Source organism: Solibacillus cecembensis, assembly GCF_050272495.1.
In the GTDB taxonomy this organism is placed as follows: Bacteria; Bacillota; Bacilli; order Bacillales_A; family Planococcaceae; genus Solibacillus; species Solibacillus cecembensis.
In genome coordinates this window covers 1-115343 of the sequence record NZ_JBNNMF010000001.1, presented here as the reverse complement: position 1 = coordinate 115343, position 115343 = coordinate 1, and the positions used below count along the sequence as shown (strand labels likewise).

At 36.9% G+C, this 115343-nt stretch carries 111 protein-coding genes and 1 pseudogene; 108 read left to right on the top strand and 4 right to left on the bottom strand.

Annotation, left to right across the window (positions count from 1 at the left end):
• The first annotated feature begins 1 nt into the window (after position 1).
• The 56 genes from flgC to ACQKIH_RS00285 all read left to right on the top strand — a co-directional run bounded on the left by flgC (position 2) and on the right by ACQKIH_RS00285 (position 54360).
• A complete protein-coding gene (flgC, locus tag ACQKIH_RS00560; RefSeq protein ID WP_057987052.1) occupies positions 2 to 466 on the top strand; it encodes a flagellar basal body rod protein FlgC in 465 nt (154 codons plus the stop codon).
• Positions 467 to 472: 6 nt separating this feature from the next.
• Complete coding sequence (fliE, locus tag ACQKIH_RS00555) at positions 473 to 784, top strand: flagellar hook-basal body complex protein FliE (protein WP_057987049.1); 312 nt, start codon at positions 473 to 475, stop codon at positions 782 to 784.
• Positions 785 to 842: 58 nt separating this feature from the next.
• Positions 843 to 2438 (top strand): flagellar basal-body MS-ring/collar protein FliF, encoded by a 1596-nt coding sequence (gene fliF, locus ACQKIH_RS00550; RefSeq protein ID WP_057987047.1) that lies wholly within the window; start codon positions 843 to 845, stop codon positions 2436 to 2438.
• Between the two features lie 14 nt (positions 2439 to 2452).
• Positions 2453 to 3466: a flagellar motor switch protein FliG gene (gene fliG / locus ACQKIH_RS00545; RefSeq protein ID WP_057987046.1), complete on the top strand. Its 1014-nt coding sequence runs from the start codon at positions 2453 to 2455 to the stop codon at positions 3464 to 3466.
• The gene (gene fliH / locus ACQKIH_RS00540) at positions 3459 to 4250 is read left to right on the top strand and encodes a flagellar assembly protein FliH (RefSeq protein ID WP_057987044.1); all 792 of its coding nucleotides are present in this window, start codon (positions 3459 to 3461) and stop codon (positions 4248 to 4250) included. Before fliG ends, fliH begins: the two co-directional genes overlap by 8 nt.
• Positions 4251 to 4255: 5 nt before the next feature.
• Positions 4256 to 5581, top strand: coding sequence for a flagellar protein export ATPase FliI (gene fliI / locus ACQKIH_RS00535; RefSeq protein WP_057987043.1), 1326 nt, complete (start codon positions 4256 to 4258; stop codon positions 5579 to 5581).
• The gene (fliJ, locus tag ACQKIH_RS00530) at positions 5581 to 6030 is read left to right on the top strand and encodes a flagellar export protein FliJ (protein ID WP_057987041.1); all 450 of its coding nucleotides are present in this window, start codon (positions 5581 to 5583) and stop codon (positions 6028 to 6030) included. Before fliI ends, fliJ begins: the two co-directional genes overlap by 1 nt.
• Positions 5987 to 6649 carry a MotE family protein gene (locus ACQKIH_RS00525; RefSeq protein WP_057987039.1) on the top strand — a complete coding sequence of 221 codons (663 nt, stop codon included), beginning with the start codon at positions 5987 to 5989 and terminating at the stop codon, positions 6647 to 6649. The genes fliJ and ACQKIH_RS00525 overlap by 44 nt, the downstream gene beginning before the upstream one ends.
• 27 nt (positions 6650 to 6676) lie before the next feature.
• The gene (locus ACQKIH_RS00520; protein ID WP_427762831.1) at positions 6677 to 7918 is read left to right on the top strand and encodes a flagellar hook-length control protein FliK; all 1242 of its coding nucleotides are present in this window, start codon (positions 6677 to 6679) and stop codon (positions 7916 to 7918) included.
• Positions 7919 to 8644 (top strand): flagellar hook assembly protein FlgD, encoded by a 726-nt coding sequence (gene flgD / locus ACQKIH_RS00515; RefSeq protein ID WP_427762830.1) that lies wholly within the window; start codon positions 7919 to 7921, stop codon positions 8642 to 8644.
• 12 nt (positions 8645 to 8656) lie between these two features.
• On the top strand, positions 8657 to 9031 hold the full coding sequence (locus ACQKIH_RS00510; protein WP_427762829.1) for a TIGR02530 family flagellar biosynthesis protein: 375 nt from the start codon (positions 8657 to 8659) through the stop codon (positions 9029 to 9031).
• A 99-nt stretch (positions 9032 to 9130) separates the two neighbouring features.
• Positions 9131 to 10111 (top strand): flagellar basal body rod protein FlgG, encoded by a 981-nt coding sequence (flgG, locus tag ACQKIH_RS00505; RefSeq protein WP_427762827.1) that lies wholly within the window; start codon positions 9131 to 9133, stop codon positions 10109 to 10111.
• A gap of 79 nt (positions 10112 to 10190) precedes the next feature.
• The gene (locus ACQKIH_RS00500) at positions 10191 to 10412 is read left to right on the top strand and encodes a flagellar FlbD family protein (RefSeq protein ID WP_427762825.1); all 222 of its coding nucleotides are present in this window, start codon (positions 10191 to 10193) and stop codon (positions 10410 to 10412) included.
• Positions 10402 to 10830, top strand: a complete 429-nt coding sequence (fliL, locus tag ACQKIH_RS00495) for a flagellar basal body-associated protein FliL (protein WP_427762824.1) — start codon at positions 10402 to 10404, stop codon at positions 10828 to 10830. Before ACQKIH_RS00500 ends, fliL begins: the two co-directional genes overlap by 11 nt.
• Before the next feature lie 53 nt (positions 10831 to 10883).
• Entirely contained in the window at positions 10884 to 11879 is a 996-nt protein-coding gene (gene fliM, locus ACQKIH_RS00490; protein ID WP_057987026.1) for a flagellar motor switch protein FliM, read from the top strand.
• Entirely contained in the window at positions 11872 to 13080 is a 1209-nt protein-coding gene (gene fliY, locus ACQKIH_RS00485) for a flagellar motor switch phosphatase FliY (protein WP_427762822.1), read from the top strand. The genes fliM and fliY overlap by 8 nt, the downstream gene beginning before the upstream one ends.
• Positions 13081 to 13103: 23 nt before the next feature.
• Complete coding sequence (locus ACQKIH_RS00480) at positions 13104 to 13466, top strand: response regulator (protein WP_057987022.1); 363 nt, start codon at positions 13104 to 13106, stop codon at positions 13464 to 13466.
• Between the two features lie 4 nt (positions 13467 to 13470).
• Positions 13471 to 14136: a flagellar biosynthetic protein FliO gene (locus ACQKIH_RS00475; RefSeq protein ID WP_427762821.1), complete on the top strand. Its 666-nt coding sequence runs from the start codon at positions 13471 to 13473 to the stop codon at positions 14134 to 14136.
• Positions 14133 to 14798, top strand: a complete 666-nt coding sequence (gene fliP, locus ACQKIH_RS00470) for a flagellar type III secretion system pore protein FliP (protein WP_057987018.1) — start codon at positions 14133 to 14135, stop codon at positions 14796 to 14798. Before ACQKIH_RS00475 ends, fliP begins: the two co-directional genes overlap by 4 nt.
• A gap of 13 nt (positions 14799 to 14811) precedes the next feature.
• Positions 14812 to 15081 carry a flagellar biosynthesis protein FliQ gene (gene fliQ / locus ACQKIH_RS00465; protein WP_057987017.1) on the top strand — a complete coding sequence of 90 codons (270 nt, stop codon included), beginning with the start codon at positions 14812 to 14814 and terminating at the stop codon, positions 15079 to 15081.
• Positions 15082 to 15085: 4 nt separating this feature from the next.
• Positions 15086 to 15862 (top strand): flagellar biosynthetic protein FliR, encoded by a 777-nt coding sequence (gene fliR, locus ACQKIH_RS00460; protein WP_427762820.1) that lies wholly within the window; start codon positions 15086 to 15088, stop codon positions 15860 to 15862.
• A gap of 1 nt (position 15863) precedes the next feature.
• Positions 15864 to 16952: a flagellar biosynthesis protein FlhB gene (flhB, locus tag ACQKIH_RS00455; protein WP_427762818.1), complete on the top strand. Its 1089-nt coding sequence runs from the start codon at positions 15864 to 15866 to the stop codon at positions 16950 to 16952.
• A 23-nt stretch (positions 16953 to 16975) separates the two neighbouring features.
• The gene (gene flhA, locus ACQKIH_RS00450; protein ID WP_427762816.1) at positions 16976 to 19009 is read left to right on the top strand and encodes a flagellar biosynthesis protein FlhA; all 2034 of its coding nucleotides are present in this window, start codon (positions 16976 to 16978) and stop codon (positions 19007 to 19009) included.
• Positions 19006 to 20205, top strand: coding sequence for a flagellar biosynthesis GTPase FlhF (gene flhF, locus ACQKIH_RS00445; protein WP_427762814.1), 1200 nt, complete (start codon positions 19006 to 19008; stop codon positions 20203 to 20205). Before flhA ends, flhF begins: the two co-directional genes overlap by 4 nt.
• Positions 20189 to 21061 (top strand): MinD/ParA family protein, encoded by an 873-nt coding sequence (locus ACQKIH_RS00440; RefSeq protein ID WP_427762813.1) that lies wholly within the window; start codon positions 20189 to 20191, stop codon positions 21059 to 21061. Before flhF ends, ACQKIH_RS00440 begins: the two co-directional genes overlap by 17 nt.
• A complete protein-coding gene (locus tag ACQKIH_RS00435; protein ID WP_427762811.1) occupies positions 21062 to 22210 on the top strand; it encodes a protein-glutamate methylesterase/protein-glutamine glutaminase in 1149 nt (382 codons plus the stop codon).
• A 17-nt stretch (positions 22211 to 22227) separates the two neighbouring features.
• A complete protein-coding gene (locus ACQKIH_RS00430; protein WP_427762809.1) occupies positions 22228 to 24300 on the top strand; it encodes a chemotaxis protein CheW in 2073 nt (690 codons plus the stop codon).
• Positions 24301 to 24321: 21 nt separating this feature from the next.
• The gene (locus ACQKIH_RS00425; protein ID WP_057987001.1) at positions 24322 to 24768 is read left to right on the top strand and encodes a chemotaxis protein CheW; all 447 of its coding nucleotides are present in this window, start codon (positions 24322 to 24324) and stop codon (positions 24766 to 24768) included.
• A 167-nt stretch (positions 24769 to 24935) separates the two neighbouring features.
• Positions 24936 to 25574 carry a chemotaxis protein CheC gene (locus ACQKIH_RS00420; RefSeq protein ID WP_057987000.1) on the top strand — a complete coding sequence of 213 codons (639 nt, stop codon included), beginning with the start codon at positions 24936 to 24938 and terminating at the stop codon, positions 25572 to 25574.
• A complete protein-coding gene (locus ACQKIH_RS00415) occupies positions 25571 to 26074 on the top strand; it encodes a chemotaxis protein CheD (protein WP_427762808.1) in 504 nt (167 codons plus the stop codon). The genes ACQKIH_RS00420 and ACQKIH_RS00415 overlap by 4 nt, the downstream gene beginning before the upstream one ends.
• On the top strand, positions 26071 to 26445 hold the full coding sequence (locus tag ACQKIH_RS00410) for a multidrug transporter (RefSeq protein WP_427762807.1): 375 nt from the start codon (positions 26071 to 26073) through the stop codon (positions 26443 to 26445). Before ACQKIH_RS00415 ends, ACQKIH_RS00410 begins: the two co-directional genes overlap by 4 nt.
• A gap of 161 nt (positions 26446 to 26606) precedes the next feature.
• On the top strand, positions 26607 to 27359 hold the full coding sequence (locus ACQKIH_RS00405) for a FliA/WhiG family RNA polymerase sigma factor (protein ID WP_201785001.1): 753 nt from the start codon (positions 26607 to 26609) through the stop codon (positions 27357 to 27359).
• 11 nt (positions 27360 to 27370) lie between these two features.
• Complete coding sequence (locus ACQKIH_RS00400; RefSeq protein WP_427762806.1) at positions 27371 to 27682, top strand: RNA polymerase subunit sigma; 312 nt, start codon at positions 27371 to 27373, stop codon at positions 27680 to 27682.
• Between the two features lie 9 nt (positions 27683 to 27691).
• On the top strand, positions 27692 to 28315 hold the full coding sequence (locus ACQKIH_RS00395; protein WP_427762804.1) for a hypothetical protein: 624 nt from the start codon (positions 27692 to 27694) through the stop codon (positions 28313 to 28315).
• A 159-nt stretch (positions 28316 to 28474) separates the two neighbouring features.
• A complete protein-coding gene (rpsB, locus tag ACQKIH_RS00390; protein WP_057986990.1) occupies positions 28475 to 29191 on the top strand; it encodes a 30S ribosomal protein S2 in 717 nt (238 codons plus the stop codon).
• Between the two features lie 192 nt (positions 29192 to 29383).
• Positions 29384 to 30268 carry a translation elongation factor Ts gene (gene tsf / locus ACQKIH_RS00385; protein WP_427762802.1) on the top strand — a complete coding sequence of 295 codons (885 nt, stop codon included), beginning with the start codon at positions 29384 to 29386 and terminating at the stop codon, positions 30266 to 30268.
• A gap of 192 nt (positions 30269 to 30460) precedes the next feature.
• On the top strand, positions 30461 to 31186 hold the full coding sequence (gene pyrH / locus ACQKIH_RS00380) for a UMP kinase (RefSeq protein ID WP_057986986.1): 726 nt from the start codon (positions 30461 to 30463) through the stop codon (positions 31184 to 31186).
• Positions 31186 to 31743 carry a ribosome recycling factor gene (gene frr, locus ACQKIH_RS00375; RefSeq protein ID WP_057986984.1) on the top strand — a complete coding sequence of 186 codons (558 nt, stop codon included), beginning with the start codon at positions 31186 to 31188 and terminating at the stop codon, positions 31741 to 31743. Before pyrH ends, frr begins: the two co-directional genes overlap by 1 nt.
• Before the next feature lie 377 nt (positions 31744 to 32120).
• Positions 32121 to 32915 carry an undecaprenyl pyrophosphate synthase gene (gene uppS / locus ACQKIH_RS00370; protein ID WP_427762800.1) on the top strand — a complete coding sequence of 265 codons (795 nt, stop codon included), beginning with the start codon at positions 32121 to 32123 and terminating at the stop codon, positions 32913 to 32915.
• Positions 32912 to 33709 (top strand): phosphatidate cytidylyltransferase, encoded by a 798-nt coding sequence (locus ACQKIH_RS00365; protein ID WP_427762798.1) that lies wholly within the window; start codon positions 32912 to 32914, stop codon positions 33707 to 33709. The genes uppS and ACQKIH_RS00365 overlap by 4 nt, the downstream gene beginning before the upstream one ends.
• Before the next feature lie 21 nt (positions 33710 to 33730).
• On the top strand, positions 33731 to 34876 hold the full coding sequence (locus ACQKIH_RS00360; protein ID WP_057986979.1) for a 1-deoxy-D-xylulose-5-phosphate reductoisomerase: 1146 nt from the start codon (positions 33731 to 33733) through the stop codon (positions 34874 to 34876).
• Between the two features lie 61 nt (positions 34877 to 34937).
• Complete coding sequence (gene rseP, locus ACQKIH_RS00355; RefSeq protein ID WP_427762797.1) at positions 34938 to 36194, top strand: RIP metalloprotease RseP; 1257 nt, start codon at positions 34938 to 34940, stop codon at positions 36192 to 36194.
• 212 nt (positions 36195 to 36406) lie between these two features.
• Positions 36407 to 38113: a proline--tRNA ligase gene (locus tag ACQKIH_RS00350; RefSeq protein WP_057986976.1), complete on the top strand. Its 1707-nt coding sequence runs from the start codon at positions 36407 to 36409 to the stop codon at positions 38111 to 38113.
• A gap of 123 nt (positions 38114 to 38236) precedes the next feature.
• Positions 38237 to 42571, top strand: a complete 4335-nt coding sequence (locus tag ACQKIH_RS00345) for a PolC-type DNA polymerase III (RefSeq protein ID WP_427762796.1) — start codon at positions 38237 to 38239, stop codon at positions 42569 to 42571.
• Between the two features lie 249 nt (positions 42572 to 42820).
• Positions 42821 to 43306, top strand: coding sequence for a ribosome maturation factor RimP (gene rimP, locus ACQKIH_RS00340; protein ID WP_057986972.1), 486 nt, complete (start codon positions 42821 to 42823; stop codon positions 43304 to 43306).
• A 13-nt stretch (positions 43307 to 43319) separates the two neighbouring features.
• Positions 43320 to 44447, top strand: a complete 1128-nt coding sequence (gene nusA / locus ACQKIH_RS00335) for a transcription termination factor NusA (protein WP_057986970.1) — start codon at positions 43320 to 43322, stop codon at positions 44445 to 44447.
• A 39-nt stretch (positions 44448 to 44486) separates the two neighbouring features.
• Complete coding sequence (rnpM, locus tag ACQKIH_RS00330) at positions 44487 to 44765, top strand: RNase P modulator RnpM (RefSeq protein ID WP_340783510.1); 279 nt, start codon at positions 44487 to 44489, stop codon at positions 44763 to 44765.
• A complete protein-coding gene (locus tag ACQKIH_RS00325) occupies positions 44762 to 45070 on the top strand; it encodes a YlxQ family RNA-binding protein (protein WP_057986966.1) in 309 nt (102 codons plus the stop codon). The genes rnpM and ACQKIH_RS00325 overlap by 4 nt, the downstream gene beginning before the upstream one ends.
• Positions 45071 to 45084: 14 nt before the next feature.
• Complete coding sequence (infB, locus tag ACQKIH_RS00320) at positions 45085 to 47385, top strand: translation initiation factor IF-2 (RefSeq protein ID WP_427762794.1); 2301 nt, start codon at positions 45085 to 45087, stop codon at positions 47383 to 47385.
• Entirely contained in the window at positions 47385 to 47663 is a 279-nt protein-coding gene (locus ACQKIH_RS00315; protein ID WP_057986962.1) for a DUF503 domain-containing protein, read from the top strand. The genes infB and ACQKIH_RS00315 overlap by 1 nt, the downstream gene beginning before the upstream one ends.
• 51 nt (positions 47664 to 47714) lie before the next feature.
• Complete coding sequence (gene rbfA, locus ACQKIH_RS00310; RefSeq protein ID WP_057986960.1) at positions 47715 to 48059, top strand: 30S ribosome-binding factor RbfA; 345 nt, start codon at positions 47715 to 47717, stop codon at positions 48057 to 48059.
• A 152-nt stretch (positions 48060 to 48211) separates the two neighbouring features.
• Entirely contained in the window at positions 48212 to 49123 is a 912-nt protein-coding gene (gene truB, locus ACQKIH_RS00305) for a tRNA pseudouridine(55) synthase TruB (protein WP_427762792.1), read from the top strand.
• A 10-nt stretch (positions 49124 to 49133) separates the two neighbouring features.
• Positions 49134 to 50081 (top strand): riboflavin biosynthesis protein RibF, encoded by a 948-nt coding sequence (gene ribF / locus ACQKIH_RS00300; protein WP_057986956.1) that lies wholly within the window; start codon positions 49134 to 49136, stop codon positions 50079 to 50081.
• A gap of 277 nt (positions 50082 to 50358) precedes the next feature.
• Positions 50359 to 50628: a 30S ribosomal protein S15 gene (gene rpsO / locus ACQKIH_RS00295; RefSeq protein ID WP_057986954.1), complete on the top strand. Its 270-nt coding sequence runs from the start codon at positions 50359 to 50361 to the stop codon at positions 50626 to 50628.
• Between the two features lie 263 nt (positions 50629 to 50891).
• Positions 50892 to 53003 carry a polyribonucleotide nucleotidyltransferase gene (pnp, locus tag ACQKIH_RS00290; protein WP_427762791.1) on the top strand — a complete coding sequence of 704 codons (2112 nt, stop codon included), beginning with the start codon at positions 50892 to 50894 and terminating at the stop codon, positions 53001 to 53003.
• 130 nt (positions 53004 to 53133) lie between these two features.
• Positions 53134 to 54360: a M16 family metallopeptidase gene (locus tag ACQKIH_RS00285; protein WP_427762790.1), complete on the top strand. Its 1227-nt coding sequence runs from the start codon at positions 53134 to 53136 to the stop codon at positions 54358 to 54360.
• 44 nt (positions 54361 to 54404) lie between these two features.
• On the opposite strand, the gene ACQKIH_RS00280 is transcribed toward ACQKIH_RS00285, so the two are convergent.
• Genes ACQKIH_RS00280 through ACQKIH_RS00265 form a run of 4 tightly spaced genes read right to left on the bottom strand, consistent with a single transcriptional unit; the run spans position 54405 to position 56834 of the window.
• A complete protein-coding gene (locus tag ACQKIH_RS00280) occupies positions 54405 to 55025 on the bottom strand; it encodes a hypothetical protein (RefSeq protein ID WP_427762789.1) in 621 nt (206 codons plus the stop codon).
• A complete protein-coding gene (locus ACQKIH_RS00275; protein ID WP_427762787.1) occupies positions 55022 to 55618 on the bottom strand; it encodes a hypothetical protein in 597 nt (198 codons plus the stop codon). Before ACQKIH_RS00275 ends, ACQKIH_RS00280 begins: the two co-directional genes overlap by 4 nt.
• The gene (locus ACQKIH_RS00270) at positions 55615 to 56460 is read right to left on the bottom strand and encodes an ABC transporter ATP-binding protein (protein WP_427762786.1); all 846 of its coding nucleotides are present in this window, start codon (positions 56458 to 56460) and stop codon (positions 55615 to 55617) included. The genes ACQKIH_RS00275 and ACQKIH_RS00270 overlap by 4 nt, the downstream gene beginning before the upstream one ends.
• Before the next feature lie 2 nt (positions 56461 to 56462).
• Positions 56463 to 56834: a GntR family transcriptional regulator gene (locus ACQKIH_RS00265; RefSeq protein WP_427762784.1), complete on the bottom strand. Its 372-nt coding sequence runs from the start codon at positions 56832 to 56834 to the stop codon at positions 56463 to 56465.
• A 151-nt stretch (positions 56835 to 56985) separates the two neighbouring features.
• Here ACQKIH_RS00265 and ACQKIH_RS00260 point away from each other — a divergent pair, with 151 nt between their 5' ends.
• The 52 genes and pseudogenes from ACQKIH_RS00260 to ACQKIH_RS00005 all read left to right on the top strand — a co-directional run.
• Complete coding sequence (locus tag ACQKIH_RS00260) at positions 56986 to 57255, top strand: YlmC/YmxH family sporulation protein (RefSeq protein WP_057986939.1); 270 nt, start codon at positions 56986 to 56988, stop codon at positions 57253 to 57255.
• Entirely contained in the window at positions 57252 to 58028 is a 777-nt protein-coding gene (locus ACQKIH_RS00255) for a dipicolinate synthase subunit A (protein WP_427762782.1), read from the top strand. Before ACQKIH_RS00260 ends, ACQKIH_RS00255 begins: the two co-directional genes overlap by 4 nt.
• Complete coding sequence (locus ACQKIH_RS00250) at positions 58021 to 58611, top strand: dipicolinate synthase subunit B (RefSeq protein ID WP_427762781.1); 591 nt, start codon at positions 58021 to 58023, stop codon at positions 58609 to 58611. Before ACQKIH_RS00255 ends, ACQKIH_RS00250 begins: the two co-directional genes overlap by 8 nt.
• Positions 58612 to 58693: 82 nt before the next feature.
• Positions 58694 to 59734, top strand: a complete 1041-nt coding sequence (locus ACQKIH_RS00245) for an aspartate-semialdehyde dehydrogenase (RefSeq protein WP_057986933.1) — start codon at positions 58694 to 58696, stop codon at positions 59732 to 59734.
• 15 nt (positions 59735 to 59749) lie between these two features.
• Positions 59750 to 60664 (top strand): 4-hydroxy-tetrahydrodipicolinate synthase, encoded by a 915-nt coding sequence (gene dapA, locus ACQKIH_RS00240; RefSeq protein WP_057986931.1) that lies wholly within the window; start codon positions 59750 to 59752, stop codon positions 60662 to 60664.
• A 246-nt stretch (positions 60665 to 60910) separates the two neighbouring features.
• On the top strand, positions 60911 to 62578 hold the full coding sequence (locus ACQKIH_RS00235; RefSeq protein ID WP_057986929.1) for a ribonuclease J: 1668 nt from the start codon (positions 60911 to 60913) through the stop codon (positions 62576 to 62578).
• Between the two features lie 80 nt (positions 62579 to 62658).
• Positions 62659 to 64950, top strand: coding sequence for an FtsK/SpoIIIE family DNA translocase (locus ACQKIH_RS00230; protein WP_057986920.1), 2292 nt, complete (start codon positions 62659 to 62661; stop codon positions 64948 to 64950).
• A 207-nt stretch (positions 64951 to 65157) separates the two neighbouring features.
• On the top strand, positions 65158 to 65886 hold the full coding sequence (locus tag ACQKIH_RS00225; protein WP_057986918.1) for a GntR family transcriptional regulator: 729 nt from the start codon (positions 65158 to 65160) through the stop codon (positions 65884 to 65886).
• A 62-nt stretch (positions 65887 to 65948) separates the two neighbouring features.
• A complete protein-coding gene (locus ACQKIH_RS00220; protein ID WP_427762778.1) occupies positions 65949 to 67034 on the top strand; it encodes a BMP family lipoprotein in 1086 nt (361 codons plus the stop codon).
• Between the two features lie 247 nt (positions 67035 to 67281).
• Complete coding sequence (locus ACQKIH_RS00215) at positions 67282 to 68823, top strand: ABC transporter ATP-binding protein (protein WP_427762776.1); 1542 nt, start codon at positions 67282 to 67284, stop codon at positions 68821 to 68823.
• Positions 68824 to 69870: an ABC transporter permease gene (locus ACQKIH_RS00210; RefSeq protein WP_057986912.1), complete on the top strand. Its 1047-nt coding sequence runs from the start codon at positions 68824 to 68826 to the stop codon at positions 69868 to 69870.
• Position 69871: 1 nt separating this feature from the next.
• Positions 69872 to 70831, top strand: coding sequence for an ABC transporter permease (locus ACQKIH_RS00205; RefSeq protein WP_427762774.1), 960 nt, complete (start codon positions 69872 to 69874; stop codon positions 70829 to 70831).
• Between the two features lie 176 nt (positions 70832 to 71007).
• Complete coding sequence (gene yfmF / locus ACQKIH_RS00200) at positions 71008 to 72270, top strand: EF-P 5-aminopentanol modification-associated protein YfmF (RefSeq protein ID WP_427762773.1); 1263 nt, start codon at positions 71008 to 71010, stop codon at positions 72268 to 72270.
• Between the two features lie 3 nt (positions 72271 to 72273).
• Entirely contained in the window at positions 72274 to 73578 is a 1305-nt protein-coding gene (gene yfmH, locus ACQKIH_RS00195) for an EF-P 5-aminopentanol modification-associated protein YfmH (protein ID WP_427762771.1), read from the top strand.
• On the top strand, positions 73575 to 74303 hold the full coding sequence (gene ymfI, locus ACQKIH_RS00190) for an elongation factor P 5-aminopentanone reductase (RefSeq protein WP_427762770.1): 729 nt from the start codon (positions 73575 to 73577) through the stop codon (positions 74301 to 74303). Before yfmH ends, ymfI begins: the two co-directional genes overlap by 4 nt.
• 233 nt (positions 74304 to 74536) lie before the next feature.
• Positions 74537 to 75334 (top strand): DUF3388 domain-containing protein, encoded by a 798-nt coding sequence (locus ACQKIH_RS00185; protein WP_057986902.1) that lies wholly within the window; start codon positions 74537 to 74539, stop codon positions 75332 to 75334.
• A gap of 64 nt (positions 75335 to 75398) precedes the next feature.
• A complete protein-coding gene (locus ACQKIH_RS00180; RefSeq protein ID WP_427762768.1) occupies positions 75399 to 76313 on the top strand; it encodes a helix-turn-helix domain-containing protein in 915 nt (304 codons plus the stop codon).
• Between the two features lie 46 nt (positions 76314 to 76359).
• Positions 76360 to 76938 carry a CDP-diacylglycerol--glycerol-3-phosphate 3-phosphatidyltransferase gene (pgsA, locus tag ACQKIH_RS00175; protein ID WP_057986898.1) on the top strand — a complete coding sequence of 193 codons (579 nt, stop codon included), beginning with the start codon at positions 76360 to 76362 and terminating at the stop codon, positions 76936 to 76938.
• 123 nt (positions 76939 to 77061) lie between these two features.
• The gene (locus ACQKIH_RS00170) at positions 77062 to 78315 is read left to right on the top strand and encodes a competence/damage-inducible protein A (RefSeq protein ID WP_427763112.1); all 1254 of its coding nucleotides are present in this window, start codon (positions 77062 to 77064) and stop codon (positions 78313 to 78315) included.
• Positions 78316 to 78679: 364 nt separating this feature from the next.
• Positions 78680 to 79744: a recombinase RecA gene (gene recA, locus ACQKIH_RS00165; protein WP_427762766.1), complete on the top strand. Its 1065-nt coding sequence runs from the start codon at positions 78680 to 78682 to the stop codon at positions 79742 to 79744.
• A 325-nt stretch (positions 79745 to 80069) separates the two neighbouring features.
• The gene (rny, locus tag ACQKIH_RS00160; protein ID WP_427762764.1) at positions 80070 to 81626 is read left to right on the top strand and encodes a ribonuclease Y; all 1557 of its coding nucleotides are present in this window, start codon (positions 80070 to 80072) and stop codon (positions 81624 to 81626) included.
• 337 nt (positions 81627 to 81963) lie between these two features.
• Positions 81964 to 82728: a tyrosine-protein phosphatase gene (locus ACQKIH_RS00155; RefSeq protein WP_427762763.1), complete on the top strand. Its 765-nt coding sequence runs from the start codon at positions 81964 to 81966 to the stop codon at positions 82726 to 82728.
• A gap of 94 nt (positions 82729 to 82822) precedes the next feature.
• Positions 82823 to 83731: an LCP family glycopolymer transferase gene (locus ACQKIH_RS00150; protein ID WP_427762761.1), complete on the top strand. Its 909-nt coding sequence runs from the start codon at positions 82823 to 82825 to the stop codon at positions 83729 to 83731.
• Positions 83732 to 84132: 401 nt separating this feature from the next.
• Positions 84133 to 84867 carry a PHP domain-containing protein gene (locus ACQKIH_RS00145; protein ID WP_057986887.1) on the top strand — a complete coding sequence of 245 codons (735 nt, stop codon included), beginning with the start codon at positions 84133 to 84135 and terminating at the stop codon, positions 84865 to 84867.
• Between the two features lie 238 nt (positions 84868 to 85105).
• Positions 85106 to 85903 carry a TIGR00282 family metallophosphoesterase gene (locus tag ACQKIH_RS00140; RefSeq protein WP_427762759.1) on the top strand — a complete coding sequence of 266 codons (798 nt, stop codon included), beginning with the start codon at positions 85106 to 85108 and terminating at the stop codon, positions 85901 to 85903.
• Positions 85904 to 86235: 332 nt separating this feature from the next.
• Positions 86236 to 87240, top strand: a complete 1005-nt coding sequence (galE, locus tag ACQKIH_RS00135; protein ID WP_427762757.1) for a UDP-glucose 4-epimerase GalE — start codon at positions 86236 to 86238, stop codon at positions 87238 to 87240.
• 196 nt (positions 87241 to 87436) lie between these two features.
• Positions 87437 to 89299, top strand: a complete 1863-nt coding sequence (locus tag ACQKIH_RS00130) for a polysaccharide biosynthesis protein (protein WP_427762755.1) — start codon at positions 87437 to 87439, stop codon at positions 89297 to 89299.
• Positions 89300 to 89331: 32 nt separating this feature from the next.
• Positions 89332 to 90465, top strand: a complete 1134-nt coding sequence (locus ACQKIH_RS00125; RefSeq protein ID WP_427762753.1) for a DegT/DnrJ/EryC1/StrS family aminotransferase — start codon at positions 89332 to 89334, stop codon at positions 90463 to 90465.
• Entirely contained in the window at positions 90452 to 91105 is a 654-nt protein-coding gene (locus ACQKIH_RS00120; protein ID WP_427762752.1) for a sugar transferase, read from the top strand. Before ACQKIH_RS00125 ends, ACQKIH_RS00120 begins: the two co-directional genes overlap by 14 nt.
• A gap of 41 nt (positions 91106 to 91146) precedes the next feature.
• Entirely contained in the window at positions 91147 to 92205 is a 1059-nt protein-coding gene (locus ACQKIH_RS00115; RefSeq protein ID WP_427762751.1) for a GNAT family N-acetyltransferase, read from the top strand.
• Positions 92206 to 92219: 14 nt separating this feature from the next.
• On the top strand, positions 92220 to 93422 hold the full coding sequence (locus ACQKIH_RS00110; protein WP_427762750.1) for a glycosyltransferase family 4 protein: 1203 nt from the start codon (positions 92220 to 92222) through the stop codon (positions 93420 to 93422).
• 18 nt (positions 93423 to 93440) lie between these two features.
• Positions 93441 to 94478: a polysaccharide biosynthesis protein gene (locus ACQKIH_RS00105; RefSeq protein ID WP_427762749.1), complete on the top strand. Its 1038-nt coding sequence runs from the start codon at positions 93441 to 93443 to the stop codon at positions 94476 to 94478.
• Between the two features lie 15 nt (positions 94479 to 94493).
• Positions 94494 to 95603: a polysaccharide biosynthesis C-terminal domain-containing protein gene (locus ACQKIH_RS00100; RefSeq protein WP_427762748.1), complete on the top strand. Its 1110-nt coding sequence runs from the start codon at positions 94494 to 94496 to the stop codon at positions 95601 to 95603.
• A 2-nt stretch (positions 95604 to 95605) separates the two neighbouring features.
• Positions 95606 to 96739, top strand: a complete 1134-nt coding sequence (wecB, locus tag ACQKIH_RS00095) for a non-hydrolyzing UDP-N-acetylglucosamine 2-epimerase (protein ID WP_427762746.1) — start codon at positions 95606 to 95608, stop codon at positions 96737 to 96739.
• Complete coding sequence (locus ACQKIH_RS00090) at positions 96736 to 97803, top strand: glycosyltransferase (RefSeq protein ID WP_057986862.1); 1068 nt, start codon at positions 96736 to 96738, stop codon at positions 97801 to 97803. Before wecB ends, ACQKIH_RS00090 begins: the two co-directional genes overlap by 4 nt.
• A gap of 22 nt (positions 97804 to 97825) precedes the next feature.
• Positions 97826 to 99049, top strand: coding sequence for a glycosyltransferase (locus tag ACQKIH_RS00085; protein ID WP_427762744.1), 1224 nt, complete (start codon positions 97826 to 97828; stop codon positions 99047 to 99049).
• Positions 99050 to 99080: 31 nt separating this feature from the next.
• Positions 99081 to 100265 carry a glycosyltransferase gene (locus ACQKIH_RS00080; RefSeq protein ID WP_427762743.1) on the top strand — a complete coding sequence of 395 codons (1185 nt, stop codon included), beginning with the start codon at positions 99081 to 99083 and terminating at the stop codon, positions 100263 to 100265.
• Between the two features lie 16 nt (positions 100266 to 100281).
• On the top strand, positions 100282 to 101565 hold the full coding sequence (locus ACQKIH_RS00075) for an O-antigen ligase family protein (RefSeq protein WP_427762742.1): 1284 nt from the start codon (positions 100282 to 100284) through the stop codon (positions 101563 to 101565).
• 61 nt (positions 101566 to 101626) lie between these two features.
• A complete protein-coding gene (locus ACQKIH_RS00070; RefSeq protein ID WP_427762740.1) occupies positions 101627 to 102853 on the top strand; it encodes an ATP-grasp domain-containing protein in 1227 nt (408 codons plus the stop codon).
• Positions 102850 to 104067, top strand: a complete 1218-nt coding sequence (locus ACQKIH_RS00065; RefSeq protein ID WP_427762738.1) for an ATP-grasp domain-containing protein — start codon at positions 102850 to 102852, stop codon at positions 104065 to 104067. Before ACQKIH_RS00070 ends, ACQKIH_RS00065 begins: the two co-directional genes overlap by 4 nt.
• A 425-nt stretch (positions 104068 to 104492) precedes the next feature.
• Entirely contained in the window at positions 104493 to 105467 is a 975-nt protein-coding gene (locus tag ACQKIH_RS00060; protein ID WP_427762736.1) for a glycosyltransferase family 2 protein, read from the top strand.
• Entirely contained in the window at positions 105452 to 106927 is a 1476-nt protein-coding gene (locus tag ACQKIH_RS00055) for a lipopolysaccharide biosynthesis protein (RefSeq protein WP_427762735.1), read from the top strand. Before ACQKIH_RS00060 ends, ACQKIH_RS00055 begins: the two co-directional genes overlap by 16 nt.
• 35 nt (positions 106928 to 106962) lie before the next feature.
• Positions 106963 to 108180, top strand: coding sequence for an ATP-grasp domain-containing protein (locus ACQKIH_RS00050; protein ID WP_427762734.1), 1218 nt, complete (start codon positions 106963 to 106965; stop codon positions 108178 to 108180).
• Between the two features lie 165 nt (positions 108181 to 108345).
• Positions 108346 to 109455, top strand: a complete 1110-nt coding sequence (locus ACQKIH_RS00045) for a DegT/DnrJ/EryC1/StrS family aminotransferase (protein ID WP_057986842.1) — start codon at positions 108346 to 108348, stop codon at positions 109453 to 109455.
• 17 nt (positions 109456 to 109472) lie between these two features.
• Entirely contained in the window at positions 109473 to 110186 is a 714-nt protein-coding gene (locus ACQKIH_RS00040; RefSeq protein ID WP_057986840.1) for a WbqC family protein, read from the top strand.
• Between the two features lie 90 nt (positions 110187 to 110276).
• A complete protein-coding gene (rfbA, locus tag ACQKIH_RS00035) occupies positions 110277 to 111167 on the top strand; it encodes a glucose-1-phosphate thymidylyltransferase RfbA (protein WP_427762732.1) in 891 nt (296 codons plus the stop codon).
• Between the two features lie 44 nt (positions 111168 to 111211).
• Complete coding sequence (gene rfbB, locus ACQKIH_RS00030) at positions 111212 to 112231, top strand: dTDP-glucose 4,6-dehydratase (RefSeq protein ID WP_427762731.1); 1020 nt, start codon at positions 111212 to 111214, stop codon at positions 112229 to 112231.
• A 204-nt stretch (positions 112232 to 112435) separates the two neighbouring features.
• Positions 112436 to 113161, top strand: a complete 726-nt coding sequence (locus ACQKIH_RS00025; RefSeq protein ID WP_427762729.1) for a YveK family protein — start codon at positions 112436 to 112438, stop codon at positions 113159 to 113161.
• Between the two features lies 1 nt (position 113162).
• The gene (locus ACQKIH_RS00020; protein WP_057986832.1) at positions 113163 to 113885 is read left to right on the top strand and encodes a CpsD/CapB family tyrosine-protein kinase; all 723 of its coding nucleotides are present in this window, start codon (positions 113163 to 113165) and stop codon (positions 113883 to 113885) included.
• Between the two features lie 183 nt (positions 113886 to 114068).
• Positions 114069 to 114335 carry a stage V sporulation protein S gene (locus ACQKIH_RS00015; protein WP_057986830.1) on the top strand — a complete coding sequence of 89 codons (267 nt, stop codon included), beginning with the start codon at positions 114069 to 114071 and terminating at the stop codon, positions 114333 to 114335.
• Between the two features lie 193 nt (positions 114336 to 114528).
• Positions 114529 to 114810 carry a stage V sporulation protein S gene (locus tag ACQKIH_RS00010; RefSeq protein WP_057986828.1) on the top strand — a complete coding sequence of 94 codons (282 nt, stop codon included), beginning with the start codon at positions 114529 to 114531 and terminating at the stop codon, positions 114808 to 114810.
• 273 nt (positions 114811 to 115083) lie between these two features.
• A pseudogene (locus ACQKIH_RS00005) lies at positions 115084 to 115343 on the top strand (IS3 family transposase); the annotation flags it as partial.

Below are 115343 nucleotides of genomic sequence, written 5' to 3'. Positions count from 1 at the left end.
CATGTCTATATTCCATAGTATGAACACGACCGCCTCTGCACTAACATCCCAACGATTACGTATGGACGTCATTTCGTCTAATATCGCTAACGTAGATACAACACGTGGTAAACAAGTAAATGGAGAATGGGAGCCATATCGCAAAAAATCCATTACTTTAAAAGAAGAGCAAGGTCAGTTTTCAAATTTCTTGAATGTGGCTATGGGGAAAACGGAGAGAAGTGGCGCTGGAAATGGTGTGAAAGTTACTTCTATTAAAGAAGATAATGAGACACCATTTAAACTTGTTTTTGATCCGACACATCCAGATGCAAATGCAGATGGCTATGTACAAATGTCGAATGTTGATTTACTAAAAGAAATGGTTGATTTAATCTCAGCTACACGTTCGTACGAAGCAAATATTACCGTATTCAATGCAAATAAAAGCATGTTAACAAAAGCATTAGAAATAGGGAAAGGGTGATAATTAATGGCGATTAATGCAGTATCCTTTATGTCTCCTACGCAAGCAGTGAATGAATTAAACACGATTAATACACAGGTAACCTCTGCAGATGCACAAAAAACGTTTGCTAATACGCTAAAAGAGGCGATATCTAACGTAAACGCTCAACAAGTGCAATCTGATACGATGACACAAAAATTAATTAGTGGTGGAGATGTCGATCTACACGAAGTAATGATTGCTTCTCAAAAAGCAAGTGTTACATTAAGTGCAACAATTGAAATTCGTAACAAAGCTGTAGAAGCTTACCAAGAAATTATGCGAATGAGCGTATAATTATTTGGATTAACGAACAATAAATTGTTGGGCATTCACTATAACCGGAGGATTCATAATGAATGAACGATTTACAAAAATTAAAAGTGACTCCAGTAGTTTCTGGCAGAGTCGAACGAAAAATCAAAGAGGCGCAATTGTTGGTGCAATTATAGGAATTATTGCGCTGGCAGGTATTCTTACATATTTATCAACACGTACAACGATGGCTCAATTATTCCCAGAATTACCTGCTGCCGAGGTGGGACGGATTACAGAAGCCTTAACTGCACAAGGCGTTACCTATGAAGTCGCAAACGGAGGTACGACAATTTTAGTTCCAGAAGAGCAAGTCGATAACTTAAAAGTATCACTTGCAGCACAGGGGTATCCCGATTCTGGTGAAATTGATAACTCGTTCTTTACGACAAACGCGGGCTTCGGTATGACGGATAACGAATTCGATGTCATTAAAAAGGCGGCAACTGAAACGGATTTAGCCAATTTAATTCGTAAATTTGACGGTGTTAAAGATGCGAATGTCATGATTACGTTACCAGACTCTGGTGTTTTCTTAAAAGATGCGCAAGGTGAGGCAACTGCGGCAATTGTGCTAAACACAGCTCCAGGACATAAGTTTTCTGATGATCAAATTAAAGGGTTATTCAACTTAGTGTCTATGAGTATCCCAAAATTACCAAAAGACAATATTACGATTATGAATCAATACTCGGAGTATTACGATTTAACTGCTGCTGAAAATGGTGGCGGCGGTTTGGACAGTGTGACGGGGCAAATGGAAGTGAAGAAAACAATTGAACGTGATCTTCAACGCCAAGTACAACAAATGCTCGGTACGCTTATTGGTCCAGATAAAGTTGTAGTAAATGTTTCGGCAGATGTTGACTTTAAAAAGGAAAATCGACAAGAAGACTTAATCAAACCTGTTGATGAAGAAAATATGTCAGGGATTGAAATTAGTGCACAACGAATTACAGAAACTTATTCGGGTGGTGCAGGTGCAGAAGGTTCACCTGAAGCAGAAAATCCAACAGACAACCTAATTGATTATGTAGAAGGAACAACTGGAGATGGCGATTACGAGCGCGTCGAGGAAACAATTAATAATGACGTCAATCGTATTCATCGTGAAATTCAAGAAAGTCCTTATAAAATTCGTGATTTAGGCATTCAAGTAATGGTAGAGCCACCAGGAACAGGTGAAGCTACTGCGCTTCCGGATGGTGTTCGTGAAGATATCGAACAAATTTTATCAACGATTGTACGTACTTCTATCGATCAAGAAGCTACTGGTGACTTAACAGACGAAGAAATTGCCAATCGAATTGTCGTGTCTGTACAACAATTCCATGGTAACGATGCCAATGCAACAGCACCAGAATCAGTTATTCCTTGGTGGGTATGGGTAATTGGCGGCATCTTACTAGCTGCGATAGCATTATTAGTCGTGTATGTATTACGTGTTCGTAAGCGTAAACAGCAAGAAGAAGAGCAAAGCATTATTGAAAGACAGCAAGAATTAATAGATGTAGAAGATATTTCTGAAGAAAAAGAAACTGAAGCGACTGTACGCCGCAAGCAATTAGAAAAAATGGCGAAAGATAAGCCAGAAGATTTTGCGAAGCTATTGCGTAGTTGGATTGCTGAAGACTAATAGGAGGTTCAGCTGTGTCCAAGAAAGATAAAGATTTATCAGGAAAGCAAAAAGCGGCTTTACTGTTAATTTCTCTAGGACCAGAAGTTTCGGCTTCTGTATATAAACATTTAAGTGAAGAAGAAATTGAACGTCTAACGTTAGAAATTTCAGGTGTAAAAAAAGTGGAATCTACGGTAAAAGAAGAGATTATTGAGGAATTCCACCAAATTGCATTGGCGCAAGATTATATCACGCAAGGTGGTATTGGTTATGCGAAGACGGTACTTGAAAAGGCATTAGGTGCCGATCAAGCACAAGCTATATTAAATCGTCTAACTTCTTCATTACAAGTGCGTCCGTTTGATTTTGCACGTAAAGCAGACCCAGCGCAAATTTTTAACTTTATTCAAAATGAGCACCCACAAACAATTGCGTTAATCCTTTCTTATTTAGAGGCAGGGCAAGCGGGTGTGATTTTATCTTCATTACCACAAGAGGTACAAGCAGATATCGCTAAGCGTATTGCGATTATGGAATCGACATCACCAGAAGTAATTAGTGAGATTGAATCTGTGCTAGAACGTAAGCTATCATCGACAGTTACACAAGATTACACGGAGACTGGTGGCGTAGATGCTGTTGTAGAAGTGTTAAATGGTGTTGACCGTCAAACAGAAAAAACAATTCTCGATGCACTGGAGATTCAAGATCCAGAGCTTGCAGAAGAAATCAAGAAGCGTATGTTTGTATTCGAAGATATCGTTACACTCGACAATCGTTCTATCCAACGTGTTATTCGTGATTGTGAGAACGAGGACTTACTACTATCAATGAAGGTTTCTTCAGACGAAGTAAAAGATATTATTTTCCGCAATATGTCACAACGTATGGCTGATACATTCCGTGAAGAAATGGAAATTATGGGACCTGTACGTTTACGTGATGTTGAGGAAGCGCAGTCTCGTATCGTTGCTGTTATTCGTCGCTTAGAGGATGCGGGTGAAATCATTATCGCACGCGGTGGAGGAGATGATGTAATTGTCTAAAATTATCCGTTCGACAAATGCACATCCGGCAGAAGAACAAATTGTAGAAATAAAATTACAAAGCTTTTTTGAACCTATCCATTTTACAGAGGAGGTTGAGGAGGCAGATCATGCACCTCAACTGACTTTAGAAGATATACAGCAAGAACGTCAGAGATTGATGCAAAAAGCTGAGCAAGAAATACTGGAGCAACGAGAACAGTTCGAACAATTTTGCAATGAACAATTGGTTGCAATTGAAGCATTAAAGCAAACTTGGGAAGAAGAAAAGCTCGTACTTCAACAACAAGCCTATGATGAAGGTTTTGCACAAGGCTATGAAGAAGGGAATCAAAAAGTACAAGCTGATATGGAGCAATCGCTACAAACAGCCAATGCGACGATGACCTTAGCTGAAGAAAATGCACAAAAATATATTGAATCTCAAGAGTCAGTTATTTTAGAATTGGCATTAACTTCGGCAGAGCGTATTTTAAACGTAGCGCTTGATCGAGAAGAAGAAATCTTTATTTCGATTATTAAGCGCGCATTGAAAGAAGCAAGAGAAATGAAAGAAATCAAGTTGTATGTAGCACCGAAATATCATGGAGTTGTTACGAAAAATCATGATGAATTAGCGGAAATGTTCCCAGTAAATGTACCATTTATGATTTTTGTTAATGAAGATTTACTCGATAATGAAAGCTATATCGAAACGAATCATGGACGCATCGTTGTATCATTAGATGAGCAATTGCAAGAGCTACGTATACAATTAAATGAACTATTAGACAGTAAGGAATGATACGGATGAAAACGGCTCAATTAATTGAACATATTCCAAATCTCAATACATTTAAAAAGTTTGGTAGGGTGACGAGGGTTGTCGGTTTAATGATTGAGTCACAAGGTCCAGAAAGCGCGATTGGTGATGTTTGCAAAATCCATGTTCAAACGGTTAAAAATGGACAGCAAACAATTTTAGCAGAAGTTGTTGGCTTTAAAGATGAAATTGTTATCCTGATGCCATTTTCTTCACTAAAAGAAATTTCAATTGGTTGTTTAGTAGAGGGGACTGGGAAACCTTTAGAAGTAAAGGTAGGACCGGAGCTCATTGGCAAAGTGCTAGATGCAATGGGTAACCCTTTTGATGGGCAAGCATTACCAAGAGGGCTAACATCCGTACAAACCGAAAAAGAACCACCCAATCCGCTACATCGTCCACCAATTGATGAGCAGTTAGAAGTAGGCGTAAAGGCAATTGATGGGATGCTAACAGTTGGTAGTGGTCAGCGTGTCGGAATATTCGCCGGTTCGGGTGTTGGGAAAAGTACATTGCTCGGCATGATTGCGCGCAATACAAAAGCAGACATTAATGTCATTGCATTAGTAGGGGAACGTGGCCGTGAAGTACGTGAATTTATTGAGCGAGATCTAGGCCCAGAAGGTTTGAGTCGTTCGATTGTTGTAGCAGCTACGAGTGATCAACCTGCATTAATGCGTATAAAAGCGGCATTTACTGCGACAGCAATTGCTGAGTATTTCCGTGATCGTGGTCATAATGTGATGCTCATGATGGATTCTGTTACCCGTGTTGCAATGGCACAGCGTGAAATCGGCTTAGCTGTCGGAGAACCACCAGCAACGCGTGGTTACACACCTTCCGTTTTTGCGATTTTACCAACGTTATTAGAGCGCTCTGGGACGAATATTCACGGTACAATTACGGCATTTTATACGGTTTTAGTAGATGGTGACGATATGAATGAGCCAATTGCAGATGCAGTTCGAGGGATTTTAGATGGTCATATTGTATTAGATCGTAATTTAGCAAACAAAGGTCAATATCCCGCTATCAATGTATTGAAAAGTGTCAGTCGTTTAATGAACCATATAGCAGAACCAGCACATGTAAAAGCAGCAAGTCGATTAAGGGAATTGTATTTCGATTATTCGAAGTCAGAGGACCTAATTAATATTGGTGCATATAAACGAGGAACGTCACGTGAAATTGATGAAGCGATTCAATATGAGCCTTTAATTACGGCATTTTTAAAGCAAGGGTTTATGGACAAAGTCTCCATTCAACAAACGGTGAATGAAATGGTAGCATTAGCGAATGGCGGTGCGAAATAATGTCTAAATATACATACCGCTTTGAAAAAATACTTGTCGTTAGGGAGCAAGAAAAAAACGAATCCGAAATGGCATTTAAGGAATCCGTGCAAGTTTTCGAGGAAATCGCAACAAAACTTTACGATTTATTAAAGAAAAAAGAGGATTTAACGACGTATCAGCAAGAGCGATTAGCGGTGGGTTCTTCTATAGATGAGATTAATCATTATTCGAAATTTATCGACAGCATGGAAAAAACAATTGTGGATGTTCAACAGAAAGTAGTACAAGCACGTGCTAAAATGAACTGGCATGAACAAAAATTATTAGAAAAAAACTTGGAAGTACGTAAATACGAAAAAATGCGTGAAAATGATTACGAACATTACAAAGAAGATCAACAGCGCATTGAAGCGATTCAATTAGATGAACTTTCAACGATTGCATATTACAAGAGGGAAATCAGGTGATTTCGTGGCAAAAAAGAATACGGGAAATGTAAATAACCTAGATGAACAAATGGACTTAGAAAAAAAACCACCAGGCTTCTTTAAAAAGTTTGTGTATTTATTTTTAATTCCGCTAATGTTTACGGTGGCAATTATTTTAATTGTTACAACGGTTACAGGTACGAATGTATTTAAACTGGCTGGAAATGTGACGGAAAAAATTCCATTTATGAATAAAGATGAGGCTGAGGAGATTGAAAACAGCTCATTAAGTGGAGAAAAAGTCGTTACATTACAAGCAGAAATTCAAGAAAAAGAAGTTCAAATTACTCAATTACAGACGCAAATTGAATCAGCTGTGACAGAGAAAGATGAATTATTAGCAGAGCAAGAGCGTTTACAATTTGAAATTGAAAAACTAAAACGTAATCAAGAAGAATCACAAAAAGAGTTCAAAGAAATTTTATCAACTTTCGAAAAAATGTCTGCTAAAACAGCGGCACCGATATTAGTACAAATGAGTGATACCGAATCATTGCGCATTATGTCTAGTATGAAACCGGATACGTTATCTGCTATTTTCACAAAAATGAGTCCAGCGGATGCTGCTCGTTATACCGAATTATTATCTCAAGAATAGTGGACTATTTGAGGGGAGGTGAAATAAATGAATATCGCAATGTTACAAACGATGGCAACAAGTAAAGCGCAAGTAACACCAACTACAAAGCAATCGGATGCAATGGCTACGAACAAGGAACAATTTGGAAGTGTATTTCAATCGATTTTATCGAGCTCGAATCAGCCTGCAACAGTCGAACAAAATCCAACCGAATCTATGGCGGAAGAAATTGGCTCAATTCTTGCTATAGATAGTTTAGAAGAACTATTTGAAAAATTAGGCATCGAAATGGATGAAGCTGGATTATTTGTTCTTGTTGGGGAAGTTGAAACACCAATTGCTATGGATGAACTGTTGACGTTAGAAAACTTATCAGAATTGCTAGGAATGACAGAACAGCAAGTGATTGAGATAGTTGAGCAATTATTAGGTGACGCTCAACAACAAGCAATTACAGACGTTTGGTCGTTACTTGAACAAGCACCTGCAATTTTAAGTGAAGTTTTGGCAGCAATCCAAGGGACTCAGCAAAAAGATGTACAACCAAAAGAGTTACAACCAATCGTGCAGTTATTGAAAATGGCTCAGTTTTTAGGCAATAAAACGGACTTGATGTATCAGCAGGAGCAACAACTTGGTCAACTAAAAGATTTGCTTCAGTCGATGTTGCCACAAGTTCAACAAGTAGTAAATGTGAATCAACAAGAAGCACCGAAAGCAACATTCCAACAAATTATTCAGCAAGTAACGCAGCAAACTGTCGTGAAAACTGAGCAAGAAACTGCAACACCAGTTGGATTACAGCAGCAACAAGTATCACAAGTGAAAACAGTAACGATCACATTGCCTGCTGAAAAACCAGCTCAGTCTGAAGCGTTAATAAAAGAAATTCAAAACTTAATGAATCGAAGCCAGCTATCGGGTCAACAAGGAAATATGAAATTATTATTAAAGCTATTTCCAGAAAATTTAGGACAAATTCGTATTGAATTAGTTCAAAAGGATGGCATGTTGACGGCACGATTATTAGCTTCAACAGCATTAGGAAAAGAATTGCTTGATAATAATATTAATCAATTGAAAGCTGGATTAGTTGCACAAAATGTCCAAATGGAACGAATTGATGTAGCGCAATCATTGCAGGATCCAGATCGTAATGCACGTGATCAAAATTTTTTCAATAACTTCTTCCGTGAGCAAGGGCAAGAAGATGTAGAAGAAAATGAGGATGACAGCGAAGAAGAGAAGATTTCGTTCAGTGATTTATTAAGTGAGGAGGTACAGTAAATGACAAATGGTGTTTCAAGTGAGATTAAGAATGATTACTATTTACCCGCAAATGATCCGAACTTTAAAGTGACGGATAAAGCTTCTAATGGCGATTTAGGGAAAGATGCCTTTTTAAAAATCTTAATTACCCAATTACAAAACCAAGATCCAACAAGCCCGATGGATGATAAAGAATTCATTGCTCAAATGGCGCAGTTCTCTTCTTTAGAGCAAATGCAAAACATGACTAAGGCAATGGAAAATCTTTTAGTGTCTCAAAATCAAACGCAATTAATGTCATATTCATCGTTTATCGGAAAAGAAGTTAAATGGCATGAATTAACAGATAAATTGGATGAAAATAAGAAACCGATTTACAACGAAGGTACGGGCGTTATTAAAGAGTTGAAATTTGTAGAAGGCGAGCCAGTTTTCGTACTAGCGGATGGTAAGGAAATTACACCGGGGAATATTTCGTCTATTTTAGGTGGTGGGGCTTCAGCGCCAACAAATCCATTTGCAGAAGCGAGTGAGCTTATCGGCAAAAATATTCAATATAAAAATGGTGAGCAAGTGATCGACGCCATCATCGAAGCAATTACAGTGAAAAATGGCGTAGTTGAATATATTTTAAACGATGGTACACGAATGAAGCGTGATGACTTTACACTTGTTGAGCAAGAAGATGACAAGACGGATAAAGAACCATCCGATGATACAAAAACGGATGACCCAACAGTATAAGAGGTGATCCAGATGAATCGTGTAAATATCCAACATATACCGTATCATCCACCATTACAGTCCAATGGTGTGAATTTAAAAGCCAATACAACAAAACAATCGTTTATTGAGCATTTAAATCAAGCATCAATAGAGGAATTGAAAATTAGCAAACATGCATCTGAGCGGATGAATGAACGCAATATTGCGATTTCAGATAGTGAATGGCAAGAAATTACCGAAAAAGTATTCGAAGCTCGCGATAAGGGAGTTAATCAACCGTTAGTTTTAATGGACCAAGCGGCATTGATTGTTAGTGCCAAGAATGGTACTGTCATTACTGCTTTAGATCGTACGGAAGCAAGGCAACAATTATTTACAAATATAGACGGCACGATTGTATTATAGACTGGACCTTCAGAAGTAAGGAAGTCTACAAGTTGTTGAATGATCGAGACAGCTTACAAAACTAAGTCAATTTGAAAATCGAAGGGAGAACGACATTTTATGTTACGTTCAATGTATGCAGGTATTTCAGGTCTTAAAAACTTCCAAACAAAGCTAGATGTTATTGGTAATAATATTGCTAACGTTAATACGTACGGTTTCAAAAAGGAGCGTACAATTTTTAAAGATTTAATTTCACAATCACAATCAGGTGCATCAGGTCCATCGGCAACTCGCGGTGGTGTGAACGCGATTCAAGTTGGTTTAGGTTCACAGTTAGCAGCGATTGATACGATTCATAACCCAGGTTCGATGCAAACAACAGCTCGTGTACTAGACTTAGCCATTGCAGGTGACGGGTTCTTCATGGTAGCAGATTCTGTTGAGGCGCCTGATGAGGATGGAATAATTCAAGAAGATGGTTTCTCGAATACTGCATATACACGTGCAGGTAATTTTTATATGGATCGTAATGGTTATTTAGTAAACGGAGATGGGAAATATTTAGTTGGTTATGCTAACCCAGCAGTTAAAGAGCAAGAATATGATACTATTGAAGATCCCCAAGATCAAGTTTCTAACTTTGATGATGAGAAAGCTGAAGTTGTAGGAGACATTGAAGCGGGTGCAAATCTTATAGAAGACGGCGCATTACCAGATGGAGCTACGCCAATCCGTATTCCAACAACAGCACAATCAATGAGTATTGGACCAGATGGTACGATTTCATTTGTAGATGCTGCTGGTAAATTACAATACGCAGGTACGGTTATTTTAGCAAAATTCCCAAATGCATCAGGTCTTGAAAAAACAGGGTCTAACTATTTCCAAGTTACCCAAAACTCAGGGAACCCATATGCGCAATTTGCTACTGTTGATGGTATCGGTTCTGTAAACTCTGGTTTCCTAGAAATGTCGAACGTTGACCTTTCAGAAGAATTCACTGAAATGATCGTTGCACAACGTGGTTTCCAATCAAACTCACGTATTATCACAACATCGGATGAAATTTTACAAGAGCTTGTAAACTTAAAACGTTAATTTCTTAGTTTTATAATCTAAATAATTCATTGTAAGGGAGGGTCGGGCCGGCTCTCTAATAAGGTCCGGCCCCATTTCAATGATCGAAGTTACGCGCCTTAATGGCAAAAAATTCACATTAAACGCTTTATACATAGAAACAGTCGAGGCTTTTCCAGACACAACGATTAAACTTACGACTGGAAGTAAATTTATTGTTTTAGAAAATGTAGAACAGGTACGTCAAAAGGTGAAAACCTTTTATCATCATATACAAGTATTATCAAACCCGCATTTACGAGGTGAAGAAGATGAAGAATAATAAATTGTTAACGATTATGCTAATCATTTTAGTAACGATTACACTCGTTGGGGTCATTGCTGTTGTGTTAGTGACACAGCTAAATAAAGGCCCTGAATCAAGTGAGCCTACAATTGATGAGATTGCTGTTACGTTAGTTGATATTCCTGAACTTACGACGAATTTAGCAGACGGCAGTTTTGTCCGCATGCAGTTAAAAATTCAAACAACTAGTGAGAAGTCTGCAGAAGAGTTATTAAAACGTGATTTCCAAGTAAACAACATCTTGATCCAAGAGTTATCTGAAATGGATGTCGAAGCGTTGGAAGGTAAACAAGGAAAAGTGACATTCCAAAATACCATCAAGTCGCAAATTAATGAATTGATGCTAGAGGGCGAGGTACAGCAAGTATACTTTACCTCATACATTATTCCGTAAGAGGATAAGTGAATAGAAGGCATTTTGAAACATCATGAAATGGAGGTGGGCAAATGGCAGGAGATATAATGTCTCAATCCGAAATCGATGCGTTGTTATCCGCAATATCGACCGGTGAGATGTCTGCAGCGGATATGAAAAAAGATGAAGAAACGCGTAAAGTAAAAGTGTATGATTTTAAGCGTGCTCTTCGATTTTCGAAAGACCAAATCCGAAGTTTGACCCGAATACACGAAAATTTTGCACGTTTATTAACGACATTCTTCTCAGCACAATTGAGAAGTTATGTTCAAATAACTGTTGCATCAGTAGACCAAATTCCGTTTGAAGAATTTGTTCGGTCAATCCCAAATATGACATTAATCAATGTATTTGAAGTGCCACCATTAGATGGGAATATTTTAATGGAAATCAATCCGAATATTGCCTACTCAATGTTGGACCGATTAATGGGTGGGGCTGGTTCAAGTCATAGTAATGTGGATAACTTGACTGAAATCGAAACAAAAATAATGACGAGTTTATTTGAACGTTCATTTGATAATCTACGTGAAGCATGGGAAAATATTGCTGAAATTGATCCAATGCTTGTTGAACTTGAGGTAAATCCGCAGTTCTTACAAATGATTTCACCAAATGAAACGGTTGTCGTAATTTCGTTAAATACGATAATCGGTGAAACAACAGGTATGATTAATATTTGTATTCCGCATGTTGTTTTAGAACCAATCGTACCGAACTTATCTGTACGATATTGGATGCAAACGAATACGAAAGAAATTTCACCTGAACAAACAAAAATGCTTGAAACACGAGTGAAACAAGCAAAGCTACCAGTCGTTGCAGAGTTAGGAAATTCAGATATTACAATTGAAGACTTCTTAACAATGGCGATTGGTGATGTGATTGAACTCGATCAAAAAATCAAAGACCCACTTTTATTAAAAGTAGGGAATTTACCGAAATTTACGGTTCAGCCAGGTAAATTAAATAAAAAAATGGCGATCCAAATTATCGACCCTTTGAAAGGAGGAGACGAAGATGAGTGATGAAATGCTCTCCCAAGAAGAAATTGAGGCTCTATTAAGGGGCGAGACATTGGAGGAAGTTCCTGCCAATAACAACGATGAAGAAAATGAAAATGATGGTGAAATCAATGTAGATGACCACCTGGATCCAATGGAACAAGATGCATTAGGTGAGGTGGGCAATATCTCCTTTGGTAGTTCTGCTACTGCGTTATCTGCATTATTAGGACAAAAGGTAGATATCACAACGCCTAGTATTTCAATGATTAACCGCAAACGTTTGGAGGAGGAATTCCCACATCCATATGTTGCAGTCCAAGTTGAATATACAATTGGCTTATCAGGTATGAATTTACTTGTTATAAAACAATCAGATGCTGCTATTATCGCAGACTTAATGTTAGGTGGTGATGGTTTAAATCCAAAGCCAGAACTTAGCGAAATTCAGTTAAGTGCTGTACAAGAAGCAATGAACCAAATGATGGGTTCTGCTGCGACATCAATGTCTACAGTATTTAATCAAAAAGTGGATATCTCACCACCTTCAATTGATTTGATGAATTTCTCTCAAAATGAAGGAACGGATAATATTCCAGATGACGATCTATTAGTCAAAATTTCATTCAGATTACGCATCGGTGAATTAATAGATTCGAACTTAATGCAATTATTACCTTTAAATTTTAGTAAAAAGATAGTAAAGTCATTAATGGGAGGGGTTGACGATTCAGAGGCAGCAGCAACATCTGTTATGGATAAGCCTGCACCAGTTGCTCAACCAGCACCGCCGATTCAACAACCTATGCAACAACAGCAATACTATGAACAACCAGTATCTCAGCAACAGCCGATGTACCAACAGCCGATGCATGCAATGCCAACACAGCAACAGCAGCCACCGGTAAATGTGCAACAAGCGCAGTTTACAAGTTTTGAATCTGCGAATATTACACAGTCTGAGGCACGCAATTTAAACATGCTATTAGATATTCCTTTACAAGTTACGGTTGAACTCGGTCGTACAAAGCGCTCTGTAAAAGAAATTTTGGAATTATCAAGTGGGTCCATTATCGAATTGGATAAACTTGCAGGTGAGCCAGTAGATATTCTAGTGAATAGTCGCCTAATTGCAAAAGGTGAAGTGGTAGTAATTGATGAGAACTTTGGTGTTCGCATCACAGATATTTTAAGCCAAGCAGATCGCTTGAATAATTTACGATAGATTTTAATTGGAGGAATCAGTGTATGTCTAAAAGGATTTTAATTGTTGACGATGCAGCGTTCATGCGCATGATGATCAAGGATATTTTAACGAAAAATGGCTTCGAGGTAGTTGGTGAAGCAGCTGATGGCGTTCAAGCAATCGAAAAATATGGTGAGTTACGTCCAGATTTAGTAACGATGGATATTACAATGCCTGAAATGGATGGTATCGCAGCGTTAAAAGCAATTAAAGGTACGGATCCAAGCGCAATCGTTATTATGTGCTCTGCAATGGGACAACAAGCAATGGTTATTGATGCAATCCAAGCGGGTGCGAAAGATTTCATCGTCAAGCCCTTCCAAGCAGATCGTGTAATTGAAGCGATTCAAAAAGCTTTAGGTTGATTTCATGTTAGCAAAAATATCATTTCGATTTTGGGGAGTCATTGGAATTATCGTGATGTCTTTGTGCATCATACCAAACTCGAATGGAACTTTTGCATCGGTTAATTATCTTGACGAATGTATCGAAAACCGGGAATTATGCCAAGATGACAATACTTCAGATGACGAAACAGAAACTACTGACTCGTCATCTGTTAGTATGGGATTTTGGGAGTACATAAAAATAGTAGTAGCATTAGTATTTGTACTAGGGTTATTATTATTTGTTTTAAAGTTTTTAAACAAACGTAATTTAAGCTATCAACAAAACTCAGTTATTCGCAATATCGGAGGGTTGTCGGTAGGACCGCAAAAGTCTGTTCAGTTAGTGCAAATTAGTAACCGAATCTATGTGTTAGGTATTGGTGACGATATAAATTTAATTAAAGAAATTTCAGCACCTGAAGATGTTGAACAGTTGTTAGCTCAATATGGAGATAATCAGTTGATTGGGTCAACTACACCATATATCGCACAATTATTTAAAAAGTTTTCGAAAAAAAATCAACCAACAAATGTTACTGAAAGTCCAAAATTTAATGAAATGTTTAATGAACGTATTGATAAAATTAAACAGGAACGCAGTGAAGAGTTGGAACGTTGGAAAGAGCAGGAGAGTGATAAGCAATGACAGATTTTTTATCGGTCTTTTCTGAAAGCGATCCAAGTAATGTTTCCACATCCGTGACATTATTAGTACTTTTAACAGTACTATCATTAGCACCGAGTCTTTTAATATTAATGACTTCGTTTGCACGTATTGTCATCGTATTGTCCTTTACACGTACAGCGCTGGCGACCAACCAAATGCCTCCAAACCAAGTAATTGTGGGTTTAGCGCTGTTTTTAACGTTCTTTATTATGGCACCAACGTTTCAGCAAGTAAACGAACAAGCCGTACAACCACTTTTTGATCAAGAGATTGGTCTTGAAGAAGCGTATGAACGTGCAGCACTACCATTTAAAGAATTTATGGCGAAGCATACAAGGCAAAAAGATTTACAATTATTTATGGATTACAATCAAGCAGAATACCCAGAATCTATTGAAGATGTTCCATTGACAATGCTTGTTCCTGCATTTGCTTTAAGTGAAATTAAAACAGCATTTCAAATGGGCTTTATGATTTTCATACCATTTTTAGTAATCGATATGGTTGTCGCAAGTACGCTCATGGCGATGGGTATGATGATGCTACCGCCAGTTATGATTTCACTACCATTTAAAATTCTATTATTCATATTAGTCGACGGTTGGTATTTAGTAATGAAATCTTTACTTCAAAGTTTTTAGGGGATGATACATAATGACACAGGAAATGGTCATTTCAATTGCAGAAACCGCAATATTTACAGTATTAATTGTTTCAGGTCCATTGCTTTTAGTTGCGCTAATTTCTGGTTTAGCCGTGAGTATATTCCAAGCGACGACATCGATTCAAGAGCAAACATTAGCGTTTGTACCGAAAATCGTAGCTGTATTAGTTTCAATTATATTATTTGGGCCGTTTATGATTTCGAGAATGACAGATTATTTTCATAGTATTTTAAATAATTTAGTTCGATATATTGGGTGAGCAAATGACGGAATTAATACCGAATATTTCAATTTTATTATTAATTTTTGCGCGCGTTTCTGCCTTTTTCGTATCAGTCCCGTTACTTTCGTACCGAACAATTCCGCCGCAAGTTCGTATTATTTTGGCGATGGCCATGTCATGGATGATGTATTACACATTTCAAATCGAGCCATTTGAAATAAATGGTGACTATTTATTATTAATTTTAAAAGAAGTGATCATTGGTTTAATGCTAGGACTTGCTGCTTCAATGGTTATGTCTGCTGTGCAAATTGCAGGTGGATTTATCGATTTCCAAATGGGGTTTGCAATGGCCAATATTATTGACCCGCAAACTGGAGCGCAATCGCCGTTAATGGGACAGTTTCTTAATTTCCTTGCATTGCTATTATTATTAGCAATCAATGGTCACCACTTACTATTAGATGGAATTTTTTATAGTTACCAATTTATGCCGATTAATCAGTTTTTCCCGAATTTCGGGGAAGAAATGACCGCAATTTATATTATTAAAATGTTTGCAGCAGTTTTTGCCATCGCATTTCAAATGTCAGCTCCAATAGTTGCAACCCTATTTTTAGTTACATTAGCATTAGGGATTACAGGTAAAACTGTACCTCAAATGAATATTTTCGTTATTGGTTTTCCTATTAAAATAGCTGTTGGTTTTCTTGTTTTAATTGTGACGATGGGTGTATTAGTCGGGGTTATGAAAGATTTAATCGAATTGATGATTTTATCTTTACGCGACTTAATGGTTATATTAGGTGGTGAATAGTATGAAATTAATCGTATCATTAGATCTTCAATTTTTCGCTGGTGAAAAAACGGAAAAAGCGACACCGAAGAAACGTCAAGATGCAAGGAAAAAAGGGCAAGTATTAAAAAGTCAAGATGTTACCGCAGCTGCTTTATTGCTTATCATGTTTGCTTTTTTAATATTTTATGCCCCATTTATGTACAAGGGCATGAAAGGTGTTCTATTACAGGCACTGGAACGGGATATGTTGCTCGAAACAATGAGTGCAGAAACAGTAATGAAAATGTATGCTGGATTACTAAAGGAAATGGCGATTATGATTTTACCAATAATGGTCGTTGCAATGATTGCAGGTATTGGAGCGAACTATTTCCAGTTTGGCTTACTGTTTACGACAGAAACATTAAAATTTGATTTAAAGAAAATGGATCCAATTAAAGGGATAAAAAAAATCATTTCGGTCAGGTCTATTGTAAACTTAGTTAAATCGTTATTAAAGGTAACGTTTATTGGTACGGTGACGACGGTTGTTATTATTATTTATTTAGATGATGTATTATCACTCGCTTTACATAGTCCTGCACAAATTTTGGCAACGGTTGCTTATTTATCAGCCATTATGGGGATTGCCGCTTCGTTAATGCTCATGTTTATTGCGTTAATTGATTATTTATATGAGAAATTTGAATATGAAAAGCAACTCAAGATGTCGAAACAAGATTTAAAAGACGAACATAAAAATGCGGAAGGTGATCCGCTCATTAAATCAAAAATAAAGCAACGTCAAAGAGAGATGGCTATGCGCCGAATGATGCAAGAAGTGCCAACAGCAGATGTAGTCATCACGAACCCGACCCACTTTGCGATTGCTTTAAAATATGATGAAGATCAAATGGAGGCACCGAAAGTTGTCGCCAAGGGAACAGATTTTGTTGCCCAAAAAATTAAGTTAATTGCAAAAGAAAATAATGTAGTAATGGTTGAAAATAGGCCACTTGCACGTGCGATGTATGATCAAGTGGAAGTCGGTCAAAGTGTACCAGAAGAATTTTTCAAAGCCATAGCTGAAATTCTTGCCTATGTCTATCGAATTAAACGTAAAATTTAATGAATGAAAGCAGGGGGACAACAATGCAAATACGCGATATAGGGGTTTTAGCTGCAGTTATTTTAATTGTAGCCATGCTCATTATCCCTCTTCCAACTTGGTTACTGAGTTTTTTAATTATCATTAATATTACACTTGCATTATTAGTGCTTTTAACAGCGATGAATATGAAAGAAGCATTGGACTTCTCGATTTTCCCAACAGTCATTTTATTACTGACACTTTTCCGATTAGCTTTATCGGTATCAACTACGCGTGCAATTTTAGCGCAAGGTGATGCTGGGGATGTAGTAGAGACGTTTGGTAGTTTCGTAACAGGTGGGAATATTTTAGTCGGTTTAGTAATTTTCCTATTACTTGTTATTATCCAGTTTATCGTAATTACAAAAGGTGCCGAGCGTGTTGCTGAAGTAGCTGCACGTTTTACATTAGATGCGATGCCTGGTAAGCAAATGAGTATTGATGCAGATTTAAACGCAGGTGTCATTTCGGAAAAAGAAGCACGCGAGCGTCGTGAAAAAGTTTCTGGAGAAGCAGACTTTTACGGAGCGATGGACGGTGCAACAAAGTTTGTAAAAGGGGATGCCATTGCATCGATTATTATGGTCGCAATCAACCTATTATTCGGGATGATCATTGGTATGGTGCAAATGGATTTAGCATTTGGTGAGGCAGCAGCAAAATACTCGCTTTTAACAGTCGGTGATGGATTAGTATCACAAATTCCAGCACTATTAATTTCGACAGCAACGGGTATCGTCGTAACGCGTGCAGCATCAAAAGGAAATCTGGGCTCAGATATTACAAATCAATTATTTGCACAATCGAAGTTATTATATGTTGCAGGTGGGACGATTCTGTTACTCGGTTTCTTCACACCAATTCCACTATGGATTACGATTCCTATTGGAGCGGTATTAATAGTAGGTGCTTATTTAATGGATCACAAGAAAGATGAAACACCGGAAGAAATTATGGAAATTGAAGAAGAAGTGGCATCCGATACGATGAAAAGTCCAGAAAACGTTATTAATTTATTAACGGTTGACCCGATTGAATTTGAATTTGGATACGGACTGATTCCGTTAGTTGATGCAGCTCAAGGTGGAGACTTACTTGACCGTGTTGTCATGATTCGACGTCAACTTGCTTTAGAGCTAGGAATTGTTATCCCAATTGTTCGTATTCGAGATAATATTCAGTTACAGCCAAACGAGTACCGGATTAAAATAAAAGGCAATGAAATGGCACGGGGTGAATTATTACTCGACCATTACTTAGCAATGAGTCCGGGAGACGATGATTCAATCGAAGGAATTGACACAATTGAGCCATCATTTGGGTTACCTGCGAAATGGATTACGGAACAGGTAAAAGAAGATGCTGAGATGTATGGTTATACAGTAGTAGATCCACCAAGCGTTGTTTCGACGCACTTGACAGAAATTATTCGAGCAAATGCACACGAATTATTAGGTCGTCAAGAAACGAAGCAGCTTATCGATCACTTACGAGAAACGCATGCGATTTTAATAGACGAACTGATTCCAAATCCATTATCAATTGGGGAAGTTCAAAAAGTATTGGCAAGGCTTTTACGTGAAAATGTATCTGTTCGAAATTTACCGATTGTATTTGAAACGCTGGCAGATTACGCAAAGCTTACAAGCGACACGGATATTTTAACGGAGTACGTAAGACAAGCATTAGCGAGACAAATTACCGCGCAGTATGTCGGTGGGCAACCAGCATTGAAAGTGATTACTGTGTCGGGTAAAGTAGAAAAATTAATTGCAGATAGTATCCAGCAAACGGATCATGGCAATTACCTAGCAATGGACCCTCAAGATTCACAATTCGTGTTAGAGGGTATTGCGAAGGAAGTGGAGCGCATTTCCTATATGGAACAGTCTCCGATTATTTTATGCTCACCAGGTGTCCGATTGTATTTAAGACAATTAACAGAGCGCTACTTCCCACAAGTGCCAATATTATCTTATAATGAACTAGATGCCGCAGTTGAAATTCAAAGTGTAGGGGTGGTGAATGTTGAATGAAGATGAAAAAATATAATGCTCCTTCTATTGCTGAGGCAATGAAGCTCATTCGTGCTGATTTAGGGGAAGATGCGGTTATTTTAAATTCGAAAGTTGTTGTAACGAAGAAATTTTTAGGGTTGGTAAAGCATAAAAGTTTTGAAGTCGTTGCAGGAGTTGACCAAATTGAAAAGAAACCTGTTTTGCCATCTTTACAAAACATTCAGCCTTTTTCTAGTTCGTATTTACAAGAACAGGAAAGTGTTCTAAGCACGTCTAATATACCAAATGTGGAGTCAATAAAGGCTCCACAGGAGGAAAAATCGACACTTCCTGAAGAGTTAAAGAAGGAAATTGCTGATTTAAAATTAATTATGCAATCTATGCAACGCATGTCGACAAAATCTCAATATCCAGATGAACTCTTACCATTTGTCGATTTTTTAAAAGAGCAGGAACTTGGAGAAGAGCTTATCACAGCAATTAGTGATGAGCTTTTTGTCCATTCTAAAAACAGCGATGCTAAATTACAAAATCTAGAAATGCAAAAGATGACGCAACAAATTTTAAAGCAAAAAATGGAAGACTTACCGATAGACGGATTATCGTATGATAGAAAGTATATTAATGTTTTAGGGCCAACAGGCGTCGGAAAAACAACGACCATTGCTAAAATGGCAGCTCGTGCTGTTTTGGAAAAGAAAAAGAAAATAGGCTTTATTACAACGGATACGTATCGAATCGCTGCAATTGAGCAGTTAAAAACATATGCGGGGTTGTTACAAGCACCTGTTGAAATTGTTTACAATGCGAACGATTATGACGAAGCGATAAAAAAATTGGATCACCTTGATTTAATATTTATCGATACAGCTGGTCGAAACTATAAAGAAGTTAAATATGTAGCCGATTTAAAAGTATTAATCAATTTTGATGAAGATGTAGAATCCTTTTTAGTACTCGCTTTAACATCTAAGCAAAAAGACTTAGAAGCAGTAATTGAACAATTCGATAATTTTCCCATTGAAAAATTTATATTTACAAAGCTTGATGAAACAAATTCTATTGGCACTATGTTTAATTTAATGATTAAATATAAGAAAGGACTTGCTTACTATACGAATGGTCAAGAAGTACCAGAAGATATGGAGCAAGCGAATTTAGATACTTTATTGGAACTGTTTTTCAAGGAGAATGTGAATGAGAGATCAAGCTGAAAAACTTCGATTAAAAATGCTTGAAAGCCAAGGGGCATTAGGAAGATCTATCGCAGTTGTTAGTGGTAAAGGCGGAGTAGGGAAGAGTAATTTTACGACAAATTTCGCCACACTTTTAGCCAAATCTGGTAAAAAAGTCGTTATATTAGATATGGATATTGGCATGGGGAATATCCATATTTTAATAGGGAAAACAGCGAAGTTTAGTTTGAAGGATTATTTAGATGGCAATTTAGCTATACAAGATGTCATGTTTGAAGGACCAGGCGGATTGCATTATATTTCTGGAGGTTCAGGAATGGCGACGATTATGGAATGGTCTGAAAAAATGTTTGAACGCCTAATTGAAGGCTTTGAACTGTTACAGAAAGAATATGATTATGTGTTGTTTGATATGGGGGCGGGTGTGGCCAACTGGTCGTTAGATTTACTCACTTCTTTAGATGAAATTATCGTTATTTCTACGGCAGAGCCAACTTCCATTATGGACGCGTATTCTATGATGAAATATATTCATATGAAAGATGAACATAAGACGTTTTACTTACTATGTAATCGGGCATTCAACATAGAAGAGGGGCAAGATACAATTCATCGGTTAAAAACAGTAATGGAGCGTTTTTTATCGAAAGAGGTTATTGTACTAGGCTCCTTACCAGAAGATGGCGTTGTGCGAAAAGCGGTAAGGCAGCAAACACCGTTTACGTTATTGTATCCAGATGCACCCATTTCAAAAACAATGCAAAAAATTGTCAATCGATTCCTTCATCAACAAACAGAAGAAGTACATTCTGCAGTAAAAACGAATAATTTTTTATCTAAGTTAAAAAGTATCTTTTCGAAAGGGCGTGAGTAATTGAACTTCTCAAATAAAAGTAAGCTTTTAGTTGTTGACGATTCTGCATTTATGCGTAAGTTAATTAGTGATTTTTTCGCCAACGATTCTAAAGTAGAGGTAGTTGGTACTGCCCGAAATGGAAAAGATGCGATTAAAAAAATCCAACAACTAAAGCCAGATGTTGTCACAATGGATGTTGAAATGCCTGAAATGAACGGACTCGAGGCATTACAAGAAATTATGCAAGTTTGTCCAGTTCCCGTTATCATGCTATCAAGTACAACACAACGAGGGACAGATAATACATTAACTGCTATGGAGTACGGAGCTGTTGATTTTGTAACGAAGCCAAGTGGAACAATTTCATTAGACCTACATAAAATTCAAAATGAATTGGTGCATAAAGTGGCTCAGGCAACTCAAATTCCAATTGCAAAATTAAAAAAGCCAATTTCGAGACCACATGTGTTTGCGCCACCTGTTGGTCAATCAATTAAGACTGAAAAGATCGTGAGTCCACCAGTACCTGTTATCAAAAAAACAGTAACACCTGCAGTAACGGCAAGTAAAAAGGTGGACTGGAATAAAAACTCTAAAAAAATCATTTTAATTGGTACTTCAACAGGAGGGCCGAGAGCACTGCAAGAGGTCATTACTAAAATACCAGCGAATGTAGATGCCCCGATTTTAATTGTTCAACATATGCCAGCAGGATTCACGAAATCACTTGCTACACGTTTGGATCAATTGAGTCAAATCCATGTGAAAGAGGCAGAGCAAGGGGATATTTTGCAAAAGGGCACAGCTTATATTGCACCAGGTGGCTATCATTTAAAGCTAAGAAAAGTAGGCGCCACATTTGCAATTGTTACAGATCAAACCGAGCCACCCAGGTCGGGACATCGCCCATCCGTCGATGTTATGTTTGAAGATGTTAGTCAATATTCAGACTTCGATAAAATTGCAGTAGTGATGACTGGAATGGGGTATGATGGCGCAAAAGGTTTGGTTGCTCTAAAGAAAACAGGAAATGTAATGGCAATTACTGAGTCAGCGGAAACGTGTATTGTATATGGAATGCCAAAAGCTGCCGTGGAGACGCAGCTTGTAGATGAAGTGGCAGATGTTGACGATATTGCACAAACGATTATGAAATATATGTCCTAAAAAGGGGTGCCTTCTAAATGGAAGTAAATCAATATTTAGAAATGTTCATCGAAGAAAGTAAAGAACATTTACAAGCATGTGGCGAGCATTTATTAGAATTAGAAAAAAATCCTGAAGATTTGGCAATTGTTGGGGAAATATTCCGTTCTGCACATACGCTTAAAGGGATGTCGGCAACGATGGGATTCGAAGATTTAGCAGATTTAACACATAAAATGGAAAATGTGCTAGATGCGATTCGTAACGAGAAAATTAAAGTAACACCGGAAATATTCGACGTTGTATTTGAATCGGTCGATCACTTAGAAGAAATGGTTTATGATATTGCGGATGGTGGGGACGGGAAACGTGACGTTCAAGTAACCGTAGAAAAATTAAAGCTTATTGAATCAGGGGAGATAGCAGCAACGACTGTCGCAATCGCACCTGTAGAAGTAGCACAAATTGTTGAGACAAAAGTGGATACTGTTAACTTAAAATTAACGTATGATGATTTTGAAAAAACAGTGTTGCTCCAATCGTCAGAACAAGATTACAATGCTTACGAAATTTCAATTACTCTTCGTGAAGATTGCCTATTAAAAGCAGCGCGCGTATTTATGGTTTTTGAAATTTTAGAGAAGAACGGGGATGTTATTAAATCATCTCCAACAGTAGAACGATTAGAAGAAGAACAATTTGATCATCAATTTTATGTTGCGTATATTTCAAAAGAAAACGCTGAAGACTTACAGAAGATGCTGATGAAAGTATCTGAAGTGGACTTGGTTGAAGTGAGTGAAATACACCAAGATGTGTTCCATCAATCAGTGACTTCTAATGTGGAATTGGAGGTACAAGATACAATCGTACCTGCTCTTGTCGAACAAGAAATTGCAACACAACCTGTTCAAAAACCGCAAGCAACGAATAATAGTAGTAAGGCGACAGGCCATGCTTCAAGTAAAACAATTCGTGTAAATATTGAACGATTAGATATTTTAATGAATCTTTTTGAAGAACTTGCGATTGACCGCGGTCGTTTATTATCGATTGCATCGGAAGTAAATCATGGTGAGTTAAATGAAACAGTAGAGCGTATGAGTCGTACAATGGGCGATCTACAAAATATTGTTTTAACGATGCGTATGGTACCGGTAGAAACAGTATTTAACCGTTTCCCGAAAATGGTTCGTCAATTATCGCGTGATTTAAATAAAAAAATTACATTGGACGTAATTGGTGCTGAAACAGAATTAGATCGTACTGTAATCGATGAGATTGGTGATCCACTTGTTCACTTAATTCGTAATTCTGTGGATCATGGAATTGAAAGTCCAGAAGCGCGTCTTGCTAAAGGTAAGCCAGAAGAAGGTACCGTTCAATTACGCGCATATCACAGCGGGAACTATGTATTTATCGAGATTGAAGATGATGGTGCAGGGATTAACCGTGATCGCGTATTAGCGAAGGCGCTGTCGAAAGGGATTGTGACACATGAACAATCGTTGACGATGACAGATAAGCAAATTAATGAGCTAATTTTAGCTTCTGGTTTCTCTACTGCTGAAGTGATTTCAGATGTTTCGGGTCGTGGTGTTGGTTTAGACGTAGTAAAAACAACAATCGAATCATTGGGCGGGAATATTTCAATTGAGTCTACTCAAAATGTAGGATCAGTATTCTCTATTCAATTACCATTAACACTATCGATTATTTCAGTAATGTTAGTTGAAATTGAAAAAGAGATTTATGCGATTCCATTATCATCTATTATTGAAACATCGATTATTCGTAACTCAGATATTTTAAATGCGCACAATCAAAAAGTAATTGATTTCCGCGGCAAAGTAGTACCGCTTGTATTCCTTGAAGAAATTTTTGAAGTACCTCGGAAAGAGCTGAAAGAAGATGGATTCCATTCAGTCGTTATTGTACGTAAAGGGGATAAACTTGCAGGATTAGTTGTCGATTCATTCATCGGACAACAAGAAATTGTTCTAAAAGCATTGGGCGATTATTTAACGAATATTTTTGCGATATCTGGTGCCACAATTTTAGGTAATGGTAAAGTTGCGTTAATTGTAGATTGTAACGCATTGCTGAAGTAAATAGGATAAGAGGTGTAAAAGATGACGAATGCGGTAGAGCAAACAAATCTGAAAGTTATAGTATTTCAGTTAGCAGATAAAGAGTATGCTATTCCTGTTTCACACGTTAAAGGAATAGAAAAATTAATGCATATAACACGAGTACCAAAAACAGCACGTTTTGTAAAAGGTGTCATTAATCTACGTGGTGTTGTAACGCCAGTTATCGATTTACGTGAACGTTTCGGACTTCCTATTCCGGAAAGTGAAGAAACAACGCGTATTATCATTATTACGCTTGAAACAATGGAAGTAGGATTTGTTGTAGATTCTGCTAATGATGTTTTAGATATTGATTCTGAGTCGATTGAACAGCAACCAGAAGTCGTGGGTTCATTGGAAGAAGAATTTATTGCTGGAGTAGCAAAATTAGACAATCGTTTATTAATTTTACTCCACTTAGATAAAGTTTTAAATCCGCTTGATTAATTTGCAGTAACGGAACTGCCACCCTTTATTAGTTGGGAGTTCAAACTAGACCTAAACTTGTCATGTCCTGTGACAATGCATATGTAATCAATGTCGTGATTGGCTGAATAATTTTCTAGGAGGGGAGTGCTCTCATCTCCTAGAATCTATCAAAGTAGGGATTGTAAATGAATTTTAGTGATAAAATTACTTCGCTCCACTTGGATGTATTAAAAGAAATCGGGAATATTGGCGCAGCTCATGCAGCAACGGCATTATCAGACTTATTGCAAAAGAAGATTGATATGCGCGTTCCAAAGGTAGAAATGGTTTCTTTTAATGACATGATGGAATTAGCTGGTGGTTCGGAAAATGTAGTAGTAGGTATTTTTTTACGCATTGAAGGTGATGCGGAAGGTAGCATGTTTTTCATACTGCCGATTGAACAAGCAAATCGCTTTATTCGTCGTTTAATCCACGATGATTTGTTTGATTTTAATGCGCCATCCGTTTCAGAATTGGGCTTATCTGCGATGCAGGAAATGGGCAATATTTTATCGGGGTCCTATTTATCCGCGTTGTCTGATTTTACTGGATTGAAGATTTATCCAACAGTACCTGGACTGAGCGTGGATATGTTTGGTGCAATTATTAGTATTGGTTTAATTGAGCTATCCCAAGTGAGCGACACTGTAATTGTAATTAATACAGCCATTTTTGAAGAAGATATTAAAGATGAAGAAGCGGTAAGAGGAAACTTTTTCTTATTGCCAAATCCAGAATCATTTGAAGCGATATTTAAAGCATTAGGGGTACCAATTGAATGATAGTATCGCATGGAAATGAAGTCGTTAAAGTCGGAATCGCTCAAATGGATGTAGTAAAAACGCCAAAGACCATTCGCACTTCAGGTTTAGGCTCTTGTGTGGGTGTTATTATTTATGATGAATCAAAAAAAATTGCTGGGTTAGTACATGTTATGTTACCAGATTCTAGTTTAGGTAGAACCGAATCAATAAATGAAGCGAAATTTGCAGATACTGGTGTTGTTGCTTTGGTAAATTTAGTGAAACTTCAAGGGGCCGGGAGTTTTAAACTTAAGGCGAAAATTGCTGGTGGTGCTCAAATGTTTCAGTTTACTTCAGATAAAAGTTCGATGCGAATAGGTCCTAGAAATGTAGAGGCGGTCAAAGAGCAACTACGAAAGTTGAAAATTCCTATTATCGCGGAAGATACAGGCGGTAATAGTGGGCGAACAATTGAATTTAATCCAGAGACGAGTATGTTAAATATTCGTACTGTCAATCGAGGTGTAAGTGATATATGATGTTTGGTTCGTTATTTTATAATTCATGGGCAGCATTATGTTCATTCACTGTGTATTTTATATGGGCAGTGCAAGATCCATTTGCTTATCCATTGCCGACAATTGGTGTATCGTTAGTGGTCGCCTTAATCGGTTTTATCGCGATGTATTTTATCCGTGCATTTATAGGCTATGTGTTTTATACACCAGAAAATATCGCATATTCGGAAGTTGATTCAACTTTAAATATAGAACCGTCAAATGCAGAACAGCAGCAATTTGTACCTCAAAATGGACGAACAACCGTTGAGTTTGAAGAGGATAACACAGAAGAAATTGCAAAAGTTGTACGTACGATGCTACATGGTCAAGAAGAAGCGGTTTCAAAATAGGAAAAAAGTCGACATTGTCGGCTTTTTTTTGACGAAAAAATTATGAAATGGCTATGTATCATCCTTCTGTCACATGTTTATTTGTCGAATTTTTGTTATAATAAAAGATAATTAAGTTTAAATGTCAAGGAGGGTGGATTCAGGTGACTCAGCAAAGGCGTATGGAAGAGCAAGCACTATGGATTCGTTGGACAACTGACCGAGATCCCGATGCGGGGGACCTACTTATAAGAAAATTTAAGCCACTTGTTTCCTATCATGTACAACGTATTGCGGTAGGTTTACCTAAAAATGTTTCAAGAGATGATTTGACTAGTTTAGGGATGATGGGCTTATTTGATGCGCTTAACAAATTTGATATAAATCGAGATTTGAAATTCGATACATACGCCTCATTTCGTGTTCGTGGTGCGATTATTGATGGGTTGCGTAAAGAGGATTGGCTGCCACGCTCTGCTCGTGAAAAGGCTAAAAAGTTAGAAGGACAAATCGAAAGTTTAGAGCAAACGTTGATGCGCCATGCAACACCAGAAGAGCTAGCAAAACATATGAATTTACCAATTGAAGAAGTTTATCAAACATTCCATGAACATTTTTATTCGAATGTTCTATCCATTAATGAACAATTAGATCAGGATGAAAATGAAGGGAAATCTTTCGTTATTCGAGATGACCATACAAAAACGCCAGAACAACAAATCGTTCATTCGGAACTATTAGGAGATTTGGCTCAAAATATTCAAAAACTAAATGAAAAAGAGCAGCTTGTCGTTAGTTTGTTTTATACAGAGGAAATGACTTTAACTGAAATTGGTGAAATGCTAGAGTTATCAACGTCACGTATTTCTCAAATTCACTCGAAAGCGTTATTTAAATTACGTAAACTATTAACTTCTGAAATGATGAATACTTAGGAGGGCTTGTTATGAGTTTAAAAGGCGTAGAGTTACAAATTGCCATTCCAAAAACGTTTGATGCTGGGAAGATGGCCGATCAACATCACCAAAGAACAATTGATCAACAGCTCCATGCAAACGAAGCGCTAAAACGTGATATTGAACGGAAGCAATTAGCTGTGAATACATCAGAAGGTATGGATGCCATTAGTGAGGAAGATGAAAATGATGCTTCAAACAATGGGCAAACATCGGATAATCAAAATAAGAAAAAAAAGCAACAGCAGGAACAGGAAGCGCATCATCCTTTTAAAGGGAACCTGTTCGATTTTAGCGGCTAGGAGAAAAAAATGCTTACAGGAATAATAATCGCTTTGTTTATCATTCAGTTAATAACAATATTTATCATAATCCTTCTGAATAGCAAACTTTCGAAATTTAAGGATTTAGAAATTCGTCAAAACCAATTGATTCGTGAAATGGATGACTCAATTAGTCTTTATTTAGTAGAAATGAAGGAAGAAAATGATCGTCTTATTATGGAACTGCAACAAACGAAGAGAAAAGTAAATGCTTCTCAAGTGACAAATCCTCTTCCATCTGTTGAAACGAAGGCGCCCGATACAGTGCAACTTGAGCAAAAGACAAATACGAATCAAAATGGACAAGTATCACTTTCAACAGAAGAAGTGTCAGGGCTTGAAACACGTCAATACATTCCAAAAGCGACAGTCGCAAATGCGTATATTAAACAACGAGTTCAATCCACTGACGAAGTGCTACAAGTAGAGTTGGAGCAAAATAAGCACCTGCCGATTGAGCAAGAAGTTGTAGCGGAAGCAATTCAAAAAGAACCGACTTATGAGGAACAAGTTATTTCCTATCATAAAGCAGGAATGAGCATCGAAAGTATAGCAAAAACGATGCAAAAAGGCAAAAAGGAAATAGAGCTTCTTATTAAGTTTCATGCGTAAAGTAGTTGCACTTGCCAGTGCATTATGTTATATTAACAAGCGGTGTTAAACATTACACACGTATTTTGATGTAGTAAGTGGTGCTAGACATATTCTAGTAGCTTGTTGCAGATGAAAAATACGGAGGGAAAAAACCAAACATTTTAGGAGGAAACACACATGTCAGTAATTTCAATGAAACAATTACTTGAAGCTGGTGTACATTTCGGTCACCAAACTCGCCGTTGGAACCCAAAAATGAAGAAATTTATCTTCGTTGAGCGTAACGGTATCTACATTATCGATTTACAAAAAACAGTTAAAAAATTAGAGGAAGCTTACAACTTCATGCGTCAAGTTGGTCAAGACGGTGGTAAAGTTTTATTCGTTGGTACGAAAAAACAAGCACAAGAAGCGATCAAAGATGAAGCAGAACGTTCAGGCAACTATTACATTAACCAACGTTGGTTAGGTGGTACTTTAACTAACTTCGGTACAATTCAAAAACGTGTACAACGTATGAAAAATATCGAAAAAATGGAAGAAGACGGCACTTTTGACGTACTTCCTAAAAAAGAAGTAATCCAACTTAAAAAAGAACACGAACGTTTAGTGAAATTCTTAGGCGGTATCCGCGATATGAAAGCTATTCCGGACGTAATGTTCATCGTAGATCCTCGTAAAGAGCGTATCGCAGTTGCTGAAGCAATCAAATTAAACATCCCTCTAGTTGGTATCGTAGACACTAACTGTGATCCAGATGAAATTGATTACGTAATCCCTGCAAACGATGATGCTATCCGCGCTGTTAAATTATTAACTGCTAAAATGGCTGACGCTTTATTAGAAGCTAAACAAGGTGAAGAAGAAGCTCCAGCTGTAGAATCTGCTGAGTAATTCACCGTCAAAAAAGGTGATAAGTGGCTGATACCCTTATCGCCTTTTTTTGAGACAACTTTAACTTGATTCAGCTCTCATTTGAATCAAGTTAAACCAAGGTTGCTTCAATTGCCAACTATCGAGTATAGTAAGGCTGAAAGTACGAATGATCTAAAAAAAATTAATATAAATTTTAGGAGGAAACTCAACATGGCAACAATTTCTGCACAATTAGTAAAAGAACTACGCGAAAAAACTGGCGCAGGTATGATGGACTGTAAAAAAGCATTAGTACAAACTGACGGTGACATCGATGCTGCAATCGATTTCTTACGTGAAAAAGGTTTAGCTGCTGCTGGTAAAAAAGCAGACCGTATCGCTGCTGAAGGTACAACATACATTTTAGAAAACGGTAATGAGGCAATCCTTATTGAAGTAAACGCTGAAACGGATTTCGTAGCGAAAAACGTACAATTCCAAGAATTAGTTTCTTCTTTAGCTGAGCAATTACTTGCTGCTAAACCAGCATCAGTTGAGGCTGCTTTAGAATTAGAAAAAGACGGCGTGAAAATTGCTGATCAAATTTCTACAGCTACTGCAACAATTGGTGAAAAACTTTCATTACGTCGTTTTGAAGTGAAAACAAAAACAGATGCAGATGCATTTGGTGCATACTTACACATGGGCGGTCGTATCGGTGTATTAGTAGTTCTTGAAGGTTCTACTGACGCTGCTGCTGCAAAAGACGTTGCAATGCATATCGCTGCAATCAACCCAACTTACGTATCTCGTGATGAGGTTTCAGCTGATGAAGTTGAACGCGAGCGCAAAGTATTAACTGAGCAAGCGTTAAACGAAGGCAAACCAGAAAACATCGTTGCTAAAATGGTAGAAGGCCGTTTAAGCAAGTATTTCGAAGACGTATGTTTATTAGACCAAGCATTCGTTAAAAATTCTGACCAAAAAGTACGTGACTTCGTAAAATCTTTAGGCGGTACAGTGACAAGCTTCACTCGTTACGCTGTTGGTGAAGGTATCGAAAAACGTGAAGATAACTTCGCTGAAGAAGTAATGAACCAAGTTAAAGGTAACTAATTCATTCTTGATAAATGAAGTAAACAGAGTAGGGAGCACCATTTGCGTGTTCCCTATTTTTAACAAATAGGGGAAATCGAACTCCTATATTTGCAACAAAAAGCACGATATAATCTATGCAAGTGAAATAGTTTACATAAGTAGAAAGTATGGACTATTTCCTTTTAAATAAATGAGTAACGGAGGTCTACTATGGATGTGTCTCAATACAAACGAGTAGTAATTAAACTAAGTGGTGAAGCATTAGCAGGAGATCTAGGTTTTGGATTTTCACCAGAAGTAATTAAATCAATTGCAGGTGAAATTAAAGATGTCATCGATCTAGGTGTAGAAGTAGCTTTAGTAGTCGGCGGCGGAAACATTTGGCGCGGTAAAATCGGTGCTGAAATGGGTATGGAACGTGCAAATGCAGACTATATGGGTATGTTAGGAACAGTGATGAATGCATTAGCATTACAAGATTCTCTAGAAAATCTAGGTGTTCCAACACGTGTTCAGTCGTCAATCGTTATGACGCAAGTTGCAGAACCTTATATTCGTCGTAAAGCAGTGCGTCATTTAGAAAAGGCTCGCGTCGTTATTTTTGCGGCGGGTACAGGGAATCCCTACTTCTCTACAGACACAACGGCAGCATTACGTGCAGCGGAAATTAATGCAGATGCGATTTTAATGGCGAAAAACAATGTTGACGGTGTTTATTCTGCTGACCCTAAACTAGATCCTACTGCTGTTAAGTATGATACACTAACTTATTTAGACGTTATTCAACAAGGTTTACAAGTAATGGATTCAACAGCTTCAACATTATGTATGGATAATGATATTAAGCTTGTTGTTTTCAATTTGTCAGATCAAGGAAATATTAAACGTGCCGTAATGGGCGAAAAAATTGGAACTGTAGTTAGGAGAGATGCGTAATGACAAAGCAAGTATTAGATCAAGCTCAAGATAAAATGACGAAATCAATTGGTGCTTTCTCACGAGAACTAGCATCAATTCGTGCGGGTGTAGCCAATGCTTCACTACTTGACCGTATTCAAGTAGATTATTACGGTGCACCAACACCGATTAATCAACTAGGCGGAGTGGCTGTACCAGAAGCGCGCCTATTAGTTATTTCACCTTACGATAAAACAATTTTAGGTGAAATTGAAAAAGCAATTATGCGTTCAGATCTTGGGATTACACCAACAAACGATGGAACTGTAATTCGTTTAGCGATTCCTGCTTTAACTGAAGAGCGTCGTAAAGACTTAGTAAAGCAAGTGAAAAAGTCAGCTGAAGAAGCAAAAGTAGCGGTTCGTAACGTGCGTCGTGATGCAAATGATGACCTTAAAAAACTAGAAAAAAGTGGAGAAATTACAGAAGACGAATTACGCGGCTTTGGTGATGATATCCAAAAATTAACAGATAGCTCAATCGTTAAAGTAGACGAGCTTGTAAAAGAAAAAGAAAAAGAAATTTTAAAAGTTTAACCTGTGAAAATAATGAGTGACCAGTGTTCTATTGGTCCGAATTATTTTTTACATGCAAGTGAACTTTAAATGGATAAAAACGTCCTGCTAGTAAGGACGTTTTTTTAAGTGGATAGTAGTTAATCAAATACGCCGCTGGATTTAATTTGCTAATGCAAGTTAAATCGGCGTTGTATGGGTTATCCTATAAGCGTGTAGTAGAAAAATATTTAATAAAGAGTCATTTCATTATGAAATACATAATAGATTAGTAAGAGAAGTGCAAATGAGAGGCTTCTTTAGTAAGGAAATTTGAGAAGTAAACGAGGACATGAAAATACTTTTTTGATATGATAAACTAGAAAATAGTCCGATATGTGCAGTTGGGGGAATGAAAGATGTTTAAAAAACTTTTAATGAAAAAAATGAATAAAATTACGCCAACAATTAACGAAAGTGTAGGCTTAGTTAAAGGTGAAGACATTCCTACCCATATTGCGATCATCATGGACGGTAATGGTCGTTGGGCAAAAAAACGTTCAATGCCACGTGTTGCAGGGCACCATGAAGGAATGAAAACCGTTCGTAAAATTACGCGTTGTGCTTGTGATTTAGGGGTGAAAGTATTAACGCTGTATGCATTTTCAACAGAGAATTGGAAGCGCCCTAAATCAGAGGTAGAATTTTTAATGAAATTACCTGAGCAATTTTTAACGTCCTTTTTACCGGAGTTAATGGAGCGTAACATTCGGATTGAGATGATCGGTGTTATGGAAACACTACCGAAATATACGCAAGCCGCACTACAAAAAGCAATGGATGCGACGAAAAATAATACGGGACTCATTTTAAACTTTGCAATGAATTACGGTGGTCGTGCCGAAATTGTGATGGCGATGCAACATTTGATGAAAGAAGTAGAAGCAGGCACGCTTGCAATCGAAGAAATCAATGAACAACATATTACACAACACCTTATGACGGCTCATTTACCAGAGCCTGATTTACTAATTCGAACAAGTGGTGAAGTTCGAATTAGCAATTTTATGTTATGGCAGCTTGCGTATACGGAATTTTGGTTTACAGATACACATTGGCCAGATTTTGATGAAGCCTGTTTAAAGGAAGCTATCACAGTGTATCAAAACCGTAATCGCCGATATGGAGGGCTGAAAGGGGAAGAAACAAATTGAAACAACGCATTATTACTGGAGTAATAGCCGCAGCAATATTTATTCCATTTGTTATTTATGGAGGCGCTCCATTTGCACTTGTTGTATGTGCACTAGCCATTGTCGGATTTTATGAAATTTTAAAAATGAAAGGCATTTCGATTGTTTCCATTCCGGGGCTATTAGGCTTGTTGGCACTATTGATACTGGTTATACCAGAAACATGGTCAGCAGAGGTTGTTCAACTTGTTGGCTATGAATCAAAATTAATGATTGTTTACGGGATTGCAGCACTTTTATTAATTTATATTGTCCTTGTGAAAAATAAAATGACATTTGATGAAGTAGGCTTTATTTTATTGGGCGTATTTTATGTTGGACTAGGCTTTCATTATTTTATTGAAGCACGAATTATTGGTTTAGAATTTATCGTTTTTGCATTGCTCGTTGTTTGGACAACCGATTCAGGAGCGTACTTTGTTGGTCGAAAACTAGGGAAACATAAATTGTGGCCAGAAATATCGCCTAAGAAGACAGTAGAAGGTTTTGTTGGGGGCATCGTGATTGCTGTCTTATTTGCGATTGCTATGCAACTGATTTACCCAATTACGGATAGTTACTTGAAACTAATTGTTGTGACGATTATTGCTTCCATGGTCGGTCAAATGGGTGATTTAGTCGAGTCTGCGATTAAGCGTCACTATGGCGTGAAGGATTCAGGAACCATTTTACCAGGTCATGGGGGTATTTTAGACCGCTTTGATAGTTTATTATTTGTCGTGCCATTACTGCACTTTTTACACGTATTTGCGTAAATCAAGAAGGGAAGTATTGCTGTGAAAAAAATTAGTTTATTAGGTGCAACAGGTTCAATTGGGTGGCAAACATTTGATATTTTACTTGCACACCCAGATCAATTTAAACTTGTTGCATTTTCTGCCGGACAAAATATTGAAAAATCACGTCAAATTATTGAAAAGCTCCAACCTGAATTAGTGTCGATGCAAACAGAAGAAGCGGCACGTTCATTGCAAAAGGATTTTCCAACAATTGCTTTTACATACGGTGAAAAAGGACTTGTTGATGTAGCGACACACCCTGAATCGACGGTATTAGTGAATGCTGTTTTAGGCAGTGTCGGTTTAGAGTCGACGCTTGCTGCTATTCGCATGGGCAAAACGATTGCCATTGCGAATAAAGAAACATTAGTAACGGCCGGCCATTTAGTGATGGCGGAAGCGAAGAAGTATAACGCTCCGATTTTACCGGTAGATAGTGAACATTCGGCGTTATTCCAATCGATGAACGGTGAAAATCCCAAACGAATTGAACGTCTTATTTTAACAGCCTCTGGTGGTTCATTCCGCGATAAAACACGTGAAGAACTAATCGGCGTAACGGTAAAGGATGCATTGAATCATCCGAACTGGTCGATGGGTGCGAAAATTACGATTGATTCTGCAACAATGATGAATAAAGGGCTTGAAGTAATTGAAGCACATGTATTATTTAATATGCCTTATGACGATATTGATGTGTTGTTACACCGAGAGAGCATAATTCACTCGATGGTCGAATTTGAAGATACAAGTGTTATGGCGCAACTCGGTACACCGGATATGCGTGTTCCGATTCAATATGCACTGAGCTATCCAGACCGTCTCCCAGTGCAAAATAGCCAACGTTTAAACTTAGCGCAAATTGGTCAACTACATTTTAAAGAGGTTGATTTTGATCGCTTCCGTGCGCTAAAGCTCGCTTATGATGCAGGGCGAATGGGTGGTACGATTTTAACGGCAATGAATGCAGCAAATGAAGCAGCCGTTGCGTTATTTTTACAAGAAAAAATGACGTTCCTACAAATTGAGGAATGCATTGAACGTGTGATGGATAAGCATAATAATATTTTAGTGCCGGATTTACAAACAATTTTACATGTAGATAGTGAAACGAGAAAATCTGTTGCAAGCATGATAGAATAGGGAACTATGAGGGTAAACTAAAGGACATTTGCCGTGTTTACTCAAACGAAGGTGGGAGATTATGCAAACAGTTATTGCTTTTATCGCAATTTTTGGCTCACTAGTATTTTTCCATGAGCTAGGGCATTTTATATTTGCAAAACGCGCGGGCATTATGGTTCGCGAGTTTGCAATTGGGATGGGTCCGAAAATTTTCGGTATGACGAAAGGTGAAACGGTTTATACGCTACGCCTTTTACCAATCGGTGGTTACGTTCGAATGGCGGGTGAAGACACAGATACGGTTGAGTTACAGCCAGGGTATCGTGTAGCGCTTGTGACGAACGAAGATAATATCGTTGAAAAAATCGTATTAAATCAAAAAACGCAATATCAAAATGTTATTTTCTTAGAAGTGGAACGTGCAGATTTAGAAAAAGAACTATGGATTGAAGGCTATGATGAAGAGGACAAACTCGTTCGTTTTAACGTATCGCGTACAGCGACAATCGTTGAAAATGGAACAGAGCTTATTATCGCGCCGCTAGATCGCCAATTCAACTCTAAATCGGTTGGTGCGCGTGCAATGGCCATTTTTGCAGGTCCATTATTCAACTTTATTTTAGCATTCTTCATTTTTGTCATTATGGGGTTATTCCAAGGGATACCTTCAAAAGAGCCTGTTATATCAGAAGTTGTTGATGATCGTCCTGCTAGTGTTGCAGGACTTCAAAATGGTGACCGTGTTACAAAAATTAATGGTGAAACGATTAGTACTTGGGAGCAACTGTCTACAACTATTCAACAAAACCCGGAGAAACGCCTGCAGTTTGAAGTGGAACGAGATGGCGCAATTTTAAAGACGGAAGTTGTCCCACAAATTGTTGAGCAAAAAGATGGCAGTAAAGTTGTTCAAATTGGTGTCATGCGTCCGCTAGAAAGCAATCCTTTAAAAGCGGTTGTCTTTGGAGCAGAGCAGACGTATGATGGAATGATTTTAATTGGATCGCTTGTAGGAAAGCTCGTTACTGGGCAGTTTTCAATTGATGCACTTTCTGGACCAGTAGGCATTTATAAGGCGACTGAAGAAGTGGTAACATTTGGTTTTTATAATGTACTATATTGGGCGGCGATGTTAAGTATCAATTTAGGGATAATGAATTTATTACCACTTCCAGCTTTGGATGGCGGTCGATTATTGTTCTTTGCATTCGAAGCCGTTCGAGGAAAACCGATGGATCGTCAAAAAGAAGGTATGATTCACTTTGTTGGAATCGTATTATTAATGATTTTAATGGTAGTTGTAACATGGAATGATATTCAACATTTCTTCTTCTAATAATAGAGGATAAATGAAATAAATATGGATTCAAATAGGAAGCTTTGAGCGTTTTGTACGAATAGTACTAGCGTTCAAAGCTAAATTTTATTAGTATATAAGAAGGTAGAATTTCTTAGACATAATTGATTTTTATCTTACTAAACAAAAATTAAGTAAGAGTTTGTATTCTATTGCTAAATAATTATGAAATATAAAGGTGGCATTCTTTTATGAAACAAAGTTTAACGTTTATTCCAACATTACGTGAAAACCCGTCAGATGCAGATGTAAAATCACATCGTCTGCTTTTACGCGCAGGTTTTATTCGTCAAAATGCATCAGGCATTTATTCGTATTTACCATTAGCGAAACGTGTACTGACGAAAATCGAACAAATTGTACGTGAAGAGATGGAAGCAATTAATTCCGTAGAACTATTAATGCCCGCTATGCAAGCTGCTGAGCTGTGGCAGGAATCGGGACGTTGGGAAGCATACGGTCCAGAACTAATGCGTTTAAAAGATCGTCATGACCGTGATTTCGCGTTAGGTGCAACACATGAAGAAGTTATTACAACACTAGTGCGTGACGAAATTAAGTCGTACAAAAAATTACCTTTAACATTATTCCAAATTCAAACAAAATTCCGCGACGAAAAACGTCCACGCTTTGGGCTATTGCGCGGTCGTGAATTTATTATGAAGGACGCGTATTCATTCCATGCATCTCGTGAATCTTTAGATGCAACATATGATGATATGTACCGTGCCTATTCGAACATCTTTACGCGCCTTGGCTTAAACTTCCGTGCAGTTATCGCGGATGCAGGTTCAATCGGTGGTAAAGGGACGCATGAGTTCATGGTATTATCTGATATTGGAGAAGATACAATTGCGTACTCTGATACTTCAGACTATGCGGCAAATATTGAAATGGCGGAAGTTGTTGTAGAATACACAACACCAGACACACCAAAAAACGCCATTGAAAAAGTAGCGACACCAGATCAAAAAACAATTGAACAAGTATCTTCATTCTTAAATGTGGATGCATCTAATGTTATTAAATCATTAGTATTTAATATTGATGAAGAGTTAGTTATTGTATTAGCTCGCGGTGATCACGAAATCAATGATATTAAACTGAAAAACGCTTTAGGAGCTCAATCAGTGGAGCTTGCAGAAGATGCGGCGATTAAAGAGTTACTAGGCTGTGCACCAGGTTCAATTGGTCCTGTTAAATTACCGTTAAATGTAAAGGTGATTGCAGATAATGCGATTAAATCGATTTGTAACGGTGTTGCTGGGGCAAATGAAGACGGCTTCCACTTAGTAAATGTCAATCCAGAGCGTGACTTTGCGATTGCTTCTTATGAAGATATTCGTTTTATTCAAGAGGGAGACCTTTCACCAGACGGCCAAGGAATCATTAAATTTGCTGAAGGTATTGAAGTAGGTCATATCTTTAAACTAGGTACAACGTATTCAGAAAAAATGAATGCCACGTATCTTGATGAGCAAGGAAAGGCCAAACCATTTATCATGGGTTGCTATGGTATAGGGGTTTCTCGTATATTGGCAGCGGTTGCTGAACAGTTCCAAGATGATAATGGCTTTATTTGGCCGAATCAATTGGCGCCATATGATGTTCATTTAGTATCGGTGAATACAAAAGATGAAGCACAAGTTCAATTAGCGGGCGAGTTATATGGTTTATTAAAATCATATCGCTATGATGTACTTTATGATGATCGTACTGAGCGTGCGGGTGTTAAATTTGCAGATGCGGATTTAATCGGCTTACCAGTGCGTATTACAGTTGGTAAAAAAGCATCAGAAGGCATTGTAGAAGTGAAATTCCGTACAACTGGTGAGTCTGCTGAGTGGGCAAAAGAAGAAGTATTTGACCGCTTAAATGAATATTTTCAAAAAAACTAACGTATTTTGATTGCTGCGATTAATCGGCAACTATATAAAAAAGACAGTAACTCGCGCTATTTTGGCGTGAGTTTTGTTTTTTTAGGAGAAACTTAAAGTAGAAAATTTCAATTAGCTAGGAAGGTGAAGGAATTGGCACAACAGGAGGCAAAGCAAAAGTTCTTACTTCTGTTACAACAACTTGAACTAACAGATGACGTCTATATGTCCTTCTTTGAAAAAGGTGAGCTAGAACGAGTAACGGTTCATAAAAAGAAGCGAGTATGGCATTTTAAAATCAAACTAGATAATATTTTGCCTTTCGAAGTATATCAATTATTACGGATGCGGATGGCAGAAAAATTTTCTCACATTGCGTCTGTTTCATTAACAATTGATTCATTTAATCCCGTTGTAAATGAGCAGCATATGCTAGATTATTGGTATCCCGCGATAGAACAAATTGCAGATATGTCGCCTTTATTACGCGAAAATTTATCAAAGCAAGTACCTAAGTGGACAGGTCATAAACTTGTCGTCACTTCAATGCTAGAAGTGGAATATTTATCACTGAAAGCGAAATATACAGATAAAATTGCAGAGTCTTACCGCGCATTTGGTTTCCCACACATCCCGTTAGAATTTAAAATGGTAGAAGAATCGGAAGAATTTATTGCACAGCAAGAAGCATTTTATATGCAAAGACAAGAAGAGGAAGAGCGTTTATCGAAACAAGCGATGGCTGATTTTGCAATGCGTGAAAAAGAAAAATCAGACAATCCAGGCGCGGTGACAAGCGATGTTGCCTTCCAATTAGGAGCTTTGATCAAAAATGCCCAATCAACTGAAATTCGTACAATTTTAGAAGAAGAACGTTCGATTATTATTGAAGGATTTATTTTTGCAGTAGATGTGAAGGAATTGCGAAGTGGACGCTCGCTTCTTGAGATAAAAGTATCGGATTATACGGATTCTTTAATGGTGAAAATGTTCTCAAATAGCGATGAAGAAGTTGCGAAAATGAATATGATTAGTAAAGGCATGTGGGTACGATTACGTGGCTCGATTCAAATGGATGCATTCGCACGCGATTTAGTAATGATGGTAAAAGATATTAACGAAATCAAAAAAGAGCCGCGTAAAGATCATGCTCCTGAAGGTGAAAAGCGTGTGGAATTGCATTTACATTCACAGATGAGCCAAATGGATGCGATGACACCCGTCGATAAATTAGTCACACAGGCGGCAAAATGGGGACATCCTGCCATTGCCATTACAGACCATGCTGTCGTGCAATCTTTCCCAGAAGCTTATTCTGCTGGAAAGAAAAACGGCATTAAAGTCATTTTTGGTGTAGAGGTGAACTTAGTAGACGATGGCAAGCCGATTGCTTATGACCCGATTGATTCACTACTTGAAGACACGACCTATGTTGTATTTGACGTGGAAACAACCGGATTTTCCAATGTATATGACACCATTATTGAATTAGCTGCAGTTAAAATCAAAAATGGCCAAGTGTTAGATACGTTTGAGCGCTTTTCAAACCCACACCGCAAATTAACCGCGAAAATTATAGAATTAACACATATTACGGATGATATGCTCGTAAATGCCCCGGAAATCGAGGAAGTCATTACAGAATTCCATGACTTTATAGGCGATTCAGTCGTTGTAGCGCATAATGCGGCATTTGACTTAGGTTTCCTTTATGTAGCTTATAAAAAAGCGGGCTTAGGACATGTACGACATCCGGGTATTGATACGGTGGAGTTATCCCGCTTAGTCAACCCTACGCAAAAGTCACATAGTTTAAAAACGTTAACGAAAAAATACAATATTGAATTAACGCAACATCACCGTGCGATTTATGATACGGAAGCGACAGGGGAATTATTGCTTCACTTACTAAAACAAACGGCTGATTTAGGTATTCAAAATTTAAACGAATTAAATGACCATGTCGGCGGGGAGGAAGGGTATAAGCAAGCCCGTCCAAGCCACTGTACAGTTTTAGCGGTAGATGATGCAGGATTGAAAAATATGTTTAAGCTCATTACGATTTCTCATACCCAAACATTTTATCGTGTACCACGGATACGTCGTTCGGATTTACAAAAGTATCGTCAAGGTTTAATTATCGGCTCGGGCTGTTCGAATGGTGAATTATTCGAAACGATGATGAATAAAACACCAGAGGAAGCAGAACGAATTGCGCAGTTTTATGATTATTTAGAAGTCATGCCAAAACCGGTTTATTCGCAGTTGGTTGATGGTGGAACGGTGCATGATGAATGGGCGTTAGAAGATATTATTCGCCGCATTGTTAAGCTCGGTAAAAAATTGAATTTGCCCGTTGTCGCAACAGGAAATGTACATTATTTACATGAAACGGATGCTAAGTTCCGTCAAATTTTAATCGGCTCTATGGGCGGGGCAAACCCATTAAATCGTCAACAGTTGCCGAAAGTTCATTTCCGTACGACGGATGATATGTTAATGGAATTTGATTTTTTAGGTCCTGATTTAGCAAAAGAGGTCGTTGTGACGAATACGCACCTCGTAGCTGATATGATTGGTGAGGTCAAGCCGATTAAAGATGACCTGTATACGCCAAAAATTGAAGGCTCTGATGATGAAGTAACGAATTTAACGTATGAAATGGCCTATTCAATATATGGAGAGAATTTACCGGAAATTGTCCAAGCGCGTATTGATAAGGAATTAAAATCAATTTTAGGTCATGGCTTCGGGGTAATTTATTTAATTTCAGCAAAACTCGTGAAAAAGTCATTAGCGGATGGCTACTTAGTTGGTTCACGTGGTTCGGTAGGGTCTTCCCTTGTCGCAACGTTCATGGAAATTACTGAGGTAAATCCATTGCCACCGCATTATGTGTGTCCGAATTGTAAGCATTCTGAATTTATTGCAGATGGTTCGGTCGCATCAGGCTATGACTTGCCGAACAAAGAATGTCCAGAATGTGGTGAGCAATATAAGAAAGACGGGCAAGATATCCCGTTCGAAACATTCCTAGGATTTAAAGGGGATAAAGTTCCAGATATCGATTTGAATTTCTCCGGTGAGTACCAACCACAAGCCCATAACTATACGAAAGTACTGTTCGGGGAAGATTATGTATTCCGTGCAGGTACGATTGGAACAGTTGCTGAAAAAACGGCTTATGGTTATGTTAAAGGTTATGGCAATGATAACGGCATCACCTATCGTAACGCAGAGGTGGATCGACTTGTGCAAGGCTGTACTGGAGTAAAACGAAATTCAGGGCAACACCCTGGGGGAATTATTGTTGTACCAGATTATATGGATATTTATGATTTTACACCAATACAATTCCCGGCAGATGCACAAGATTCAGAATGGAAAACGACACACTTTGATTTCCACTCGATTCACGATAATATTTTGAAACTCGATATTCTAGGACACGATGATCCGACCGTTATTCGTATGCTACAAGATTTATCAGGAATTGATCCGAAAACGGTTCCAACTGACGATCCGATTGTGATGGAAATCTTCAGTTCGACGAAATCACTCGGTGTAACGGAAAAGCAAATTGGCACAAAAACAGGGACGCTTGGCATTCCCGAGTTCGGGACTAAGTTCGTTCGCCAAATGCTTGAAGAAACGAAGCCGTCCACATTTAGTGAGCTGGTGCAAATTTCAGGACTGTCACACGGAACGGACGTATGGTTAGGGAATGCTGCTGATTTGATTAAAGATGGCACATGCGTTTTAGCCGAAGTAATTGGTTGTCGTGATGACATTATGGTGTATTTAATTTACCAAGATCTTGAGCCTTCCTTTGCCTTCAAAATAATGGAGTCTGTGCGTAAGGGGAAAGGTTTATCCGATGATATGGAAGCAGAAATGCGCGCGAAGAAAGTACCAGAGTGGTATATCGATTCGTGTAAAAAGATAAAATACATGTTCCCGAAAGCCCACGCGGCTGCCTATGTATTAATGGCGGTACGTATTGCTTGGTTTAAAGTACATCACCCAATTTTATATTATGCGGCGTACTTTACGGTGCGAGCATCTGATTTTGATTTAATTTCCATGACGCAAGGTTCAGTTATGATCCGCAAAAAAGTTGATGAAATTAATATGAAAGGTCTAGATGCAGCGCCTAAAGAAAAAAGTTTATTAACCGTAATGGAAATTGCTTTAGAAATGTGTGAGCGTGGAATGAGCTTTAAAAAAATTGATTTATATCGTTCTCATGCAAGTGAGTTTATCATTGAAGGGAATTCATTAATTCCACCATTTGATTCGATTCCAGGACTCGGTACAAACGTAGCAAAACAAATTGTCGAAGCACGTAAAAACGGTGAGTTCCTATCAAAAGAAGACTTGCAACAACGTGGACGTGTATCGAAAACATTGATTGAATATATGGATGACCTTGGGTGTTTAGAAGGAATGCCAGATGCAAACCAATTATCGCTGTTCTAATTAGAATACAAGTGAAAGTTTCGATAAGTAGCAAAATTTGCAATCAAAATGGCTTTGTGCTATGCTAAACGTAATAATTTGTTGATAGTTCGCCAGCAAAAGAGTGGGATTTCCCGCTCTTTTCTGTTGTTTAGACAACTATTTACACAAATTTTTCAATGTAAACTCGTCCTGTTTGAACGAAAATCTTTGCAATCTACAAAATGCAGGATTTTTGAACTTGTTAAACAGTGGCGTAAGGAGGATACGATGAGTCAAATTACGTCGATCATTGAAGAGCTAGTGACACCAATCGTTGAAGAGCTTGAGTTAGAATTAGTTGATGTCGAATTCATAAAAGAAGGACGCGACTGGTTCCTACGTGTTTATGTAGACACGCGCGCAGGCGGCATTGACATTTTACAATGCGCTCAAGTAAGTGAACGTTTAAGCGAAAAATTGGATGAAAATGATCCAATCGAGCAAAACTACTATTTAGAAGTTTCTTCACCAGGCGCTGAACGCCCATTAAAAAAGCAAGAAGACTTCGAGAATGCAATTGGCAAATTTATTTATGTGAAGACTTATGAACCAATAAAGGATTTAAAAGAATTCCTTGGTTATTTACGTGCATATACTGAAACATATTTAGAAATTGAAATCCGCATTAAAACACGCAAACTAACAGTACAAATTGACAAAGAAAAAATTGCGCAAGCCCGCCTTGCCATTGATTTTTCAGATAAGCAAATTTAGGAGTGAAAACAAAATGAGTAGTGAATTACTAGATGCCCTAACTGCCCTAGAGGAGCAAAAAGGTATTTCAAGAGATGTATTAATTGAAGCGATTGAAGCCGCTTTAGTTACAGCTTATAAACGCAACTTCAACCAAGCGCAAAATGTGCGTGTAGACTTAAACCTTAAAACAGGTGTAATGGTTGTCTACTCGCGTAAAGATGTGGTAGAAGATGTAGAAGACGAACGTTTAGAAATTGCATTAGAAGATGCGAAATATATTAATGCAGCTTATGAAATTGGTGACGTGGTAGAAGAAGAAGTAACACCTCGCAATTTTGGTCGTATTGCAGCACAAACTGCGAAACAAGTTGTTACACAACGCGTTCGTGAAGCAGAGCGCGGTCTTATTTATGAAGAATATGTAGACCGTGAAGATGATATTGTAACAGGTGTTATTGAGCGTCAAGATGCACGTAATATTTACGTAAGCATTGGTAAAGTAGAAGCTGCATTACCTGTAAATGAGCAAATTCAAGGTGAGATTTATAAGCCGCAATCACGTATTCGTGTTTATATTATGAAGGTAGAACGTACAACTCGTGGTCCACAAGTAATTGTTTCTCGTACTCATCCTGGTTTACTACGTCGCCTATTTGAAATGGAAGTACCAGAAATTTATGATGGTACAGTAGAAGTGAAATCGATTGCACGTGAAGCGGGAGACCGTTCTAAAATTTCTGTTTATGCACATAACGAAGAAGTAGATCCAGTTGGTTCATGTGTTGGTGCAAAGGGTGCACGTGTGCAAACGATTGTCAACGCATTAAACGGCGAAAAAATCGACATTGTGGAATGGTCAGAGGATCCAGTCGTATTTGTAGCAAATGCGCTAAGCCCTTCAAAAGTTTTAGACGTTCAAGTAAATGAAGAAGAGAAATCAACAACAGTTGTTGTACCAGACTATCAATTATCACTAGCAATTGGTAAACGTGGTCAAAATGCTCGATTAGCTGCAAAGTTAACGGGTTGGAAGATTGATATAAAGAGCGAAACAGATGCACGTGAATTAGGGCTATACCCTTCAGAAACGAGCACATTCATTCCTCAAGAAGATTCACAAGAAGTTGTTTTCGACTTATATGGTGATGACGAAGAATAATACATCATTCGTAGGAGTTTTGTAAGGAGGGTGAGTAAAATGGCTGTAAACAAAAAAGTTCCATTACGAAAATGCGTGGCAACAGGTGAAATGCTGCCGAAAAAATCAATGATTCGTGTCGTCCGTTCAAAGGAAGGCGAAGTAAGCGTTGATGTGACGGGTAAAAAAGCTGGGCGTGGAGCCTATGTTTCAAAAGCAGAAGCAGCTGTTGACATCGCGCGTAAAAAGAATATTTTAGATCGCCAGCTTGATGCAAAAGTGCCGGATGAGATATATGAAGAATTATTGACCCTTATTCGCAGGGAGTCTATCATATGACCAATCCCGCATTGTTACAGCTATTAGGTTTAGCAGCACGTGCACGAAAAACCATCTCTGGAGAAGAACTAGTGGTCAGGGAGATTCGCAGTGGAAAGGCAAAGTTAGTTTTACTTGCATCGGATGCTTCCAATAATACTAGTAAAAAAATTCAAGATAAATGTACGTTTTACAACGTTGAGTATTATATTTTTGGGGATCGTTATGATCTTGGACATGCTACCGGGAAGGAAGCGCGGGTAGCGATTGCTATTACTGATAGCGGATTTGCTAAAAAAATGTCTAGTCTACTCAACGAAAATTAATCGGGGGTGAGCAGATGAGCAAAGTAAGAGTTCATGAATATGCGAAAAAGGTAAACAAGACGAGTAAGGAAATTATTGACCATTTAACAAAAATTGATCAACCTGTGAAAAATCATATGGCGGTCATTGATGTTGAAACTGTTTCGAAACTTGATTCTGTCTTTAAGCAAGTAGCAGAGCCAACAAAGAGTACTCCAATGAAACCAACTGTCAAAGCTGCCAATGAAACACCAAAAGCGCAACAAGGACAACCGAAAAAAGAAAATCAAGTGCGTCAACAATCTAATGCAACAAATCACCAGCCAAAGAAAACAAACACTGCCGCAGGGCAACCACAATCGCAACAGGGCGAAAAACAAAAGAATGAAAAAGGTAACCAAAACAGAAATATGACTCAAAATACAAATAATAACCGCAAAGGCGGCAACCCAAGTAACAACAGCAATAACAATAATAAAGGTGGATATCAACAACGTAGAAAACCAGGTATAAATGGTGGTAAACGTCGTACAAATCGTCCAGCACCACAACCAATGGTGCAAAAAGAATTACCAGAAAAAATTACATTCTATGAAAGCTTATCAGTAGCTGAATTAGCAAAAAAATTACACCGTGAGCCATCAGAAATTATCAAAAAATTATTTATGCTTGGCGTTATGGCAACAATTAACCAAGAATTAGATAAGGATGCAATCGAGTTAATTTGTACAGACTATGGTGTAGATGTCGAAGAAGAAATCCGTATCGACAAAACAGACCTAGATACGTACTTCGATGAAACAATCGTAGAAGTAGACGAGAATGCTTTAGAAGAACGCCCACCAGTTGTAACAATTATGGGTCACGTTGACCATGGTAAAACATCACTACTTGACTCAATCCGTAAAACGAAAGTAACAGCGGGTGAAGCAGGTGGGATTACGCAACATATCGGTGCTTACCAAGTTGAAATTAATGGGAAGAAAATTTCATTCTTAGATACTCCTGGACACGCAGCATTCACAACAATGCGTGCTCGTGGTGCATCAATTACCGATATTGCGATTATCGTAGTAGCAGCTGATGATGGTGTAATGCCTCAAACAGTGGAAGCGATTAACCACGCGAAAGCAGCTGAAGTACCAATTATCGTAGCAATCAACAAAATGGATAAACCGTCTGCTAATCCGGACCGTGTACAACAAGAGTTAACAGAGCACGGTTTAGTACCTGAAGCATGGGGTGGAGATACAATCTTCGTACCAATTTCAGCGTTAAAAGGTGAAGGGATTGACCAACTTTTAGAAATGATTTTATTAGTTTCTGAAGTAGGTGAATTAAAAGCGAATCCAACTCGTACTGCAATCGGTTCAGTAATCGAAGCACAACTTGACAAAGGTCGTGGAGCAGTTGCAACATTACTAGTTCAAGATGGTACATTACGTGTAGGTGATCCAATCGTAGTAGGCCATGCATATGGTCGTGTACGTGCAATGGTAAATGATCTTGGTCGTCGTGTGAAAGATGCAGGTCCATCTACACCAATCGAAATTACTGGTTTAAATGAAGTACCACAAGCGGGTGACCGTTTTGTTGTATTCCAAGATGAAAAAACAGCTCGTCAAGTTGGTGAGTCTCGTTCAATGACAGCAATTCAAGCACAACGCTCTGAAAAACAACGCGTAACGCTTGATAACTTATTCGAACAAATGAGCCAAGGTGAAATGAAAGAGCTTAACTTAATCGTAAAAGCGGATGTACAAGGTACTGTGGAAGCAATGGCATCTTCATTAATGAAAATTGAAGTTGAAGGTGTAAACGTTAAAATTATCCACACTGGTGCAGGTGCAATTACAGAATCAGATATTTCTCTTGCTGCAGCTTCAAATGCAATCGTAATTGGCTTCAACGTACGTCCAGATACAAACGCTAAACGTGCAGCAGATGAGGAAGGCGTAGACATTCGTCAACACCGTATCATCTATAAAGTAATTGAAGAAATCGAACACGCGATGAAAGGTATGTTAGACCCAGAATACGAAGAAAAAATCGTTGGTCAAGCAGAAGTGCGTCAAGCAATTAAAGTATCTAAAGTGGGTACAATCGCTGGTTCTTACGTTATCGAAGGAAAAATGGTTCGTGACGCTGGCGTTCGTATTATCCGTGAAAATGTTGTTGTTTTTGAAGGTGAATTAGATTCATTAAAACGCTTCAAAGATGATGCAAAAGAAGTGGCAAAAGGTTATGAGTGTGGTATCACAATTAAAAACTACAATGATGTTAAAGAAGGCGACATTATTGAAGCATTCATTATGGAAGAAATTATTCGTAAATAATGATTGTGTATGCAGAAGTTGAATTCATGATTCCTACTGCCCACTCATTGAAAGAAAAACGCGCTGTTCTGCAAAGAATGGTGACCCGAACAAAACAAAAGTTTAACGTTTCTGTTGCTGAGATTGACCATCAAGATGTTTGGCAACGCACTAGATTAGCACTTGTTTCCGTCGCTTCTTCAAAAGATGCTGCGGAACGAGAGCTGATGCGAGCACTTCATTTTTTACAGTCGAATCCAGAGTGGGAACAACTCGAATTTTATCGAGAATATTTATAACAAAAGTCCATTCACATAATGGCAACTTAGTCGTAAAATGAGGTGACTTTTATGTCTCTACGTTCTAACCGTGTTGGTGAACAAATAAAAAAAGAAATTGTTGAAATTATTGGACGCAAAATTAAAGATCCGCGTGTAGGGTTTGTGACTGTGACAGAAGTAGCTGTTACTGGTGACTTACAACAAGCGACTGTGTATATTACATCTTTAGGTAATGAACGCGAGCGTGCAGAAACGCTGAAAGCTTTAGAAAAAGCATCTGGATTTATTCGTTCAGAAATCGGCGCACGCATTCGTCTGCGTCGTACACCGGAGTTCTTTTTTGAATTCGATACAGCAATTGAGTATGGTAATAAAATCGATGCATTGCTTCGTGGCTTACACGAAAGTCAATAAAATGCAACAAAAGCCTGCACTGCATACTTTATGCAGGCAGGCTTTTTTATCGTTATTCAACAGAAAACTCCGAACTCTATAGAGGGTGAGAAGATTGTGGTAAATGAATAAAAAATCTAGTAAATTGGCATATAAAGGGGACGTTCACAGCAATGAATGGCATACTTCCATTATGGAAAGAGCGCGGGATGACGAGTCATGACTGCGTTTTTAAACTTCGTAAAATTTTAAAGACAAAAAAAGTAGGGCATACGGGCACGCTAGATCCAGGCGTTGAAGGTGTTTTACCAATATGTATTGGACAAGCAACTCGGATTGCAGAATATTTAACAGATACAGGGAAAACGTATGAAGCGGTTGTTTCAATCGGACGTACAACAACGACTGAGGATGCAGAAGGTGAAACAGTAGCGCAAGATGGAACATTCAAATCTTTTGATCGCGCCCAAATTTTACAAGCACTAGATTCATTAACAGGTGAAATAGAGCAAACGCCACCGATGTTTTCAGCAGTAAAAGTAAATGGTAAAAGATTATACGAATATGCACGTGCAGGTCAAACAGTGGAGCGACCTACACGAAAAATTACAATTTTTGAACTCGAATTATTAGATGATGCCCAGCAGTTCGAAGGGGAAGAAGTCCATTTTTCAATTCGAATTAAATGCTCGAAAGGGACGTATATTCGAACACTTGCCGTTCAAATCGGTGAAGCATTAGGATTTCCAGCCCATATGCATGAACTTGTTCGCACAGTATCGGGTACTTTTACAAAGGAAAATTGTTTGACGCTCGCTCAAGTAGCTGAATTAATGGAAGCTGGACAGTCACAACAATTTTTATTGCCCGTTGAATATGCACTTTCTGACTATCCTTATATTGAAATTACAGAGGATATTGAAAAGCAAATTTTTAATGGACAAGTGCTTCCAATCCATGCATTATTAAAGGAACATGATAAGATTGTATTTGGATTAGCAGGAAGGGCATTTGCGGTATATATCGCACATCCGACAAAATTAGGTCAAATGAAGCCGGATAAAATGTTTCCCGAACTAGATTAGGAGGCACAACATGAACGTTATTCATTTAAAATATCCACATCAATTGAATAAAGAGCAACATGCTGAAGCGTATTCTTTAGCAGTCGGTTTTTTTGATGGTGTGCATAAAGGACATCAAGCGGTTATCCAACAGGCAAAAGAGAAAGCACAACAACTTGGTATTAAATCAGCGCTTATGACATTTGATCCACATCCGTCAATTGTACTTGGTGGACGCAATGAAAAAGTGTTCTACATTACACCGCTTGCGCAAAAGTTAGATACATTAACAAATTTAGGGGTAGATACTGTATTTGTGGTGAACTTTACATCGGATTTTGCTAAGTTGACGCCAGAGCAGTTTATTCAACATTTTATAATAGATTTGAATATTCAACATGTGACTGCGGGCTTTGATTTTTCTTTCGGTGCATTTGGTAAAGGAAATATGCAAACGATGGAGCAATTAAGTCAGGGGAAATTCGGTGTCTCGACTGTCGAAAAGCAAGAGGATATTGAAGAAAAAATCAGTTCCACGCGCATTCGTAAATCTTTGCAAGATGGTGACATGGAGCAAGTCCGTGCCCTATTAGGTCGTGCTTTTGAGGTTCCAGGAATTGTTATACATGGAGATAAACGAGGACGTACAATGGGCTTCCCAACCGCGAATGTACAAGCAATGGAAGGCTGTTACATACCAGCAACAGGTGTTTATGCTGTCAAAATATTAGTGCAAAACGAGTGGTATAATGGCGTTTGTAATGTCGGATATAAACCAACATTTAATAATCCAGATGAAAAACGTTTATCGATAGAAGTGCACATTTTAAATTTTGATAAAAATATTTATGGTGAAGAAGTTGTTGTTGGTTGGTACAATCGCATTCGCAGTGAACAAAAGTTTAATGGGATTGATTCCCTCATCCAACAAATCGAACTAGATAAGCAGCAGGCAATTCAATTTTTTGAAAAAGTATAAAATATTCACTTTCCGTAGTTATGGGGAATGGGTCAAAAAAAACGATGTTACACATGAAGCTAAGAAAAAACTTGGGCGAATCATTCCACGCGGACCGTACACCAAAGACGCACCAGCGGATTTGTTCTCTCAGCTATCTTAATAGTTGATTTGTACGGCTTATATATGGTATTATCCATAAGTACGAATTTAACGTACAAACCTTAGCTCGGCTATTCGCAACTCCAGCGATTGCTGTGCTAGTGGGGATACAATAAATCTTAGGAGGTCATTTCAAATGGCAATTACAAAATTACGTAAAAACGAAATTATCGCTGAGTACCGCACTCACGAAAGCGACACGGGTTCTCCAGAAGTACAAATCGCTGTATTAACTGCAGAAATCAACGCGTTAAACACACACTTATCAACTCACAAAAAAGATTTCCACTCTCAACGTGGTCTTCTTAAAATGGTAGGTCGTCGTCGTCACTTATTAAAATTCTTACGTGAAAATGACGTACAACGTTACCGTGAATTAATCACTAAACTTGGATTACGTCGTTAATTTGACAATAAAAAAGCGGGATTTTTTCCCGCTTTTTATTGTGTTTTTATAAAAAAATAACTGACTGTAGATAGGAATCTAGGTCAATTTGAACACAATATAGTAATTATTTATATTCTATCATGCAATATATTGCACCTAAATGTAATTAATGAATGATTTTAATGAAAAAATTTAGCATAGAAATAGCTTTTTTGATACACTAACTAATAGTACATAAAAAAGATACGTCAAGTGTTTCAAATAAGAAAGGGGTTCATTTAATGAACGAAAAAAAGGTCTTTTCGTATGAATGGGCTGGCCGTCCTTTAGTAGTAGAGGTAGGACAGTTAGCAAAACAAGCAAATGGTGCTGCGATGGTTCGCTATGGCGAAACAGCAGTATTAGCAACGGCAACAATGTCAAAACAAGCAAAAGCATTAGACTTCTTCCCATTAACAGTTAACTATGAAGAACGTTTATATGCTGCAGGTAAAATTCCAGGAGGTTTCATTAAACGTGAAGGTCGTCCATCAGAGACAGCCGTTTTAACATCTCGTTTAATCGACCGTCCAATTCGTCCAATGTTCCCAGATGGCTTCCGTAACGAAGTTCAATCGATTTTAATGGTAATGTCGAACGACCTAGATTGCCCGGCAGACGTAGCAGCAATGTTCGGTTCTTCTTTATCATTAGCTGTTTCGGATATTCCATTCGATGGTCCAATCGCGGGTGTTCACGTTGGTTATATCGATGGCGAATTTATCTTGAACCCAACGTTAGAGCAATCAGAAAAATCAACAGTTCACTTAACAGTGGCTGGTAACAAAGATGCAATCAACATGGTAGAAGCAGGCGCGTTAGAAGTTCCTGAAGAAATTATGTTAGAAGCAATCATGTTCGGTCATGAAGAAATTAAAAAATTAATCGCGTTCCAAGAAGAAATCGTTGCAGCAGTTGGTAAAGAGAAAATCGAAGTTGTCCTTTTCGAATTAGATGCTGAATTAACAGTAGCGATTAAAGCGGCGTGTGAAGCGGATATGAACACGGCAATTCAAACGGTTGATAAGCAGGAGCGTCAAGATAATATTACAGCTGTAAAAGAACGTGTAATTGAATCTTATAAAGCACAAGAAGCTGATGAAAATACAATGAAACACGTACATGCCATCTTAGATAAGATGGTGAAAGATGAAGTACGTCGTTTAATTACAGACGATAAAATCCGTCCAGATGGTCGTAAACAAGACGAAATCCGTCCATTATCATCTGAAACAGACCTTTTACCTCGTGTACATGGTTCAGCAATGTTCACACGTGGACAAACACAAGCAGTTTCGATTACAACATTAGGTCCTTTAGGTGATGTACAAATCATTGACGGATTAGGTGTTGAAGAAACAAAACGCTTTATGCACCACTACAATTTCCCAGCGTTCTCTGTAGGGGAAACAGGTCGTTATGGTTCTCCAGGTCGTCGTGAAATCGGTCACGGTGCATTAGGTGAGCGTGCGATTTTAGCTGTATTACCATCTGAAGAGGACTTCCCATACGCAATTCGTTGTGTAGCAGAAGTAATAGAATCAAACGGTTCTACTTCTCAAGCATCAATCTGTGCATCAGTTATGTCTCTAATGGCTGCAGGTGTTCCGATTAAAGCACCAGTTGCAGGTATCGCGATGGGTCTTGTGAAAAAAGGCGACAACTATACAGTATTAACAGATATTCAAGGTATGGAAGACCACCTTGGTGATATGGACTTTAAAGTAGCGGGTACAGCAAAAGGTGTAACAGCACTTCAAATGGATATCAAAATCGACGGTCTTTCTCGCAACATCTTAGAAGAAGCGTTAACACAAGCAAAAATCGGTCGTATGCAAATTTTAGAGCATATGTTATCAACAATTGCTGAACCACGTACATCATTATCAACATACGCACCAAAAATTATTACAATCAAAATCAATCCAGACAAAATCCGTGATGTGATCGGACCTGGTGGTAAACAAATTAACAAAATTATCGATGAAACAGGTGTTAAGATCGATACAGAACAAGACGGTACAATTTACATCGCTTCAGCTGATGAAGCAATGATTAACCGCGCGAAAGAAATTATCGAATCAATCGTACGTGAAGCTAAAGTAGGCGAGTACTACATGTCAACAGTAAAACGTATCGAAAAATTCGGTGCATTCTGTGAAATCTTCACAGGAAAAGACGGTTTACTACACATTTCAGAAATTCAAGAAGAACGTACGAAAGCTGTAGAAGACGTATTAAAATTGGGCGATCAATTACTTGTGAAATGTATCGAAATCGACAATCAAGGACGAGTAAACTTATCTCGTAAAATTGTTGTTAAAGAAGAAAAAGAACGCGCTGAACAAGCATAATTCATTTCAAATGAATGCGTAATGAGCTTGATAAATGCCATTTTGACGAAAATCAAAATGGCATTTTTGCATATAAGCTCGCATATACAGTGAAAAGAAATTAATGATGATTGATAGATAGGAGAATTTCATGGTACAAGTACTTACATGTCAGAACGGAGTACGCATTGTAGCGGAGGAAATGCCGCATGTGCGCTCTTTATCAGTTGGAATTTGGGTCAATGCGGGCTCACGCTATGAAACGCTTGAAGAAAACGGCATTACGCATTTTATTGAACATATGCTATTTAAAGGAACAAAAAATCGAACAGCTCGCCAAATTGCTGAACAATTTGACCGTATTGGTGGTGAAATCAATGCGTTTACATCAAAAGAGCATACTTGTTATTTTGCAAAAGTATTAGACCATCATGCGGGGCTCGCGGTGGAAATTTTGGCCGATATGTTTTTCAATTCACTATTTACGGAAGAAGATATCGGGCGTGAACGTCAAGTAGTGCTCGAAGAAATATATATGAGTGAAGATGACCCTGCAGATGATGTACACGAGAAACTGTGGTCGGTTATGTACCCGAATGATGCGCTAGGCCGTCCTATTTTAGGGACACCTGAAACGTTGGCAACATTTAATGAGGAGATGATTCGTCAGTATATGGCAAAGCATTATGGTCCTAAAAATGTCGTTATTTCCGTGGCAGGTCATATTACAGGTGGTCTACTTGAAGCGATTGAAACGTTATTTGGTACGTATGCTGCGAGTGAACAATCAGAAGTAGCACAACCGTCATATCCAGTATTTACGGCAGGTGAAGTTGTAAAAACACGCGATACTGAGCAAGCACATATCGCTATCTCTTTCCCAGCAATCGGTGTAAAAGATCCGCAAACATATAGCTTTATTGCGTTAAATAATATTATTGGTGGCAATATGAGCTCACGTTTATTCCAAGATGTGCGTGAGGAGCGCGGGCTAGCGTATTCGGTATTTAGCTATCAATCATGCTATGAAGATGTTGGAGCCTATACGATTTACGCATCTACATCGAAGCAAAACTTAGATACGCTGCAACAGCAAATGGATCAAACATTATTTGATGTGGTGGCAGGTGGGGTCACGGAAACCGAACTTGAAAATGCAAAAGAGCAATTAAAGGGGAGTTTCGTGCTCGGCTTAGAAGGAACAGAAGAGCATATGAATCGTAACGGTGTGAACGAACTGATCCATCAACAACATCGCTCTGTGGATGAAGTGCTCGCAAACATTGATGCTATTTCGATGGATACCATTGATGAATTAATTACAAAAATTTTATTAAATGAACCAGCTATCGCGATTATTGGTCCAGAAAATGAATAAAAGGCGAATCGGAGTTTGATAGGAAAACTCTGATTCGCTTTTTTTTATAATTCTGCTTGCTCAAATTTTATAATGGCAGACTGACTAAGCTTGTAGTAAATCCACACGCTGAGGATAGGAATAATGAATCCACCCATTTCAATCGAGAAAAAGGTATTGAAAAATAAGAGAAGGAGTGAGTGTGGCGAAAATAATACAACTAATAAAAATGGGATATTCAGTAAGTCAAAGTCAACCTTATTTTGAGTGGGATTGGAAAAATAATGTTTTAGCTGCATGCCCATATGGACGAGGCTTACAGCAAAAAAGCCTAAGAAAATATAAGGCATATATGGGTCCGCTGTCACTCCCTTACTTTGATAAAATTGATGCAACAGTATAGGAAGACTAATCACCGCTATAAAAATGAATGTAAATACATAAGCGCTTGTGATGAAATCTTTTGTTGCAATAGGCATTGTCCGTAAAATGCGTATAAAGTGATTTTCATTATAAAGTGAAATACTGAATGATGCTATTTGAAGTAGGAAAATGAACAAAAATGTATTGAGCGAGAATGGTTCAGAATAATGGTAAAACATTAAAATTGTAGCGGCGATAAAAATACCGATAAATGCTAATCTTTTTCGTGAAAAGTAAAAGTGTAACTTCAGCATTGTGATCATACAATATCCCTCCTTGTAGAAAAATAATTTGTCATCAATATACTCAACACGAAACTAAGGACCGCCACACTAATAATAAGTGGCATTGAATCGATAAGTTGTCCTAAATAAGGTATAGAAGTAGAAATGAAAAGTGGGATGAGAAAAGGTAGTATCCCCATTACGAATTGCAAATTTGTTAACTGTAAAATTATATATATAGCGAACAAAATAAAGTTTGCACAAAGTAAAATAAGCCAATGAGTAGCGGAAGGAAAAACGAGCTGCTTCTCTATAAAGCTCATGAAGAATGCACCAATAAACACCGAATACGTGCAATAACTGAGTATAATCCCACTTAGAAACAAATAATCCGCTGCAATAAAGGTTTTCGTTGGAACTGGAAATAATGAAAACATTTTTTGATGCTTCTTTTGAAAAGCAAAAAAGTTCACGCAAACAAGGCTAGAACTAACAAGTGTAATTATTAAATGCATAGCTAAAAAATCCCCTAAAAAAAATCCGATTTCCATAATAAACGATAGGAACAAAGGTGTAAGCACGACCCAATTCGCCAATCCATCAAAATAATAACGAAGTAAAAATGAAATCATCGATTTCGCCCCTTTACATACAGCAGCATGAGCTCATCAATCGTTGGTTTTTCTAATTCGATGACGGGGTTAACAAATTCGCGTTTCACTAAATATTTCACGCCAAAAGTGGAATCCTGTTTTCCGATAATCGCATGTTTTGGAATGATGATTGCTTGTTCCGGTGTGCCTTTCCAAATACCATAGCCATACAACAGATCATCTTTATTTTCGCTAAATAAAATTTCCCCTTTATGGATAAACGTAATGGTATCCGCAATTTTTTCTAAATCACTTGTAATATGCGAAGAGAATAAAATGGCATGTTCATCATTTTCCATAAACTGTTGTAATAGCCCGAGCACTTCATCACGTACAATCGGGTCAAGTCCGCTCGTTGGTTCATCTAATAAAAGAAGTTTTGGGTGGTAGGACAAAGCTAAAATAAGACCTAACTTCATCTTCATACCGCGGGACATTGTTTTTACTTTATCGAATTTAGGCACGTCCAATTGGTCGAGTAGGCGATAAAAATAATCGCTGTCCCAAGTCGAATAAACTTTCGAATAGATGTTATTTAGTTCTTTGACTGTTAAATTATTAGGCACGTGGAGCTCATCAAACACAACCCCAATTTGAGCTTTTAAAGCGACTTCATGTGACAGGTGATCCTTGCCGAAAATAAGAATTTCGCCCGCCTGTTTTTTGAACAGATTTAAGATCAGCTTGATTGTCGTTGATTTCCCCGCGCCGTTTTGTCCAATGAAGCCTGCAATGGTCCCACATTCTACCGTAAAGGAAACATCATTTAAACGAAAACTTTTAAATTGCTTTGAAACATGTTTTACCTCGATTGCATTCATTGTCATTCCTCCAGTAATAATCTCAACAAATCAAATAATTCATCCGATTGGATATTGGCCGTTTTTGCAATTGACACCGCTTTTGTTAAATGCCCTTCAATTTGCTTCACTAACTCTTCCCGCAAAAAATCTTGATTACGCTGTGAGACAAAGCTCCCTTTTCCAGCAACGGTTTCGATAAAGCCATCGCGCTCTAAATCCCCGTAAGCTCGCTTTGTTGTCATGACACTAATTTTTAATTCGACTGCTAGTGCCCGTATAGAAGGGAGTGCATCACCGGCGACGAGCACACCAGATAAAATGGCTTGCTTTAGCTGTTCTGTAATTTGCTCGTAAATAGGCTGATTATTTGCATTGCTCAATTTTATGAACATAAATCGAAATCACCTCAATTAAATAACTGTATATGTACAGTATGCACAGTTGAGTGGAGAAATGTCTACTTCAAATTTTAAATGTAAGAAAGCACAATCAAAACTTTCAATGCATATAGTAATCATAAGCTCATTGAAGAGGAGGATGAGGATGCTATTATCTGAGCTTGCTGAAAAGGAATTAATCGAAATGGAAAAGGGGATTCGCTATGGTTTTTTAGCGGAGACAGAATGTATTTTTGATCCGAAGACAGGGAAAATTTTAGGATTTGAAATGCCTGCCCAAATGGTGAAGATGCCATTCCAAAAAAAGAAAACACCAACGATTAAATATATTCCTTGGGAAGAGATTTTGCTAATTGGCGAAGATCGTATTTTATTTCAAAAAACTACTTCATCGATTAATCATCCGATCGAATGACAGAGCGCTGGCTTATTGTAGGGACGGATGAGCGGATGAAATTGCTAGCAAAGGAATTAACGGATCATCAACGCACGGTATATTACAAATGCACAAATAAGTGGGATGATGCTTTAAATAAGGCGGCACTTGAATTTCATCCGACGATACTGGTGTTACCAATCCAGCCGTTAAAAATTGAGGTTCCTGAATTATTCGGTATTAATCAAGTCCGCATTTTTGCAGGTCGATTAGATGACGATTGGACTAAACATTTACGAAATACAAAACCAATCTTCTATTTGCAAAATGAAGCGTTTATTTGGAAAAATGCAGCCCTTACTGCTGAAGGCTTTTTAGCCCATATATATCAGCAAAGGGTAAGTGTTCAACGTAAAAAAATTATTATTACAGGCTTTGGGCGAGTGGCAAAAATACTTGCATTATTTTTAAGTCGCATGCATGCCGATATTCATATAGCTGTTCACTCGGAAACACAATGTGCCGAGGCGATTGCGTATGGCTATACAGGGATTTATTTAGATGAAAAAAATCAATGTTCAGCCGATTTGATTATTAACACAATTCCAGATGCTTGGTTGACAAAAGAGTATACACAATTCATTGAATGTCCGATTTATGACATAGCATCTGCACCGGGATGCTTGAAAGAACTCACTTTATCGCAATATGAGTTGTTGCCAGCATTACCTGGGAAATACTTTCCGCAAGCAGCAGCTAAAATCATGTATGAAACGATGCTCGATCTCATTAGGAGGGAAAAAAATGCTTGAAGGAAAGCGAATAGGACTTGGAATAACGGCTTCACATTGTACGTATGAGGATGTTGTCCCTAAAATTAAGCAATTTCGAGATGCAGGGGCAACCGTTGTACCAATCATTACACCTTCTGTATTACATGCGGCAACTCGCTTTGGTACAGGGGCGGAATGGATTGAAAAAATTGAGGCCTTGGCAGGAGAGAAAGTAGTAAGTTCTATTGTAGAGGCAGAGCCATTTGGGCCGAGGAATCCACTCGACTGTATGGTTATTGCACCGATGACGGGAAATTCAATTAGTAAATTTGCCAATGCTGCGACGGATAGTGCTGTTTTGATGGCTGCAAAGGCGACATTACGAAATGGCTCACCTGTTGTTTTGGGAATTTCAACGAATGATGCGCTTGGGCTAAATGGGATGAATATAATGAAATTAATGAATGCGAAGAACATTTATTTTATTCCATTTGGCCAGGATGATCCAGTTCTAAAACCGACGTCGCTTATAGCGGATTTCACAAAAATGCTCGAAACGGTGGAATATTCTCTCGTTCATAAAAAACAGGTTCAACCAATAATTATACAATTTTTTAAATAATCCAATAAACGTACACAATTCAAATTATTTATGATACAATATCCAACATTATGTATCTAGTTTATTTTAGGAGAGATGAGAAATGACAAAGCAATTGACAGTTGCACTAGTTGGAGCAACAGGAGCAGTAGGTTCAAAATTAATGGAAAAACTTATTGAGCGTAAGTTTCCGATTAACCATATAAAGTTTTTAGCTTCAGCACGTTCGGCCGGTAAGAAAATTGAATTTAACGGTCAAACATATACAATTGAAGAAGCGACACCAGAAAGCTTTGAAGGCGTCAATGTTGCTTTCTTCTCAGCAGGTGGTTCCGTTTCAGAAAAACTTGCGCCTGAAGCAGCAAAACGAGGCGCAATTGTAATCGACAATACGAGTCATTTCCGCATGGATCTAGAAGTGCCGCTAGTCGTGCCAGAAGTCAATCGCCACGTTCTAAAGAATATTCCAAAAGGGATTATTGCTAATCCGAACTGTTCAACAATTCAAATGGTAGCAGCACTTCAACCAATCCGTGAAAAATTTGGTTTAACAAAAGTAATCGTTTCAACTTATCAAGCAGTATCAGGCTCTGGAATTGCAGCAATTGATGAGTTACGTGAACAAAGTATGCAGTGGGAAGCGGGTAAAAATGTGGAGGCCAATGTTCTTCCTGTTAAATCAGATGCCAAACATTATCCAATAGCACGTAATGTCATCCCGCAAATTGACAAGTTCACGAACAACGGATTTACATATGAAGAAATGAAAATGATTAATGAAACAAAAAAAATTATGGAAGCACCAGAATTGAGTGTTGCAGCAACTTGTGTGCGCGTTCCTGTCGTATCTGGTCACTCAGAATCGGTTTATATCGAGTTAGAACAGGAAGCGACTGTGCAAGACATTTTTGCGGCACTACAAGACGCACCAGGCATTGTTTTACAAGATGATATTACACAGCAAGTTTATCCGATGCCTCTTTATGCTGAAAATGAGGACCCAACTTATGTAGGTCGTATTCGCCAAGATCTAGATAATAAAAAAGGTTTCCACCTATGGATTGTTGCAGACAACTTATTAAAGGGTGCAGCATTGAATTCTATTCAAATAGCTGAAGCAATGTTAGAGGATAACTTACTATAAAAGGAGTGTATTTACATGGACTTTGGTCGTATTGGAACAGCTATGATTACGCCGTTTACGAAAGATGGCGCGATTAACTATGTAGAGCTTGAACGTATTATCAATTTTTTAATAGACAACGGAACAGATGCGATTGTTGCTTGCGGTACAACTTCTGAAAATCCGACGATGTCTACGGAGGAAAAGATTGAAGTTGTTCGTTTTACAGTAGAAAAAGTGGCAGGACGTGTGCCAGTAATCGCAGGTACAGGAGATAATGAAACGGCCTATTCAATTGCGATGACGCATAAAGCAGAAGAAAATGGCGCAAATGGAATTATGCTTGTAACACCGTATTACAATAAACCGAATCAACGCGGCATGTATGCTCACTTTGAGACCATCGCTAAAGAAACGGCGCTCCCGATTATGCTTTATAATGTCCCAGGACGTACGGGTGCCAATATTTTAGCGGAAACAACGATTGCCCTCAGCAAGGATGTTGAAAATATTGTTTGCATTAAAGAGGCAAGTGGTAATTTAGATCAAATGGGCGATATTATTGAAAATGTCAATTCAGATTTCTACGTGTACTCAGGAGATGATGGTTTAACATTACCACTACTTGCAATTGGTGGTCGTGGAATCATTTCGGTCGCTTCGCATGTTGTAGGAAACGATATGCAACAAATGATTCGTGCATTTGAGCAAGGTCGACATGAAGAAGCCGCGCAAATTCACCGTGCATTATTGCCTTTAGTGCGCGCGTTATTTGCACAGCCAAACCCGTCGCCAATCAAATACGCGATGACGAAGCTTGGTTTTGATACATTAGATGTACGCCTACCGATGATGGAAATGCTACCAGAAGAGAAAGCGGCATTTGATCAAATTTGGGATACGTATCAAGAAAAGGCACAAAACTTCCGCGTTTTGCAAGAAAAAAAATAACCTAAAAACAAAAAAAAGTGGCGTTTTGACAATATGTCGAAATGCCACTTTTTAAATAATCAAGCACTTAACAAAGACTATCTCGATATAATATTTAAAAGTATCAAAAGAGAAAAATAGGTTTGAAAGAAATGACGAAATAACATTCAAGTAGAAATTCACTTATTTTATTTGTACTCTCGTCATTCTCACCGTATAATGAAAATTAAGTGGTTGCTGTTCGGAACAATTTAGGAGGAAAATGAAGTGACAAAAAATAAAAATGAACTAATCCGTGTCATTCCGTTAGGCGGAGTTGGCGAAATCGGAAAATCAATGTATGTAATCGAAATCGACGAAGAGCTTTTCGTAGTAGACAGCGGGCTCATGTTCCCAGAGAACGAAATGCTTGGTATTGATATAGTGATTCCAGATATTACGTACTTAGAAGAAAATAAAGATCGTGTAAAAGGGATTTTCTTAACACATGGACATGAAGATGCAATTGGCTCGATTGCCTATGTATTGAAAAAAGTAAAAGCGCCCGTATATGGTTCAAAATTAACAATCGCATTAGCAAAAGAACATTTAAAAGAATTACCAGTGCCTTATCAAGTAAAATTCTTTGAAGTAACAAGCAATAGCCGCATGAACTTTGTGACTACACATGTGACATTCTTCCATACGACACATAGTATTCCTGATTCTTTAGGGATTGTATTCCACACATCAGAAGGCGCAATTGTTCATACAGGAGAATTTAAATTTGATCAGTCAGCAACTGGTAAATTTAAACCGAATTTAGCGAAAATGGCGATGCTTGGTGAAGAAGGCGTACTAATGTTACTTTCTGAATCAATGGAGGCAGAACGTCCAGGGCATACAACGAGTGAATCTGTTATTGCAGAGGAGCTTCAAAAAACATTCCTTTCCGCGCCAGGTCGTATTATCGTTGCGCTATATGCATCAAACTTTATTCGTATTCAACAAGTATTTAGTCAAGCTGCTACATCGTATCGTAAAGTGGCGGTTGTCGGAAAGTCTTTAGAAAAAATCGTTGATATCGGTGTAAACCTTGGCTATCTAGAAGTGGACGAGGATTTATTAGTACCTGTGAACGAAATTCATAAATATCAAGATGATGAAATTATTATTATGGCGACGGGCAACAAAGGTGAACCACTTGATGTACTTGATAAAATTGTGCGTAAACACCACCGTGATGTCAAAATCAGAAATACCGATACCGTATTAATCACATTTACACCATCTCCTAGCATGGAAGTGCAGATGTTTAATACGATGAACCAACTAGCTAAAGCTGGTGCAACTGTATTGACTTCAAACAAGAAAGTGCATGTTTCAGGTCATGGTAGTGCGGAAGATTTAAAATTAATGTTAAACTTTATGAAGCCAAAGTATTTTGTGCCAATCCAAGGTGAGTACCGCATGTTAATTGCACACTCAAAGTTAGCACAACAGGTCGGCTTACAAAAATCACAAATTTTTATCGCAGACAAAGGTGATATTGTCGAATATAAAAATGGTAAAGTGCGCATGACAGGACGTGTACAAGCTGGTAACGTCTTAATCGATGGGATCGGTGTAGGAGACGTAGGCAATATTGTATTACGTGACCGAAAGTTATTATCACAAGATGGTATATTTATCGTTGTTGTGACATTAAACCGTGCACAGAAGAAGATTGCATCAGGTCCGGAAATTTTATCAAGAGGCTTCGTTTATGTTCGTGAATCAGAACAATTAATGGAAGAATCAGCAAATATCGCACGTGAAGTAATTGAAAAGTATGTTGGAAAAGAAACATTCGAATGGACAAATATTAAACAAGAAATTCGTGATTCTTTAAACCAATATTTATTCCAAAAAACGAAACGTCGTCCAATGATTATTCCAATTATTATGGAATATTAACAGGATAAAAGGGTTTTCTTGCCGAAGGGTGTAGGAAATCCTTTTTTTCTCCCATTGAAATAAAGTAGGTGAATAACCCGTTGAAACGTAAAACTAAAAATACAAAAGCAAAAGCAAAGTCGAAACCACAAACAAAGGCAGCCGGTCATGAGAAGGAGCTTCATCCGCTTGCTTATGAAATCATTGGTTTACTGTTAATTACTTTTGCGATTATAGAATTTTTTGAATTTGGAATTATAGGAAGATGGACCTTTTCGATTGTGGTCTTTTTCTTTGGAAACTTGCATTTCATTGTGCCAGTATTATGTTTATTAATTGCTGGCATGTTAATGGTACGTAGAAGAGGTGTTGCTTTTAATAATCGCATTGTCTCTGGTGTTTTACTTGTCGGGGCAAGCTTAACAATTTTTAGTCATAGTTTGTTATTTGAACAACTGTATGCAGCGAATGCTTTACTGTCGAATTCGGTATTAAAGGAAACATGGCGTCTTTTAATTAGTACAGAAGGCATCGTCAATCGCAGTCATGCATTGGGTGGTGGCATGATTGGTGGACTTCTATTTAGCCTATTACATGTATTGTTTGATGCAGCTGGGGCGAAAATAGCAGCAACAGTCATTATGGCAATCGGTATTATACTTATTACGGGAAAGGCTTTTGTCCCTTTATTAATAGAAAAGGCACCTAAATTAAGGGGAGCGCTAACGAGAACGAGAACGAATCGAAATACAACACCAAGGGCCGAGCGAGGAAACCGTTCGCGACGTACACAAGAGGAGCCGAGTTTTGCTGAGGAAGCAGCAGATGAAGAGGTTGTTATTTTGAATACGCCGATACAAGAAGAGCCGGTAATTTCGAACTTTGTGGAAAACATAAGAAATGAACAAATGAGAGAGCCGATAATTGAGGAAGAGGAAGTCCCCCTTGAAGAAGTGACTGTGCCAAACGCAGCTCCAGAGCAGTCTTATATTTTACCGCCTATCACAATATTAAACGCGCCACCAGAACAAGATCAAAGCGGTGAATATTCGGTTATTCAAAAAAATGCGAAAAAGTTAGAGCAAACATTTTCAAGTTTTGGGGTAAAGGCAAAAGTAACGCAAGTTCATTTAGGTCCTGCGGTGACAAAATACGAGGTCATGCCAGATACGGGTGTGAAAGTAAGTAAAATTGTTAGCCTACAAGATGATTTAGCCCTTGCGTTAGCAGCGAAGGATATTCGAATTGAGGCACCGATTCCAGGGAAGTCCGCTGTTGGTATAGAAGTGCCCAATAGTGAAGTGTCGATGGTGACCTTACGAGAAGTAATTGAGGCGAAGGAACAGTACAAGCCTGAATCCAAATTAATGGTCAGTTTAGGACGAGATGTGACAGGTCAAGCGATTACAGCCGAATTAAATAAAATGCCCCATTTACTCGTTGCCGGTTCAACAGGGAGTGGGAAAAGTGTTTGTATTAACGGTATTATTGTGTCGATTATTATGCGCGCAACACCTTCCGAAGTACGCATGATGATGATTGATCCGAAAATGGTCGAGTTAAGTGTTTATAACGGCATACCTCATTTATTGGCACCGGTCGTAACGGATGCACGAAAAGCAGCACAAGCGTTGCAGAAAGTCGTTTCGGAAATGGAACGACGCTATGATTTATTTTCAATGTCGGGTACACGGAATATAGAGGGCTATAATGAGCATATTAATCAATATAACGAGGAAGCAATGGAGCATCAACCAAGATTGCCATACATTGTTGTCATTGTCGATGAGTTGGCTGATTTGATGATGGTTGCGTCAAGTGATGTGGAAGATGCGATTACACGTCTTGCTCAAATGGCACGTGCAGCGGGAATCCATTTAATTATTGCAACACAACGTCCTTCTGTCGATGTTATTACAGGCATTATTAAAGCAAATATTCCGTCGCGCATTGCCTTTGCTGTATCTTCAGCAGTCGATTCGCGTACGATTTTGGACATGGGAGGTGCAGAACGCTTACTTGGGCGTGGGGACATGCTCTATTTACCAGCAGGTGCATCGAAACCTACACGTGTTCAGGGGGCTTTTGTCAGTGATAAAGAAGTAGGACATGTGATCGACAGTGTCATCCAACAGCAGAAAGCACAGTATGAAGAGGCGATGATTCCGACCGATGAACCGATTCGAAATGAATTGGATGAAACGGATGAGCTATATGATGACGCGGTTAGACTTATTTATGAAATGCAAACCGCTTCTGTCTCCATGTTGCAACGTAAATTCCGCATCGGCTATTCACGCGCGGCAAGAATAATCGATCAAATGGAACAACGGGGAATTGTCGGTCCACCAGAAGGTAGTAAACCAAGACAAGTGTTAGGAAATCGGCTTTAAAAGTCAATATATTAGAAGTTATCAAAACTTTATGAATGTTAATTTTTTTTGTGCGATTTTTAAATAAATTTGCTAAAAATGAAATAAAGTATGTCACATTGCGATAAAAGTGTTTTCTTTTATTAATGAAAATGTTATATTAATCACGAATTAGTAGGAATGTTGTACATCAGATGTCTGATCTCTATGTTATGGTGGTGATACAAAATGACAATTAAGGCGGATCATCGTCATTTGTATTTACAAGTGATTGACCGATTAAAGTCAGATATCGATAAAGAAATTTATCGTGAAAATGAAAAACTGCCATCTGAATTTGAACTTTCAAAAACACTTGGTGTTAGTCGTGCAACTCTTCGCGAAGCGCTTCGACTATTGGAAGAAGAAAATGTTATTGTAAGACGTCACGGTGTAGGAACATTTGTAAATCCGAAACCCCTTTTCACATCGGGCATTGAACATTTATCGAGTATTTCTTCGATGATTGAAAATGCAGGAATGATTCCAGGTACGGTTTTTATGAGCGCACAGGAAGAAAAGGTGACCGAGGAAGATATCGAACGTTTCCAAGCAGATATCGATGACAATGTAGTCACGATTGAACGTGTTAGAACGGCAGATGGCGAACCAGTCGTGTATTGTGTCGATCGCGTTCCTGCAAGCTTTTTACCGTCAGAATTTATTAGTAACCAAACCGTTTCAATTTTTTCAGCACTTGAACAAACTGGAAATATCCGTATTGCATACGCAGTAACGTATATTAACCCAGTTGGTTTCCATGATGTAGTCTCACCTATTTTGAAATGTGGGCCAGAATCAGCGTTGCTTATTTTGAAACAACTTCATTACGACGAGAATGATCGCGTCGTTCTTTATTCAAAAAATTATTTTAGAGCTGATAAATTCAGTTTCCATGTAGTACGTAAACGGGTGTAGAACAAATAATACAACTTATTTAATTCCTGCTAATTACAAAACCCTTTGAGGAGGACTCATTCATGAAAAAGCGTAAATTAGGTTTATTAATCTCATCAGTAGTAGCAACAGGTGCTATTTTAGCCGCATGTGGTGGCGGTGAGGATAAAGAAAAAGACACTTCAAACAATGCTGGCTCTGATACAAACACAGAAGATGCTGGTGAAGCATTTAAAGTAGCAATGGTAACTGACGTTGGTGGCGTTGACGATAAATCGTTTAACCAATCTGCTTGGGAAGGGATTAAACAGTACGGCACTGACAATAACCTAAAAGAAAAAGAAGGCTATGATTACTTACAATCAGAAACAGATGCAGATTATAACACAAACTTAAATAACTTATTACGTCGTGACTTCGATTTAGTATTTGGTGTTGGTTACTTAATGGGTGATTCAATTGGTGAAATCGCAGCGGATAATCCTGAAGCGATGTTAGCATTAATCGATGCTGAAGTAGATGCACCAAACGTAGTAAGCCTTATGTTTAAAGAGCATGAAGGTGCGTTTTTAGCAGGTGTTGCTGCAGCTAAAATGTCTAAATCGGGTAAATTAGGTTTCGTAGGTGGGAACAACATTCCAGTAATTAACCGTTTCGAAGCAGGTTTTGTTGAAGGTGCAAAAGCAGTAAATCCTGATATCGAAATTCAACGTAACTATACAGAATCATTTGCTGATGCGGCTAAAGGTAAAATTACTGCAAATGCAATGTACTCTTCAGGCGTAGATATTATTTTCCACGCGGCTGGTCAAACGGGTAACGGTGTATTCTCTGAAGCAAAAGAGCGTAAATCAAAAGATCCGAATGCAAACGTATGGGTAATCGGTGTAGATGCTGACCAATACGCTGAAGGTAAAGTAGATGATAAAACGAACGTTACATTAACTTCAATGTTAAAAGGTGTTCACAAAGCGGTAGTAGAAGTTTCTAACGCAGCAAAAGACGGAAACTTCCCTGGTGGTACAACGATTACTTATGGTTTAGCTGAAGATGGTGTTGGCTTAGCAGATTCTCGTGGTGCTATTCCAGAAGACGTATTAGCGGTAGTAGAAGAATATAAACAAAAAATCGCTTCTGGTGAAATTACTGTTTCTGAATCACTTAAATAATTCATTTAGGTACGATCATCATCATAGGGGAAAATATCTCCTATGATGATTTTGTGGTTTGTTAGATGATTCGATTAACTGGTGGTACGTATGTTCGCTGAAAAGTGTAAGGAAATGAAGGTTATTTTTAGTATTTAGCGAAAGTAATAAGTAAAAGAAAAAATTAATAGATGAAAGATTTTCTAAAAAGTCTTTCATGTGTTAATTTAAAAAATTATCCTAATAATAGCCTAAGGGAGTGAATCAAGTGGAACATGTGATTGAGATGCTCGGAATTCGCAAAGAGTTTGGTAATTTCGTAGCAAATAATAATATCACCCTCCAATTAAAAAAGGGCGAAATTCATGCGCTACTAGGAGAGAATGGTGCAGGTAAGTCGACTTTAATGAATGTGCTTTTCGGTCTTTATCAACCGGAAGCTGGTGAAATAAAAGTACGTGGGGAATCTGTAAAAATTACAGATCCAAATAAAGCCAATGATTTAGGGATTGGGATGGTCCATCAACACTTTATGTTAGTGGGGAATTTCACTGTTACAGAAAATATTATTTTAGGCAGTGAACCTACTAAACTAGGTATGATTAATATAAAGGATGCAGCAAAAGATATTGCAGCATTATCTAAAAAATATAATTTAGATGTCGATCCCAATGCTAAAATTGAAGATATTTCTGTTGGTATGCAACAACGTGTGGAAATTTTAAAAACATTGTACCGCGGTGCAGAAATTTTAATTTTCGATGAACCAACAGCGTCGTTAACGCCACAAGAAATTACAGAATTAATGAGCATTTTAAAACTTCTTATAAAAGAAGGAAAATCGATTATCATCATCACCCACAAATTAAAAGAGATTATGGAAGTATCGGATCGCGTAACGATTATTCGTAAAGGTGAAGGAATTGGCACAGTAATCACTGCTGAAACGAACCCGAATGAACTTGCGGAATTGATGGTTGGACGTCAAGTGGACTTTAAAACGGTGAAAAAAGACGCTACGCCAGCTGAAGAAATTTTAGCGATTGAAAATTTATTTGTAACCGATTACCGTAATATTGAAAAAGTAAAAGGGTTAAATTTAAATGTTCGCCGAGGTGAAATTGTCGGGATTGCAGGTATTGATGGCAATGGACAATCAGAACTGATCGAAGCGATTACAGGTTTACGCAAAGTGAAGAGCGGTAAAATTACGTTAAATGGCAAGGATATTACGGGATTAAAGCCACGTAAAATTACGGAGTCAGGTATTGGACATATCCCACAAGACCGACACAAACATGGACTTGTATTAGACTTCTCAATTGGACATAATATCGCCTTACAAACGTATTACAAGGAGCCGCTTTCAAAGGGTGGCATTATGAATTACAAAAAAATAAATGAAAAAGCACGTCAAGTAATCGAAGAGTTCGATGTTCGTTCGGGGCAAGGTGAAATGACGCCTGCACGTGCACTTTCTGGTGGTAACCAACAAAAAGCAATTATTGGACGTGAAGTTGACCGTAACCCCGATTTATTAATTGCAGCACTACCAACGCGTGGTTTAGATGTAGGGGCGATTGAATTTATTCACACACGTTTAATTGAACAACGTGATAAAGGAAAAGCTGTTCTTTTAATTTCATTTGAACTGGATGAAGTAATGAATGTTTCGGACCGAATTGCTGTCATTTATGATGGAATCATTATCGATACAGTTAATCCAAAAGAAACAAGTGAGCAAGAACTAGGCTTATTAATGGCCGGCGAAGAACGACAAGTGAAGGCTGTTAAGGAGGGGAACGAATAGATGTCAAATCGTGTAGTAAATATACTCGTTCCTGTTGTTTCAATTATTATTGGTTTAATCGTTGGGGCGATCGTAATGGTTGTCAGTGGTTATGATCCAGTACTAGGTTATACTGCTTTATGGAACGGTATTTTTGGGGATTCCTATTCAATCGGAAATACAATTCGTCAAATTACACCGTATATTTTATCAGGTCTAGCAGTCGCTTTTGCGTTCCGTACAGGACTATTCAATATTGGGGTTGAAGGGCAATTATTAATGGGTTGGTTAGCTGCTGCATACGTCGGTTATGCATTTGAGCTGCCACGATTTATCCACTTGCCATTAGCGTTACTTGCAGCGGCAGCAGCAGGTGCATTTTGGGCATTTATTGTCGGCTTCTTGAAAGCGAAATTCTCAGTGCATGAAGTAATTGCTTCGATCATGTTAAACTATACGGCGTTACATATTACGAATGCTGTTATTCGAAATTTGTCGGACGGCAGTTTTAAAACGCCGACAGTTTTAGAAAGTGCAACATTACGTATGCCATGGTTACGCGAAATTACAGATAATTCAAGCTTACACTTAGGTATTATCGTGGCTTTATTAATGGTGTTCGTCATGTGGTTTATTTTAGAAAAAACGACACGCGGTTACGAGCTAAAGTCAGTAGGTTTCAATAAAGATGCTGCTGAATATGCCGGAATGAATGTCAAAAAAAATATTATTTTAGCGATGACGATTTCAGGGGTATTTGCTGGTCTTGCCGGTGCGATGGAAGCTTTAGGTACTTTCCAAAACGCATCGATTAAAGCAGGATTCTCAGGCATTGGATTTGACGGAATTGCGGTTGCCTTACTTGGCGCAAACACGCCACTTGGGGTTGTATTCGGTGCTTCTTTATTTGGATCATTGAAATACGGGGCATTAAATATGCCAAACGAAGCAGGTATTCCAGAAGAAATCGTAGCGATTATTATTGCATTGATTATTTTCTTCGTAGCGAGTGGTTATATTATCCGATTAGGTTTACAAAAATTCGGAAAGAAAAAGGAGGGCCAGTAACATGAGCTTCTTAGAAATGTTATATTTCATTGTCCCTTCTGCGATTTTATACGCGACACCGTTAATTTTTGCAGGTATCGGTGGGGTATTCTCTGAACGCTCGGGTGTTGTCAACATCGGGTTAGAAGGAATCATGGTTATTGGTGCCTTCACAGGGATTTATGTCAATTTAGAGTATTATGATGTTTTTGGAAAAAATGTTATTTGGGTAGGGATTTTAGCAGCATTAGTTGCTGGATTACTGTTCTCCCTATTACTAGCAGTTGCAGCGGTGTCATTCCGTGCAGACCAAACCGTTACAGGGGTAGCATTAAATATGCTTGGCGTTGCTGTTGCGGTATTCTTAGTGAAATTAATTTATCAAAAAGGACAAACAGATATGATTCAAGCGCCGATTCAGCGCTTTGAAATTCTCTATTTATCTGATATCCCGTTCTTAGGTAAACTATTATTCCAAGATGTGTACAGTGTGTCGATTTTAGCGTTTGCTGTGGCGATACTTGCATGGTTTGTCATTTATAAAACGCCATTCGGTTTACGTTTACGTGCAGTTGGTGAACATCCGATGGCAGCAGATACAATGGGTGTTAATGTGACGAAAATGCGCTATATCGCTGTTATGATTTCGGGTGCGCTTGGTGGTGTTGGTGGTGCAGCGTTTGCAATGACTGTATCATCAGACTTCTCGGGTTCAACGATTGCAGGACAAGGTTTCATGGCCATTGCGGCAATGATTTTCGGTAAATGGCATCCAATGGGGACATTAGGTGCGGCACTGTTCTTCGGTTTAGCGCAAACATTAAGTATTACAGGTACGCAAATTGATTATATTAAAGAAATTCCAGCTGTTTATTTGCAAATATTACCTTATGTATTAACAATTCTTGCACTTGCAGGATTCATCGGGAAAGCTACTGCGCCAAAAGCGTCCGGCCAACCATATATTAAAGGAAAACGATAAAAAACTCTGCCTGCACAAAGTCAAAATGTGTGGGCAGTTTTTTCTTGCTTATAATTTTTCTGTTTTGGGAACAATACAATTGAATGGTGTGAAATAATAATAATTTTGCACAAATTAACAAAACACATGTATAGTAGGAATATAAGTATTTATTTAGTTAATCAGGAGGGGTTTTTTTGTTTTTAACGACACAATTAGCGAAGGGTGTTTCACTTCATATACGACAAACAGCCCAATTTAAAACGGTCAATTTTTCGGTTAAATGGAGAACACAATTAACCGAAAAGGGTGCTTCTGAACGTACAGTTTTATCGAATGTCCTTCAGCATAGTAATGCGCGTTTCGCAACGTCTGCTGCATATCGTAGTTATTTAGATGATTTATTTGGGACGGTGCTCTATTTCGATACGACAAAACGTGGGGAAGAGCATACAGTATTAATGAACGCAGAAACAGTCAATGACAACTATTTAGCGCATGACAGTGTGTTAAATGAGGTTATTGGATTACTTCATGATGCGATTTTTAAGCCAAACTTTGAGCACAATGTGTTTATAAAAGCGATTGTTGAACGTGAAAAGGAAATGGTTATTCAACGGATTCAATCCATTTTCGATGATAAGTCTCGTTTTGCACAAAAGCGTATAATGGAAATATTACGTCCAAACCACCCGGCGTCTATTTCAGCGAATGGTACAATTGACGCAATCAAAGCCATTTCACCAGAGTCTTTAACGGCAGCTTATGAAGACATGTTAAATCATGATGCAATCGATATTTATGTCGTTGGTGATATCGATGTAGAGCAAATGATAGCCAAAATCAAAGAAGCATTGCCATTTATAGATCGTGAAGTAAAGAAAACCGAACGTAATCAGGAAGTTCCTGAAAATATAAAAGGATATACGAAAGAAACGCAAGAGATGAAGCAAGGGAAGCTGCATATCGGTTATCAAACGCCAGTTGTTTTTGGTGATGATGACTTCCATAAAATGCAAATCTTCAACGGCATTTTCGGTGGATATGCGCATTCTAAAATATTTATGAATGTACGTGAACGTGAAAGCTTGGCATATTACGCTTCAAGCTCCTACGCGGCACAATATGGCTTATTATTTGTTGTTTCGGGGATTGAGCCAGCAAAAGAAGCAAAAGCGCGTGAAGTGATTGCAGAGCAGTTAGTTGCGCTTCAAAATGGTGAAATTACGGATTTAGAATTAGCGCAAACAAAAGCGATGTTAATTAATCAATTAAAAGAAGCGCTTGATTCAGCGCGTGGTCAAATTGAAATTTTTGACCAGTATAAAGAGTTAAAAGATCCATTTACATTAGAGAAATGGTCAGCGCGTTGGCAGGCAGTGACGAAAGAAGATGTACAGCAAATGGCCCAACAAATGAAGCTTGAGGCAACGTATTTCTTATGCGGTAAGGAGGACTAGTACGTGAAAACGATTGAATTTAAACAACTAGATGAAACACTTTATTATAAACAATTAGCAAATGGTTTAGACGTTTATATTTTGCCTAAAAAAGGGTTTTCTAAAACATTTGTGACGTTTACAACAAAATACGGTTCGATTGATCGTACATTTGCGCCACTTGGTGAAACGGAACCAATTACAGTACCAGACGGAATTGCCCATTTTTTAGAACATAAAATGTTTGAAAAAGAAGATGGCGACGTTTTCCAAAAGTTTAGTGAAGTCGGTGCACAAGCAAATGCTTATACATCATTTACAAGAACGGCGTATCTATTTTCTGCAACCGATCACCTATATAAAAGCACCGAAACGTTATTGAATTTCGTTCAAGAACCTTATTTTACGGAAGAAACGGTTAATAAGGAAAAAGGGATTATTGGGCAAGAAATAACGATGTATGATGATACACCAGATTGGCGTCTTTATTTTGGTGCAATTGAAAATATGTATCACCAACACCCTGTGAAAATTGATATTGCAGGTACGATTGAATCGATTGACGGCATTACGGCAGAACATTTATATACTTGCTACAATACGTTTTATCATCCTTCCAATATGCTGTTATTCGTCATTGGCGCGGTTGACCCGGTGGAAATGATGACATTTATTGAAGAAGACCAAAATAAAAAACAATTCCCAGAACCAACGGAAATTACACGTTTATTTGATGAGGAACCAACAATGGTTGCCATTAAAGAGCGTGTCCTTCACATGGATGTTCAAAAGCCAAAAGTCTATGTCGGTTTAAAAGCGAAAGAAACAAGCTTAAGTGGCGAGCAAATGTTAAAGCATGAGCTAGCTGTACAAATTGGTTTAGAATGCTTATTTGGTCGTGCAGCACAGTTTTATACAGACATTTATGAAAACGGCTTAATTGATGAATCCTATGCCTATGATTTTTCACTTGAAAAAGGCTATGGCTTCGCGTTAATCGGCTCAGATACTGAAAAGCCAGAGCAGTTAGTGCAAGCGATTAAGGATAAATTAAAAGAAGCAACACAATCAAATTTATTTACGCAAGATGATGTAGAGCGTATTAAACGTAAAAAAATCGGTTCCTTCCTACGTGCATTGAACTCGATTGAATTTATTGCGAATCAATTTACACGCTATGAATTTAATGACATGAATTTATTTGATGTCGTACCTGCTTTGGAACAGCTGACAGTTGCGGATGTGACAGAAGCATTTAAAACGATTCAAGGGGAAGATCAACAAACGGTATTTACGGTTTTACCAGTGAGTGAACGCGCGGCACAATGAAAAAATTCGCATTAGTTTGTGGTGCATCGGGTGAGATTGGCCAATCCATTTGCCGAAAATTGGCAGAGGATGGCTGGTCACTCTATTTACATTACAACGCGAACAGGCAAACAGTACAAATGCTATTGGAGCAATTGGTAGTGTGCTATCCTAAACAAGAATTTTTAATCGTACAAGCGGATTTTAGTTTAGATGATGGCGCACAAACATTAGCGAGTCAAATTTTCTCCCTGCAGGCCATACTATTTGCAAATGGTCATGCATATTATGGGCTATTAGAGGATACACCTGTGAACGAAATGGCGAAGCTTTGGAAGGTACATGTTCAAAATCCGATGCAGACAACGGCATTGTTAGCGTCCAAGCTAAGAGCCAACCCGAGCAGCTATATCCTTTTAATTGGCTCCATTTGGGGGGATGCAGGCGCGGCTGGTGAAGTGGTGTATTCTGCTGTAAAAGGCGCGCAACATAGCTTTGTAAAAGCATATGCACAGGAAGCGGCCTATAATGGCATTCGTGTAAACGGTATTGCACCAGGGATTATTGATACGAAAATGAATGCTGTGCTAGATGAGCAGGAACGTACTGAAATTGTGGATCAAATTCCGTTACAAGCATTTGGGAAAACAGAGGATATTGCCAATATGGTCGCATTTCTGTTCAGTGGCAAAGCTGATTATGTAACGGGGCAAATAGTGCGTGTAAATGGTGGATGGTACATATAATGACAAACCAATCATTAAAGGTCATTTTCCAAAAAGGATGTCTCTCAGAGAAAGTGAGCGGCATCTTTTTTAGGTAGAATAATCGATACAGATGCGAATTTTGTTGAATGAAGAGAAATTTATTGAAAATAAGGCGAAAAACCGTACATTCGAACTTTTAATTGCTTAGAAAATCAGCTATCATGGAACTAATAAAGAAATTATGCGTTTAATCAATGAAGGGATCGATTTTAATGGGCGAATGGTATTTCGAATATGAAATTCAAGTAAATAGACCTGGATTATTAGGGGATATCGCTTCATTGCTTGGCATGCTTCGTGTCAATATTGTCTCGATTAATGGTGTAGATGAGGCACATCGTGGAATGCTATTATCTACGGACAACGAAGAATCCATTCAACGTTTTATTTCAATTGTATCGACAATGGAAAATATTAATGTAACAAGATTCCGTCAACCAAAATTGCGAGATCGTTTGGCAGTACGTCATGGCCATTATATTCCAAAAGACGCAGATGAAAAAAATACATTTCGCTTTGTCCGTGATGAGTTAGGTATTTTAGTTGATTTTATGGCGGAATTATTTAAAAAAGATGGACATAAGCTTATTGGAATCCGAGGAATGCCACGTGTAGGAAAGACCGAGTCCATTGTTGCGGCTAGCGTTTGTGCAAATAAGCGGTGGATATTTATTTCTTCTACAATGATAAAGCAAACGGTTCGAAATACATTGATGGGCGATGAGTTTAATGGTAATAATATTTTTATTTTAGATGGAGCAGTAACGCGTCGTGTCACAGATGAACGACATCAGCAACTTGTGAGAGAAATGATGGGTATGTCTACAATTAAAGTAATCGAACATCCCGATTTATTTGTCCAACATTCACCATATAAAATAGAGGATTTTGATTATATTATTGAATTACGTCATCATCCCGACGAAGAAATAACATATGAAATTATCGAAAAAAATAATGGATTATCTGAATCTGATAATTTTGGTGGATTTGGTAGTTTTAACTTCTAAGTAATTAGGATGTTGCTGCCTTTTTCTATAAGGTATACTAGAAAGTGAATATATTAAGAAGTAGGTGTTTTTTTTGACAGAACTAGGAGCTCGCTTGAAAGAAGCGAGATTAGCTAAAGGCTATAGCTTAGATGATTTACAAGAAATGACGAAAATTCAAAAGCGTTACTTAATCGGAATTGAAGAAGGCAATTATTCAATTATGCCAGGTTCTTTCTATGTACGAGCATTTATTAAACAATATGCTGAAGCGGTTGGACTCGATGCAGATCAACTATTTATGGATTATCGAAAAGAAGTGCCAGAAGTGCAGAAAGAGGAAGTAGCACAGTCCTTTTCACAAAGCCCAAGTCGTCGTAGAATGGCTTCAAGCACTTCAAATAAAACGATGGAAGCCATGCCAAAAATGATTGCGGGTTTATTTTTGATTGTCATTCTTGTCGTTAGTTGGACATTAATGGTCAAAAAATCAGGTGAAAATCCCGATGTCGCAGATAATAGCGATAAACCATTCGAATATGCGCAAAATAATGCAAATAAAGATCAACCAAAAGATACAGCTGACCCGACAAATGAGGAAGGTACAGAAACGGATAACGAACCGGAAGAACCAATCGTAGAAGAACCTATCGTGTCACAAGCCATTACTCCAGGTGCTGTAAATGGAGAAAATACAGTTTATGAAGTATCAGGAACGGATACGTTAAATATTCGCTTGGTAGTTTCAGGTGATACATGGTTAGGTATTCGAAATGAAGCTACTGCAGGGAAAAGAGCAGAAGAACAAATTACGGACCGAGTATACAAAGCGGGAGAAGTTGTGGAGAATGATTCTACAGCAAATGCCTATGCACGCATTCGATTAGGGAATTCAAAAGTGGTAAAAGTATTTGTAAATGATGTAGAATTAACATATGCACAAGATCGTACTACACAAAACATTATTTTGAAGCTAGTTACGGAACAACAAGGACAATAGTCATCTTTAAGATGGCTATTTTCTTTCAAACGAAAGGTGTTAGAAAATGAATATTCCAAATAAGATTACAGTCTCACGCATACTTTTAATCCCAATATTTGTGATTGTAATGATGTTTGATTTCGGCTGGGGTAATATGACGCTGTTTGGTGCAGAAATGCAAGTGAACTATTTTATCGGAGCGTTAATCTTTATTTTTGCTTCAGCAACGGATTGGGTCGATGGTTATTATGCACGTAAGTACGATTTAGTGACAAACTTAGGGAAATTTTTAGATCCATTAGCAGATAAATTACTCGTTTCAGCAGCATTTATTTTACTTGTTGAAATCGATTTAGCGCCTGCTTGGATTGTGATTATTATTATTTCTCGCGAGTTTGCGGTAACCGGTTTACGCTTAATTTTAGCGGGGCAGGGAGAAGTTGTAGCAGCCAATCAACTTGGGAAAGTTAAAACATGGGCACAAATTGTTGCAATTTCAGCGTTAATTTTACACAATACGATATTTACTTTAGTAGGTATTCCATTTGATGATATTATGTTGTATATCGCATTAATTTTCACAGTATGGTCAGGCTGGGATTATTTTTATATTAATCGTCGTGCATTGCTGGAGTCAAAGTAAAATCAATAACTTTGCAATTGATAGGATATAGTTAAAAAATCATCATTTTGGTCTTAACCGAAATGATGATTTTTGGATTATGCAGTTACAAGAATGGAAAATTGGACAGGATGGTGGAGTTTAATGAATGCAGAAGTCATTGCAGTTGGTTCAGAATTATTGCTTGGTCAAATTGCCAACACGAATGCGAAATTTATTTCGAATCAACTATCGGAATTAGGCATTAATGTTTTTTATCATACGGTAGTAGGAGACAATGCCAATCGATTAGTGGAAACGATTAAAATTGCGGAAAGTCGTGCGGATTTAATTATTTTTTCTGGAGGTCTAGGTCCGACGAAGGATGATTTAACAAAAGAAACGATTGCCAAGCATTTGAATACCGAATTAATAATGGATGAAGTAGCTATTCGTTCGATTGAAGCGTTTTTTGCAAAACATCAGCAACCAATGACCGAAAATAATCGCAAGCAGGCACTTGTCCTAAAGGGCTGTGATGTGCTTGAAAATCGTCACGGGATGGCACCTGGAATGCTGTTAGAAAACGATAATCATACGTATATTTTATTACCTGGACCGCCAAAAGAATTAGAGCCAATGTTTCAGTTCGAAGCGAAGCCTAAATTAGCAGCGAAAATGCATGATGGTGCAGTCATTATTTCACATGTCCTACGTTTTTATGGCATTGGTGAAGCAGCATTAGAAGTGCAAGTACAAGCGATTTTAGACGACCAATCGAATCCAACAGTGGCGCCACTTGCCTCTGATGGCGAGGTGACGCTGCGTATTACAGCAAAGGCTGACGATGAGTTAACTGCTTGGCAATTAATTAACGACAAAAAACAGCAAGTTCTAGCGCTTGTAGGGGACTATCACTACGGCAATGATGATGACTCACTGGCATCAAAATTAGTAGAACGATTACTGGATAATAATTTGACGATTGCAGCAGCTGAAAGTTTAACAGCAGGTCTATTCCAATCAGAGCTTGCCGAAGTTCCAGGTGTAGGTGGGACACTGATTGGTGGTGTTGTTACTTATACAGAGCAAGCGAAAATAGAGCAGTTAGGCATTTCAAAAGATTTACTCGATCAACATAGCGTTGTAAGTAGTGAATGCGCAGCAGCTATGGCGGTGCAAGTTAAGAAAAAATTTCAAACGGATATTGGTGTAGGTTTGACAGGTGCAGCTGGTCCGACTGGTCACGGTAATCAACCAGCTGGCACAGTATGGATAGCGATTTGTATCGGGGATGAACAACCACTCACTTATCAATTACACCTTTCTAGCTCACGCAATACGAATCGACTGCGCGCGGTCAAATTTACGTACAGTTTTTTGATGCGCGAATTAGTGAAAAGCGGTTATAAAAAGTGAAAATTATATCAATTACGCCTCGGCGTAATTGCGTCCAGATTTTTTTCGAGTTCGCTCGAAAAGCTCCTCTTAAAAATCTGTGACATCCGCTGGAGCTTAACTTGATTCAGCCGGGGTTTGAACCACCACTGAATAGAATGGCATATTTGGCATTCATCCCCCACTTATAGAAGTAGGGGACTTCTGCTGAATCAAGTTAAATAAATCAAGCAAATTGTCATTTTAAATGAAAAAAGAGGCTGATTTCGTCAGTTTGAAGTGAAAACCGAAAATACGTTCGCTTTTTCTTGCAATGTGATGCCATTACCGAGTATAATAGGAATATAAATTACAAATTAGGCTTTTTTCTTAAGGAGGAAATAATTTGAGCGATCGTAAAACAGCATTAGATATGGCGTTAAAACAAATTGAAAAGCAATTCGGTAAAGGTTCTGTTATGAAGTTAGGGGAAGCAACAGACCGCAAGATGGAAACATCCTCTTCAGGCTCTATTGCGCTTGATACAGCACTAGGTATAGGTGGATACCCACGTGGACGTATTGTGGAAGTTTACGGACCTGAATCTTCAGGTAAAACAACAGTAACGCTTCACGCAATTGCAGAAATTCAAGCAAATGGTGGTACGGCAGCATTTATCGATGCAGAGCATGCATTAGATCCTGTTTATGCACAAAAGCTAGGCGTTAATATTGATGAGTTATTATTATCACAGCCAGATACAGGGGAGCAGGCTCTTGAAATTGCTGAGGCGTTAGTGCGTTCAGGCGCTATTGATATTATCGTTATTGACTCAGTAGCAGCATTAGTACCAAAAGCGGAAATTGAAGGTGAAATGGGTGACTCACATATGGGTCTCCAAGCACGTTTAATGTCTCAAGCACTTCGTAAGTTATCGGGTGTTATTAATAAATCAAATACGTTAGCAATCTTTATTAACCAAGTTCGTGAAAAAATTGGGGTTATGTTCGGAAATCCTGAAACAACTACCGGTGGACGTGCGTTAAAGTTCTACTCGTCGATCCGTCTAGAAGTTCGTAGAGGCGAAGCAATTAAACAAGGTACGGATATTGTTGGAAACAAAACAAAAATTAAAGTTGTAAAAAATAAAGTAGCACCACCATTCCGCACAGCAGAAGTTGATATTATGTATGGAGAAGGGATTTCAAAAGAAGGCGAAATCGTTGATATTGGTGCAGAGTTAGATATTATTCAAAAAAGTGGCTCATGGTATTCTTATAACAACGACCGCATTGGTCAAGGTCGTGAAAACGTGAAACAATTCTTTAAGGAAAATCCAGCAATTCGCGATGAAGTAGCTGAAAAAATCCGTCAAAACTTTGGAATTGGTGAGTTAGGCTACACAATTGGTGCGCATGATAACCAAGAGAAAGAAGAAGAAGAGTTAGACTTATTGAAAGATGAAGAATAAGTAATTCGAATTTTTTTGTTCATCAATAAATAACTTAATTTACTTGAAAAATATCATTTTGACTAACGGTCGAAATGATATTTTTACATATTGGACGCTTTTCATAGCGCAAAAATTGTTTTACAACATTTGGAATGAGCCATATTGCGCAGGAACTAAGATATAAAAATCATATGCAATGCGGCTAATCTTGACATTGCTAAATTGGAATTATACAATTAACATGTATAATTTCTAAATTTTGAAATGGAATAGGCAAAATGTCTTTTATAGGACGATTTTGCCGTCTTAAACATCAGACATATGGGCTTAGGAGGAGAACGCTATGGTTAAATCAATACTCCTTGTTTTGCTAGGACTCGCTGTCGGTGGTGTTGTTATCTATGTCTACATGAAAAAAGTGAATGAATCAAAAGTGACTGGTGCCAAGCATATTGCAGAGCAAATCGTTGAAGATGCGAAACGTGAAGCAGATGCACTGAAAAAAGAAGCACTACTTGAAGCAAAGGATGAAACTCACAAATTTCGTACTGAAGCAGAAAATGACATCCGTGACCGTCGTGGCGAGCTTCAAAAACAAGAGAACCGTTTATTGCAAAGAGAAGAAAATCTTGACCGCAAAGATGATGCTCTGAACAAAAGAGAGACAAGCTTGGAGCGCAAAGATGAAGCGCTAACAAGCAAACAACAGCATATTGAACAGTTGGAAAGCAAAGTGGAAGAACTGGTTGCAAGCCAAAAAACAGAGCTTGAGCGCATTGCAGCACTTACTCGTGAAGAAGCGAAGGATATTATTCTGAAGGAAGTTGAAAAAGAACTTTCAACAGATATCGCGGTCATGACAAAAGAATCTGAAACGCGCGCGAAAGAAGACTCTGACAAAAAAGCGCGTGAAATTTTATCGCTTGCTTTACAACGTTTTGCAGCGGATCACGTTGCAGAAACAACAGTGTCGGTTGTAAACTTACCGAACGATGAGATGAAAGGTCGTATCATCGGACGTGAAGGACGTAATATTCGTACACTGGAAACGCTTACGGGTATCGATTTAATTATTGATGACACACCAGAAGCAGTTATATTATCTGGCTTCGATCCAATTCGCCGTGAAACAGCGCGCCTAGCACTTGAAAAACTAGTTCAAGATGGTCGTATTCACCCAGCACGTATCGAAGAAATGGTTGAAAAATCTCGTCGTGAAGTGGATGAACAAATCCGTGAAACGGGAGAGCAGACTACATTTGAAGTAGGCATTCACAACTTACACCCAGATTTAATGAAAATTCTTGGGCGCATGAAATACCGTACAAGTTATGGTCAAAACGTCTTAAAGCACTCGGTTGAGGTTGCGCATTTAGCAGGCTTACTTGCTGCTGAGCTAGGTGAAGATGTAACATTAGCACGTCGAGCAGGATTACTACATGACATCGGAAAAGCGATTGACCATGAAGTAGAAGGTAGTCACGTAGAAATTGGTGTGGAGCTAGCAACGAAGTATAAAGAGCATCCAGTTGTTATTAACTCGATTGCCTCTCACCACGGAGATACGGAAGCAACTTCTGTTATTGCAGTGCTTGTTGCGGCAGCCGATGCATTGTCAGCGGCCCGTCCAGGTGCCCGAAGTGAAACACTTGAAAACTACATTCGTCGTCTTGAAAAGCTGGAGGAAATTTCTGAAAGCTATGAAGGTGTTGAAAAATCATTTGCGATTCAAGCAGGTCGTGAAGTACGTATTATTGTACAACCAGAGAAAATTGATGATCTGGCTTCACATCGTTTAGCACGTGATATTCGAAAACGAATTGAAGAAGAGCTGGATTATCCAGGGCATATTAAAGTAACGGTAATCCGTGAAACACGTGCTGTCGAATACGCGAAATAATTCATTATATTTTACGTAGGAAGCATGAGGGCAACTTGCAATTATATCGAAAAATAACGAAACACCCATTTGATTTTTATTATCAAATGGGTGTTTTTTTCGTTTTTTATTTCAACATATGATAAGCAAATATCTAGAACATTACAAAGGGAAGTGGATTATTTTTGAATTTAAGAATAATATTGATTATTCCAATCTATACTAAATAATATACCCATTATGTGGTTTTTATACCATAGGATGTGTGACATCTGTAAAAAGTGGATCTATACGGTAATTAACATTTAAAGTGAAGAAAAACATTGTTAACTAAATTGGAACTAAAGGGAGTAATGCAATGGTCGATACACATAGTCATTTGTTGTGGAATGTTGACGATGGTCCGAAAAATATGGAACAAGCTTTACGCGTCGTCGAACAAGTATTAAAAGCAGGGATAACAGATATTATTTCTACGTCACATTACATGCATCCACAGTATCATGTTGATGTAGCAGCTACAGCAAAGGGTGTCCAACAATTGCAAGAGGAACTAATAAAAAATCAACTACCGCTAACGATTCATACAGGGCATGAGGTGCGGTTACATGATAAATTACTCTCCTATTATTCGATGCAGCAAATCTTTACATTAGCCAATTCAAATTACCTTCTAATTGAACTTCCATCCCGTTCCGTGCCACAGTACACAATAAAAATCATTCAACTACTACAAGAAAAAGGAATTATCCCAATCATTGCTCACCCAGAGCGTAATAAAGTATTTCAAGAAAATCCGGAAAAATTAGTTAGACTCGTACATGCAGGTGCTACAACACAGCTGACTGCCGGCAGTTTGACAGGACAATTCGGAAGGACCGTACAAAAATTTGCTTTAAATTTAGTAAAAGCAAACTTAGTGCATACGTATGGTTCAGATGTTCATAATGATACAACGCGCCCATTTTTATTTAATGAGGGGCTCTTTTATTTAGAAAAGAAAAAGGAAGGAGAGGCGGTAGATATTCTCCTTGAAAATAATTCGAGAATCCTAAAAAATGAACCGTTTTTTTACTATGAACCTGAAAAAGTAGAATCTATGAAATGGTGGAAAATTATCTGAGAAATAGATTTGGATGAATAAAACACTATAAAATCACATAAGTTTAAAGATATGTAATAGATTATACAATACCTAAAATTCTCGGAGGGTTGCGATGAAAAGAACTTATAAAATTATAGCCGTACTAATATTGGTTACTAGTGGTGTGATTGCTACTGTATTTTCTACAATTTATCACGACGTAAAAACGACAGCAAATGAAATGTATATCCCAGTAATAGCGGAGTTACCCGCATCGAGGGAAGTAGTGGTAAATGTTGATTTAGGCGACCCTTTTTCCGTGCTTATTTTAGGAGTGGATGAACGCCAAGGAGATCAAGGTCGTTCTGATACAATGATTGTTTTAACGGTGAACCCTACACTAGAAACAACAAAACTACTAAGCATTCCTCGTGATACGTATACGGAAATTATAGGGAAAAATATTCAAGACAAAATTAATCACGCATATGCCTTTGGTGGAGTGGAAATGTCGGTGAAAACCGTTGAGCATTTATTAGATATCCCGATTGATTACGTAGCAAAAATAAATATGGAAAGTTTTGTTGAACTAATTGATATTGTGGGAGATATCTCGGTTGAAAATAAATTGGATTTTGACTACGAAGGGCAACACTTTCAAAAAGGTCTATTGCAACTAGATGGTGAAAGTGCATTGAAATATGTTCGCATGCGCTATGACGATCCAGAAGGAGATTTCGGCAGACAAAATCGGCAAAAGCAAATCATTCAAGGGGTTATGCAAAATAGTTTGCATGTAAATACCATTGTAAATTATAAATCGATATTAAAAACATTGGAAAACCATGTTGAAACGAATGTAATGTTAGATGAGATGTTAGCGATGCGGAAAAATTATTCGAATAGCTTTAAAAACATCGAGCAGCATTATTTAATAGATGGTACAGGAAAAAAGATGAACGGCATTTATTATTATTTATTAAATGATACAGAACTTGAATTATTACAAGAAACATTAAAAAAACATTTAGCACTCGATTAAAGATGAAAATTCTAGTCAATCCGTAGCAAAAGATGCAACCGTACTATACGGCGTCATAAAACGCCTACCTCAACAATCATACTCGAATAACTACTACTAACTCACTCATATATCCAATTTAACTTGCTTCAGCATTCATCCCCCTACTTTTATAAGAGGGGGGATGAATGCTAAATATGCAATTCTATTCAGAGGGGGGCAAACCCCAGCTGAAATAGAGGAACTCAGGCTAAGAATGCCGCGTCGTACGGCAACGCCTGAGTGACCAACCTGGAGTAGAGCAATACAAATTAAAAACGTTAGAATTGCTTATCAATAGCGCGGTTTACACAAGCTAAAGGTATTTTATTTACCAAATATAGAAATGGTCGCTAATACAATGTGAAATGGAGGCAGATTAGATGAAAAAAAGATTCGAAGTACACACACATACAGCATATTCCCATGATAGTTTGTTAAATAAATGGTTGTATTTATTCATGTTAAAGCGGAGAGGAATCGATGTAGTAGCGATTACAGATCATAATGAAATTGATGGAGCGCTGCGTTATCGTAAATTTTTAGAGAAATATAATATATCGGTCGTTATTGGAGAAGAAATATCTACAGAAAATGGCGAGGTTATTGGACTGTTCCTTAAGGAAAGAATTGAGCCGGGCCTACCAGTTAGAGAAACGATGGTACAAATTAGGCTGCAGGGTGGTCTTGTCTATATTCCACATCCATATGATGAACAAAGATATAAAACGGTATTACCAGAAATTGAAATTAGCAAAAATATTGATTTAATAGATCTGATTGAAATTCATAATGGCAGAAATAGTGAAAGTTATTTTTCAGAAAAACAATTATTAATTGCTAAAAAATATCCGAAATTACATCGGTTAGTTGGAAGCGATGCCCATACTTTTTTTGAGCTAGGTCGAAACTATAATTTGATACCTAATTTTCGAACAGCAGAACAATTCCTGCGAAGTATCCCATCAGTTGTACATGTAAAGCAGCCATGTATTCCCCAGGCCTATAAGGTGACGAAATGGGTGACGGTTATAAAAAAATTGAGCCAGGGCCATTTTGCTGAAGTGAGAACTATGATTTTTGACAAGGTGGAGCAAGGGAAGCAAAGGATTGACTGAAGTGAGTAGTATCATGAAATTCATACGATTGAATATGCAACAGAACAAATAAATTACTCTTTGAGATTTTCAAAGGGTAATTTTTTTAATCCTATTTTTGATGATAAAGGTTATATTGATAGTCGATAGATAATGAGTAAATTAATTTATTTCTGCAACTGAATTTCAGCGCGGTTTGCGTTTTCCTTCATTTAAATGCTAAAATAAATGCTACAAGATAGAAAGTGTGGTTATATAAATGAAGGTTTTATTTATCGGCGATATCGTTGGTTCGATAGGTCGTGACGCAGTAGAGAAATACCTACCACGTCTAAAGAAAAAATATGGAGTAGATGTTGTCATTGCAAACGGCGAAAATGCTGCAGCAGGTCGTGGTATTACACGTTCGATTTATAATGATTTATTACAAATGGGTGTGGATGTTATTACGATGGGCAACCATACGTGGGACAACAAAGACATATTTGAATTTATTGATGATGCGGACTATTTAATTCGTCCAGCGAACTTTTCAAAAGACGCGCCAGGTAAGGGCATGGTACAAGTATCAAAAAATGGCGTAACGATTTCAGTCATTAATTTACACGGTCGCGTATTCCTTCCACCTCATGAAGATCCATTTGCGATGGCAGAGGATTTAGTAGCGGAAGCACGTAAAACGTCACCATTAGTATTCGTCGATTTCCACGCGGAAGCAACGAGTGAGAAAATTGCACTAGGCTGGCATTTAGATGGCCGTGCATCCGTTGTTGTTGGTACGCATACACATGTGCAAACAGCAGACAATCGCATTTACCCAGGTGGTACGGCATATATTACCGATGTTGGCATGACAGGCCCGTACGATGAAATTCTTGGTATGGGGAAAGAAAATGTATTGTATAAATTCCAAACGAATATGCCTGCGCGTTATGAAGTGCCGAAAAGCGGCCGTGAAGTATTAAGTGCATTTTTTGTCGAACTAGATGATAAAACAGGAAAAGCCGTACGTCATGAACGTGTATATATTAATGCAGACAATCCGTTTCAGCCATAAATAATGAATATAAAATTTCACTAAATTGAACACCTTTCGTTGATAGAATGGGTCTTATCCCATCATTCAACGAAAAGGTGTTTTTTTCTATTAAATACCTTTAAAAATCCTAATACAATTCTACCGAATGAAAGTGATTTTAGGATATTTAAACGAGGGTATATATTAGGCGATTAAGGAAATAAGTTGAACTTTGTCGATTACAAGATTCAATCCTTTTTTTGGGGGAAAGGTAATATATAAATTTTATCGTGAATAAGCTAATTCCTATAGACGTTTATTAATTTGATAGTTTGTAGAAACGTATTCTTTAAAACAAAGGAGGTACTCCAATGAATATTTTAGTTACTGGCGGAGCAGGATACATCGGTACACATACTTGTATAGCGTTACTCGAAGCAGGGTATTCGGTGATTGTCGCTGATAATCTTAGTAATAGTAAAAGAGAATCCTTAGAGAAAATCAAAACCATTACAAATAAAGAAGTCCTTTTTTATGAAATTGATGTAACAAATACACAAGCTGTTGAGGAGATTTTTCAACAAAATAGCATTGATGGTGTGATCCATTTTGCTGGATTGAAGTCGGTTGGAGAATCAGTTGAGAAGCCGTTCATGTATTATCAAAATAACCTTGTTTGTACACTTGTTTTGATAAATGCCTGTTTGAAATACGATGTTCGTCGATTTGTATTTAGTTCGTCAGCGACGGTATATGGGGGAAATCATGTACCATTTGTTGAGACAATGAATTTTTCTCAGACGTCAAATCCTTATGGTGAAACGAAGGCTATGTGTGAGCGAATATTGACAGATATTACGAATGCTAACCCTTCATTTACCGTTACGTTGCTACGTTATTTTAATCCAGTAGGCGCACATAATAGTGGGTTGATTGGCGAGGCACCGAATGGGATTCCGAATAATTTAATGCCTTATGTAACGCAAGTAGCAAAAGGGAAACAAGAGTATTTAAATATATTTGGAAATGATTACCCAACGATTGATGGTACCGGTGTGCGTGACTATATTCATGTGATGGATTTAGCGGAAGGGCATGTGGCCGCTTTAAATACTGTTACAGCAGGTGTCCATATTTATAATTTAGGGACAGGTCAAGGGACGAGCGTTTTACAATTAATAAAGATATTTGAAGAAGTAAATGGGGTTGTCATACGGTTTAAAATCACGGATCGTCGACAAGGCGATATTGCATCCTGCTTTGCCGATGTATCAAAGGCGCGAAAAGAACTAGATTGGATAGCCAAAAGAGATTTAGAAACTATGTGCAAAGATGCCTGGCGATTTGAGCAAAACTATAATCATCAAGTAATGTGATAACAATGGATAAGATTTGAATATAAGAAACTAACTTTATTTTAGGAAGAAGATAATTAGAGATTTTATTGGTGAAGATTACTGATTAACTCTTTTAGAAAATAGAAATTTCAGGAATATAGTTCAGTAGGATCATCATATAATCAAAATAACGCCTAATGATACTTTGTATTATTATATGGAAGGTGGCTAAACAGTGAATTACACCACTAGGTACACTTTATTTTTTATTCTAGATTCACTAATCGTATTATCAGCTATATTTATTAGTTACTTGTTATTGCATCCTACTATAAATATCTATTCCGATTCTTTAATCATCCTGAGTTCCATTACTTTATTAATTAGTCACCATATTATGGCCTACTTCTTCCAATTGTATAATCGTATTTGGAGTTTAGCATCAGTTAGGGAATTAATTACAATAGGTTATGCGGTTACGATTTCTATTTTGACTGCAAGTATGTTGCAATTTTTAATAAAAGGAGACATTTACTTACGTGTAATGGTTATTACATGGCTATTGCATATTGTATTAATTGGTGGCTCGCGCTTTTTACTAAGAGTTTTACATGATAGAACTTCATTTAAACCTCATGGCAATTTAAAACGAGTATTAATTATCGGGGCTGGAGAAGCAGGTACAATGCTACTGCGCAGTATTAAGCGGAATCCATCAGAATATCAAGTGGTAGCTATTGTTGATGATGATCGAAATAAAAAACACTTAAAAATAATGGATGTTAAAGTATGTGGGACAACGAAAGATATTTCGCGTATTGTACAAGATAAAGGAATTGAAGAAATTATTTTAGCAATTCCGTCTCTTAGTAAAAGGAATATTCAAGAAATTTATACACGTTGTTTAGCGACGAAAGCAACGATTAAAATCATGCCAAAAATTGAGGATGTCATGACTGGTAAAGTTACGGTTAATGATATTCGAGAAATAAAAATTGAAGACTTACTTGGGCGTGAAGAAATAAAACTTGATATGTGGGCACTTTCCAAAAATCTAACAAACAAAATTATCCTCGTAACAGGTGCTGGCGGCTCGATAGGATCTGAAATTTGCCGTCAAGTAGCACAATTCCAACCAATGAAAATAATCCTACTAGGTCACGGTGAAAACTCAATATATAAAATCCATATAGAATTATCAGAAAAAAAGGAATACAAAAACATGGAATTTATTCCGATTATTGCAGATGTACAGGATCGAGAGCGAATTTTTGAAGTGGTTAAACAGTTTCAACCAGATGTAATTTATCATGCCGCTGCTCACAAGCATGTACCACTAATGGAATGTAATCCACGTGAAGCAGTGAAGAATAATATCTTTGGGACAAAAAATGTAGCAGAAGCTGCACATTTATTTAGTGTCTCCAATTTTGTGATGATTTCAACCGATAAGGCAGTTAACCCCCCAAATGTAATGGGAGCAACAAAGCGAATCGCTGAAATGATTATTCAAAATTTAGCAACCTACAGCCATACGAACTTTGCGGCAGTCCGTTTTGGCAACGTACTTGGCTCACGTGGCAGTGTAATACCGAGGTTTAAATCGCAAATCGCTGAAGGAGGACCCGTTACCGTTACGCACCCAGAAATGACCCGATATTTTATGACAATACCAGAGGCCTCAAGACTTGTATTGCAAGCAGGTGCATTGGCGCACGGCGGAGAAGTATTCGTGCTCGATATGGGGGAGCCAATAAAAATTGTAGATTTAGCGAAAAACCTCATTCGTTTATCCGGTTTGACAGAAGATGAAATTGAAATTAAATTTTCTGGTATTCGTCCAGGTGAAAAAATGTATGAGGAATTGCTGAATGCAGCAGAAATTCAAGAAGAACATATCTATCCAAAAATTCACGTAGGCAAAGCGAATTGCATGTCTGAAATTCAACTAATGTCCCTTCTAGCTGAACTAGAAACGCTCGACCTTTTAGAAATAAAACAAAGAATTGTTGACGTGGCGAATGGAAGATGGACTTATGGTGAAATGCCATTTAACTTGATTCAACAGAAGTCCCCTACTTCTATAAGTGGGGTGTGAATCCGGAACTTTTGGGAAGGAAGTATGAGAAAATGGCGGATAAAATTTACCTTTCATCGCCACATATGAGTGATGAAGGCTATGAAATGCAATATATTAAGGAAGCTTTTGAAACGAACTGGATTGCACCGCTCGGAGAAAATGTGAATGGATTTGAAACCGAACTAGCAGAAATGATAGTTGTTAAATCTGCCGCAGCACTTTCTTCTGGAACCGCAGCAATTCATTTAGCTCTCAAAGCAGCTGGTGTTAATGAAGGAGATATCGTTTTTTGTTCAACATTAACATTCTCAGCAACAGCGAACCCAATCATTTATCAAAATGCCATACCAGTATTTATTGATAGTGATAATGAAACGTGGAATATGTGTCCAAAAGCATTAGAGGAAGCTTTCGGAAAATATCCGAATGTTAAGGCGGTTATTGTTGTTCATCTCTATGGTTTATCTGCAAATATGGATCCAATCGTAGATCTTTGCCAAGCGCATAATGTAGCTTTAATCGAAGATGCTGCTGAGTCTCTAGGAACTTACTATAAAGGGCAGTATACCGGAACTTTTGGTGATTATGGAATCTTCTCCTTCAATGGAAATAAGATCATCACCACATCAGGTGGGGGAGCACTCGTTTCTAATAATGAAGAGAGAATTGCAAAAGCAAGGTTTTGGGCTACGCAATCACGAGATTTAGCAAGGCATTATCAACATAGTGAATTAGGATTCAATTACCGAATGAGCAATGTAGTTGCAGGCATTGGGAGAGGACAATTGAAAGTGTTAGCTCAAAGAGTAGAGAAAAAGAAATATATTTATAATTTTTATAGAAAAGAGCTTAGTGGTCTAAAAAATATTGAGTTTATGCCAAGTAATGAATGGAATGAGCCGAATTACTGGTTAAGTACGATAACATTAAATGGGGAAATAAGACCGCTAAATGTGATGGAAGCACTGGAAATGGAAAATATTGAATCAAGACCTGTTTGGAAACCAATGCATATGCAACCGTTTTTCGAGAAATATGACTTTGTTGGAACGGGTGTGTCGGAAAAACTGTTTGAGAATGGAATTTGTTTACCTTCCGATACGAAAATGACGGATGAGGATTTGGAAAGGGTTGTGAAGACTATTAAAAAAGTTGTGTTGGTGGATATTAATGCGAGAATGTAATGAACTTATTTATAGCAGATTTGTAAAAAGACCGTTGGATTTTATATTAGCATTTTTAGCCATTTTATTACTAAGTCCAATAATTTTAGTAGTTGCTATATTAGTACGTATTAACCTTGGAAGCCCCGTAATATTCAAACAGAAAAGACCTGGAATAAATGAAAATATTTTTACTATGTATAAGTTTAGAACAATGACAGATGAACGGGATGAACATGGAGAGTTACTACCTAATAGTGTAAGGCTAACAAAATTCGGGAAACTTTTACGTTCTTCATCACTAGATGAGCTACCAGAACTTTTCAATATATTAATAGGGGATATGTCAATTATTGGACCGAGGCCTTTAGCGATAGAATATATCCCTTATTATACGGAGCAAGAAAGAATTAGGCATTCTGTAAGACCAGGATTATCAGGTTTAGCTCAAATTAATGGTAGAAATATTGTTCAGTGGGAGCAACGTTTTTTCTACGATATCGAATATGTGAATAAAATTACATTTATAAATGATATTAAAATTATTTTAAAGACAATAAAAATGGTAATAAAGAGAGCGGATATTGGGGAGCTTGGTGTAGATGCGCCTATTGACTTTGATCAATATAGAAAAGGGAAACTTGAAGCTGGAGATACTTAATTTTTTGCTTATGAAGTAGGTTGAAATGGAGGTGTAAGTAAGTGCTATCGATTATAACATTTAATGAAACAGAACAGTGGAATACGACTGTAAAAACATTTAAAGACTATGATGTTTATTATCTTTCCAGCTATTTAAAGGCATTTAAAATTCATGGAGATGGTGAACCCATTCTATTCTATTATGAGGATGAAAATATTAGGGCTATTAATGCGGTTATGAAAAGAGATGTTGCAGCGGATGAAAGGTTTAATGGAAAAATAAATCCAAATACTTTTTATGATCTAACAACCCCTTATGGTTATGGTGGTTTTTTAATAGAAGGAAATATAAAGGAAGAGAGTTTGCAAGTATTGAACAAAGCATACAGCTCTCTATGTATGGAAGAAGGAATTGTTAGTGAATTTGTTCGATTCCATCCAGTGCTAAATAATCGGGAACATGTAAGTGGGATGTATGAGATATCCGATCTTGGTAAAACAATTACTTGTTCATTATCTTCACTAGATGACATTTGGAATAACTTAAATACGAATAAAAAGAGATGGGTAAAAAAGGCTGCAAAATCTGGAGTAGAAATATTCTGGGGAAGAAGTCCAGAATTATTTAGTGAATTTAGGTGTATGTATAATAAGACGATGGAAAAAAACAACGCAAAAAAATACTATAATTTTGATGGGGATTTTTATGACAGCGTACTTCTTGATATGCCATATAATTCGTTAATTTTTTATGCGTCATTTGAAAAAAGAAAAATAGCAATGGTTTTAATAACATTTGGAAACGGGCAAATACACCACCACTTATCTGCATCGGACGTAGAGTTTCAATATCTTGGCCCAACAAATCTACTAATGTATGAAGTAGCATGCTGGGGGAATATGAATGGCTTTAAAACCTTCCATCTAGGTGGAGGAGTCGGAAGTAAAGCAGATAGCCTTTATGAATTTAAACAGGGCTTTAATAAAAATTCTGATACGACTTTTTCAATTGGTAAGAAGATATTTGATGAAGAAAAATATAATTATTTAATGAAAATTAGAAATGGACAATCTCATTTCGATGAATCGGAAGTATTTTTCCCACGTTATCGATTATAGGTGGTGTTAAATAAATGAAAATACTATTTTTATCAATTAGTGGCTTTAATATTATAGAAGACAAAGGAATATACACAGATTTGATCAGACAGTTTAGAGATAATGGCCATCAAGTGTATGTTGTAAGTCCGAGAGAAAAACGATTGAATAAACCTACTCAATATGTCATAGAAAGTGGTGTACATTTTCTTCGGGTGAAAATAGGGAATATAACGCAAAATAATTTTATTGAAAAGGGCATTTCGACAGTATTGATTGAAGGACAATTTTTGAGAGCGATTAAGAAATATTTTAAGGATGCAATTTTTGATTTAATCATTTATTCAACCCCACCCATTACATTTGAAAAAGTAATAAGTTATTTTAAAAAAAGAGATAACGCAAAAGTATATTTATTACTTAAAGATATTTTCCCGCAAAATGCTGTGGATTTAAATATGTTTCATAAAGGTAGTTTTATTTATAAGTATTTTAGGGCGAAAGAAAAAAAGTTATATAAAATATCAGATTTTATTGGCTGTATGTCACAAGCAAATGTAGATTTTATACTGGAAAATAATCCGAATATTAATTCAAATAAAGTTGAGTTATGTCCGAATAGTATCGAGGTTTTAACGATAGATCGTGACGAGAACCGAATAAAACTGATTAAGAACAAGCATAATATCCCTTCTGATAAAACGGTATTCATCTATGGCGGCAACCTTGGTAAACCTCAAGGAATTGATTTTCTAATCCAATGTTTGAAAGAAAACAAGTTAAATGATCAAGCCTTTTTTATCATAGCGGGGTCCGGGACAGAATTTAACAAGCTCAAACATTTCTTTGATATGGAGCAGCTAACAAATGCGCGGCTGTTAGAAGAATTACCAAGAGATGAGTATGAAATTTTAGCAACTTCTTGTGATGTCGGATTAATCTTCCTTGACCATCGATTTACAATTCCAAATTTCCCATCGAGATTACTTTCCTATATGCAGGCTTCCATGCCGGTGTTAGCAGCAACAGATTGTAACACAGATATTGGACAAGTAATGGAACACGGTCATTTTGGTCTATGGTGTGAGAGTAATAATGTAGAGCAATTTAACCAAAAGGTAAATCAATTATTTGATCCGCAATTAAGAGAAATAATGGGGATAAATGCTAGAACTTATTTAGAACAAAATTACACAGCCAAACACTCCTATGAAATCATAATGAAGCATTTCAAATAGCTGAAAAGAGGTTATTCCATGTTTTATAATAAAACCTTATTAATTACGGGTGGTACGGGTTCTTTCGGAAATGCCGTTATGGAAAGATTTTTGGACACAGATATAAAAGAAATTCGCATATTTTCTCGTGATGAAAATAAACAGGATGTTATGAGGAAAAAGTATAACAACGATAAGCTCAAATTTTATCTTGGGGATGTACGGAATATAGATAGTATAAAAAATGCTATGCATGGTGTTGATTATATTTTTCATGCGGCGGCATTAAAGCAAGTTCCATCATGTGAATTTTTCCCCCTTGAAGCTGTAAAAACGAACATTTTAGGGACAGAAAATGTATTAAATGCTGCTATTGAGTATGGTGTAAAAAAAGTGATTTGTCTCTCGACGGATAAAGCAGCATACCCGATCAATGCAATGGGGATCTCGAAGGCTATGATGGAGAAAGTTTTTATCGCAAAATCCAAAACAGTTCCTCAGGATAGAACACTAATTTGTGGCACGAGATATGGGAATGTAATGGCTTCACGAGGATCGGTTATTCCATTATTTATTGAACAAATTAAGAGCGGTCAGTCATTAACGATAACAGATCCTAATATGACGAGATTTCTTATGAGTCTAGAAGAGGCAGTTGAATTAGTCTTGTTTGCATTTGAACATGGCAAATCAGGAGACGTAATTGTACAAAAATCACCAGCTAGTACAATTGGGAACCTTGCTCAAGCTTTGAAGGAGCTATTTAATGTCGACAATGAAATAAAAATTATTGGAACGCGGCATGGAGAAAAACGATATGAAACGCTCCTTACAAAAGAAGAGTTTGTAGTGGCTGAAGATTTAGGTGGATTTTATAAGGTCCCTGCTGATCAAAGAGACTTAAACTACAATAAGTACTTTGCAGAAGGGAATCCAGAAATTTCGATTATCGAAGAATACAATTCGGATAATACAACGCAATTATATATAGAAGAAATTAAAAAAACATTACTGCAATTAGACTATATTCAAGCAGAACTGAAAGAATGGAATAAAAGTATGCATATTATGAATTAAGAAAGGAATGGATAGATGAACATTCTTGTTACAGGAGCAAAAGGGTTTATAGGTAAAAATCTGATTGTAGAACTTAAAAATCAAGGGTTTAATCAAATATTTGAGTATACAAAAGATAGCAATCCCGCCCTTCTTGAAAAATATGCAATGGAATGTGATTTTGTATTTCATTTAGCTGGAGTAAACAGGCCTGATAATGAAAATGACTTTATAGAAGGAAATTATCATTTTACTTCTCAATTGCTGAACTTATTAAAAAAACATGAAAATAAAGCACCAATTGTCGTAACATCCTCTATCCAAGCTGAATTAGATAATCCTTATGGCAAAAGTAAAAAGGCAATGGAAGATTTGTTACTTCAATATGAACAGGAATTAGGTGTGCCAGTTTATATTTATCGATTATCAAATATATTCGGTAAATGGAGTAAACCAGATTATAACAGTGTCGTCGCTACATTTTGTTATAACATTGCGAGAGGTTTAAATATTCAAGTACACAATCCAAATACGGAGTTAACCCTGTGTTATATCGATGATGTGTTAGAAGAATTTTTAAGAGCATTAAATCGAATGCCAACACTACAAGGCGAATACAGTGTTGTTACAGCAACGCACAATATTACACTCGGCAATTTAGCGAGTGTAATAACAAGTTTCAAGAATAGCCGAACGAATTTAAGCATCGCTAATATGGATGATGCGCTCACGAAAAAGCTCTATAGTACGTATTTAAGTTTTTTACCTGTGGATCAATTTTTATATGACTTAAAGATGAATCTCGATAGCCGTGGCTCATTTACAGAATTTATTCGAACACCTAGTAGAGGACAAGTTTCCGTTAATGTATCCAAGCCAGGTATTACAAAAGGAAATCACTGGCATCATACAAAAAATGAGAAGTTTTTAGTTGTTAGCGGTGAAGGCTTAATACGATTTAGGAAATTAGACTCCGATGAAATTATTGAATACAAAGTGAATGGAGAAAAGCTTCAAGTTGTTGATATTCCTACTGGATATACACACTCCATTGTTAATGTAGGACATACGGATCTTGTGACAGTGATGTGGGTAAATGAGTGCTTCGATCCAGTAAAGCCTGATACGTACTATTTGGAGGTATAAACTTGGAAAAATTAAAAGTCATGACAGTAGTGGGGACGAGACCGGAAATTATAAGGTTGTCAGCAGTATTGAATAAATTAGAACAGTCGAATGCAATCGAACATACACTTGTCCATACAGGGCAAAACTATGATTACGAACTGAATGAAGTTTTTTTCAAAGACTTCCAATTAAAAAAGCCCGATTTTTTCTTAAATGCAGCTACTGGAACGGCAACAGAAACAATAGGAAACATTTTAAATAAAATCGACCCAGTAATAGAGGAAGTGCGGCCAGATGCATTTTTAATATTAGGAGATACGAACAGTTGTTTATGTGCAATTGCTGCGAAAAGAAGGCAAATACCGATTTTCCATATGGAAGCAGGTAATCGATGCTTTGATCAGCGCGTACCAGAAGAAACAAATCGAAAAATTGTCGATCATATTGCAGATATTAACTTAACATATAGCGATATCGCAAGGGAGTATTTATTAAGGGAAGGACTTCCTGCAGATCGGATTATTAAAACGGGTAGCCCAATGTTTGAAGTGCTCCAGTCGAAAAAAGAGGATATTGAGAAATCAGATGTATTACAAAGACTAGAGCTTGAAGAAGGAGAATATTTTGTCGTTTCTGCTCATCGTGAAGAAAACATTAATAATCAGAGAAATTTCATGGATTTAGTTGAAAGCTTAAATGCAATTGCAGAAAAATACCAGCTTCCTGTTATTGTGAGTACTCACCCAAGAACGCGAAAAATGATTGAAACGATGGAAATTGAATTCAATCCTCTTGTAAAAACATTGAAGCCTTTAGGGTTTAATGATTATGTAAAGCTCCAAATGAAGGCAAAAGTAGTGCTTAGTGATAGTGGAACGATTAGTGAAGAGTCATCCATCCTTGGATTTAAAGCACTTAATATTAGGCAGGCTCATGAAAGACCGGAAGCTATGGAAGAGGCATCGGTTATGATGGTAGGGCTGAAGAAGGATCGAGTAATTCAAGGGCTAGAAATAGTAGAAATGCAGGAGAAAAATACTTTAAGAGTAGTAGAAGATTATGCAATGCCAAATGTCTCAGATAAAGTATTAAGGATTTTATTATCATATACAGATTACGTGAATCGGGTTGTCTGGGGGAATACTTATTCATGAAAATTATCGTCTTTAATGTCCCAGCAAGTACAGGTGGTGCATTATCCATCTTAAAGGATTTCTATGAAGAAGTTATACAAAATGCTGATCAGGACATTGAGTGGATATTCGTATTAAGTGAGCCTTTGCTAAATGAAACAGAAAATGTAAAGGTACTGAGATTTCCTTGGATTAAGAAGAGTTGGTTTCATAGATTGTTTTTCGACCAATTTATTGCACCTAAATTAGTGGGGGAATTTCAGCCCGATAAAATATTTTCACTACAAAATATGATGATACCGAAAGTGAAAACGGAGCAAATCGTTTATTTGCATCAATCTTTACCTTTCGCGGACTATCGATTTAATTTTATCGAAAATAGAACACTATGGATTTACCAAAATGTTCTTAGTCGATTTATTTTTAAATCCATACGTAAATCCCAAAAAGTGATTGTTCAGTCGAATTGGATTAAAAAAGCTTGTATCGCAAAAACGGATGTTCAAGAGAGTAAAATAGTAGTAATTCCTCCTAAAGTGCCCCTGCATATAAAAAAATACTATGAAGAAAGTGAGCGTAACCTCGCCACCTTTTTCTATCCTGCGGGTGCAGACTTTTATAAAAATCATCGTCTGATTGTCGCAGCTTGTGAGCAATTGTTAGGTTATCAATTTGATGTGATTTTTACCCTTAGAGGAGATGAAAATAAACATATAAAAGCACTTTATAGGAGGGTACAAGAATTGAAGTTACCCATCAAATTTATAGGTGCGATTGAGAGAGAGAAGGTTTTTGAGTACTATTCAAAATCAATATTGATTTTCCCTTCCTATGTGGAAACATTTGGGTTACCTTTACTCGAAAGTAAGCTGCATAAAGGAATAATCCTTGCAGCAGATACCCCTTTTTCCCATGAAATACTAGATGATTATCCAAATGCATACTATTTTAATTGTTTTAATAGTGAAGAGTTAAAGCATTTAATGCAGAAATGGTTGGATGGAGATCTAAGCTATTTAGGTGAATTTGAGTATATAATTCAAAAAGAAAAATTATTAATCGGAAATCTAGTATATTCCAATTGAATGTATGCGAGGGATAAAAAATATGGAAGTTTTATTTTTAGGAAGTGTTATTAATACAAAGGATTGTACAAAATATATTGGACCATCAGTAGCAGGAAATAAAATGCAAATTGGAATCATTAAAGGATTATCGAAACGATTTAAAAATAAATTAACAGTTTTCACGCAAGTGCCAATAGGAGCCTTTCCTAAAGAAAAAAAAATATGGCTAGGAAATGGAAAAATACATTTAGTAGACAATACTGAGGGACATAAAATACCATCTATAAACATATTAATTTTAAAGCAACTATTTTTTATTATCAATACATGTATAATGCTAGTCAATTGGAGTATTAAAAATAGGAACGAAGAAAAGATAATCTTGACATTTAACGCCTTTCTAATGATTTCATTGCCCGTTTTACTAGTAGCAAAGATATTTAAAGTAAAAAACGTCTGTATTTTTGCAGATCCACCGATCGATGTAGAACAGAGAGGGGCCATTGGGAGAATAGTGAAAAAGATAGAAAATGTGATTACTACATTTTCTATCAAAAAATACGATGGCTTAATTGTTTTAAATGAGAAATCAATTGAAAAATATGCCCCATCATCTAAATATATATTAATTGATGGGGGGGTTGACTTGGACGATTGTCCAGCTAATCCCCCTGGAGGACAATGGTTAACGACAAAAACGGAGGATGTCATTACTGGTGTATTTAGTGGGGCTCTATTTGAGTACAACGGAGTAAAAAATTTAGTTCTGGCAATGAAATATATAAAAAGTGATAACTTCCATTTGAAGATTTACGGAACAGGACCGCTTGATGAGTATATTAAAGAGGCTACAAGTTGGGATAATAGGATTAAATTTATGGGGAATATTTCGAATGATAAAATACTAAAAGTGCAGCAAGAGGCAGGGATTTTAATAAATCCACGCAAGGTGAATGATGCCATTAGTTTATATACTTTCCCATCAAAGATGATTGAATATTTTTTAAGTGGTACACCTGTAGCGACAACAAAATTAAATGGGCTTACAAAAGAGTACTTTGACAATTCTTTTGTTTTTCAAGATGAATCGCCTGAAGAAATAGCACGAACAATTGATTATATAATGTCACAAGATAAAGCTGAATTAATAAAAAGGGGAACGTCGGCGAGAGACTTTATTGTAAATAATAAGAATTGGGATAAACATTGTCACGAAATTGCGCACTTTTTAAAAAACATTAACATAGGTGAACACAAATACTAAAGTATATAAGGTAATAATGGGAGATGAAATATTGAAAAAAAAAATACTGTTTATCTATCCTGAACTTATGTTTGGTGGGAGCACTACTAGTTTAATCTCATTGTTAAAAATCATTGATTATAATCAATATGAAGTAGATATAGTCTTGTATAGAAATAAAGGTGAATATTTCGGAGATTTGCCAATACAGGTGAATATTTTACCGGAAGTATCTATTTTTACAAATACGTTTTATTCTCGTTGTAGAAAAATATGGAGCTTTATCGTTAGTGGTATATTTCTTAAAGCTATTTCTGCGGAACTATTTTATAAAAAAAAATTAGGTTTTAATCACCAAATTATGTCACAGTTTCACTCTAATCATTCCAGAAAAATAAAAAAGAACTATAATATTGCAATCGGGTATTTAGAGATGTGGGCAGATTATTACACGTTAGAAAAGGTCTCGGCACATAAAAAAGTAATTTGGATTCATATAGATTATTTAATTACAGGTCTTATTCCTTCATTAGATTATAAAAGTTTTCAAAAGGCAGATAAGATTGTCTGTGTTTCGGAAAGTTGCTTATTAAATTTTAATAAGGCATTTCCAAACCTTTCGCATAAAGTAGTTGTTTTTGAGAATATTTTATCTTCCGACTATGTAAAGAAAAGGGCGACGGATGCAATCGATTATAATAGTAACTTAGAAGACTACAATGGCATTAAATTAGTAACAGTATGTAGACTAACCATACATACAAAAGGAATAGATCGATCGATAGCGGCTGCTAAAAAGTTAAAGGAAGAAGGATACAACTTCAGATGGTTTATTATTGGAGATGGTGAAGATTACACATTGTTGGAGGATATGATTAAGAAAAAAAATTTAAAAGATACATTATTTTTATTAGGCGAAAAAAAAAATCCATACCCGTTAATTCAGAAATGTGATCTATATGTTATGGCATCTAGACGAGAAGGGAAGCCAATGGCAGTAACGGAGGCGCAAATTTTAGGATTACCGATTATTGTTACAAATTATGCATCTGCAATAGAACAGGTAAGGAACGATGTGGATGGAATTATAGTAACTAATAATGATGAAGGTATCTATGAAGGAATTAAGAAAGTGCTAGATTGTCCACAGTTGATCGATAAATACAAAAAAAATTTAACTAAAAGAAAATTAGGGAATGAAGCAGAAATAGAAAAATTTTACTCAATCATAGATTAAGTAATGGGGTATATATATGGAAAAAACAATGACTTTAAGTAGTTTTAATATAAAATTAGCCGATGTATGTATAGGTATTATTTATGTAGCGCCGTTATTGGTAGTACTAGGTCCAAATTTTTCATATATAAGTTCCATTATCATTATAAGTCTAAGTATTATTTTGTGGAGATCACATAGATTTTATCGCATATTACCTGTATTTATATTCTTTAGCGGTCAATTAATGTTGCCAGGTGATATTTCAGCATACCGAGTTTTTACTTTTTTGCTATTTTTAAAATTACTATATTTGAAAAAAACCTCTATTGAAAAGAAACATCTTTTACCACTTATTATTACGTTATTGTATGGTGTTGCAGTTGTCTTATATTTTGATGTTACCCTTAGTTTTATTATTATTTTTGAAATAGTATTAATATTACTATATATTTCAATGTTTATAAGAAAAAACTTTCATGAATTTTTTACTTACTATGTTACAGGGGCGCTAATTTCATGTGTATTTGGATGGATGATGCAAGAACGAGCAATAAATGCATTAATTAGCATTGATAATGAATGGGTAGAAGTTTCCAGATTTTTAGGGAGTTTACCAGACCCAAATTACTTTGGCTTTTTTATTAATATTGCAATTTTCTCCATAATACTACTAAATATTTTTAAAAATACCCAAATTAAAATAGTTATATTAATTTTATTGTATGTAAGTCTATTTGCTACATTAAGCATTACGGGAATTTTATGTAATCTATTATTACTAGGCATCTATTTTATTTTAAGTGATCAGGTGAAAAAAAAATACGTCTTAACTATGTTACTCGTTGGCACATTTCTACTTTTAAATGTAAATACTATTGCCAATGCAGATTATCCTGTAGTGAGCGATGTAGCGAAAAGAATTCAAAGCCAATTATCTTTTGGTGAAACGAAAGACTTTTCTTCGTTAACCTCTGATCGAACGGATATTTGGATTATTCATTTTGATTATTATCTACAGCAGCCTGTGCATAAAATATTATTCGGTGGGAACTACTTAACGGACTATGGTTTTGAATCAAAATTTAAGACGGTTTCGCACCAGGCCTATATCGACATGCTGTTGAATTTTGGATTAATAGGAACACTTCTAATGCTTTTCTTTTTCTTTCATATGGCATTATATTATTTTAAAAAATTTAAGATAGAAAGTAATGAGAAATATTTATTACTCTTCATCATAAAGGTCATATGGGTATTTTATGCTTTTGGATTGAGTATGTTTCCGACGTGGGGGTTTAATCTATTTTTCTTTTTGTAGTGAAATATTAGATTAACATCGATTGGTATGGTGGCTATTAGAGAAGAAGAGGTGTGGTAATTTGAAAAAACTATTAATGCTTGGTGGTGCTAAAACCCAAATTCCAGCCATTAAAAAAGCGAAAGAACTGGGATGCTATATTATCATTTGCGATATAGATGAGAATGTTCTAGGAAAGCAATATGCTCATGAATATTACAAAATAAGTGCTTCAAACAAAGAAGCTGTATTAAAGTTAGCAGAGTCTCTTCAAATTGATGGAATAGTTTGTTATGCCGCTGATTCAGGAGCACAAACAGTAGCATATGTTGCAGAAAAATTGGGCTTGCCTTCACATCCATATAAATCTGTAGAAATTTTAACGAATAAAGATTTGTTTAGAGAGTTTCAAAAAGAAAATCATTTTCATGTTCCAAAAGCAAAAGGATTTAATTCATTTGAAGAGGCTAAAGCTTATATTCATCATTTTAAGATGCCCATCATGATAAAACCAGTCGATTCTTCGGGAAGTAGAGGTGTTTCAAAAATTGATTCATTAGAACAACTAGAAGAAAAAGTGGGAATTGCTTTGAGCTTTTCAAGTTCTAAACGATTTATTATAGAGGAATATATAGAAAATTACGGTCCGCATATGGGTGGGGATGGATTTTCTGTAGATGGGAAACTGGTATTTCGCTGCTTTTCTAATGAATATTTCTCAACAGATTGCTTAAATCCATTTGTTCCGGTCTTAACAACCTGGCCGTATGTTATGCCAAAATACATTCAAAGAAAAATTCACAATGAAATTCAAAGGGTATTAGATTTATTAAATATGAAAACAGGATCCTATAATTTCGATATACGAATTGATGATAATGAAAATGTCTATCTTATTGAGATATCACCTAGAAACGGTGGAGATTGGAACCCTGAAGCAATCCAATATGCAACTAAAATTGATTTAATTGAATATACAATTAAAGCGGCTATAGGTGAAGATTGTAGTGATGTGAAGATGGTTGAACCTACAGGATATTGGGCAACTTATGTACTAAACAGTGAAAAAAGTGGGGTATTTAATGGTTTAGAAATACATGAAAGTTTTTTAGAAAAAAATATTGTGGAGTATGAATTATTAGTTAGCCCGGGGGATCGAGTATCAGAGCTGTCGGGATCTCACGAAAAAATTGGGTTAATGTTACTTAATTTTTCTACTGAATTAGAGATGTCTGAAAAAATGTTTAATTTAAAGGGATTAGTGAAATTAAAGGTTAATAATCTAATAGAGAATGAGATGAAAATATGAAAAAACTATTGATTCTTAGTGGTGATCCATATCATATACCGTTTATTAAAAAGGCAGTAGAAATGGGTTTTTATACCATTACATGTGACTTTTTTGAAAACAATCCAGGGCATAAATTTGCACATGAGTATCACAATGTTAGTTTTATGGATAAAGAGGCAGTTTTAGCTTTAGCGAGAGATTTAAAAATTGATGGGATTACTTGTTTTGCTGCGGATGAAGCAATGACGACAGTTTCTTACGTTGCTGAAGCGTTAGGGTTACCATCATATCCGTATAAGTCTATTGAAATAATCAATAATAAAGATTTATTTAGAGACTTTTTAAGAAATAATAACTTTAATGTTCCTAATGCAAAAGGATATAGCTCATTTGAACAGGCTAAATCTGAATTCCATAATTACAAGCTTCCAGTGATGATAAAACCAGTGGATTCATCTGGAAGCAGAGGGATTTCAAAAATTGGTAACTTTGAATATCTTGAAGAAAAGATAGAATATGCTTTAAGTTTCTCAAAAGCTAAACGTTTTTTAATTGAGGAGTATATTGAGAAAAAGGGATATCAAGTTGGAGGAGATGGATTCTCAGTTAATGGTGAATTTGTATTTCGGTGTTTCTCAAATAATCATCTAAATAATACCTATTTAAATCCATTTTTACCGTTAGGGGGTAGCTGGCCGAGTATATTACCCGAACATATACAAGATAAAATCCATGATGAAATTCAAAGGCTGCTGAATTTACTTAATATGAAAACAGGTCCATACAATTTCGATATTCGAGTAGATAAAAATGATAATGTCTTTTTTATTGAGATGGGCGCAAGAATTGGAGGGAATTTGATACCTCATATAACAAATTGTGCAACAGGCGTAGATTTAATTGAATATACGATTAAAGCAGCTTTAGGTGAAGATTGTAGTGATTTAAAAATGGTCGAACCAAAAGGGTATTGGTCATGTTATATAGTTAATAGTCAGAATAGTGGGATATTTAAAGGCGTCAAATTTGATAGTGAGTTTGAGAAAAATAATGTTGTGGAATATGAACTCTTTATAAAACCAGGAGATCGTATATCTGCTTTTACAGGGGCAGATAAGAAATTAGGTTCAATGGTGCTAAAGTATTCTTCAAAAGAGGAAATGATAGAAAAAATGGACAATATGACAGATTACGTAAAGGTCATATTTGAGGATTCTTTAGTAGAAAAATAACCTGCTTCCCAATCTTTAAAATTTCTGTTCGTTCTTTTTAAGATTACTTATTTTTGGGTGTAAAGTGTTTAATTATCGAGTGTTGATCCACCTGTACTACTACATCACCCGCTACCCAGCGATAATATGCAACTCTTCACAGCCTTTTGCCAAACTAGCTCCATTTTGATTCGCTTCTTGAATCAAAATGGAGCTAGTTTTTTCGACCCTCAGTTCAACTGTTTTGCTTGATTAATCCCCCGTGTAACCTAGCAGGGGGGATATTAGTTAATAGAGTTTTGAATAAATTTCAAAAATATTAGGTGGTAAACTTTGCATTTTCGATGGGTTAATTAAGAATATAGTAAGTTTTTAATTCATATAATTTAGTAATAAAGGGGAAATATAATTTTGTATAAATTCCTAAAAAGGAGTATGTAACCCAAATGGAAAAGGTATTAGTGAGTATTCACTGTCCCGCATATAATCATGAAAATTATATAGCAGATGCTATTGATAGTTTTATAATGCAGCAAACAGATTTTAAGTATGAAATATTAATTCATGATGACGCTTCAACGGATCGAACGGCAGAAATTATTAAAAAGTATGAGAAAGAATATCCCGAATTAATAAAACCAATCTATCAAACAGAAAATCAAAAATCAAAAGGAATATCAATAACCCAGTTGAATCTTCAAAGAGCAAAAGGGAAATATATTGCTATTTGTGAGGGGGATGACTATTGGGTAGATCCTCAAAAGTTACAAAAGCAGATAGCCTATATGGAAAACAATCCACAATGTAGCCTATGTGTTCATGCTGGTTATGTAGTAACGGCAACTGAGAAAAAATTAGAATCGTATAATCGTCCAAATAAAGGGGATAAAATTTATACTGTTGAAGACGTGATTGAAGGTGATGGAGGTCTTTTTATTACAAATTCAATGATGTTTTTAACAGGGTTTGGCTTAAATAGACCAAATTTTTTTGAAGTGGCTCCAGTAGGTGATTATCCGTTAGCAATAAATTTGTCATTGCTTGGAAAAGTTTATTATATGGATGAATTTATGTCGGCTTACCGAGTGGGAGTGAATGGTTCTTGGACAGCAAGGAATTTATCTAATATTGAAAAAAGGAACAAACATTTCGATAGAATAGCGCTTATGCTCGATGAATTAAATGAATATACAAATTATCAATATAGTGATGTGATAAAGAAAACTAAAAGTTATAACCGATTTAACCTTCTATTTGAGCAGCGGAAGTATAAAGAAGCTAAAACAGGGGAATTTAGAGAATTTTATAAAAAACTCGGTTATAAAAGAAAAGTAATTATATTGATAAATCAATATTTACCGGATGTATCCAATACTTTGAAATACTTCAAAAGGATATGGTTGAAATGGGCAATGAAGTAACAAAATCTAAAGTTATTGTTTCTCTCTTATGGAAACTAATGGAGCGTGGAGGCACACAAGGGATTCAGTTTATAGTGATGATTATTTTAGCAAGGATTTTATTACCAGAGGAGTTTGGTTTAATTATTCTTGTAACCATTTTTATTGCAATTGCGGGAGTGTTTGTACAAAGCGGATTTAATACAGCACTTATTCAGAATAAAGACGTAAATGAGATTGATTTTTCATCTGTTTTTTACTTGAATTTATTTGTTGCAAGCCTTCTGTACCTCCTTCTTTTTTTTACTGCACCATTGATAGCGACATTTTTTGAACAACCCGATTTCATGACGGTTCTTCGAGTTCTTTCCTGTACATTGTTTTTGGGAGCTTTAAATTCCATTCAATATGCAATCATTGAAAAAAAAATGCAGTTCAAGAAACTATTCTTAATTAGCTTAGGTGCTAATGTCGTTTCGGGTATAGCAGGTATTTGGATGGCCTATGATGGATTTGGTGTTTGGGCATTAGTTGGACAGCAATTAATAAATCAATTAATGCTTACACTATTTTTGTGGTACGCCGTTATGTGGAGACCACAGCTACTCTTTTCAATAGAAAGAATTAAAATATTATTTTCATTTGGATGGAAGTTAATGGCTTCAGCATTGATTGATGTGCTTTATTCGAATATCCGAAATGTATTGGTTGGTAAAATATATAGTCCAGCGATACTTGGTTTTTATAATAGAGGGGATCAATTCCCTAGTTTACTTGTTAGTAATATTAACGGTTCCATACAGTCCGTAATGCTTCCAACTTTATCATCCTATCAAGATGATAAACAACGCGTAAAAGAGATTGTGCGCCGAGCGATTGTCACGAGCGCATTTATTATATTTCCAATGATGGTTGGATTAGCTGTAATTGCCGAGCCACTTGTTAAGATTTTATTAACCGAAAAATGGCTTCCAACTGTTCCGTTCTTACAAATCTTTTGTCTTGTATATGCTTTATGGCCAATTCATACAGCAAATTTACAAGCGATTAATGCTTTAGGTAGAAGTGATACTTTCTTGAAATTAGAAATTGTTAAGAAATTAGTAGGACTTATTATTTTAGGTATTAGTTTACCATTTGGAGTTCATGCGATGGCTATGGGTATTTCTATTAGTGGCATCCTCTATACGTTTATTAATGCCTATCCCAATTTAAATTTATTAAATTATAGTATACAAGAACAATGGAAAGATGTACTTCCATCTTTACTTATTTCGATAATAATGGGTTCAATAATCTATCCAATTCAGTGGTTCGAAATGTCGGATATGTTAACTGTTATCATTCAAATCGTAACGGGAGTCGTTCTATATATTGGCTTAGCAAAAACATTCAAACTAGAGTGTTTTACTTATCTATTAAAAACGATTAAAGAAATGGTTGATAGAAAGAAAAGTACTGTTGTCAAAGAGCTTTATTAATATCAATTATGTCAATATTACGGAGGTTTTTTGAAATGAAAAAACTATTAATGTTAGGTGGTTCACCTTCACAAGTTGTAGCAATTAAGAAGGCGAAAGAGATGGGGTATTATGTTATAACATGTGACTACCTTGAAAATAATCCAGGCCATCAATTTTCAGACGAGTACCACAATGTAAGTACAGTAGATAAAGAAGCTGTATTAGCATTAGCAAAGTCATTACAAATAGACGGAATTATTTGTTATGCGGCAGATTCTGGGGCGCTAACAGTAGCCTATGTTGCGGAACATTTAGGCTTACCAGCCTTCCCATATAAATCTGTTGAAATCCTGTCTAATAAAGAATTATTTCGCTCCTTTTTAAAGGGAAATAACTTTCACGTTCCACGAGCTAAAGGATATTCTACATTAGAAGAAGCAACTTCAGATTTTTATAACTTTAAATTGCCTGTAATGATTAAGCCAATTGATGCTTCAGGTAGTAAAGGGGTTTCTAAAATAGATTCGATTGAACTCCTTCAGGAAAAGGTAAATGAGGCTTTACGTTTCTCAAGAGCTAAACGTTTTATTGTAGAAGAATTTATAGAGAAATCTGGATTTCAAGTTGGCGTAGATTGTTTTTCTATAAATGGTTGTCTTGTATTTTCTGGAATTGCGAATCACCATTTTGAAACGAAACTTTTAAACCCATTTCTTCCAATAGGAAAAAGTTTTCCAACGAATATGGCTATGCATCTGCAAGAAAAAGTTCGCAATGAAATTCAAAGATTAATTGATTTATTACATTTAAAAACAGGCAATTGTAATGTAGAAGTGCAAATTGATTGTGAGGATAATGTTTATATATTAGACATAGGTGTACGAAACAGTGCTGACTTAACTGAAGTAATCAATCATGTACAAAAAATGGACTTAATCGAATATACAATTAAGGCTGCGTTAGGGGAAGACTGTAGTGATTTAATGATGGATGAACCAAAAGGATTTGGCTCTAGTTATGTAGTTATTAATGAAAAAAGTGGGCTATTTAAAGGGATCGAATTTGAAAGCGAGTTTCAAACAAATAATATTGTGAAATGTGAAATGTTTGTCAAATCAGATGATCAGTTAATAAAATCTGATGAAAAGCTGGCGAGATTAATACTAGAATTCCCTTCTCATATCGAAATGTTAGATAAAATGGAAAATATATCTAATTTGATAAATATCAAAATTGAAGAAAGTATTTTGGAAAATATTCCAACTACCTAATATTTATAAATACCAACGCACAGTAGGGCTCTAGGAACGATGATATTGAGGTATTCATCAGTGATTGACACGTTAGATGAGATAGATACTATGTCCAGCTTAATTAATGGAATGGTTAAAAGTCCAAACGTTAATAATAGCACAGGATAAAAAGGGTGGGGACCTATGAAGCAAATCCAAGTAACGCAATCATCAATGCCCGACTATGATACATTTTGTGAAGAAATTAAGGTTTTGTGGGATAATCGCTGGCTCACGAATATGGGGGATAAGCATGAGCAATTAGAAATGCAGTTGGAACAGTATTTAAATACGCCGAATGTGACGTTATTTTCAAACGGGCATCTAGCATTAGAGTATGCAATTGCTGCATTTAACCTTTCAGGAGAAGTGATTACAAGTCCATTTACTTTTGCATCCACAACCCATGCTATTGTTCGAAATGGGTTAACACCAGTATTCGGTGATATTAATCCACATAATTATACGCTCCAAACGGATACTCTTGAAAGTTTAATAACAGAAAAGACATCTGCTATCATTCCTGTTCATGTTTACGGAAATATTTGTAACGTTAAGGAAATTGAAAGAATAGCGAAAAAGTATAATCTTAAAGTTATTTATGACGCAGCTCATGCTTTTGGTATATCTGTTGATGAACAAGGGGTTGCAAATTTTGGTGATGCTTCAATGTTCAGTTTCCACGCTACAAAAGTCTTTCATACAATTGAAGGAGGTGCCTTAACCTTTGCTGACAATAGTATGAAGAGGGTAATAAATAGTTATAAAAATTTTGGTATTACTGGTCCAGGAACCGTAGAATATATTGGTGGTAATGCAAAAATGAATGAATTTCAAGCGGCAATGGGTTTATGTAATCTTAAAATAATTGATCAAGAAATTGAGAAAAGAAAGAGAGTATTTGAGAGATATATTGATCATCTTGGTGATACGAAAGGAATTAAATTATCAATTCCTCCAGATGGTGTAAGTAGCAATTATGCTTATTTTCCAATCGTATTTGATGGTTATACTTTATCAAGAAATGAAGTTTACGAGCAACTAAAAAAACATAATATTTATTCACGCAAATATTTCTATCCTCTTACTAATAATCTTCAATGCTATGAGGGGAGATTTACTTCAGAATCAACTCCAGTAGCTAACTTTATAGCAAATAGAGTTTTAACACTTCCTCTTTATGCAGATTTACAACTTGAAGAAGTCGATAAAATTTGTTCAGTTATTAAAGCAAATGTGCCAATTTATAAATAGTAAATGTTGAAAGGATGTTGAAAATAAAAGTAGCTTTAATGCAACCTTATTTTTTCCCGTATCTTGGTTATTTTCAATTAATACATGCGGTAGATGAATTTATAGTTTTTGATCAAGCACAATATATCCGTAGAGGCTGGATGAATCGAAATCGAATATTAAATGCACAGAAAGACAGTGTTTTTATTAACGTCCCTGTCATTAAGGCCCCTAGAGATACAAAAATTAAAGACATTACTATTAATAACACTATGAATTGGCAAGAGGAAATTTTCCATCAATTATCCTATTATAAAAACGCTCCATATTATAAAAATGTTTTAGAGTTCTTGAATGAATGTTTAATAAATAATAGCGGTAATTTAAGTGAATTTAATACATCCCTTCTAAGAGAAACGTGCGCACTATTGAATATAGAAACAAATATAACCATTTTATCGCAAAGATTCCCTAATATTGATCGTGCCGATGCAGCCGATGAGTGGGGGATCATAGTAAGTAAAGCATTGAATGCTACTGAATATATTAATGCAATTGGTGGTAAAGAGTTTTATAGCCAACAGAAATATAAAGAGAATGGTTTGGAAATAAAGTTTATTAATCCAATACTAACTCCATATGAACAATATAAAAATAATTTCACACCTGGTCTTTCAATCATTGATGTAATGATGTTTAACGACATAAATAATATTAAAGATATGTTAGAGACTCGAGAAGTGATTGGATGAATACAGCTGTGTGAAAAGTCTTAGCTCCTTAAGCTATGTCAGACGAATTTGTAGGAACATTTAACTCCTAGATGAAGAGGTGTATATCGAATGAAAGGAATTATTTTAGCAGGGGGGTCTGGTACTCGACTTTATCCTCTGACGAAATCTATTTCTAAACAAATGTTACCCATTTACGATAAGCCGATGATTTATTATCCGCTGTCTGTATTAATGCTTGCAGGTATAAAAGAAATCTTAATTATTTCTACTTCTCGAGATATTGGAGGGTTTATGGAGCTATTGGGAGACGGCAGTAAGTTAGGAATAAAATTTGAATATGCTGTGCAAGAAAATCCTAATGGTTTAGCAGAGTCCTTTATTATAGGGGAAGAATTTATCGGTGACTCTACGGTTGCATTAGTTTTAGGTGATAATATTTTCTACGGTTCTAATTTAAGCGATCGTTTAAAAGAAGCGGCTGCTTTAACCGCAGGAAGTATTATATTTGGTTGTTATGTTAATGATCCGAGAGCTTACGGCGTAGTAGAGGTAGATGAACAGAGAAAGGCCGTTTCAATAGAAGAAAAACCTGAAAAACCCAAATCATCCTACGCTGTTCCAGGTTTATATTTTTTTGATAATAAAGTAGTGAATATTGCAAAAAACGTAAAGCCTTCAGCTCGAGGGGAAGTAGAAATTACTTCTATTATAGATGTTTATCTGCAAAGAGGAGAATTAATGGTTGAACTTACAGGGCGAGGTTTGGCGTGGTTAGATACAGGCACTCATGAATCATTACTTGAGGCTTCGAATTTTGTAGAGGCTATACAAAAAAGGCAGGGGCTATATATTGCTTGCATTGAGGAAATAGCATTTAGAAGAGGATATATAACAAAGAAACAGTTATTAGATCTTGCAGAGCCTCTTATGAAGACGGAATACGGTAAATATTTGGTGGAAGTTTCACATTCCTTCAACAACTCTCATGTGACAATGTAGAGTTTTTTTATTTCAGTTGAATACGTTCGAAAGAGGTGAGTCAGATGATAAAGAAAAAAATTCTTGTTACTGGTGGGGCAGGGTTCATCGGAGGAAATTTTGTTCAGTATATGGTCGAAAAGTACCCAGAGTATGAAATATTTAATGTTGACGTATTAACATATGCAGGGGATTTAACGAAGCATCAGGCTATAGAAAAACAAGGGAATTATCATTTTGTTAAAGCGGATATTGTGGAGCAAGATGTGATTCATTCTCTTTTTGAAAAAGAAAAGTTCGATTTTGTCGTCCATTTTGCTGCCGAAAGTCATGTGGACCGCTCTATTACAGATCCTGGAATTTTTGTTCAAACCAATGTCATAGGTACACAAGTCTTATTAGAGGCTGCAAGGAGAGTTGGGATTACGAAATTTGTTCATATATCAACAGATGAAGTATATGGGGAGTTGGATTTTGATCCGACAACCTTTTTTACAGAAGATACACCATTAAAACCAAATAGCCCATATAGTGCAAGTAAAGCATCCTCTGATTTATTAGTTAGGGCCTATCACGAAACATATGGTTTACCCGTTAATATTACGCGCTGTTCGAATAACTATGGACCTTATCATTTTCCTGAAAAGTTAATCCCTTTAACGATTTCTCGTGTATTAACTGATGAAAAGGTTCCTGTATATGGGGAAGGGCAAAATATCCGAGATTGGTTACATGTTTTTGATCATTGCGTGGCGATCGATGTAGTATTGCATAAAGGTGTTGGTGGTGAGGTTTATAATATAGGGGGAAATAATGAGCGGACCAATTTAGAAGTTGTAAAAACAATTATTCAAGCGTTAGGGAAATCTGAAGAACTAATTGAATTTGTCGAAGATCGTTTAGGCCATGATAAGCGTTATGCTATTGATTCGACGAAGTTAAAACAATTAGGCTGGAATCCTTCCTTTACATTTGAAACAAGAATTATTCAAACAATACAATGGAATATAGAGAACGAGGAATGGTGGAAGCAAATTATTAGTGGGCAATATCAGACATATTTCAACAAGCAATATTCAATATGATTTTTTTAGTAGTCTGAGACCTAAGTGAAGAAGGGGTCAGACTTTTTGTGTTTATAGCAACAGATTATAAAAAGTGAGAAGTAATGATAGAGAGAAATGACGCATATAATAGAGAAGCTCAAAAATACCAAAATGCTACTAACGCTTACTTCATTAACTTATAAACTTATTGAATTTCCAGTGAAGGTACAAGGGGGAATATTATTGGAAGAAACGATCAGTCTACAAGAAATAGTAAAAATAATAAGAAAACGATTATTGCTAATTATTATCTTAACTATTATTACTGTTGGAATTACTGCAGGAATTAGCTTATATGTATTGACCCCGATTTATAAGGCACAAACGCAAATTTTAGTGAATCAAAACAATAATACAAATGAAGCATATTCTTGGTCGCAAATGGAAACAGATTTACAATTAATAAATACGTATAATGTAATCATTACAAGCCCAGTCATTTTAATCCCTGTAATTGAAAAGCTTGGGTTAGATGTAACACCAGAAACATTAATGAACCAAATTTCAGTGTCGAATGAAAGTGATTCAAAAATTGTAAATATCACTGTTGTGGATTCAAAACCATCTCAAGCTGTAGAAATTTCAAATACGGTGGCAGATGTATTTAAAGAGAAAATTCCGCAATTGATGAGTGTCGATAATATAAATATTTTATCTTCAGCGAAATTAAGCGAAAATCCTAGCCCTATAAAACCAAATAAAATACGTAATATAGCGATTGCGGTAGTTATTGGTCTAGTGTTGGGCATTGGGTTGGCATTTCTACTCGAACTTTTAGATACAACGATAAAGAGTGAGAAAGATATAGAGGATCTTTTGGATTTACCGATCATGGGGGTAATTGGGTCAATCGCTAAAGAAAAAGTAAGCAAATCTACCTTTATGTCACGTAGGATTAGGAGGAACTAAAATGTTTGGGCTGAAAAATAGAAAGTTAGAAAAAAAACGAAAACTTGCAAAGATGGCTCGAAAACTTGTCACGGTTTCAGATTCAAAATCAATTATTTCAGAGCAGTTTCGTACGATTCGCACAAATATCTCGTTTTCTATGCCGGACAAAGAGTTAAAAACGATTTTAGTTACCTCTTCAACACCTGGTGAAGGGAAGTCAACAATTGCAGCGAATTTAGGCGTTGTCTATGCGCAAGAAGGTAAAAGAGTATTAATTATTGATGGTGATTTGCGGAAACCGACATTGCATCAAACATTTAAAAGGTTTAATAAAGCGGGTCTATGCGGTGTTTTAGCCAAAAAAGTTCCATTTTACGAAGCGATACAAGAGACAACTATTGAAGGGCTAAATATCATGACGAGTGGTCCTATTCCGCCAAACCCAGCGGAATTACTTTCTTCAAAAGCGTTGGATATATTGATTCAAGATGTAAAGAAGGATTATGACATCATTCTATTCGATGCACCGCCATTGTTAATTGTATCAGATGCACAAATATTGTCGAATAAATGTGATGGTACGCTTTTAATTGCTAATACGGGTAGTGTCGAAAAAGAGGTTATCGTAAAAGCGAAAGCAATCTTGGCTAGTTCTCAAGCAAATGTTCTAGGTGTTGTATTAAATAACTATGTATTTCCTCGTCATCAGCAATACGATGGCTATTATAGTTACGACGAATAAATTTGCTCGGTTTTCTAGATTTAGTTAGTATGCATTACGCTAAGCGCGCAATATATTTTTAGCAAAAGTTGTAGAACGGCAACTTTCGAAGTCTATTTCTTTTTCTACGCACATACAATAGGCTACGGACAATAAATACGAGTGTCCTAACATAAAAGAGGAACCATATGAGGAGGAATAGCTGTGGATTCATTAAAAGTATCATCACGTTCTAATCCAAATTCTGTTGCAGGTGCATTGGTAGCTGTCATTCGAGAACAAGGATATGCGGAAATGCAAGCAGTCGGTGCAGGGGCACTTAATCAAGCGGTGAAAGCAGTTGCCATAGCAAGAGGGTTTGTTGCACCGAGCGGCACGGACTTAATTTGCGCACCAGCATTTGCAGATATTAAAATAGCAGGTGAAGATCGAACAGCACTTAAGCTTCTCGTAGAAAAACGTACCCGATAATCTGAACGGGTCGTCTACTCGTTAGGCCACTTGTTTTATTGGATAATAAAGTTTTATCATGACTTTGAATAAAAAAGGCGCTTTTTTCGTTTGAATTTATAGAATTTTCAAATTACAAAAAGTAGTTAAAAAAATGGGGTAATTACAGTTTACATCTTAACAATAAATTAATTTAAAATAGGGGGAAATAATTGTGGATTCATTAAAAGTATCATCACGTTCTAATCCAAATTCTGTTGCAGGTGCTCTCGTTGCGGTCATTCGAGAACAGGGCTATGCTGAAATGCAAGCGGTAGGAGCTGGAGCTTTAAATCAAGCAATTAAGGCGGTTGCGATTGCACGAGGCTTTGTTGCACCGAGTGGAACAGATTTAATTTGTGCACCAGCATTTGCGGACATCACAATTGGTGGGGAAGATCGTACGGCACTCAAACTGCTTGTTGAAAAAAGAACCCGTCAAGCCAGTCATAACTAATTAAAAAGCACTTATGCAAGGGGATATTTATTCCTATGCATAAGTGTTTTTTTTACGGAGAAAAAAGTTTGTTCTTATAGTAAGGGCTAACATAGTAGTTCAAATAGATAAACTTTAAAAAGGGAACTATAAAAGAGTGATTTCGTTTACATTAAAAAGCGACCGTTTCAATTTGAGAACGGGACTGACCCCAAAAATATAGACAAATAAAAAAAGCATCTTCGATTGAATTCGGGTTTAGATACCTAAAATTCAACTAGGGGGTGTTTTTTTATGGGAACAAGAGTTAGTTATCCTTACGAAGTGAAAATGAAGGCTATTGAATTGCGATTAGCGGGTGTATCAACGAAACAGGTTTTAATGGAATTAAATATTCGGAATAAAACCCAAGTGGAAACATGGATGCGTTGGTATAAAAACGGAGAGATTCATCGATTTGAACAACCTGTAGGTAAACAGTATACCTTTGATAAAGGACCAGAATATGAGAATGAACAAACAAAATTAGAAGTGGAAAACCGTTATTTAAAGCA

What these genes read in the sequence shown, in the direction of transcription:
- flgC (WP_057987052.1), top strand. Translation starts at nt 2, where the DNA reads ATGTCTATATTCCATAGTATGAACACGACCGCCTCTGCACTAACATCC.
- fliE (WP_057987049.1), top strand. Translation starts at nt 473, where the DNA reads ATGGCGATTAATGCAGTATCCTTTATGTCTCCTACGCAAGCAGTGAAT.
- fliF (WP_057987047.1), top strand. Translation starts at nt 843, where the DNA reads ATGAATGAACGATTTACAAAAATTAAAAGTGACTCCAGTAGTTTCTGG.
- fliI (WP_057987043.1), top strand. Translation starts at nt 4,256, where the DNA reads ATGAAAACGGCTCAATTAATTGAACATATTCCAAATCTCAATACATTT.
- fliJ (WP_057987041.1), top strand. Translation starts at nt 5,581, where the DNA reads ATGTCTAAATATACATACCGCTTTGAAAAAATACTTGTCGTTAGGGAG.
- ACQKIH_RS00525 (WP_057987039.1), top strand. Translation starts at nt 5,987, where the DNA reads ATGAACTTTCAACGATTGCATATTACAAGAGGGAAATCAGGTGATTTC.
- ACQKIH_RS00520 (WP_427762831.1), top strand. Translation starts at nt 6,677, where the DNA reads ATGAATATCGCAATGTTACAAACGATGGCAACAAGTAAAGCGCAAGTA.
- flgD (WP_427762830.1), top strand. Translation starts at nt 7,919, where the DNA reads ATGACAAATGGTGTTTCAAGTGAGATTAAGAATGATTACTATTTACCC.
- ACQKIH_RS00510 (WP_427762829.1), top strand. Translation starts at nt 8,657, where the DNA reads ATGAATCGTGTAAATATCCAACATATACCGTATCATCCACCATTACAG.
- flgG (WP_427762827.1), top strand. Translation starts at nt 9,131, where the DNA reads ATGTTACGTTCAATGTATGCAGGTATTTCAGGTCTTAAAAACTTCCAA.
- ACQKIH_RS00500 (WP_427762825.1), top strand. Translation starts at nt 10,191, where the DNA reads ATGATCGAAGTTACGCGCCTTAATGGCAAAAAATTCACATTAAACGCT.
- fliL (WP_427762824.1), top strand. Translation starts at nt 10,402, where the DNA reads ATGAAGAATAATAAATTGTTAACGATTATGCTAATCATTTTAGTAACG.
- fliM (WP_057987026.1), top strand. Translation starts at nt 10,884, where the DNA reads ATGGCAGGAGATATAATGTCTCAATCCGAAATCGATGCGTTGTTATCC.
- fliY (WP_427762822.1), top strand. Translation starts at nt 11,872, where the DNA reads ATGAGTGATGAAATGCTCTCCCAAGAAGAAATTGAGGCTCTATTAAGG.
- ACQKIH_RS00480 (WP_057987022.1), top strand. Translation starts at nt 13,104, where the DNA reads ATGTCTAAAAGGATTTTAATTGTTGACGATGCAGCGTTCATGCGCATG.
- ACQKIH_RS00475 (WP_427762821.1), top strand. Translation starts at nt 13,471, where the DNA reads ATGTTAGCAAAAATATCATTTCGATTTTGGGGAGTCATTGGAATTATC.
- fliP (WP_057987018.1), top strand. Translation starts at nt 14,133, where the DNA reads ATGACAGATTTTTTATCGGTCTTTTCTGAAAGCGATCCAAGTAATGTT.
- fliQ (WP_057987017.1), top strand. Translation starts at nt 14,812, where the DNA reads ATGACACAGGAAATGGTCATTTCAATTGCAGAAACCGCAATATTTACA.
- fliR (WP_427762820.1), top strand. Translation starts at nt 15,086, where the DNA reads ATGACGGAATTAATACCGAATATTTCAATTTTATTATTAATTTTTGCG.
- flhB (WP_427762818.1), top strand. Translation starts at nt 15,864, where the DNA reads ATGAAATTAATCGTATCATTAGATCTTCAATTTTTCGCTGGTGAAAAA.
- flhA (WP_427762816.1), top strand. Translation starts at nt 16,976, where the DNA reads ATGCAAATACGCGATATAGGGGTTTTAGCTGCAGTTATTTTAATTGTA.
- flhF (WP_427762814.1), top strand. Translation starts at nt 19,006, where the DNA reads ATGAAGATGAAAAAATATAATGCTCCTTCTATTGCTGAGGCAATGAAG.
- ACQKIH_RS00440 (WP_427762813.1), top strand. Translation starts at nt 20,189, where the DNA reads ATGAGAGATCAAGCTGAAAAACTTCGATTAAAAATGCTTGAAAGCCAA.
- ACQKIH_RS00430 (WP_427762809.1), top strand. Translation starts at nt 22,228, where the DNA reads ATGGAAGTAAATCAATATTTAGAAATGTTCATCGAAGAAAGTAAAGAA.
- ACQKIH_RS00425 (WP_057987001.1), top strand. Translation starts at nt 24,322, where the DNA reads ATGACGAATGCGGTAGAGCAAACAAATCTGAAAGTTATAGTATTTCAG.
- ACQKIH_RS00420 (WP_057987000.1), top strand. Translation starts at nt 24,936, where the DNA reads ATGAATTTTAGTGATAAAATTACTTCGCTCCACTTGGATGTATTAAAA.
- ACQKIH_RS00415 (WP_427762808.1), top strand. Translation starts at nt 25,571, where the DNA reads ATGATAGTATCGCATGGAAATGAAGTCGTTAAAGTCGGAATCGCTCAA.
- ACQKIH_RS00410 (WP_427762807.1), top strand. Translation starts at nt 26,071, where the DNA reads ATGATGTTTGGTTCGTTATTTTATAATTCATGGGCAGCATTATGTTCA.
- ACQKIH_RS00405 (WP_201785001.1), top strand. Translation starts at nt 26,607, where the DNA reads ATGGAAGAGCAAGCACTATGGATTCGTTGGACAACTGACCGAGATCCC.
- ACQKIH_RS00400 (WP_427762806.1), top strand. Translation starts at nt 27,371, where the DNA reads ATGAGTTTAAAAGGCGTAGAGTTACAAATTGCCATTCCAAAAACGTTT.
- ACQKIH_RS00395 (WP_427762804.1), top strand. Translation starts at nt 27,692, where the DNA reads ATGCTTACAGGAATAATAATCGCTTTGTTTATCATTCAGTTAATAACA.
- rpsB (WP_057986990.1), top strand. Translation starts at nt 28,475, where the DNA reads ATGTCAGTAATTTCAATGAAACAATTACTTGAAGCTGGTGTACATTTC.
- tsf (WP_427762802.1), top strand. Translation starts at nt 29,384, where the DNA reads ATGGCAACAATTTCTGCACAATTAGTAAAAGAACTACGCGAAAAAACT.
- pyrH (WP_057986986.1), top strand. Translation starts at nt 30,461, where the DNA reads ATGGATGTGTCTCAATACAAACGAGTAGTAATTAAACTAAGTGGTGAA.
- frr (WP_057986984.1), top strand. Translation starts at nt 31,186, where the DNA reads ATGACAAAGCAAGTATTAGATCAAGCTCAAGATAAAATGACGAAATCA.
- uppS (WP_427762800.1), top strand. Translation starts at nt 32,121, where the DNA reads ATGTTTAAAAAACTTTTAATGAAAAAAATGAATAAAATTACGCCAACA.
- rseP (WP_427762797.1), top strand. Translation starts at nt 34,938, where the DNA reads ATGCAAACAGTTATTGCTTTTATCGCAATTTTTGGCTCACTAGTATTT.
- ACQKIH_RS00350 (WP_057986976.1), top strand. Translation starts at nt 36,407, where the DNA reads ATGAAACAAAGTTTAACGTTTATTCCAACATTACGTGAAAACCCGTCA.
- rimP (WP_057986972.1), top strand. Translation starts at nt 42,821, where the DNA reads ATGAGTCAAATTACGTCGATCATTGAAGAGCTAGTGACACCAATCGTT.
- nusA (WP_057986970.1), top strand. Translation starts at nt 43,320, where the DNA reads ATGAGTAGTGAATTACTAGATGCCCTAACTGCCCTAGAGGAGCAAAAA.
- rnpM (WP_340783510.1), top strand. Translation starts at nt 44,487, where the DNA reads ATGGCTGTAAACAAAAAAGTTCCATTACGAAAATGCGTGGCAACAGGT.
- ACQKIH_RS00325 (WP_057986966.1), top strand. Translation starts at nt 44,762, where the DNA reads ATGACCAATCCCGCATTGTTACAGCTATTAGGTTTAGCAGCACGTGCA.
- infB (WP_427762794.1), top strand. Translation starts at nt 45,085, where the DNA reads ATGAGCAAAGTAAGAGTTCATGAATATGCGAAAAAGGTAAACAAGACG.
- ACQKIH_RS00315 (WP_057986962.1), top strand. Translation starts at nt 47,385, where the DNA reads ATGATTGTGTATGCAGAAGTTGAATTCATGATTCCTACTGCCCACTCA.
- rbfA (WP_057986960.1), top strand. Translation starts at nt 47,715, where the DNA reads ATGTCTCTACGTTCTAACCGTGTTGGTGAACAAATAAAAAAAGAAATT.
- truB (WP_427762792.1), top strand. Translation starts at nt 48,212, where the DNA reads ATGAATGGCATACTTCCATTATGGAAAGAGCGCGGGATGACGAGTCAT.
- ribF (WP_057986956.1), top strand. Translation starts at nt 49,134, where the DNA reads ATGAACGTTATTCATTTAAAATATCCACATCAATTGAATAAAGAGCAA.
- rpsO (WP_057986954.1), top strand. Translation starts at nt 50,359, where the DNA reads ATGGCAATTACAAAATTACGTAAAAACGAAATTATCGCTGAGTACCGC.
- pnp (WP_427762791.1), top strand. Translation starts at nt 50,892, where the DNA reads ATGAACGAAAAAAAGGTCTTTTCGTATGAATGGGCTGGCCGTCCTTTA.
- ACQKIH_RS00285 (WP_427762790.1), top strand. Translation starts at nt 53,134, where the DNA reads ATGGTACAAGTACTTACATGTCAGAACGGAGTACGCATTGTAGCGGAG.
- ACQKIH_RS00280 (WP_427762789.1), bottom strand. Translation starts at nt 55,025, where the DNA reads ATGATCACAATGCTGAAGTTACACTTTTACTTTTCACGAAAAAGATTA.
- ACQKIH_RS00275 (WP_427762787.1), bottom strand. Translation starts at nt 55,618, where the DNA reads ATGATTTCATTTTTACTTCGTTATTATTTTGATGGATTGGCGAATTGG.
- ACQKIH_RS00270 (WP_427762786.1), bottom strand. Translation starts at nt 56,460, where the DNA reads ATGAATGCAATCGAGGTAAAACATGTTTCAAAGCAATTTAAAAGTTTT.
- ACQKIH_RS00265 (WP_427762784.1), bottom strand. Translation starts at nt 56,834, where the DNA reads ATGTTCATAAAATTGAGCAATGCAAATAATCAGCCTATTTACGAGCAA.
- ACQKIH_RS00260 (WP_057986939.1), top strand. Translation starts at nt 56,986, where the DNA reads ATGCTATTATCTGAGCTTGCTGAAAAGGAATTAATCGAAATGGAAAAG.
- ACQKIH_RS00255 (WP_427762782.1), top strand. Translation starts at nt 57,252, where the DNA reads ATGACAGAGCGCTGGCTTATTGTAGGGACGGATGAGCGGATGAAATTG.
- ACQKIH_RS00250 (WP_427762781.1), top strand. Translation starts at nt 58,021, where the DNA reads ATGCTTGAAGGAAAGCGAATAGGACTTGGAATAACGGCTTCACATTGT.
- ACQKIH_RS00245 (WP_057986933.1), top strand. Translation starts at nt 58,694, where the DNA reads ATGACAAAGCAATTGACAGTTGCACTAGTTGGAGCAACAGGAGCAGTA.
- dapA (WP_057986931.1), top strand. Translation starts at nt 59,750, where the DNA reads ATGGACTTTGGTCGTATTGGAACAGCTATGATTACGCCGTTTACGAAA.
- ACQKIH_RS00225 (WP_057986918.1), top strand. Translation starts at nt 65,158, where the DNA reads ATGACAATTAAGGCGGATCATCGTCATTTGTATTTACAAGTGATTGAC.
- ACQKIH_RS00220 (WP_427762778.1), top strand. Translation starts at nt 65,949, where the DNA reads ATGAAAAAGCGTAAATTAGGTTTATTAATCTCATCAGTAGTAGCAACA.
- ACQKIH_RS00210 (WP_057986912.1), top strand. Translation starts at nt 68,824, where the DNA reads ATGTCAAATCGTGTAGTAAATATACTCGTTCCTGTTGTTTCAATTATT.
- ACQKIH_RS00205 (WP_427762774.1), top strand. Translation starts at nt 69,872, where the DNA reads ATGAGCTTCTTAGAAATGTTATATTTCATTGTCCCTTCTGCGATTTTA.
- ymfI (WP_427762770.1), top strand. Translation starts at nt 73,575, where the DNA reads ATGAAAAAATTCGCATTAGTTTGTGGTGCATCGGGTGAGATTGGCCAA.
- ACQKIH_RS00185 (WP_057986902.1), top strand. Translation starts at nt 74,537, where the DNA reads ATGGGCGAATGGTATTTCGAATATGAAATTCAAGTAAATAGACCTGGA.
- pgsA (WP_057986898.1), top strand. Translation starts at nt 76,360, where the DNA reads ATGAATATTCCAAATAAGATTACAGTCTCACGCATACTTTTAATCCCA.
- ACQKIH_RS00170 (WP_427763112.1), top strand. Translation starts at nt 77,062, where the DNA reads ATGAATGCAGAAGTCATTGCAGTTGGTTCAGAATTATTGCTTGGTCAA.
- rny (WP_427762764.1), top strand. Translation starts at nt 80,070, where the DNA reads ATGGTTAAATCAATACTCCTTGTTTTGCTAGGACTCGCTGTCGGTGGT.
- ACQKIH_RS00155 (WP_427762763.1), top strand. Translation starts at nt 81,964, where the DNA reads ATGGTCGATACACATAGTCATTTGTTGTGGAATGTTGACGATGGTCCG.
- ACQKIH_RS00150 (WP_427762761.1), top strand. Translation starts at nt 82,823, where the DNA reads ATGAAAAGAACTTATAAAATTATAGCCGTACTAATATTGGTTACTAGT.
- ACQKIH_RS00145 (WP_057986887.1), top strand. Translation starts at nt 84,133, where the DNA reads ATGAAAAAAAGATTCGAAGTACACACACATACAGCATATTCCCATGAT.
- ACQKIH_RS00140 (WP_427762759.1), top strand. Translation starts at nt 85,106, where the DNA reads ATGAAGGTTTTATTTATCGGCGATATCGTTGGTTCGATAGGTCGTGAC.
- galE (WP_427762757.1), top strand. Translation starts at nt 86,236, where the DNA reads ATGAATATTTTAGTTACTGGCGGAGCAGGATACATCGGTACACATACT.
- ACQKIH_RS00125 (WP_427762753.1), top strand. Translation starts at nt 89,332, where the DNA reads ATGGCGGATAAAATTTACCTTTCATCGCCACATATGAGTGATGAAGGC.
- ACQKIH_RS00120 (WP_427762752.1), top strand. Translation starts at nt 90,452, where the DNA reads ATGCGAGAATGTAATGAACTTATTTATAGCAGATTTGTAAAAAGACCG.
- ACQKIH_RS00110 (WP_427762750.1), top strand. Translation starts at nt 92,220, where the DNA reads ATGAAAATACTATTTTTATCAATTAGTGGCTTTAATATTATAGAAGAC.
- ACQKIH_RS00105 (WP_427762749.1), top strand. Translation starts at nt 93,441, where the DNA reads ATGTTTTATAATAAAACCTTATTAATTACGGGTGGTACGGGTTCTTTC.
- ACQKIH_RS00100 (WP_427762748.1), top strand. Translation starts at nt 94,494, where the DNA reads ATGAACATTCTTGTTACAGGAGCAAAAGGGTTTATAGGTAAAAATCTG.
- ACQKIH_RS00090 (WP_057986862.1), top strand. Translation starts at nt 96,736, where the DNA reads ATGAAAATTATCGTCTTTAATGTCCCAGCAAGTACAGGTGGTGCATTA.
- ACQKIH_RS00085 (WP_427762744.1), top strand. Translation starts at nt 97,826, where the DNA reads ATGGAAGTTTTATTTTTAGGAAGTGTTATTAATACAAAGGATTGTACA.
- ACQKIH_RS00075 (WP_427762742.1), top strand. Translation starts at nt 100,282, where the DNA reads ATGGAAAAAACAATGACTTTAAGTAGTTTTAATATAAAATTAGCCGAT.
- ACQKIH_RS00065 (WP_427762738.1), top strand. Translation starts at nt 102,850, where the DNA reads ATGAAAAAACTATTGATTCTTAGTGGTGATCCATATCATATACCGTTT.
- ACQKIH_RS00060 (WP_427762736.1), top strand. Translation starts at nt 104,493, where the DNA reads ATGGAAAAGGTATTAGTGAGTATTCACTGTCCCGCATATAATCATGAA.
- ACQKIH_RS00055 (WP_427762735.1), top strand. Translation starts at nt 105,452, where the DNA reads ATGGGCAATGAAGTAACAAAATCTAAAGTTATTGTTTCTCTCTTATGG.
- ACQKIH_RS00050 (WP_427762734.1), top strand. Translation starts at nt 106,963, where the DNA reads ATGAAAAAACTATTAATGTTAGGTGGTTCACCTTCACAAGTTGTAGCA.
- ACQKIH_RS00045 (WP_057986842.1), top strand. Translation starts at nt 108,346, where the DNA reads ATGAAGCAAATCCAAGTAACGCAATCATCAATGCCCGACTATGATACA.
- rfbA (WP_427762732.1), top strand. Translation starts at nt 110,277, where the DNA reads ATGAAAGGAATTATTTTAGCAGGGGGGTCTGGTACTCGACTTTATCCT.
- rfbB (WP_427762731.1), top strand. Translation starts at nt 111,212, where the DNA reads ATGATAAAGAAAAAAATTCTTGTTACTGGTGGGGCAGGGTTCATCGGA.
- ACQKIH_RS00020 (WP_057986832.1), top strand. Translation starts at nt 113,163, where the DNA reads ATGTTTGGGCTGAAAAATAGAAAGTTAGAAAAAAAACGAAAACTTGCA.